The organism is Arsenicicoccus dermatophilus, from assembly GCF_046267915.1.
GTDB lineage: Bacteria > Actinomycetota > Actinomycetes > Actinomycetales > Dermatophilaceae > Arsenicicoccus > Arsenicicoccus dermatophilus_A.
Genome location: NZ_CP176520.1, coordinates 1580313 through 1694822, shown reverse-complemented (window position 1 = coordinate 1694822; position 114510 = coordinate 1580313). Strand labels below are relative to the sequence as shown.

At 73.2% G+C, this 114510-nt stretch carries 101 protein-coding genes (2 of these 101 running past the window's edge); 51 read left to right on the top strand and 50 right to left on the bottom strand.

Going from position 1 to position 114510, the window contains the following annotated elements:
* The 4 genes from ACK2IS_RS08215 to ACK2IS_RS08200 form a co-directional block, all read left to right on the top strand.
* Positions 1-301 carry the end of an ABC transporter ATP-binding protein gene (locus tag ACK2IS_RS08215; protein WP_409482854.1) on the top strand. Its footprint begins 410 nt before the window's first position, so 301 of the gene's 711 nt are visible here — the last part of the coding sequence; its start codon lies off the left edge, out of view; the stop codon is at positions 299-301.
* Positions 298-1044 carry an ABC transporter permease gene (locus ACK2IS_RS08210; RefSeq protein ID WP_409482853.1) on the top strand — a complete coding sequence of 249 codons (747 nt, stop codon included), beginning with the start codon at positions 298-300 and terminating at the stop codon, positions 1042-1044. Before ACK2IS_RS08215 ends, ACK2IS_RS08210 begins: the two co-directional genes overlap by 4 nt.
* Positions 1045-1124: 80 nt before the next feature.
* Positions 1125-2066 (top strand): COX15/CtaA family protein, encoded by a 942-nt coding sequence (locus ACK2IS_RS08205; RefSeq protein WP_409482852.1) that lies wholly within the window; start codon positions 1125-1127, stop codon positions 2064-2066.
* Positions 2067-2188: 122 nt separating this feature from the next.
* Positions 2189-2782, top strand: coding sequence for a TIGR03086 family metal-binding protein (locus tag ACK2IS_RS08200; RefSeq protein WP_409482851.1), 594 nt, complete (start codon positions 2189-2191; stop codon positions 2780-2782).
* Positions 2783-2838: 56 nt separating this feature from the next.
* Here the strand turns inward: ACK2IS_RS08200 and ACK2IS_RS08195 are convergent, their stop codons facing one another.
* Positions 2839-3804 carry a heme o synthase gene (locus tag ACK2IS_RS08195; protein ID WP_409482850.1) on the bottom strand — a complete coding sequence of 322 codons (966 nt, stop codon included), beginning with the start codon at positions 3802-3804 and terminating at the stop codon, positions 2839-2841.
* Between the two features lie 298 nt (positions 3805-4102).
* Between ACK2IS_RS08195 and tkt the strand changes: the two genes are divergently transcribed.
* The 5 genes from tkt to pgl all read left to right on the top strand — a co-directional run bounded on the left by tkt (position 4103) and on the right by pgl (position 11143).
* Positions 4103-6289, top strand: a complete 2187-nt coding sequence (gene tkt / locus ACK2IS_RS08190) for a transketolase (RefSeq protein ID WP_409485650.1) — start codon at positions 4103-4105, stop codon at positions 6287-6289.
* On the top strand, positions 6289-7395 hold the full coding sequence (gene tal / locus ACK2IS_RS08185) for a transaldolase (RefSeq protein WP_409482849.1): 1107 nt from the start codon (positions 6289-6291) through the stop codon (positions 7393-7395). Before tkt ends, tal begins: the two co-directional genes overlap by 1 nt.
* Positions 7396-7548: 153 nt before the next feature.
* Complete coding sequence (gene zwf, locus ACK2IS_RS08180; protein ID WP_409482848.1) at positions 7549-9090, top strand: glucose-6-phosphate dehydrogenase; 1542 nt, start codon at positions 7549-7551, stop codon at positions 9088-9090.
* Complete coding sequence (locus ACK2IS_RS08175) at positions 9087-10349, top strand: glucose-6-phosphate dehydrogenase assembly protein OpcA (protein ID WP_409482847.1); 1263 nt, start codon at positions 9087-9089, stop codon at positions 10347-10349. The genes zwf and ACK2IS_RS08175 overlap by 4 nt, the downstream gene beginning before the upstream one ends.
* Positions 10346-11143 carry a 6-phosphogluconolactonase gene (gene pgl / locus ACK2IS_RS08170; RefSeq protein ID WP_409482846.1) on the top strand — a complete coding sequence of 266 codons (798 nt, stop codon included), beginning with the start codon at positions 10346-10348 and terminating at the stop codon, positions 11141-11143. The genes ACK2IS_RS08175 and pgl overlap by 4 nt, the downstream gene beginning before the upstream one ends.
* A 108-nt stretch (positions 11144-11251) precedes the next feature.
* Here the strand turns inward: pgl and ACK2IS_RS08165 are convergent, their stop codons facing one another.
* The 3 genes from ACK2IS_RS08165 to hemE form a co-directional block, all read right to left on the bottom strand.
* Positions 11252-11608 (bottom strand): RNA polymerase-binding protein RbpA, encoded by a 357-nt coding sequence (locus tag ACK2IS_RS08165; RefSeq protein WP_409482845.1) that lies wholly within the window; start codon positions 11606-11608, stop codon positions 11252-11254.
* A 126-nt stretch (positions 11609-11734) separates the two neighbouring features.
* Complete coding sequence (gene secG / locus ACK2IS_RS08160; RefSeq protein WP_409482844.1) at positions 11735-11980, bottom strand: preprotein translocase subunit SecG; 246 nt, start codon at positions 11978-11980, stop codon at positions 11735-11737.
* Positions 11981-12058: 78 nt separating this feature from the next.
* Positions 12059-13099 carry a uroporphyrinogen decarboxylase gene (hemE, locus tag ACK2IS_RS08155; RefSeq protein ID WP_409482843.1) on the bottom strand — a complete coding sequence of 347 codons (1041 nt, stop codon included), beginning with the start codon at positions 13097-13099 and terminating at the stop codon, positions 12059-12061.
* Between the two features lie 79 nt (positions 13100-13178).
* Between hemE and ACK2IS_RS08150 the strand changes: the two genes are divergently transcribed.
* The 8 genes from ACK2IS_RS08150 to ACK2IS_RS08115 all read left to right on the top strand — a co-directional run bounded on the left by ACK2IS_RS08150 (position 13179) and on the right by ACK2IS_RS08115 (position 22598).
* Entirely contained in the window at positions 13179-13766 is a 588-nt protein-coding gene (locus tag ACK2IS_RS08150; RefSeq protein ID WP_409482842.1) for a DUF3000 domain-containing protein, read from the top strand.
* A 101-nt stretch (positions 13767-13867) separates the two neighbouring features.
* Complete coding sequence (locus ACK2IS_RS08145) at positions 13868-14458, top strand: LuxR C-terminal-related transcriptional regulator (RefSeq protein ID WP_409482841.1); 591 nt, start codon at positions 13868-13870, stop codon at positions 14456-14458.
* Positions 14459-14482: 24 nt separating this feature from the next.
* Complete coding sequence (locus ACK2IS_RS08140) at positions 14483-15724, top strand: HRDC domain-containing protein (protein WP_409482840.1); 1242 nt, start codon at positions 14483-14485, stop codon at positions 15722-15724.
* 116 nt (positions 15725-15840) lie between these two features.
* Positions 15841-17076: a thiolase family protein gene (locus ACK2IS_RS08135; protein ID WP_409482839.1), complete on the top strand. Its 1236-nt coding sequence runs from the start codon at positions 15841-15843 to the stop codon at positions 17074-17076.
* Complete coding sequence (locus ACK2IS_RS08130; RefSeq protein WP_409482838.1) at positions 17073-19202, top strand: 3-hydroxyacyl-CoA dehydrogenase NAD-binding domain-containing protein; 2130 nt, start codon at positions 17073-17075, stop codon at positions 19200-19202. Before ACK2IS_RS08135 ends, ACK2IS_RS08130 begins: the two co-directional genes overlap by 4 nt.
* Positions 19203-19324: 122 nt before the next feature.
* A complete protein-coding gene (locus tag ACK2IS_RS08125) occupies positions 19325-20854 on the top strand; it encodes a UDP-N-acetylglucosamine 1-carboxyvinyltransferase (protein WP_409482837.1) in 1530 nt (509 codons plus the stop codon).
* A gap of 113 nt (positions 20855-20967) precedes the next feature.
* The gene (locus tag ACK2IS_RS08120; RefSeq protein WP_409482836.1) at positions 20968-21921 is read left to right on the top strand and encodes a DUF808 domain-containing protein; all 954 of its coding nucleotides are present in this window, start codon (positions 20968-20970) and stop codon (positions 21919-21921) included.
* Between the two features lie 329 nt (positions 21922-22250).
* On the top strand, positions 22251-22598 hold the full coding sequence (locus tag ACK2IS_RS08115; protein WP_409482835.1) for a hypothetical protein: 348 nt from the start codon (positions 22251-22253) through the stop codon (positions 22596-22598).
* Between the two features lie 55 nt (positions 22599-22653).
* Here ACK2IS_RS08115 and ACK2IS_RS08110 read toward each other — a convergent pair whose 3' ends face one another.
* From ACK2IS_RS08110 to ahpC, 3 genes are all read right to left on the bottom strand, one after another.
* The gene (locus tag ACK2IS_RS08110) at positions 22654-23622 is read right to left on the bottom strand and encodes a LysR substrate-binding domain-containing protein (protein ID WP_409482834.1); all 969 of its coding nucleotides are present in this window, start codon (positions 23620-23622) and stop codon (positions 22654-22656) included.
* Complete coding sequence (ahpF, locus tag ACK2IS_RS08105; RefSeq protein WP_409482833.1) at positions 23619-25193, bottom strand: alkyl hydroperoxide reductase subunit F; 1575 nt, start codon at positions 25191-25193, stop codon at positions 23619-23621. The genes ACK2IS_RS08110 and ahpF overlap by 4 nt, the downstream gene beginning before the upstream one ends.
* A gap of 178 nt (positions 25194-25371) precedes the next feature.
* Positions 25372-25935 carry an alkyl hydroperoxide reductase subunit C gene (gene ahpC, locus ACK2IS_RS08100; protein WP_409482832.1) on the bottom strand — a complete coding sequence of 188 codons (564 nt, stop codon included), beginning with the start codon at positions 25933-25935 and terminating at the stop codon, positions 25372-25374.
* A 192-nt stretch (positions 25936-26127) separates the two neighbouring features.
* On the opposite strand from ahpC, the gene ACK2IS_RS08095 reads away from it, so the two are divergent.
* The gene (locus ACK2IS_RS08095; RefSeq protein ID WP_409482831.1) at positions 26128-28182 is read left to right on the top strand and encodes a M3 family metallopeptidase; all 2055 of its coding nucleotides are present in this window, start codon (positions 26128-26130) and stop codon (positions 28180-28182) included.
* A 186-nt stretch (positions 28183-28368) separates the two neighbouring features.
* On the opposite strand, the gene ACK2IS_RS08090 is transcribed toward ACK2IS_RS08095, so the two are convergent.
* The 4 genes from ACK2IS_RS08090 to ACK2IS_RS08075 all read right to left on the bottom strand — a co-directional run bounded on the left by ACK2IS_RS08090 (position 28369) and on the right by ACK2IS_RS08075 (position 34027).
* Positions 28369-29355, bottom strand: a complete 987-nt coding sequence (locus ACK2IS_RS08090) for a TIGR03557 family F420-dependent LLM class oxidoreductase (RefSeq protein WP_409482830.1) — start codon at positions 29353-29355, stop codon at positions 28369-28371.
* Between the two features lie 97 nt (positions 29356-29452).
* Positions 29453-31345 carry a 1-deoxy-D-xylulose-5-phosphate synthase gene (dxs, locus tag ACK2IS_RS08085; protein ID WP_409485649.1) on the bottom strand — a complete coding sequence of 631 codons (1893 nt, stop codon included), beginning with the start codon at positions 31343-31345 and terminating at the stop codon, positions 29453-29455.
* Between the two features lie 63 nt (positions 31346-31408).
* Positions 31409-31777 (bottom strand): hypothetical protein, encoded by a 369-nt coding sequence (locus tag ACK2IS_RS08080; RefSeq protein WP_409482829.1) that lies wholly within the window; start codon positions 31775-31777, stop codon positions 31409-31411.
* A 90-nt stretch (positions 31778-31867) separates the two neighbouring features.
* Positions 31868-34027, bottom strand: coding sequence for a glycogen debranching N-terminal domain-containing protein (locus tag ACK2IS_RS08075; protein WP_409482828.1), 2160 nt, complete (start codon positions 34025-34027; stop codon positions 31868-31870).
* A 169-nt stretch (positions 34028-34196) separates the two neighbouring features.
* Between ACK2IS_RS08075 and ACK2IS_RS08070 the strand changes: the two genes are divergently transcribed.
* From ACK2IS_RS08070 to ACK2IS_RS08050, 5 genes are all read left to right on the top strand, one after another.
* A complete protein-coding gene (locus tag ACK2IS_RS08070; protein ID WP_409482827.1) occupies positions 34197-35225 on the top strand; it encodes a LacI family DNA-binding transcriptional regulator in 1029 nt (342 codons plus the stop codon).
* 173 nt (positions 35226-35398) lie between these two features.
* A complete protein-coding gene (locus ACK2IS_RS08065; RefSeq protein WP_409482826.1) occupies positions 35399-36631 on the top strand; it encodes an extracellular solute-binding protein in 1233 nt (410 codons plus the stop codon).
* Between the two features lie 11 nt (positions 36632-36642).
* Positions 36643-37674: a carbohydrate ABC transporter permease gene (locus tag ACK2IS_RS08060; RefSeq protein ID WP_409482825.1), complete on the top strand. Its 1032-nt coding sequence runs from the start codon at positions 36643-36645 to the stop codon at positions 37672-37674.
* On the top strand, positions 37671-38492 hold the full coding sequence (locus ACK2IS_RS08055) for a carbohydrate ABC transporter permease (protein WP_409482824.1): 822 nt from the start codon (positions 37671-37673) through the stop codon (positions 38490-38492). The genes ACK2IS_RS08060 and ACK2IS_RS08055 overlap by 4 nt, the downstream gene beginning before the upstream one ends.
* 108 nt (positions 38493-38600) lie before the next feature.
* Positions 38601-40355 carry an NAD-binding protein gene (locus ACK2IS_RS08050; protein WP_409485623.1) on the top strand — a complete coding sequence of 585 codons (1755 nt, stop codon included), beginning with the start codon at positions 38601-38603 and terminating at the stop codon, positions 40353-40355.
* Between the two features lie 179 nt (positions 40356-40534).
* Here the strand turns inward: ACK2IS_RS08050 and acnA are convergent, their stop codons facing one another.
* From acnA to ACK2IS_RS08035, 3 genes are all read right to left on the bottom strand, one after another.
* Entirely contained in the window at positions 40535-43318 is a 2784-nt protein-coding gene (gene acnA, locus ACK2IS_RS08045) for an aconitate hydratase AcnA (RefSeq protein ID WP_409485622.1), read from the bottom strand.
* Between the two features lie 199 nt (positions 43319-43517).
* Positions 43518-44879 (bottom strand): class I SAM-dependent RNA methyltransferase, encoded by a 1362-nt coding sequence (locus tag ACK2IS_RS08040; protein ID WP_409485621.1) that lies wholly within the window; start codon positions 44877-44879, stop codon positions 43518-43520.
* Positions 44879-46957: an APC family permease gene (locus tag ACK2IS_RS08035; protein WP_409485620.1), complete on the bottom strand. Its 2079-nt coding sequence runs from the start codon at positions 46955-46957 to the stop codon at positions 44879-44881. The genes ACK2IS_RS08040 and ACK2IS_RS08035 overlap by 1 nt, the downstream gene beginning before the upstream one ends.
* 78 nt (positions 46958-47035) lie before the next feature.
* Here ACK2IS_RS08035 and ACK2IS_RS08030 point away from each other — a divergent pair, with 78 nt between their 5' ends.
* Together ACK2IS_RS08030 and ACK2IS_RS08025 are read left to right on the top strand one after the other, a co-directional pair.
* On the top strand, positions 47036-47698 hold the full coding sequence (locus ACK2IS_RS08030) for a potassium channel family protein (RefSeq protein WP_409485619.1): 663 nt from the start codon (positions 47036-47038) through the stop codon (positions 47696-47698).
* 7 nt (positions 47699-47705) lie between these two features.
* A complete protein-coding gene (locus ACK2IS_RS08025; protein WP_409485618.1) occupies positions 47706-48419 on the top strand; it encodes a potassium channel family protein in 714 nt (237 codons plus the stop codon).
* Positions 48420-48467: 48 nt separating this feature from the next.
* On the opposite strand, the gene ACK2IS_RS08020 is transcribed toward ACK2IS_RS08025, so the two are convergent.
* The 8 genes from ACK2IS_RS08020 to ACK2IS_RS07985 form a co-directional block, all read right to left on the bottom strand.
* Complete coding sequence (locus ACK2IS_RS08020) at positions 48468-49157, bottom strand: DUF3159 domain-containing protein (protein ID WP_409485617.1); 690 nt, start codon at positions 49155-49157, stop codon at positions 48468-48470.
* Positions 49154-49579, bottom strand: a complete 426-nt coding sequence (locus ACK2IS_RS08015; protein WP_409485616.1) for an OB-fold nucleic acid binding domain-containing protein — start codon at positions 49577-49579, stop codon at positions 49154-49156. The genes ACK2IS_RS08020 and ACK2IS_RS08015 overlap by 4 nt, the downstream gene beginning before the upstream one ends.
* Positions 49579-50271, bottom strand: a complete 693-nt coding sequence (locus tag ACK2IS_RS08010) for a DUF3710 domain-containing protein (RefSeq protein ID WP_409485615.1) — start codon at positions 50269-50271, stop codon at positions 49579-49581. Before ACK2IS_RS08010 ends, ACK2IS_RS08015 begins: the two co-directional genes overlap by 1 nt.
* Before the next feature lie 58 nt (positions 50272-50329).
* Positions 50330-50794 (bottom strand): dUTP diphosphatase, encoded by a 465-nt coding sequence (gene dut / locus ACK2IS_RS08005; protein WP_409485614.1) that lies wholly within the window; start codon positions 50792-50794, stop codon positions 50330-50332.
* 1 nt (position 50795) lies between these two features.
* Positions 50796-51092, bottom strand: coding sequence for a DUF4193 domain-containing protein (locus ACK2IS_RS08000; protein ID WP_241451616.1), 297 nt, complete (start codon positions 51090-51092; stop codon positions 50796-50798).
* Positions 51093-51215: 123 nt separating this feature from the next.
* Complete coding sequence (locus ACK2IS_RS07995; protein ID WP_409485613.1) at positions 51216-52067, bottom strand: inositol monophosphatase family protein; 852 nt, start codon at positions 52065-52067, stop codon at positions 51216-51218.
* Positions 52068-52095: 28 nt separating this feature from the next.
* The gene (locus ACK2IS_RS07990; RefSeq protein ID WP_409485612.1) at positions 52096-53211 is read right to left on the bottom strand and encodes a ferrochelatase; all 1116 of its coding nucleotides are present in this window, start codon (positions 53209-53211) and stop codon (positions 52096-52098) included.
* Entirely contained in the window at positions 53208-53843 is a 636-nt protein-coding gene (locus tag ACK2IS_RS07985; RefSeq protein WP_409485611.1) for a trimeric intracellular cation channel family protein, read from the bottom strand. The genes ACK2IS_RS07990 and ACK2IS_RS07985 overlap by 4 nt, the downstream gene beginning before the upstream one ends.
* Before the next feature lie 96 nt (positions 53844-53939).
* On the opposite strand from ACK2IS_RS07985, the gene sepH reads away from it, so the two are divergent.
* Positions 53940-55772, top strand: a complete 1833-nt coding sequence (sepH, locus tag ACK2IS_RS07980; RefSeq protein ID WP_409485610.1) for a septation protein SepH — start codon at positions 53940-53942, stop codon at positions 55770-55772.
* Between the two features lie 182 nt (positions 55773-55954).
* Here the strand turns inward: sepH and ppdK are convergent, their stop codons facing one another.
* The 5 genes from ppdK to ACK2IS_RS07955 form a co-directional block, all read right to left on the bottom strand.
* A complete protein-coding gene (gene ppdK, locus ACK2IS_RS07975) occupies positions 55955-58657 on the bottom strand; it encodes a pyruvate, phosphate dikinase (RefSeq protein WP_409485609.1) in 2703 nt (900 codons plus the stop codon).
* Between the two features lie 164 nt (positions 58658-58821).
* Positions 58822-59499 carry a thymidine kinase gene (locus tag ACK2IS_RS07970; RefSeq protein WP_409485608.1) on the bottom strand — a complete coding sequence of 226 codons (678 nt, stop codon included), beginning with the start codon at positions 59497-59499 and terminating at the stop codon, positions 58822-58824.
* Positions 59496-60659, bottom strand: coding sequence for an alkaline phosphatase family protein (locus ACK2IS_RS07965; RefSeq protein WP_409485607.1), 1164 nt, complete (start codon positions 60657-60659; stop codon positions 59496-59498). Before ACK2IS_RS07965 ends, ACK2IS_RS07970 begins: the two co-directional genes overlap by 4 nt.
* The gene (locus tag ACK2IS_RS07960; protein WP_409485606.1) at positions 60656-61306 is read right to left on the bottom strand and encodes a DUF5998 family protein; all 651 of its coding nucleotides are present in this window, start codon (positions 61304-61306) and stop codon (positions 60656-60658) included. Before ACK2IS_RS07960 ends, ACK2IS_RS07965 begins: the two co-directional genes overlap by 4 nt.
* Before the next feature lie 86 nt (positions 61307-61392).
* A complete protein-coding gene (locus ACK2IS_RS07955) occupies positions 61393-64068 on the bottom strand; it encodes a GNAT family N-acetyltransferase (RefSeq protein WP_409485605.1) in 2676 nt (891 codons plus the stop codon).
* A 126-nt stretch (positions 64069-64194) separates the two neighbouring features.
* Between ACK2IS_RS07955 and ACK2IS_RS07950 the strand changes: the two genes are divergently transcribed.
* The 10 genes from ACK2IS_RS07950 (at position 64195) to ACK2IS_RS07905 (ending at position 75802) form a co-directional block, all read left to right on the top strand.
* Positions 64195-64851 carry a nitroreductase family protein gene (locus tag ACK2IS_RS07950; protein WP_409485604.1) on the top strand — a complete coding sequence of 219 codons (657 nt, stop codon included), beginning with the start codon at positions 64195-64197 and terminating at the stop codon, positions 64849-64851.
* A gap of 113 nt (positions 64852-64964) precedes the next feature.
* On the top strand, positions 64965-65759 hold the full coding sequence (locus ACK2IS_RS07945) for a DeoR/GlpR family DNA-binding transcription regulator (protein WP_409485603.1): 795 nt from the start codon (positions 64965-64967) through the stop codon (positions 65757-65759).
* Positions 65756-66700 (top strand): 1-phosphofructokinase, encoded by a 945-nt coding sequence (pfkB, locus tag ACK2IS_RS07940; protein WP_409485602.1) that lies wholly within the window; start codon positions 65756-65758, stop codon positions 66698-66700. Before ACK2IS_RS07945 ends, pfkB begins: the two co-directional genes overlap by 4 nt.
* A gap of 27 nt (positions 66701-66727) precedes the next feature.
* Positions 66728-67174, top strand: a complete 447-nt coding sequence (locus ACK2IS_RS07935) for a PTS sugar transporter subunit IIA (RefSeq protein WP_409485601.1) — start codon at positions 66728-66730, stop codon at positions 67172-67174.
* Positions 67171-69081, top strand: a complete 1911-nt coding sequence (locus tag ACK2IS_RS07930; protein ID WP_409485600.1) for a PTS fructose-like transporter subunit IIB — start codon at positions 67171-67173, stop codon at positions 69079-69081. Before ACK2IS_RS07935 ends, ACK2IS_RS07930 begins: the two co-directional genes overlap by 4 nt.
* Before the next feature lie 117 nt (positions 69082-69198).
* Positions 69199-69468, top strand: coding sequence for an HPr family phosphocarrier protein (locus ACK2IS_RS07925; RefSeq protein WP_409485599.1), 270 nt, complete (start codon positions 69199-69201; stop codon positions 69466-69468).
* A 6-nt stretch (positions 69469-69474) separates the two neighbouring features.
* Positions 69475-71163 carry a phosphoenolpyruvate--protein phosphotransferase gene (gene ptsP, locus ACK2IS_RS07920; protein ID WP_409485598.1) on the top strand — a complete coding sequence of 563 codons (1689 nt, stop codon included), beginning with the start codon at positions 69475-69477 and terminating at the stop codon, positions 71161-71163.
* A 209-nt stretch (positions 71164-71372) separates the two neighbouring features.
* A complete protein-coding gene (locus tag ACK2IS_RS07915) occupies positions 71373-73994 on the top strand; it encodes a DNA topoisomerase (ATP-hydrolyzing) subunit A (RefSeq protein ID WP_409485597.1) in 2622 nt (873 codons plus the stop codon).
* A 94-nt stretch (positions 73995-74088) separates the two neighbouring features.
* Positions 74089-75084, top strand: a complete 996-nt coding sequence (locus ACK2IS_RS07910) for a sucrase ferredoxin (RefSeq protein WP_409485596.1) — start codon at positions 74089-74091, stop codon at positions 75082-75084.
* Between the two features lie 10 nt (positions 75085-75094).
* Entirely contained in the window at positions 75095-75802 is a 708-nt protein-coding gene (locus ACK2IS_RS07905) for an HAD family hydrolase (protein ID WP_409485595.1), read from the top strand.
* 163 nt (positions 75803-75965) lie between these two features.
* On the opposite strand, the gene ACK2IS_RS07900 is transcribed toward ACK2IS_RS07905, so the two are convergent.
* The gene (locus tag ACK2IS_RS07900) at positions 75966-78068 is read right to left on the bottom strand and encodes a type IIA DNA topoisomerase subunit B (RefSeq protein ID WP_409485594.1); all 2103 of its coding nucleotides are present in this window, start codon (positions 78066-78068) and stop codon (positions 75966-75968) included.
* 180 nt (positions 78069-78248) lie between these two features.
* Here ACK2IS_RS07900 and ACK2IS_RS07895 point away from each other — a divergent pair, with 180 nt between their 5' ends.
* Both ACK2IS_RS07895 and ACK2IS_RS07890 read left to right on the top strand, forming a co-directional pair.
* Entirely contained in the window at positions 78249-78461 is a 213-nt protein-coding gene (locus tag ACK2IS_RS07895; RefSeq protein ID WP_409485593.1) for a hypothetical protein, read from the top strand.
* A gap of 91 nt (positions 78462-78552) precedes the next feature.
* Positions 78553-79035, top strand: a complete 483-nt coding sequence (locus ACK2IS_RS07890) for a DUF456 domain-containing protein (RefSeq protein ID WP_409485592.1) — start codon at positions 78553-78555, stop codon at positions 79033-79035.
* 183 nt (positions 79036-79218) lie between these two features.
* Here the strand turns inward: ACK2IS_RS07890 and ACK2IS_RS07885 are convergent, their stop codons facing one another.
* The 6 genes from ACK2IS_RS07885 to ACK2IS_RS07860 form a co-directional block, all read right to left on the bottom strand.
* Positions 79219-79656: a DUF3040 domain-containing protein gene (locus tag ACK2IS_RS07885; protein ID WP_409485591.1), complete on the bottom strand. Its 438-nt coding sequence runs from the start codon at positions 79654-79656 to the stop codon at positions 79219-79221.
* A 70-nt stretch (positions 79657-79726) separates the two neighbouring features.
* Positions 79727-80980, bottom strand: coding sequence for a DNA polymerase IV (dinB, locus tag ACK2IS_RS07880; protein ID WP_409485590.1), 1254 nt, complete (start codon positions 80978-80980; stop codon positions 79727-79729).
* A 12-nt stretch (positions 80981-80992) separates the two neighbouring features.
* Positions 80993-81775, bottom strand: coding sequence for a methyltransferase domain-containing protein (locus ACK2IS_RS07875; protein ID WP_409485589.1), 783 nt, complete (start codon positions 81773-81775; stop codon positions 80993-80995).
* A gap of 192 nt (positions 81776-81967) precedes the next feature.
* Positions 81968-85948, bottom strand: coding sequence for a DNA polymerase III subunit alpha (locus ACK2IS_RS07870; RefSeq protein ID WP_409485588.1), 3981 nt, complete (start codon positions 85946-85948; stop codon positions 81968-81970).
* On the bottom strand, positions 85938-86369 hold the full coding sequence (locus ACK2IS_RS07865) for an SAV_6107 family HEPN domain-containing protein (protein ID WP_409485587.1): 432 nt from the start codon (positions 86367-86369) through the stop codon (positions 85938-85940). Before ACK2IS_RS07865 ends, ACK2IS_RS07870 begins: the two co-directional genes overlap by 11 nt.
* 101 nt (positions 86370-86470) lie before the next feature.
* On the bottom strand, positions 86471-86749 hold the full coding sequence (locus tag ACK2IS_RS07860) for a DUF6504 family protein (RefSeq protein WP_409485586.1): 279 nt from the start codon (positions 86747-86749) through the stop codon (positions 86471-86473).
* A gap of 237 nt (positions 86750-86986) precedes the next feature.
* Here ACK2IS_RS07860 and ACK2IS_RS07855 point away from each other — a divergent pair, with 237 nt between their 5' ends.
* Entirely contained in the window at positions 86987-87667 is a 681-nt protein-coding gene (locus tag ACK2IS_RS07855) for a DUF4126 domain-containing protein (protein WP_409485585.1), read from the top strand.
* Between the two features lie 64 nt (positions 87668-87731).
* Here the strand turns inward: ACK2IS_RS07855 and metF are convergent, their stop codons facing one another.
* On the bottom strand, positions 87732-88646 hold the full coding sequence (gene metF / locus ACK2IS_RS07850) for a methylenetetrahydrofolate reductase [NAD(P)H] (RefSeq protein ID WP_409485584.1): 915 nt from the start codon (positions 88644-88646) through the stop codon (positions 87732-87734).
* Positions 88647-88734: 88 nt separating this feature from the next.
* On the opposite strand from metF, the gene ACK2IS_RS07845 reads away from it, so the two are divergent.
* Positions 88735-89832 carry a polyprenyl synthetase family protein gene (locus tag ACK2IS_RS07845; RefSeq protein ID WP_409485583.1) on the top strand — a complete coding sequence of 366 codons (1098 nt, stop codon included), beginning with the start codon at positions 88735-88737 and terminating at the stop codon, positions 89830-89832.
* An 86-nt stretch (positions 89833-89918) separates the two neighbouring features.
* Here ACK2IS_RS07845 and ACK2IS_RS07840 read toward each other — a convergent pair whose 3' ends face one another.
* Positions 89919-90311, bottom strand: coding sequence for an Rv2175c family DNA-binding protein (locus tag ACK2IS_RS07840; RefSeq protein ID WP_409485582.1), 393 nt, complete (start codon positions 90309-90311; stop codon positions 89919-89921).
* A 124-nt stretch (positions 90312-90435) separates the two neighbouring features.
* On the opposite strand from ACK2IS_RS07840, the gene ACK2IS_RS07835 reads away from it, so the two are divergent.
* Together ACK2IS_RS07835 and ACK2IS_RS07830 are read left to right on the top strand one after the other, a co-directional pair.
* Positions 90436-92583, top strand: a complete 2148-nt coding sequence (locus ACK2IS_RS07835; RefSeq protein ID WP_409485581.1) for a PASTA domain-containing protein — start codon at positions 90436-90438, stop codon at positions 92581-92583.
* A 1-nt stretch (position 92584) separates the two neighbouring features.
* The gene (locus tag ACK2IS_RS07830; protein WP_409485580.1) at positions 92585-93499 is read left to right on the top strand and encodes a DMT family transporter; all 915 of its coding nucleotides are present in this window, start codon (positions 92585-92587) and stop codon (positions 93497-93499) included.
* A gap of 86 nt (positions 93500-93585) precedes the next feature.
* On the opposite strand, the gene ACK2IS_RS07825 is transcribed toward ACK2IS_RS07830, so the two are convergent.
* The gene (locus tag ACK2IS_RS07825) at positions 93586-94173 is read right to left on the bottom strand and encodes a molybdopterin-dependent oxidoreductase (RefSeq protein WP_409485579.1); all 588 of its coding nucleotides are present in this window, start codon (positions 94171-94173) and stop codon (positions 93586-93588) included.
* A 37-nt stretch (positions 94174-94210) separates the two neighbouring features.
* Positions 94211-95599: a class II 3-deoxy-7-phosphoheptulonate synthase gene (locus ACK2IS_RS07820; protein ID WP_409485578.1), complete on the bottom strand. Its 1389-nt coding sequence runs from the start codon at positions 95597-95599 to the stop codon at positions 94211-94213.
* A gap of 74 nt (positions 95600-95673) precedes the next feature.
* Here ACK2IS_RS07820 and ACK2IS_RS07815 point away from each other — a divergent pair, with 74 nt between their 5' ends.
* On the top strand, positions 95674-96531 hold the full coding sequence (locus ACK2IS_RS07815; RefSeq protein ID WP_409485577.1) for a DUF1028 domain-containing protein: 858 nt from the start codon (positions 95674-95676) through the stop codon (positions 96529-96531).
* An 83-nt stretch (positions 96532-96614) separates the two neighbouring features.
* Here ACK2IS_RS07815 and ACK2IS_RS07810 read toward each other — a convergent pair whose 3' ends face one another.
* From ACK2IS_RS07810 to ACK2IS_RS07800, 3 genes are read right to left on the bottom strand one after another with little or no spacing between them, the layout of a single operon-like run.
* Entirely contained in the window at positions 96615-97286 is a 672-nt protein-coding gene (locus tag ACK2IS_RS07810; RefSeq protein WP_409485576.1) for a response regulator, read from the bottom strand.
* A complete protein-coding gene (gene macS / locus ACK2IS_RS07805; protein WP_409485575.1) occupies positions 97283-98446 on the bottom strand; it encodes a MacS family sensor histidine kinase in 1164 nt (387 codons plus the stop codon). Before macS ends, ACK2IS_RS07810 begins: the two co-directional genes overlap by 4 nt.
* Before the next feature lie 3 nt (positions 98447-98449).
* Positions 98450-99466, bottom strand: a complete 1017-nt coding sequence (locus ACK2IS_RS07800; protein ID WP_409485574.1) for a 1-acyl-sn-glycerol-3-phosphate acyltransferase — start codon at positions 99464-99466, stop codon at positions 98450-98452.
* Between the two features lie 139 nt (positions 99467-99605).
* On the opposite strand from ACK2IS_RS07800, the gene ACK2IS_RS07795 reads away from it, so the two are divergent.
* Positions 99606-100280, top strand: a complete 675-nt coding sequence (locus ACK2IS_RS07795) for a hypothetical protein (RefSeq protein ID WP_409485573.1) — start codon at positions 99606-99608, stop codon at positions 100278-100280.
* Here the strand turns inward: ACK2IS_RS07795 and ACK2IS_RS07790 are convergent.
* The 5 genes from ACK2IS_RS07790 to ACK2IS_RS07770 are packed head-to-tail and all read right to left on the bottom strand — an operon-like array spanning position 100277 to position 103779.
* Positions 100277-100957, bottom strand: coding sequence for an endonuclease/exonuclease/phosphatase family protein (locus ACK2IS_RS07790; RefSeq protein WP_409485572.1), 681 nt, complete (start codon positions 100955-100957; stop codon positions 100277-100279). The two genes, ACK2IS_RS07795 and ACK2IS_RS07790, sit on opposite strands and share 4 nt — an antisense overlap.
* Positions 100954-101925: an ROK family glucokinase gene (locus ACK2IS_RS07785; RefSeq protein ID WP_409485571.1), complete on the bottom strand. Its 972-nt coding sequence runs from the start codon at positions 101923-101925 to the stop codon at positions 100954-100956. The genes ACK2IS_RS07790 and ACK2IS_RS07785 overlap by 4 nt, the downstream gene beginning before the upstream one ends.
* Positions 101922-102941: an ROK family glucokinase gene (locus ACK2IS_RS07780; protein WP_409485570.1), complete on the bottom strand. Its 1020-nt coding sequence runs from the start codon at positions 102939-102941 to the stop codon at positions 101922-101924. Before ACK2IS_RS07780 ends, ACK2IS_RS07785 begins: the two co-directional genes overlap by 4 nt.
* Positions 102938-103339 carry a hypothetical protein gene (locus tag ACK2IS_RS07775; RefSeq protein WP_409485569.1) on the bottom strand — a complete coding sequence of 134 codons (402 nt, stop codon included), beginning with the start codon at positions 103337-103339 and terminating at the stop codon, positions 102938-102940. The genes ACK2IS_RS07780 and ACK2IS_RS07775 overlap by 4 nt, the downstream gene beginning before the upstream one ends.
* Entirely contained in the window at positions 103339-103779 is a 441-nt protein-coding gene (locus tag ACK2IS_RS07770) for an SRPBCC family protein (protein ID WP_409485568.1), read from the bottom strand. The genes ACK2IS_RS07775 and ACK2IS_RS07770 overlap by 1 nt, the downstream gene beginning before the upstream one ends.
* A 189-nt stretch (positions 103780-103968) precedes the next feature.
* Between ACK2IS_RS07770 and ACK2IS_RS07765 the strand changes: the two genes are divergently transcribed.
* Positions 103969-105768 carry an AMP-dependent synthetase/ligase gene (locus tag ACK2IS_RS07765; protein ID WP_409485567.1) on the top strand — a complete coding sequence of 600 codons (1800 nt, stop codon included), beginning with the start codon at positions 103969-103971 and terminating at the stop codon, positions 105766-105768.
* A 35-nt stretch (positions 105769-105803) separates the two neighbouring features.
* Here ACK2IS_RS07765 and ACK2IS_RS07760 read toward each other — a convergent pair whose 3' ends face one another.
* Both ACK2IS_RS07760 and ACK2IS_RS07755 read right to left on the bottom strand, forming a co-directional pair.
* The gene (locus ACK2IS_RS07760; RefSeq protein ID WP_409485566.1) at positions 105804-107159 is read right to left on the bottom strand and encodes a hypothetical protein; all 1356 of its coding nucleotides are present in this window, start codon (positions 107157-107159) and stop codon (positions 105804-105806) included.
* 121 nt (positions 107160-107280) lie between these two features.
* Positions 107281-107514 (bottom strand): hypothetical protein, encoded by a 234-nt coding sequence (locus ACK2IS_RS07755; RefSeq protein WP_409485565.1) that lies wholly within the window; start codon positions 107512-107514, stop codon positions 107281-107283.
* A gap of 160 nt (positions 107515-107674) precedes the next feature.
* On the opposite strand from ACK2IS_RS07755, the gene ACK2IS_RS07750 reads away from it, so the two are divergent.
* Entirely contained in the window at positions 107675-109504 is a 1830-nt protein-coding gene (locus ACK2IS_RS07750) for a DEDD exonuclease domain-containing protein (RefSeq protein WP_409485564.1), read from the top strand.
* On the top strand, positions 109501-109782 hold the full coding sequence (locus tag ACK2IS_RS07745; protein ID WP_409485563.1) for an Lrp/AsnC family transcriptional regulator: 282 nt from the start codon (positions 109501-109503) through the stop codon (positions 109780-109782). Before ACK2IS_RS07750 ends, ACK2IS_RS07745 begins: the two co-directional genes overlap by 4 nt.
* Positions 109783-109812: 30 nt before the next feature.
* On the opposite strand, the gene trpD is transcribed toward ACK2IS_RS07745, so the two are convergent.
* Together trpD and ACK2IS_RS07735 are read right to left on the bottom strand one after the other, a co-directional pair.
* Positions 109813-110865 carry an anthranilate phosphoribosyltransferase gene (gene trpD, locus ACK2IS_RS07740; protein ID WP_409485648.1) on the bottom strand — a complete coding sequence of 351 codons (1053 nt, stop codon included), beginning with the start codon at positions 110863-110865 and terminating at the stop codon, positions 109813-109815.
* Positions 110866-110885: 20 nt separating this feature from the next.
* The gene (locus tag ACK2IS_RS07735; RefSeq protein WP_409485562.1) at positions 110886-111323 is read right to left on the bottom strand and encodes a hypothetical protein; all 438 of its coding nucleotides are present in this window, start codon (positions 111321-111323) and stop codon (positions 110886-110888) included.
* A gap of 96 nt (positions 111324-111419) precedes the next feature.
* On the opposite strand from ACK2IS_RS07735, the gene ACK2IS_RS07730 reads away from it, so the two are divergent.
* From ACK2IS_RS07730 to ACK2IS_RS07715, 4 genes are all read left to right on the top strand, one after another.
* Positions 111420-112085 (top strand): heme-copper oxidase subunit III, encoded by a 666-nt coding sequence (locus ACK2IS_RS07730; protein ID WP_409485561.1) that lies wholly within the window; start codon positions 111420-111422, stop codon positions 112083-112085.
* A 79-nt stretch (positions 112086-112164) separates the two neighbouring features.
* Positions 112165-112950: a c-type cytochrome gene (locus tag ACK2IS_RS07725; protein ID WP_409485560.1), complete on the top strand. Its 786-nt coding sequence runs from the start codon at positions 112165-112167 to the stop codon at positions 112948-112950.
* A gap of 47 nt (positions 112951-112997) precedes the next feature.
* Complete coding sequence (locus tag ACK2IS_RS07720; RefSeq protein WP_409485559.1) at positions 112998-114071, top strand: Rieske 2Fe-2S domain-containing protein; 1074 nt, start codon at positions 112998-113000, stop codon at positions 114069-114071.
* Positions 114071-114510, top strand: partial view of a cytochrome b gene (locus ACK2IS_RS07715; RefSeq protein WP_409485558.1) — the start only. Its footprint extends 1288 nt past the window's final position; 440 of the gene's 1728 nt are visible here — the first part of the coding sequence; its start codon is at positions 114071-114073; its stop codon lies beyond the right edge, outside the window. Before ACK2IS_RS07720 ends, ACK2IS_RS07715 begins: the two co-directional genes overlap by 1 nt.

Here is a 114510-nt window from a genome sequence, read left to right as displayed (position 1 = left end):
ACGGGTCGCCCTCGCGGCCGCGCTGATCGGCGACCCGGAGGTCGTGTTCCTCGACGAGCCGACCGCGGGCCTGGACCCGCACGCCCGGCTCGACGTCTACGACCTGGTCCGCGAGACCCGCGACCGTGGCGTCGGCGTGGTGGTGACCACCCACTCCTTCGAGGAGGCCGACCGCCTCGCCGACCACCTGGTGGTGATCAGCGACGGCCGCGTCGTCGGCGCCGGCTCCCCGGCCGAGCTGTGCGCCGGCCGTCCCCTGGAGGACGTCTACTTCGAGCTCACCAGGAAGGTCCGCCGATGAGTGCCGCCGCCCCCGCAGCCGCTCGGATCAAGGCGCAGACGGCCTTCGACATCGGGACCTTCCTGCGCAACGGCGAGCAGACCCTCGTCTCCATCGTGCTGCCGGCCATGGCGCTCGTCGGCGGGGTGCTCGCGCCGTGGCCCGACCTCGGGGGCGGGCGACGCGTGGACGTGGTCACCCCGGGGGTGTTCGCCCTGGCCGTCCTGTCCTCCGGGTTCACCGGCCAGGCGATCCAGACCGGCTTCGACCGCAGGTACGGCGTGCTCCGGCTGCTCGGCGCCTCCCCCCTCGGCAAGACCGGGCTGGTCGTCTCCCGGGTGCTGGCGGTGATGGCCGTCCAGGTCATCCAGTTCGCGGTGCTCGGCGCCGTCGGGCTGGCGCTCGGCTGGCGCCCCGACGTCATCGGTGTCCTGCCCTTCCTCGTGTTCTGGCTGCTCGGGACCACGGCCTTCGTCGGCTTCGCGCTGCTCTTCGCGGGCACCCTGCGCGCGGAGGCCACCCTCGCCCTCGCCAACCTGGTGTGGGTGCTGATGCTCGGCGTCGGCGGCGTGCTCATCCCCGGCTCGCACCTGCCCCGCCCCTGGTCGACGCTGGTGTCCTACCTGCCGTCGGCGGCCCTGGGCGACGGCTTCCGGGCGGCCTTCGAGAGCCACGGGCTGCCGCTGCAGCCGCTGCTCGTCCTGCTGGTGTGGGCCGCGGTCTTCTGCGGTATGGCGGCACGGCTCTTCCGCTGGTCGGACTGACACCGCGCGCCGACGACGACGCTCACCCTGCGCAGCGGGGCGACGACCACCGGCCCATGACCGAGGACTAGGCTGAGGCGGTGAGCACGCCGACCACACCCGTCCGCCCGACCGACTCCCCCGCCGACGTGGTGCGCCCCCCGCGCGGGGCCCGCGACTGGCTGTGGATCGCGCTGACCGCCAACCTGGTCGGCAACGTGCTCATCATCCTCACCGGGGGGCTCGTGCGGCTCACCGGGTCCGGCCTCGGCTGCCCCACCTGGCCCCGGTGCACCCCGGACTCGCTCGTGCCCACCGGGCAGCAGGCCGAGGGCTTCCACAAGTTCATCGAGTTCGGCAACCGGATGATCACACCGCTCCTGGTGATCGTGGCGCTCGCGGTGTTCGTGCTGGCCGTCCTGCGCTGCTGGCGCACCCGGCGCCGGTTCGTCTGGGACTGCCTGGTGCCCCTGGTCTTCGTGCTCGTGCAGGCCGTGGTCGGCGGGATCATCGTGCTCGCCAGGCTCGACCCCAAGACGGTGTCGCCGCACTTCCTCATCTCGCTGTTCCTCGTCGCCAACGCGACCTACCTGCTCTACCGCTACCGTGAGGGCGACGCCCCCGCCGCGCCGCTCGTGCCGCGCGTCGTGCAGCGGCTGGCCTGGGCCGCCGTGGTGGTCGGCGCCGTCGTGTGCGTCCTCGGCACCGCGGTGACCGGATCCGGGCCGCACTCCGGCGACAGCCGGGAGAACGTCCGCTTCGGCTTCGACCCGCACGCCACCAGCTGGCTGCACGCCGACGCGGTGATGCTCTTCCTGGGGCTCACGGTCGCCCTGGTCGTCGCGTCGCGACTGGTGGACGTGCCGGCACCGTTCCGCCGGGTGTGGGACACCGTCCTCGGTGTCACGGTGCTCCAGGGCGTCATCGGCTACCTGCAGTACTTCACCGGCCGTCCGATCGGCGTGGTCGCCGTGCACCTGCTCGTCTCCGCGATCTTCACCGCCCTGCTCACCCAGGGGATCCTGACCGCACGACGCCGCTGACCCGCGCCCGTCGGGCGCCGCGACCAGGGCGCGACTCCGGAGGCCCGAAGGCCCACGCAACCAGGACGCGTAGCCTGCCTGCTCACCGCGCCCCAGGCGCTGCCGACGGCTAGCCTGGCGCCGTGACCGATGCCGTGCGCACGTTCCTGTCCGCCGCCGACCTCGTGACCAGACAGGCCCGCACGCTCACCGTCGAGCAGCTGGCCGCACCCTCGCCCTGCACCGGCTGGGACGCCCGCGACGTGCTGGTCCACGTCACCGGGACCCTGGCCAAGACACGGGTCATGCTGGCAGGCGGGGGGTATGCCGGCGCCCCGGCGTCCACCGCCGCCCCGGCGTCTACCGCCGCCAGGCCCACCCCGATGGCGGCGGTGCAGCTGTGGATCCGCGGCGTCGCGGCCACCCGGTGGGCGCTCGACGAGATCGCACCGGACGCGACCTTCGCCACCCCGCAGGGTCAGGTGCCGCTGCCCGCGGCGCTGGGGCTGGTGACGGCGGACTGCGCGGTGCACGCCTGGGACCTCGCCGCCACGGTCGGGCGTGATCTGGAGCTGCCGGCCGAGCTGGTCGACCACGTGAGCCGGATGGCGGCGTCGGTGCCCGAGGAGCAGCTGCGCGGCCGACTCTTCGCGCCCCCGGTTCCCGCCCCCGACGATGCCGGCCCCACCGAGGCGCTCATGGCCCACCTGGGCCGGATCCGCCCGGTCGCCCGCTGACAGGAGGGAGCCGCCGCCTCGCCGAGGTGGCGACGCGGCGGCCAGGGGGCGACGGGTCAGGACCCGAGCAGCGGGTAGTGCAGCAGCGGGTCGATCGCGACCGCCGTGAACAGCAAGGTCACGTAGGTGATCGAGTAGTGGAAGAGTCGCATCGGCTTCAGCGACGCCGTCGTCGCGTTGGCCGGGTCCTTGGCGCGAGCCAGGAGCTTGTAGGACTCCAGCAGGAACAGCCCGCCGGACAGGATCGCGGTGACCAGGTAGATCCAGCCCATGTCGGCCACCGGCACCAGCGCCAGCGAGATCACCGCCGTCGCCCAGGCGTAGCCCACGATCTGACGAGCGACCGCCGTGTCCTGACGGAGCACCGGGAGCATCGGGATGCCGGCCGCCGCGTACTGGTCCTTGAAGCGCATCGACAGCGGCCAGTAGTGCGGCGGCGTCCAGAAGAAGATCCACAGGAAGAGCACGAACGGCGCCCAGGACACGGACTCGGTCACGGCGGCCCACCCGATGAGGACGGGCATGCAGCCGGCGATGCCGCCCCACACGATGTTCTGGGAGGTCCGGCGCTTCAGCACCAGGGTGTAGAACACGACATACAGCAGGATCGCGCTGACCGACAGCGCCGCGGCCAGCCAGTTGACCAGCAGACCCAGCCACAGCGTCGACACGATCGTCAGCACGATCCCGAAGCGCATGGCTGCGGGCGGGCTGATCTCCCCGGTCACCAGCGGACGGTTCTCGGTGCGGGCCATGAGCCGGTCGATGTCCCGGTCGAGGTAGCAGTTGAGCGTGTTGGCCGCCCCGGCCGACAGGGAACCACCGATGAGGGTGTTGACGACGAGCCACAGGTCGGGCAGCCCGCGCTGGGCCAGGAACATCACCGGGAAGGTGGTGACCAGCAGCAGCTCGATGATCCGTGGCTTCGTCAGCGCCATGTAGTTCTTGACGGTGTAGGAGAAGCGCGAGGTGGGCACACCGGTCCGGTCACGGCGAGCGGTGCTCGGCTGCGTAGCTGTCACGGTGTCCTTCGATCGACGTGGGGCAGGCGCCCGAGAGGGTGTGTCGATCCTATCCCTTCGCCATGCCCGCAGCGACGTGGCGAGCACGCCGAGTGTTCCTGCGACGACGACTGGGGAGCGATCCGCAGGCGACGCCCGACCCGGATCCCGGTCGCGTGCGTCCGGATTGCGGAGGTGCCGGTTCGCCGGGCCGGAGGCTGGGTAGGGCGTGGAATAGGCTCCATGTGACTCCGACCACGTTAGGAAGTGTGACCACGTGAGCATCACCCCCCAGGCCAACGGCCGCCAGGTGTCCGACATGATCGCGGACCGGGCAGGCTGGACCGATCTCGACGTCCGCGCCGTGGACACCGCGCGCTGCCTCGCCGCCGACGCCGTGCAGAAGACCGGCAACGGCCACCCGGGGACGGCGATCAGCCTGGCGCCGGTCGCCTACCTGCTCTACCAGAACGTCATGCAGCACGACCCGGCCGACCCCCACTGGCTGGGCCGGGACCGGTTCGTGCTGTCCGCGGGCCACTCGAGCCTGACGCAGTACATCCAGCTGTACTTCTCCGGTCTGCTCGAGCTGGACGACATCAAGGCCCTGCGCACCTGGGGCTCCAAGACCCCCGGCCACCCCGAGGTCCACCACACCGACGGTGTCGACCTGACGACCGGCCCGCTCGGCTCCGGCGTCGCGACGGCGGTCGGCATGGCGATGGCCCAGCGTCGTCAGCGTGGGCTGCTGGACCCCGACGCCGCGCCCGGCGAGAGCGTCTTCGACCACCACGTGTACGTCATCGCCGGCGACGGCTGTCTGATGGAGGGCGTGGCCAGCGAGGCCTGCTCCCTGGCCGGCACCCAGCGGCTCGGCAACCTCACGCTGGTCTACGACCAGAACCAGATCTCCATCGAGGACGACACCGACATCTCCTTCTCCGAGGACGTGGCCAAGCGCTACGAGGCCTACGGCTGGGACGTCCGCGTCGTCGAGTGGCGCCGCCACCACGGCGTGCGCGACGAGGGCTACGTCGAGGACGTCGACGCGCTGCTGGCCGCGATCGAGGAGGGCAAGAAGGTCACCGACCGGCCCACCCTGGTCATGGTGCGCACCGTCATCGCCTGGCCCTGCCCGACCAAGCAGGGCTCCGGCAAGTCCCACGGGTCCGCCCTCGGCGACGACGAGATCAAGGGCCTCAAGGTGCGCCTCGGTCTCGACCCCGAGCAGACCTTCGAGGTCACCCCGGAGGTCGAGCAGCACGTGCGCCAGGTCCGCGACCGCGGCGCCGAGGCGCACCGGGCCTGGGACGAGCGCCTCGCCGCGTGGCGGACGGCCCACCCCGACAAGGGCGCCCTGCTGGACCGGCTCTCCGCGCGCGAGCTGCCGGAAGGCTTCACCGAAGCCTTCCCGACGTTCACCCCCGACGACAAGGGCCTGGCGACCCGCGCCGCCTCCGGCACGGTGCTCGCCGCGCTGGCCGAGGTCATGCCCGAGCTGTGGGGCGGCTCCGCCGACCTGGCCGAGTCCAACAACACCACCATGTCCGGCCAGCCGTCCTTCCTGCCCGCGGACCGGCAGACCCAGGAGTGGCAGGGCGGCCCCTACGGTCGCACCCTGCACTTCGGCGTCCGGGAGAACGCCATGGGCATGGCGCTCAACGGCATCTGCCTGGAGGGTCTGACCCGGGCGTACGGCGGCACCTTCCTCGTGTTCTCCGACTACATGCGGCCCGCGGTCCGCCTGGCGGCGATCCAGGAGGTCGACTCGGTCTTCGTGTGGACGCACGACTCGATCGGCCTCGGCGAGGACGGCCCCACCCACCAGCCCATCGAGCACCTCGCCTCGCTGCGCGCCATGCCCAACCTGGACGTCGTGCGCCCGGCGGACGCCAACGAGACCGCCCACGTCTGGAAGCGCATCCTCGAGGGCCACGACACGCCGACCGGGCTGGCGCTGTCCCGCCAGGCCCTACCGATCCTCGACCCCGGCACGGTCACGGCCGAGAAGGTGGCCAAGGGTGCCTACGTGCTGGTCGAGAGCTCCTCGCCCACGCCGCAGGTGATCTTGATGGCCACCGGCTCGGAGGTCGCGCTGGCCGTCGAGTCCGCCAAGGAGCTCGAGGGCCGGGGCATCGCCACCCGCGTCGTCTCCATGCCCTGCCTGGAGTGGTTCGCCCGCCAGGACGAGGCCTACCGCGAGTCGGTGCTGCCCAGCGCGGTCAAGGCCCGGGTGAGCATCGAGGCCGGCTCGTCCATGGGCTGGCGCGACTACGTCGGCGACGCCGGCCGGATCATCGCCATCGACCACTTCGGCGCCTCCGCCGACGCCGCGACGCTGTTCCGCGAGTTCGGCTTCACCAGCGACAAGGTCGTCGAGGCCGCGCAGGAGTCCCTGGCCGCCGCCCGCGGGCACGCCGCCCCCGGTGACACCGCCCCGGCGTACGCCACCTCCGACCCCGGCTTCGAGAGCTCGGCCCCGGCCGAGCGTGAGGAGAAGAACTGATGACCACCACGAACCTCCAGGACCTCGCCGCCGCCGGCGTCTCCGTCTGGCTGGACGACCTGTCCCGCGAGCGGCTCGAGTCCGGCAACCTCGCCGCGATGGTCCAGGACCACGGCGTCGTCGGCGTCACGACCAACCCGTCGATCTTCGCCGCGGCCCTGGCCAACGGCGAGCGCTACACCGAGCAGGTCGTCGAGCTCAAGGGCCAGGGCGCGGACGTGGAGCGGGCGGTCTTCGCGCTCACCACCACCGACGTGCAGCGGGCCTGCGACGTGATGATGCCGGTCCACAAGCGGACCAAGGGCGTCGACGGCCGCGTCTCGATCGAGGTCGACCCCCGGCTGGCTCGCGACGCCGAGCGCACCGTCGAGGTCGCCAAGGAGCTCGTCGCCACGGTCGATCGGCCCAACGTCATGATCAAGATCCCGGCCACCGTGGAGGCGCTGCCCGCCATCAGCCGCGTGCTGGCGGAAGGGATCTCGGTCAACGTCACGCTGATCTTCAGCCTGGACCGCTATCGCGCCGTGATGAACGCCTTCCTGACCGGTATCGAGCAGGCCCGTGAGGCGGGCGAGGACCTGTCCAGGATCCACTCGGTCGCGTCCTTCTTCGTCTCGCGCGTGGACACCGAGATCGACAAGCGCCTGGACGCCCTCGGCACCGACGAGGCCAAGGCCCTCAAGGGACAGGCCGGCATCGCCAACGCGCGCCTGGCCTACCACGCCTGGCAGGAGCAGTTCGCGACCCCGCGGTGGGCCAACCTCGCCGACGACGGCGCCAACGCCCAGCGCCCGCTGTGGGCCTCCACGGGCGTCAAGGACCCGGCCTACCCCGACACGATGTACGTCGACCAGCTCGTCGCCCCGCAGGTCGTCAACACCATGCCGGAGAAGACCCTCGAGGCGACGGCCGACCACGGCCGGATCACCGGTGACACCATCACCGGGCACATCGAGGAGTCCGAGGCGGTCATGGATGCCCTGGAGCGCCAGGGCATCTCCTACGACGAGGTCGTCGACCTGCTCGAGCGCGAGGGCGTGGAGAAGTTCGAGAAGTCCTGGGAGGAGCTCCTGGCCACCGTCCAGGGCGAGCTCGACAAGCACTGACCCCCGCCATACCTCCTGCCGGGGCCCGGTCGTCCGCACCCGCGGTCGGCCGGGCCTCGGCCGTGCTCCCGGACGCCCGGTGTCAGACCCGGGCAGCGGGGTATGTGCTCGGCTACCGTGGTGCCGGATCCGCCGCGTCGAATGGAGAACGAGTTGAGCCCCACCCGAGTCACGGCCGAGCACAACCCCCTGCGCGATCCACGGGACAAGCGCCTGCCCCAGATCGCCGGTCCCTGCGCCCTCGTGCTCTTCGGCGTCACCGGTGACCTCTCCCGCAAGAAGGTCATGCCGGCGATCTACGACCTCGCCAACCGCGGGCTGCTGCCCCCGGGCTTCTCGCTCGTCGGCTTCGCACGCCGCGACTGGGCCGACCAGGACTTCGGCCAGATCGTGCACGACGCGGTCAAGGAGCACGCCCGCACCCCCTTCCGCGAGTCGACCTGGGAGCAGCTCGCCGAGGGTTTCCGCTTCGTGCCCGGCACCTTCGACGACGACGAGGCCTTCGACCTGCTCGCCGCGACCGTGGAGGAGCTGCACCGGGACCGCGGCACCGGCGGCAACGTCGCGTTCTACCTGTCGATCCCGCCGGGCTTCTTCGGCACGGTCTGCCAGCAGCTGGAGCGCTCCGGTCTCGCCCACGCCGGTGACGGCGAGTGGCGCCGCGTGGTGATCGAGAAGCCCTTCGGTCACGACCTGGAGTCTGCCCGGGAGCTCAACGCCATCGTCGAGGGCGTCTTCCCCGAGGAGTCCGTGTTCCGCATCGACCACTACCTCGGCAAGGAGACCGTCCAGAACCTCCTGGCGCTGCGCTTCGCCAACGAGATGTTCGAGCCGATCTGGAACGCCAACCACATCGATCACGTGCAGATCACCATGGCCGAGGACATCGGCGTGGCCGGTCGGGCGAGCTACTACGACGGGATCGGCGCCGCCCGCGACGTCATCCAGAACCACCTGCTCCAGCTGCTCGCCCTGACCGCGATGGAGGAGCCGATCTCGTTCACCGCGGAGCAGCTGCGCGCCGAGAAGGAGAAGGTGCTGGCCTCGGTGACCCTGTGCGAGGACCTGGACGCCACGACCGCGCGCGGGCAGTATGCCGCCGGCTGGCAGGGCTCGGAGAAGGTCAGGGGCTTCCTGGAGGAGGACGGGATGAAGCCCGGCTCCACCACCGAGACCTATGCCGCGGTCAAGGTCCACGTGGACACCCGCCGTTGGGCGGGGGTGCCGTTCTACCTGCGCACCGGCAAGCGGCTGGGCAAGCGGGTGTCGGAGATCGCCGTGGTCTTCAAGCGCGCGCCGCACCTGCCGTTCACCGAGAGCCAGACCGAGGAGCTCGGGCAGAACGCCGTCGTGATCCGGGTCCAGCCGGACGAGGGCGTCACCCTGCGCTTCGGGTCAAAGGTGCCGGGCGGCCGCATGGAGGTCCGGGACGTGACCATGGACTTCGCCTACGGGTCGGCCTTCACCGAGAAGTCGCCCGAGGCCTACGAGCGACTCATCCTCGACGTGCTGCTCGGCGCGCCGTCGATGTTCCCCCGCACCCGGGAGGTGGAGCTGTCCTGGCAGATCCTGGACCCGGTGGAGCGGCACTGGGCCCGGAAGGGCGCCCCCGCGCCCTACACCAGCGGGTCCTGGGGGCCCGCGAGCGCTGACGAGATGATGGCCCGCGACGGCCGCGAGTGGAGGATGCCGTGATCATCGACCTGCCCGACACCTCGACCTCGGCGCTGACCAAGAGGCTGATCTCGCTGCGGGAGGAGGGCGGCGCCATCGCCCTGTCCCGCGTCCTCACCCTCGTCATCGACGTCGACGAGGACCGGGCCGAGGACGCGATCGCCTCGGCCATCACCGCCTCGCACGAGCACCCCTGTCGCATCGTGGCGCTCGTGCACGCCGGGAGGCGGGGGGCGTCCCGCGTCGACGGACAGATCCGCGTCGGTGGCGACGCCGCGGCCTCCGAGGTCATCGTCATGAGGCTGCACGGCGAGGTCGACGCGCAGGGTCACGCCCTGGTGCTCCCGCTGCTGCTCGCCGACTCCCCTGTCGTGGGCTGGTGGCCCGGGGAGGCACCCGAGGACCTGGCCGCGGACCCGGTGGGCGAGCTGTGCCACCGCCGGATCAGCGACTCCGCCGTGGCCAAGGATCCTTATGCCGAGCTCCAGCGCCGGGCGAAGAACTACTCCGACGGGGACACCGACCTGGCCTGGGCCCGGATCACCACCTGGCGCGCGCTGCTGGCCGCGGCGCTCGACGTGCGGCCCTACGAGACCATCACCGGGGCCGTCGTGTCGGGCGGGGTGGACTCCTCCGCGACCGACCTGCTGGCCGCGTGGCTGGCGCAGGCGCTGGACGTCCCCGTGACCCGGGCCCGGACCCCTGCCGGGTCGGGACTCATCTCGGTGCGCCTGGATCGCCCGAGCGGGCCGCTGGACCTGGTGCGTCCTGAAGGGACCACGCTGGCCACGCTGTCGCACCCGCTGCAGCCGGTGCGTCGGATCGAGCTGAAGCGGCGCTCGGACGCCGACTGCCTCACCGACGAGCTGCGGCGCCTGGACGCCGACGAGGTCTTCGAGGAGGCTCTGGTCAAGGGCCTGGCCAAGGTCCACAGCCGGGACGCGACCTCCAGCCGGCTGATCAAGGCGGGCAAGGCGCCCTCCCCCGAGGAGTCCCGCCGGCTGGCCGCGAAGATCGGACGGACGCGCACCACCTCCAGCGACATGGTGACGATCGACGAGGAGGCGGCGACCGTGCACGCCACCGACAAGGCACCGGACCCGCACACCGCGCGCCGGGCCCAGCAGCAGAAGCGGCTGGGGACCAAGATCACCGACGACGTGCCGACCGTCGAGGTCGTCCACGCCGACGGTGCCGACGGCAAGGGCGGGGACGGCCGGGGTCGCAGGTCGGCCGGCGAGGGCGCGTCGGCCAGGTCCTCCCGCAAGGGCACGTCATGACGGCCGCGCAGGTCGTCGTACACCCGGACAGGTCCACCCTCGCCGCGGCGGTCGCGGCCCGGCTCGTCACCACCCTCACCGATGCCCAGTCCCGGCACGGGGAGGTCCACGTGGTGCTCACGGGCGGGTCCATGGGCACGGCCTCCATGGAGGCGTTGGTCGCGTCGCCCGCGGTCACCGCCGTCGCCTGGGAGCTGGTGCACCTGTGGTGGGGCGACGAGCGCTTCGTCGAGCGCGCATCGGCGGACCGCAACGCCGAGCAGGCCCGTCAGGCGGGACTCGGCCGGCTGCACGACCTGGGGCTGCCCGAGGGCAACGTCCACGAGCTGCCGGCCCTGGACGACGGTCTGGACCTCGAGCCTGCAGCGCAGCGGTATGCCGGGGAGCTGGCGCGGGTCGCCCAGGAGTCGTCCGCACCCGGTGCGGACGGGCTGGCCCTCGGCCGGCCGGGACGGGACGGGCTGCCGGCCTTCGACGTGGTGATGCTGGGGGTCGGTCCGGACGCCCACGTCGCGAGCCTGTTCCCCGGGCAGGCGACGCTCGGCGTCACCGACCGGACGGTCGTGGCCGAGCCGGACGCGCCGAAGCCTCCGCCCGCGCGCCTCTCATTGTCCTTGCCTGCCCTGTGCACCGCGGACGAGGTGTGGCTGCTGGTGGCCGGTGAGGACAAGGCCGACGCGGTGGCGACCGCGCTCGGGGGCGCGGGCGTCGTGGAGGCGCCCGCCGCCGGGGTCCAGGGTCGGCGCCGCACCCTGTGGCTGCTCGACGAGGACGCGGCGAGCCGGCTGGTCTGAGCCGGCTCGGACCGACGGCCAGGGGCCGACCACCGGTGCTCACCGGTGGTCGGCCCCTTGTCGTGGCTGGTCGTGGCCGCCGCAGGTCGCGTGCCCTCCCGGGCCCGCTCAGCGGAAGAGCCGACGCCCCGCGCGCAGCGCCTGGAGCGCCTCCTCGAGCAACGCCTCACCCTCGGCCTCGCTGCGCCGCTCCTTCACGTACGCCAGGTGCGTCTTGTAGGGCTCGTTGCGTCGCGCCGCCGGGGGGTCGTCCCGGTCCACCCCTGCGGGCAGTCCGCAACGCCGGCACTCCCACTCGACCGGGACGTCGGAGCGTGCCTCCTCCGCGAAGGCCATCGTCGTCTCGTGACCGTTGGCGCACCAGTAGCTCATGACCAGTCGTGGCGCTGCCTCACCTCGCTCGGTCTCCCCCATCGGACCGGACCCGATCCGGCTGCCCTTGATGGCACTCCCACCCACCGACATGACTACTCCTCTGACTACCGGACCCGACCTTCTGCAGGCCCGGGGCGGGCGCTGGTGCCCGCGTGATGTGACGAGTCCCCCCGGGGCTCGTGGACGGGCGGTCGTCCCCGATCGAGGACGACCGCCTCAGGCGCCGAAGCGCTGCAGCAGCCCGAGGGCCACGACGCAGACGAACCAGACCACGGCCACCGCGATGGTGAACCGGTCGAGGTTGCGCTCGGCGACGCTGGAACCGCCCAGCGTGTTGGAGACGCCGCCGCCGAACATGTCGGACATGCCACCGCCCTTGCCCTTGTGGAGCAGGATGAGCAGGGTCAGGAACAGGCTGCCGAGGACGAGCACGACCTCGAGGACGATCTTGACAACGGACATGTGACAACCATCTGTCGAGGCGGCTGGGCCGCCGGGGGCGGGTGGGCGTCCACGCGCGGCACGGCGCAGGTGGGCAGTCTACTGCCCCAGGGAGTGCACCAGCTCGACCACCCGCGTCAGCACCGACGGGTCGGTGGCGGGCAGGACCCCGTGGCCCAGGTTGAAGACGTGCCCGGGCGCCTGCCGCCCCTCGTCGACGATCCGGCGCACCTCGCGCTCCAGCACCTCCCAGGGCGCGAACAGCAGCGCCGGGTCGAGGTTTCCCTGCACGGCGTACGACGGACCGAGGCGGTCCACGGCGTCGAGCAGGCTCACGCGGTAGTCGACGCCCACGACGTCGGCCCCCGCCTCTCCCATCAGGTGCAGCAGCTCGCCGGTCCCCACGCCGAAGTGGATGCGCGGCGCGTCGGTGGCCTCGGCGACCATCGCCAGCGCCCGCCGCGAGTGCTCCTGCACGCTGGACGCGTAGACGCGGCGCGGCAGGGCGCCGACCCAGGAGTCGAACAGCTGCACCGCGCTGGCGCCGGCCTGGGCCTGGATCGCCATGTAGGTCCCGGCGATCTGCGCCAGCCGGTCGCACAGGTCGTGCCACAGCAGCGGGTCGCCGTACATCATCGCCTTGGTGCGCTCGTGCGACTTCGAGGGCCCGCCCTCGACGAGGTAGGACGCGAGCGTGAACGGCGCTCCTGCGAACCCGATGAGCGGGGTGTCGCCCAGCTCGGCGACGGTCTGGCGCACCGCCTCGACCACGTAGGGGACGTGCTCGGGGGTCAGGGCCGGGAGCCGGTCCAGGTCGGCGCGGGTGCGGAAGGGCTCGGCGACGACGGGCCCGACGCCCGCGACGAGGTCCACGTCGACGCCCACGGCGGCCAGCGGGACGACGATGTCGCTGAAGAAGATCGCTGCGTCGACGCCGTGACGGCGTACCGGCTGCAGGGTGATCTCGGTCGTCAGCTCGGGGTTGCGGCAGGCCTCGAACATCGTCGTGCCCTCGCGGACCGCGCGGTACTCCGGCAGGGAGCGTCCCGCCTGACGCATGAACCACACGGGCGGTCGCGGCACGGCCTGACGGCGGGCGGCGCGGACGAGGAGGCTGTCGGCGAGAGGGCTGGCGTTCACGGGGTCGATCCTCCCACGTCGGACCGGGCCGTCGGCGCGCCGCGCGGTCGGGGGACGCACCGTTGCATAGCCTCGGCTGGTGGCCGACCGACGTGTGACCGACGACAGCTCCAGGCAGTTCGAGGAGGCCCTCGTCTCGGTTCGCGCCGCGCGGCATCGTCCGCAGATCGTGCTCGAGGAGGTGCCGGCTCCCGGGCGACTGGCTCCCCACTCCCTGGCGCTGGCCGCCGACGTGGTGGCGGACCCCCAGGACGACGCGGAGCTGGCGAGCGGTCGCTTCGTCGTGCTGTTCGACCCCGCGGCCCCGGAGCCCTGGGGCGGCTGCTGGCGGGTCGTGACCTACGCGCGGGCGGCGATGGAGCCCGAGGTGGCCGCCGACCCGGCCCTGGGCGGCGCCGGGTGGTCCTGGCTGCAGGACGGGCTCGAGCGGGCGGGCGTGGGGGTGACGGCGCTCGCGGGCACGGTCACCCGCATCGTCAGCGAGAAGTTCGGCGAGCTGGCGCAGGACGAGGCCGCCGTGGAGATGGAGATCCGGGCCTCCTGGACCGCCCTCGAAGGGGACCTCGGAGCCCACCTGTCGGCCTGGTGCGAGGTGCTCTGCACGCTCGGCGGACTGCCCCCGCTCCCCGACGGTGTAGCGGTGCTCGCGTCGCGTCGCCAAGGGTGACCCAACTTCGATCAATCTCACCCGTTCGGCACTAGCCTTGCTCTACAGTTCTCTTGCTGGTCGTGAGACGTTCTCCGACCGCTGACTTCGGAGGAGAGGCCATGACTGTGCTGCCCAAGAACGCTCGCATGCAGCGGCCGCAGCCCATCAGCGCGATGGTGATCTCCGCCGGACCGCACACCGGTGCCATGGTGCGCCGCGCGCTGGGCCGGATCACCGAGGGCCACATCATCGAGGCACCCACCATCGAGCGCGCCCGGATCGTGGCCAGAGAGGTCCCGGCCGGTGAGTTCTGCATCGCGGACCTGACCCTGCCCGACGGTTCCGGCATACCTCTCCTGCACGAGCTGCGGGCGCGCGGCTGGCGTCGCACGATCGTGCTGTCCGACTCCGAGGACCCGATCTACGTGCGGGGCGCGCTGAAGACCGGGGTCCGCGCCTACATCCGCACCGGCGGCCAGGCTCCCTCCGGCCCGGGCACCCGCGGCGCGGGCAACGAGCAGTTCTCCGCCCGCGAGGTGGAGGTGCTGCAGCTGGTGTCCCAGGGCAAGACCAACAAGGAGGTCGGCGCGTCCCTGGGGCTGTCGGCCCTGACGGTGAAGAGTCACCTCGCGCGGATCGCCCGCAAGCTCGGCACGGGTGACCGGGCGGCGATGACGTACACCGCGCTGCGCCGCGGACTGATCTCCTGACCCGGGAGGGATAGGTTGGTCGCCGTGACTGACCTGACCAGCGCAGACCCCGAGACCCCGCACGCCCCGACCGACGCGCCCGAGCCCCGGCTCGTCGACGCCCCGGCGGAGCCGCTGCGTCCGGTCGTCGAGGACGAGCGGACGCTGCGCGAGCTCGTCGCCTCGGTGGCGGCCGGCTCCGGTCCCGTCGCGTTGGACGCCGAGCGTGCGTCGGGCTTCCGCTACGGTCAGAAGGCCTACCTTGTCCAGCTGCGCCGCGCCGGGTCCGGCACCTGGCTGATCGACCCCGTCATGTGCCCGGACCTGTCCGAGCTGCAAGAGGTCGTGGCCGACGTCGAGTGGGTGCTGCACGCCGCCTCCCAGGATCTGCCGTGCCTCGCCGAGCTCGGGCTGCACCCGCGCACCCTCTTCGACACCGAGCTGGGGTCCCGGCTGGCCGGGCGCCCGCGCGTCGGGCTCGCGGCGGCGATGGAGCACTACCTCGGCGTCACCCTGGCCAAGGAGCATAGTGCCCAGGACTGGTCGACCAGGCCGCTCCCGCGCCCCTGGCTGCTGTATGCCGCGCTGGACGTGGAGCTGCTCGTCGAGCTGCGCGACGCGGTCGCGGCCGACCTGGCCGAGCAGGGCAAGGCGGGGTGGGCCGCCCAGGAGTTCGAGGCCCTGACCCACTTCCGTGGTCCGCAGATGAAGGTGGACCCCTGGCGCAAGACGTCAGGCCTGCACAAGGTGCGCACCCGCCGGGGTCTGGCCGTGGTCCGCGAGCTGTGGCTGACGCGGGACGCCATCGCCCAGGAGCGCGACTGCTCCCCCGGCCGGGTCCTGCCCGACTCCTCGCTGCTGGAGCTCGCCCTGCCCTCCGGCGACCGCCCCCGCCAGCCGCGCTCGGTCGCCCGCAACCCCCAACCCTGGCTGGCGGCCATCGACCGGGCCATGACGATCCCCGAGGAGGACCTCCCGGCCTACCACCTGCCTGCCGAGGGGCCGCCGCCCCAGCGCGCCTGGGCCGACAAGGACCCCGTGGCCGCCGCCCGGCTCGTCGCCGTCAAGGAGCAGGTGGCCGCCCTCGGCGAGCAGGTCCACGTCCCCGCCGAGAACCTCCTCACCCCCGACACCCTGCGCCGCGTCGTCTGGGCGCCGCCGGTCGACGAGTCCGCCGAGGGCTTCGCCGAGATCATGCTCGACCTCGGGGCCCGCCCCTGGCAGGCCTCCCTCGTCTCCCCCGTCGTCGCCCGCGTCGCGCAGGAGCACCCCTACCCGCACCGGTGAACCGGTCCTGCGGTGACGTCCGGCACACCTCAGCGTGCCCGACCGGTCACGGGCTGACAGCCTGATTACCGACCGGTAACCTCGCAACGTCCAACCCCACCCACCGGGAGGCTCCTGTGCCCCGCACCCTGCACGAGGTCGTCTTCGTCGACGGCGTCCGCACCCCCTTCGGACGGGCCGGCGACAAGGGCATGTATGCCCAGACCCGCGCCGACGACCTGGTCGTGGCCTGCATCCGCGAGCTGGTCCGACGCAACCCCGACCTGCCCACCGAGCGCATCGGCGACGTCGCCGTGGCCGCCACCACCCAGATCGGCGACCAGGGCCTGACCCTGGGACGCATGGCCGCGCTCCTGTCCGGCCTGCCCACCACCGTCCCCGGTTACTCCGTGGACCGGATGTGCGCCGGTGCCCTGACCGCGGTCGCCTCGTCCGCGGGCTCGATCGCGATGGGCGTCAACGACGTCGTGGTCGCGGCCGGCGTCGAGCACATGGGTCGCCATCCCATGGGTGAGGGGGTCGACCCCAACCCGCGCATCGTGTCCGAGCGTCTCGTCGACGAGTCTGCCCTGGTGATGGGCCAGACGGCGGAGAACCTCCACGACCGCTTCCCTTCGCTGACCAGGGAGCGCAGCGACGCCTTCGCGGTGGGGTCGCAGCGCAAGCTCGCCGCGGCCTACGAGGCCGGCCAGGTCCAGGCCGACCTGGTGCCCGTCGCCATCCGCTCGGCCGAGCAGGGCTGGGGTCTGGCCACGGCCGACGAGCCGCCGCGACCCGGCGTCACGATGGCGGACCTGGCAACCCTCAGGACCCCCTTCCGCCCGCACGGCAAGGTCACCCCCGGCAACGCCGCCGGCCTCAACGACGGCGCCACCGCCTGCCTGCTGGCCTCCGAGGCCGCCGCGACCGAGCTCGGCCTGCCCGTCAGGATGCGGCTCGTGACCTACTCCTTCGTGGGCGTGGAGCCCGAGGTCATGGGCTACGGCCCGGTCCCCGCGGCCGAGAAGGCGCTCGCCCAGGCCGGGTTGTCCATCGAGGACATCGGCCTGTTCGAGCTCAACGAGGCCTTCGCCGTCCAGGTGCTGGCCTTCCTGGAGCACTTCGGGATCGCCGACGACGACGAGCGGGTCAACCCGTGGGGCGGCGCCATCGCGACCGGACACCCCCTCGCCTCCTCCGGCATACGGCTGATGAACCAGCTGGCAGCGCACTTCGCCGCGCGCCCGGACGTGCGCTACGGCATGACCGCCATGTGCATCGGCATCGGCATGGGCGTGGCCATGATCTGGGAGAACCCGCACCACGCCGACTACACCCCGTCCACCTCCACCGGCGAGGAGACCGCCCGATGAGCGACCAGACCACCATCGACCAGCTGCTGACGGCCTTCGCGGACGAGGTCGTCACCCACGCCCTCGCCCGTGACGTCACCCTGCCCGCGGGCGGCGGGACGCTGGTCCTGATCACCCTCGACAACGGCCACGACCACACCCGGCCCAGCACCATGGGTCCCCGCGGCCTGCTGGAGCTGCGCGGGGCGCTGGACCGGTGCGCCGAGCGCGCCCGGGCGGGTGAGATCGCCGCCGTCGCCGTGACCGGCAAGCCCTTCGTGTTCGCCGTGGGCGCGGACCTCACCGGGGTCGCCGAGGTGCAGCAGCGCGAGCAGGCCGTCGCCATCGGCGCGCTGGGGCACGAGGTCTTCGGGCGCCTCGCCCGGCTCGGCGTGCCGTCCTTCGCCTTCGTCAACGGCGCGGCCATGGGCGGCGGCGTGGAGATCGCCCTGTCCTGCGACTACCGCACCGTGGCCCGCTCGGTGCCCGCCGTCGCCCTCCCGGAGGTCTTCCTCGGGCTGGTCCCCGGCTGGGGCGGCTGCTGGCTGCTGCCCAACCTGATCGGCCTGGAGGGCGCCCTCAAGGTCGTCGTGGACAATCCCCTGGGCAACAACAAGATGCTCACGGGCGTGGAGGCCGCCCGGCTCGGGATCGTCGACGCCGTCCTGGACGACGCCGACTTCCTCGCCGAGTCGGTCCGCTGGGCCGCGTCGGTGCTCGACGGCTCGACGACCGTGCAGCGTCCGGAGGTGGACCGGGACGAGCAGCGCTGGGAGGCGGGGATCGCCGCCGCGCGCCAGGCAGTCGCCCGGCGCACCGGGGGCAGCTCCCGCTCCGCCACGACCGCGCTCGACCTGCTGTCCGCCGCGCGCACGAGCAGCCGCGAGCAGGGCTTCGCCGCCGAGGACCAGGCCCTCGGCGACCTGCTGATGAGCGACGAGCTGCGGGCCGGGCTCTATGCCTTCGACCTGGTGCAGAAGCGCGCCAGACGACCCGCCGGGGCGCCCGACGAGGCGCTCGCCCGCACGGTCACCAAGGTGGGCGTCGTGGGCGCCGGCCTGATGGCCAGCCAGCTGGTCCTGCTGATCGTGCGTCAGCTCAAGGTGCCCGTCGTGATGACCGACCTGGACCAGCAGCGCGTCGACCAAGGCGTCGCCTGGGTCCACGGCGAGCTCGACGCCCTCGCCGCCAAGGGGCGGATCGGCGCCGACCAGCTCACCCGGCTCAAGGCGCTCGTGACCGGCGACACCGCCAAGGACACGATGGCCGACGCCGACCTGGTGATCGAGGCGGTCTTCGAGCAGATGGGGGTCAAGAAGCAGGTCTGGGCCGAGGTGGAGGCGGTCGTCTCCCCGGAGTGCGTGCTCGCGTCCAACACCTCCTCGCTGTCGATCACGCAGATGGCCGCGGACCTGCGGCATCCCGAGCGGGTCGTCGGCCTGCACTTCTTCAACCCCGTCGCGGTGATGCCGCTGCTCGAGGTGATCAGGGGCGAGCGCACCGACGACGCGACGCTGGCCACGGCCCTCGCGGTCGGCAAGCGCCTGCGCAAGACCACCGTGCTGTGCACCGACTCCCCGTCGTTCGTCGTCAACCGTCTCCTCGGGCGCTTCATGTCCGACATGGCTCGGATCGTGGACGAGGGGACCCCGATCGACGTGGCTGACCAGGGCTTCGCGGGCATCGCGCCGATGCCGCCCTTCGTCCTCATGGGGCTGGTGGGTCCGGCGATCGCGCTGCACAACAACGAGACCCTGGGCCGGGCCTTCCCGGATCGCTTCTACGTCTCGCCCAACCTGCAGCGCGTCGTCGCGGCCGGCAAGCGGAGCTACTACACCACGGTCGACGGCCGCACCGTCCTCGACCCCGAGGTCGTGGCGCTGCACGAGCTGCCCGCGGAACCGGTGGTCCTCACTCCTGAGCAGGTCCGAGATCGGGTGCTGTCCGGCCTGGCCGAGGAGGCGCGGATCATGCTGGACGACGGGGTGGTCTCGGCGCCCATGGACCTGGACCTGGCGATGATCACCGGCGCCGGCTTCCAGTTCTGGAACGGCGGGCTCACTCCCCTGCTCGACCGCAGCGGGGTCGCCGAGCGCGTCGCCGGGAGGCGTTTCCTGCCGCAGGGTGTGGCTGACGCCTCGCACTGAGTAGTCCCAGATATCGACTCAGAGTAGTCTTCGATAGGCCCCGCGTACTCCTTTAGGCAGACGCGGGGCCTGTCGCATGTCACCGCCCGGAGTCACTCGCGTGCTGACCTACGATGGGCCACATGACTGATGGCTACCTCCGCCGCATCGGCACGCTCGTCCACGAGGCTCGCGTCCGACGTGGTCTTACCACTCGCGAGCTGGCGAGCAAGGTCGGGATGACCGAGCAGGACATCGAGCAGATCGAGAGCGGTCAGCACGACCTCAGCCTCGAGGTGCTGGCGGCGCTGGGCAAGGAGCTGGAGGCGGAGTTCGTGTCGATGGGTCACTCCGGCCCGCAGCACCTGCGCATCGAGGGTGGCCGCCGCCTCAGCGGCTCGATCGACGTCCGCACCTCCAAGAACGCCGCCGTCGCCACCCTGTGCGCCGCCCTGCTCAACAAGGGCACCACCACCCTGCGCAACCTCGCCAAGATCGAGGAGGTCGCCCGCATCCTGGAGGTGCTCAACTCCATCGGCGTGCAGACCGAGTGGATCGACGGCGGCAACGACCTGCGCATCACTCCCCCGGCTCGTCTCGCGCTGGACGCGATGGACGAGGCCGCTGCCAAGCGCACGCGCACGATCATCATGTTCCTCGGGCCGCTGCTGCACGAGTTCGACGGTTTCTCCCTGCCGTATGCCGGCGGCTGCGACCTCGGCACCCGCACCGTGGAGCCGCACCTGATCGCCCTGCGTCACTTCGGCCTGGACGTGGAGGCGACGGCCGGGGCCTACCAGGCGCGCGTCACCGCCGACCAGTGGCCCACCAAGGCCATCGTGCTCACCGAGCGCGGGGACACCGTGACCGAGAACGTCCTCATGGCGGCCGCCCGCCACGAGGGCACCACCGTCATCCGCAACGCCTCGCCCAACTACATGGTCCAGGACCTGTGCTTCTTCCTGCAGGAGCTGGGGGTGCAGATCGACGGGATCGGCTCCACGACCCTGACCGTCCGGGGCGTGCGCGAGATCGACCGCGAGGTGGAGTACTTCCCCTCGGAGGACCCGATCGAGGCGATGTCGCTGCTCGCCGCAGGCGTGGTCACCGGATCGCAGATCACCATCCGCCGGGTGCCGATCGAGTTCATGGAGATCGAGCTCGCCACCCTGGAGACCATGGGGATGCAGTACTCCCTCTCCGAGGAGTACCTCTCGGCCAACGGGAAGACCCGGCTGGTGGACCTGACGCACATCCCCGGCCCGCTGGTCGCGCCCCGGGACAAGATCCATCCCCTGCCGTTCCCGGGGCTGAACATCGACAACCTTCCCTTCTTCGCCCTCATCGCGGCGACGGCCGAGGGCACGACGATGATCCACGACTGGGTCTACGAGAACCGGGCGATCTACCTCACCGAGCTGACCCGGGTGGGCGGCCACGTCCAGCTCCTCGACCCGCACCGCGTCATGCTCACCGGACCCACCCGCTGGCGTCCGGCCGAGGTCGTGTGCCCGCCGGCCCTGCGCCCGGCCGTGGTGGTGCTGCTCGCCATGCTGGCCGCTCCGGGCACCTCGGTGCTGCGCAACGTCTACGTCATCAACCGTGGCTACGAGGAGCTCGCCGAGCGCCTCACCGCCCTGGGCGCCGGGGTCAGCACCTTCCGGGACATCTGACCGTCCCGGGCCCGGATGGGGCAAGATCTGACGGGGGTGGCGCGGAACGCGCGCCAGCCCCGTCAGCGTCTGCTCGTCGACCCCTGTCTGCACCACCCCTCGGAGGACCTCTCATGGCCGGCGGACTCGCTGCCCTGCTCGACGACATCGCCACCATGGCCAAGCTCGCCGCCGCCTCGGTCGACGACGTGGGCGTGGCGGCCACCCGAGCCAGCGTGAAGGCTGCCGGCGTGGTCGTCGACGACACCGCGGTGACCCCGCGCTACGTCACGGGATTCACCCCGGACCGGGAGCTGCCGATGATCCGGCGCATCGCGGTCGGCTCGTTGCGCAACAAGCTGCTGTTCATCCTCCCGGCGGCCCTGCTGCTGAGCCAGTTCGCCTCGTGGGCGCTCACCCCGCTGCTCATGCTGGGGGGTCTCTACCTGTCCTTCGAGGGCGCCGAGAAGGTGTGGGAGAAGGTGTCCGGCCATGGCCACGACGCGGACGAGCACACGGCCGTGGAGCTGGGTGACGACGCCGAGAGGCAGATGACCGCGAGCGCCATCCGCACCGACTTCATCCTCTCCTCGGAGATCATGGTGATCGCGCTGAACGAGGTGGCGCGGGAGTCGCTGGTCAACCGGGCGCTGTCGCTCGTCGCGGTGGCCTTCCTGATCACCTTCGGGGTGTATGGCGTGGTGGCGCTCATCGTCAAGATGGACGACATCGGCCTGGCGCTGGCTCGCCGGGACTCCGGCGTCGCCCGCGCGGTGGGCGACGGCCTGGTGCGGGGGATGCCGGGTCTGCTGCGGGCGCTCGCGCTCGTCGGCACGGTGGCGATGCTGTGGGTCGGGGGGCACATCCTGCTGGCCGGCCTGGACGAGCTGGGGTGGCACGCGCCCTACGGACTGGTCCACCACGCGGAGGAGGCCGTCGGCCACGCGACCGGCCCGCTGGGGGGCGTGCTCGGCTGGCTGACCAACACCGTCGGCTCGGCCATCGCCGGGATCCTCGTGGGCGCCGCGGTCGTCGCGCTCGCGCACCTGGTGCGTCGGGACGGCGGCGACGAGGTCCACCACCACTGAGCCGGGCTCCGTCCGGCCCGACGGTGGGTCGTCGCGGTGCATGGGTCTGCGGTGGGTCGCATGCTGGGGGTGATGTCCTGGGAAACCCTGGGCGAACGGTGGACCAGCGGCAGTGGGTCACGCGGTGTCCGGGATCGTGTCCGCCCAGGTCAGACCCCATTACTGCTCGGTTGCAGCACGTGGTGAAGCGATCACGGAGGGCTTGTACGTCACCTGGAAGGGCTGCCAGGATCGTGCTGTCGCGAGGCGAGATCGCCCGCGCCACAGGGGATCTCGACACCTCTGAGATCTCTCGGCATACCCCACCGCACCCCGTGAGGACGCTCATCATGTCTGCTCTGCGCTTCGCTGCCCCTGTCGTCGCCCTCTCCCTGGCCCTGGCCGGCGCCCCGGTCGGCGCCCCCGGGGCCGCCGCCGCTCCGGCCGCCGCCGCTCCCGCCGCGGCCCCGGCCGCGGTCACGCTCATGCGGTTCGAGGTCGTCATCCGCACCGAGGGTCTCTCGGCCTACACGATCGCCCGCGACGAGGTGACCGTCGGTCGCCGTGCCCGTGACCTCGGCCTGACCGTCGTCGACTGGCACACCGGCCGGGGCATCGTCGTGGCGGCCCCCACGGCGGCCGACGCCGCTCCCCTCGTCGACGACAGGCACGTCGTCTCGCTCGTCAAGCTCGCCTGAGCCGTGTGCCCGCACGCTGCCCCGGGTCCGGTCCGTGCCCGGCCCCGGGGCGGCGTCAGGCCCGGCCGGGGAGCGCCCGGCTGCCGGGCCGGGCCGGATGGCTCACCCGTCCCGCAGGGATCGGTGAGACCAGCTCTGCCGGCACCGCCCGCAGCTCCTCCGCGAGCTCGCCGAGGAGCGTGCCGTGGACGGTGGTGCGTCGCCAGACCAGGGCGATGTCGCGGTGGGGCGTCTCCCCGCCCAGCTCGCGCAGGGCCACGCCCTCGGGGTTGGTCGTCGGGGGCGAGACGGCCAGCCGCGGCAGCAGGGTGGTGCCCACCCCTGCGGCGACCATGTGCCGCAAGGTCTCCAGGGAGGTCGCCTGGAAGCCCGACTGCACGCCCGCGCCAGTGGCCTGGCACACGTCGAGCGCCTGGTCGCGCAGGCAGTGTCCCTCGGCGAGGAGCAGCAGCTCCTCGCCCGCCAGGGAGGCCGAGGTGACCGGGATCGCGGGATCGGCGAGCCGGTGAGACTCGGGGACGGCGAGCAGGAAGTCTTCCCGCCACAACGGCTCGGTGTGCAGGGTCTCGTCGGACACCGGCAGGGCCATGAGCGCCGCGTCGAGCGCGCCCGCGTGGACCTGGGCCACCAGCTCGCCGGTCTTGGCCTCGGTCAGCAGCAGCTCCAGGTCCGGGAACCGGCGACGCAGCCCGGGGACCACGTGCGGCAGCAGGTAGGGGCCGAGGGTCGGGAAGACGCCCAGTCGCACCCGTCCGGCCCGCGGGTCGCGGGCCGAGCGGGCGATGTCGCGGATGTCGTCGGCCTGGGCCAGGATCGCCCGGGCCCGGGTCACGACCTGCTCCCCCGCCGCCGTGAGCAGCACCTGCCGGGAGCCGCGCTCCACCAGATCCACGCCCAGCTCGGACTCGAGCTTGCGGATCTGGGTGGACAGCGTCGGCTGGGAGACGTAGGCCCGGGCCGCGGCCCGGCCGAAGTGCCGCTCGTCGGCGAGCGCGACGAGGTACTCCAGGTCGCGCAGGTTCACGCGGTGGCCGGCGCCGAGGTTCGGATCAGGTGGTCGAAGGCCGACAGCGCGGCGGTGGCTCCGGCGCCCTCGGCGACGACGATCTGCTTGTACGGCACGGTCGTGCAGTCACCCGCGCCGAGGACGCCCGGGACCGAGGTGCGCCCGTGGCCGTCCACGACGATCTCGCCGCGCTCGGACAGCTCGACCGAGCCCTGGAGCCACTCGGTGTTGGGCAGCAGCCCGATCTGCACGAAGATCCCCTCGAGCTCGAGCTCCTTGGACTGCCCGGAGTCCCGCTCGTCGTACCGCAGGCCGGTCACCGCCTTGCCGTCGCCGACCACCTCGGTGGTCGCCACGTTGAGGAGCACGTCGACGTTGGGCAGGGAGCGCAGCTTGTCCTGCAGCACCTGGTCGGCGCGCATCTGGGGCAGGAACTCCAGCACCGTGACGTGCCCGACGACGCCGGCCAGGTCGATCGCGGCCTCGACGCCGGAGTTGCCGCCGCCGATGACGGCGATCCGCTTGCCCTTGAACAGCGGCCCGTCGCAGTGGGGGCAGAAGGTCACGCCCTTGTTGCGGTACTCCTCCTCGCCCGGGACGCCCATGTGGCGCCAGCGGGCGCCGGTGGCGAGGACGACGGAGCGAGCCTTGAGCTCGGCGTCACCGAACCTCACGACGTGGTAGCCCCCCTCGGTCTGGGCGGGGACCAGCTCGGTGGCGAGCGGCCCGGAGACCACGTCGACGTCGTACTGACCGACGTGCTCCTTGAGGCCGTCGGCGAAGCGCGGTCCCTCGGTGTAGGGCACGGAGGCGAAGTTCTCGATCGCCATGGTGTCGAGCACCTGTCCGCCGAAGCGCTCCCCCACCAGGCCGGTGCGGATCCCCTTGCGTGCGGTGTAGATCGCGGCGGTCGCCCCGGCGGGGCCCTGACCGACGACGAGCACCTCGTAGGGCTCCTTCTCGGCGAGGCGCCGGGCGGCGCGGTCGGCGGCGCCGGAGTCGACGCGGCCGAGGATGTCGGCCATGGTCATCCGGCCGGACTCGAACAGCTCGCCGTCGAGGTAGACCGTGGGGACGGCCTTGATGCCGTGCTCCTCGATCTCGTCCTGGAACAGGCTGCCCTCCACCGCGGTGTGGCGGATGCGCGGGTTGATCGCAGCCATGGCGTTGAGGGCCTGGACGACCGTCGGGCAGTTCTGGCAGCTGAGGGACATGTAGGTGACGAAGTGCAGGTCGCGGTCGATGCCCTTGACCTGCTCGACGAGCTCGGCGTCCTCCTTGACCGGGTGCCCGCCGACCTGCAGCAGCGCCAGCACCAGCGAGGTGAACTCGTGTCCGAGGGGCAGCCCCGCGAACTCGACCGCGTGCTCGGTCCCGGTGCGCTCGACCCGGAAGGACGGACGGCGCTCGGCGTCCCCGTCGAAGCGCGCGGTCACCCGCTCCGACTGCGCCGCGATCTCCTCCAGCAGCGAGCGCATGTCGTCGGACTTGGGACGGTCGTCGAGGGAGGCCACCAGCTCGATGGGCTCCTTGACGTTCTCCAGGAGGGTCTTGACCTGGGTGGTGAGGTCGGCGTCGAGGACGGGCACGGTGGGGCTCCTTCTTCTCAGGGTGACGTGGGCGGGCCGGGTGGCCAGGGATGCGGGGTATGGCGACGGCGGGTGGCCGGGGCTCGAAGGTCCGGCCACCCGCCGCGACGCGAGGTGGCGAGGTGGCGGTCTGTCATCCGCCGTACGCCGGGACCCGAGGCGGGTCAGGAGAGCTGGATCAGATCTTGCCGACGAGGTCCAGGCCCGGCTTGAGGGTCTCGCCCTCCTGCTCCCACTTGGCGGGGCAGACCTCGCCCGGGTGGGCGGCGATGTACTGCGCGGCCTTGACCTTGCGCATGAGCTCGGCGGCGTTGCGGCCGACGCCCTCGCAGGTGACCTCCATGAACTGGATGGTGCCCTCGGGGTCGATCAGGAAGGTCGCGCGGTCGGCCAGGCCGGCGCCCTCGCGCATGTTCTGGAAGTTGTTGGTGATGACGCCGTTGGCGTCGCCCAGCATGTAGTACCTGATCTTGCCGATGGTCTCGGACGCGTCGTGCCAGGCCTTGTGCACGAAGTGGGTGTCGGTGGAGACCGAGAAGACCTCGACGCCGAGCTGCTGGAGCTCCTCGTAGTGGTCGGCCATGTCGCCGAGCTCGGTGGGGCAGACGAAGGTGAAGTCGGCCGGGTAGAAGAAGAAGATCGCCCACTTGCCCAGGACGTCCTTCTCGGTGACCTCGACGAACTCGCCGTCCTTGAAGGCGGTCGTGGAGAAGGGGAGGATCGTGGTGTTCATGAGGTTCATGCGGTGCGCTCCTTGGCGTCGTCGCTGGTGGGAACTTCCGATAAGAAATCTATATGGATCGGCGGCAGATTGAAAGCCGCCGTCGATCGTTTGTGTGCATGCGACGCATAGGCCCCGGCTATGCCGTCGCCGACCGTCACGCTAGTGGGGGCGCGTACGGCCCGCCGACCGCCGCTGGGGTTGGATGGGGGCATGACCAACCCCACCAACTCACTGCTGGCACCATCGACGCTGCCGCACGCCCTGCCCGACTACGCGTCCCTGCGGGACGAGGACTACCGAGCCGCGATGCTCGAGGGCATGGCCGAGCACCGCCGCGAGCTGGACGCCCTGGCCACCGACGAGTCCCCTGCCACCGTCGAGAACGTGCTGGAGCGCTGGGACCGATCCGGTCGCCTGCTGGAGCGGGCCTCCGACGCGTTCTACCCCGTGTGCGCCGCGGACGGCACGGCTGCCCGGGAGGCGATCCGCGCCGAGATGGCCCCGAAGTTCGCCGAGCACACCGACGCGGTCCTGCTGGACCGGCGGTTGTACGACCGCTTCGTGGCGCTCCGCGAGCGCGCGGATGCCGGCGACGTGGAGCTGGACCCCGAGAGCCGGTGGCTGCTCGAGGACACCATCCGCGAGTTCGAGCGCGGCGGGATCGCACTGTCCGACGAGGCGCAGGAGCGCCTGCGGGCCGTCAACGCCGAGCTGGCGACGCTGCAGACGCGGTTCGCGGAGCAGGCTCTGGCCGGGCGGAACGCCGCCGCCATCCTGGTGACCGACCGCGGGGAGCTGGCCGGCCTGTCCGAGGAAGACGTCGAGCGGGCCCGGGCCGCAGCCGCTGACCGCGGCGAGGAGGGGTGGCTGATCGAGCTGGTCAACACCACCGGCCAGCCGCTGCTCGCCGAGCTCGCCGACCGGGGGCTGCGGCAGCGGATCTTCGAGGCGAGCGTGGGGCGCGGTCTCGGCGGCGACCACGACACCCGCGACCTGGTCCTGCAGATGGTGCGGCTGCGCGCGGAGAAGGCCGAGCTCCTCGGCCACCCGCACTTCGCGGCAGCCGTGGCCTCCGAGGGCTGCGCCGGCTCCACCGAGGCCGTCATGCAGGTGCTCACCAAGGTGGGCCCGGCGGCGGTGCGCAACGCGCGCGCCGAGGCTTCGGTGCTCCAGGAGCGGCTGGAGCAGCTCTCCCCCGGCGCCACCCTGGAGCCCTGGGACTGGCAGTACCTCGCCAACCTCGTGCGGGCCGAGCGTTACTCGCTGGACGAGGGTCTGCTGCGGCCCTACCTGGAGTACTCCCGCGTGCTGCACGAGGGTGTGTTCGCGGCGGCGACCGCGCTCTACGGCATCACCTTCCACGAACGCGCCGACCTGGTCGGCTACACCCCCCACGCGACGGTCTACGAGATCCACGAGGAGACCGGGGAGGTGCTCGGCGCCGTCGTCCTGGATCCGTACACCCGGCCCACCAAGCAGGGCGGCGCGTGGATGACCTCCCTGGTCGAGCAGTCCACCCTGCTCGACCAGCGCCCGGTGGTCACCAACACCTGCAACCTGCCCAGGCCCGCGCCCGGCAAGCCCAGCCTGATGTCCTGGGACAACGTCATCACCCTGTTCCACGAGTTCGGCCACGACCTGCACGGCTTGCTGTCCGACGTCCGCTATGTCTCGCGGTCCGGCACCCGCACCCCGCAGGACTTCGTCGAGTTCCCCTCGCAGGTCAACGAGATGTGGGCCTGGGAGCCGACGCTGCTGGAGCGGTATGCCGTCCACCACGAGACCGGCGAGCCGATGCCGCGCGAGTGGATCCGGACCCTGCTCGACGCGCGCCACTTCGACCAGGGCTACGCGATGACCGAGTCCTACGCCGCGATGCTGCTCGACCAGGTCTGGCATCAGACGCCGGTCGCGGAGCTGCCGTCGTCCGCGGAGGACGTCGAGGCCTTCGAGCAGCGTGCCCTGGACAGCACCGGGATGAGCTTCCCGCTCGTGCCGCCGCGCTACCGGACGGGCTATTTCTCGCACATCTTCGGCGGCGGGTATGCCGCCAGCTACTACTCCTACATGTGGTCCGAGGTCTTCGACGCCGACACGGTGGCGTGGTTCGAGGCCAACGGGGGGCTGTCGCGGGAGACCGGCGAGCGCTTCCGGCGCCGGCTGCTGGCCCGCGGCGGGTCGCTGGACGTGCGTGAGGTCTACCGCGACTTCCGCGGCGCCGACCCCGACGTGCAGCACCTGCTCGACCGCCACGGCCTGGCCTGACGGCGCACCGCGCCGCGGGCACCCGCACGAGCGGGTGCCCGCGGCGGCGTCATACCGCCCCCGGGGCTCCCGTCAGGAGTGGCACGTGGCGGCGACCCGCCCTCCGTTCTGCGCCACGTGCCCCTCGTGCTGGCGACCCGCCGTGCGGGTCGCGCCACGTGCCCCTCGTGGCGCCGAACCGGGGGGTCAGCGGGCTGCGGCGCGGAGCTTGTCGAGCAGCGGACCGGCGGCGGTCTCCAGGAACTCGTCCTGGTGCTCGCCACCGACCTGCACCAGCGCGACGTCGGTGTAGCCCGCCTCCCAGAACGGCCGCACCGCCTCGACGATCGCGTCCAGGTCGGGGCCGCAGGGGATCGCCTTGGCCACGTCCTCCGGTCGGACGTACTGCGTCGCCGCCGCGAACCCGGCGGTGGTGGGCAGGTCCGCGTTGACGGCGAAACCGCCGGCGAACCACCGGAACTGGTCGTGCGCCCGCTCGACCGCGGCGTCCTCGTCGCGGTCCCAGCAGATCGGGATCTGACCGACGGCGCGGGCCCCGGCGCCGATCTGCGGCTGGTCCGGCAGGTCGTTCCACGCCGCCACGAGCTCCGCGCTCGGCTCCACGGCGACCAGGTGGTCGGCGAGCGTCCCGCACCGCTGGAGGATCTTCGGCCCACCCGCGGCCAGGGCGATCTCGACCCCCTGCTCGGGCAGGTCCCAGATCCGGGCTGAGTCGACGCGGTAGTACTCGCCGTCATACGTCACGAGCTCGCCGGTGTGCAGCTCGCGGATGATCTCCATGGCCTCCACCAGCATGTCCTGGCGGGCGGCGATCGCGGGCCAGCCGGCGCCGACGACGTGCTCGTTGAGGTTCTCCCCCGAGCCGAGGCCGAGCGTGAACCGACCCTCGGCCATGACCTGGACGGTCGCCGCCATCTGCGCGACCACGGCCGGGTGGTAGCGCAGGATCGGGCAGGTGACGTAGGTCATCAGGTCGACGCGCTCGGTCACGTGCGCGACCGCGCCGAGGACGCTCCACACGAAGGGCGCGTGGCCCTGCGCGGACAGCCACGGGAAGTAGTGGTCGCTCGCCACCTCGAGGTCGAAGCCGACCTCCTCGGCCGTGCGGGCGTGGCGGACCAGGTCGCGGGGACCGGCCTGCTCGGTCATCAGGGTGTAGCCGAAGCGGGTCATACCTCGTTCCTACCGCAGCCACGGGGCAGGAGCCAGCGGGGACGGCCCTGGGCCGCATGGCGATCCGCGGCAGGAGCCGGTATGACGGCGCCGCCGCTCAGCCGGCGTCGACGACCCGCTGAGGGCCGCGGCGGCGCAGGAGCACCTCGGTGATCGCGTCGGGGGTCAGCCCGATCGACGCGAGCACCTGACCACGGGAGGCATGGTCCAGGAACTCCTTGGGGATGCCGAAGGGCCGCACGCGCACGTCGACGTCGGCGAGCTGCAGCGCGGTGCTGACGGCCGACGCGATCCCGCCCGAGACGAGGTTGTCCTCGATGACGACGACCTCGTCGGCGAGGCGGCACTCCTCGATCAGGTCCTCCGACACCGGCAGGGCCCACACCGGGTCGACGACGCGGACGGTGCGGCCGGCCTCCTCCAGACGGGCACCCACGGCCAGGGCCGTCGGGACGAGCGACCCGATGCCGATGACGAGGGTGTCGACCCGGTGGTGGCCGGGGCCGGCGAGGACGTCCACGGTGCCGTGCTGCTCGACGGCGGGGACCACGGCGGGTGGGTTGCCCTTGGCGAACCGGACGACCGAGGGCGCGTCGGCGATGTCGAGCGAGCGGCGCAGGGCGTGCTCGACCTGCTCGCCGTCGCGAGGGGCGGCCAGGTGCAGGCCGGGGACGACGTTGGCCAGGGTCATGTCCCACATGCCGTTGTGCGAGGCGCCGTCGGAGCCGGTGACCCCGGCACGGTCGAGCACGAAGGTCACGCCCGCGTGGTGCAGCGCGCAGTCCATCAGCAGCTGGTCGAAGGCGCGGTTGAGGAAGGTCGAGTAGATGGCGACCACGGGGTGCTTGCCGGCATAGGCCAGGCCGGCCGCCATGGCGACGGCGTGCTGCTCGGCGATGCCGACGTCGAAGACCCGCTCGGGGAACTTGACCGCGAAGTCCCGCAGCCCGACCGGGATCAGCATGGCCGCGGTGATCGCCACCAGGTCCTCGCGCTCGGCGCCGAGCGCCACCAGCGCGTCGGAGAAGTCGTCGGTCCAGGCGCGGCCGGACACCTCCAGAGGCAGCCCGGTCTCGGGGTTGATGACCCCGACGGCGTGGAACTGGTCGTCGGCGTTCTGCCGGGCCGGACGGTAGCCCTTGCCCTTCTTGGTCAGCACGTGCACGAGCACCGGCGCGCCGTACTGCTTGGCCTGCCGCAGCGCGGTCTCCAGCGCCTGGTGGTCGTGGCCGTCGACGGGCCCGACGTACTTCAGGCCCAGGTCCTCGAACAGGCCCTGCGGCGCCATGATGTCCTTGAGGCCCTTCTTGATCCCGTGCAGGGTCTCGAAGGCGGGGCGACCGACGACCGGGGCGCCCGCGATCGCCCGCTTGCCGAGCCGCAGCACGGTCTCGTAGCCCTGGTGGGTGCGCAGTGCGGCCAGGTGCTCGGCCATGCCGCCGATGGTCGGGGCGTAGGACCGCTCGTTGTCGTTGATGACGACGACCAGCGGCAGGTCCTTGCGGGCGGCGATGTTGTTGAGCGCCTCCCAGGCCATGCCCCCGGTGAGGGCGCCGTCGCCGATGACCGCGACGGTGTGCCGGTCGTGCTCGCCGCTCAGCGACCGCGCGACGGCGATGCCGTGGGCCCAGGACAAGGAGGTCGAGGCGTGGGAGTTCTCGCTGACGTCGTGCTCGGACTCGGCGCGCGAGGGATAGCCGGACAGCCCACCACGGGTCCGCAGCCGGGAGAAGTCCTGCCGACCGGTGAGCAGCTTGTGCACATAGCTGATGTGGCCGGTGTCGAAGACGATGGTGTCGTGCGGGGACTCGAAGACCCGGTGCAGCGCCATGGTCAGCTCCACGACGCCGAGGTTGGGGCCCAGGTGACCACCCGTCTTGGCCACCTCCCGCACCAGGAAGTCGCGGATCTCCGTGGCCAGCTCGGGCAGCCGGTCGGCGGGCAGGCGCCGCAGCGCGGTCGGGCTGGTGACGGTCGAGAGCAGACCCACGGTGGACACCGACTCCTTCGAGGACAGGACGGGACGCCCGAGTCTAGACCAGCGGGCCGCGCGTCAGAGGCGTGGGACGAAGGTCGCTCCCCGCATCGCGTCGTGCACCAGGTGCACCGCCCGGGCCGTGCCGCGCAGCCGCACCCCCTCCGCCTCCAGGTCGGTCATGACGTCGCGCAGCGCCTCCGGCGTCAAGGTCTCCCCCAGCGCCACCCGCACCTGGCGGTAGGCCGCCCGCATGCCCGCGAGCTGGGCGTCCACCTGCTGGACGGCGACCCAGGCGAGCGCCGCAGGATGCCGGCGCCACGAGTCGTAGCCGCGGAAGTCCGCCGGGCACTGGTCGAGCAGCCACGGCACGGCCTGCTCGCGCCAGCCGTCGACGCCGGGCGGCGGGACCTCCGCCGGCCAACCGGGAGGGACGTGCGCAGTCATACCTCTAGTGTGACGACCGGGTCCGACAGACCCCCGGGGCGCCGGAGCAGGGCCGTATGGCGGTCCGGCCCGACAGGCCCGGTGGCCGGGTCAGGGGCCGTCGAGGTCGACGGTGACCTCGGGCGGGAGCCCGGTCACGTCCACGGTGCCGTCCCCGCGCACCTGCACCGCGAAGGGCCGACCGGCATACGACAGCCCCTCCACCAGGAGCTTCCCGCAGGGCAGGCCGACCAGGGGGCGCAGGCGCACCCGCCCGGCGGGCACGTCGACCTGCAGGCCGAGGAGCCCGGTCGCCAGGGCCCCGACGGCAGCGGCCGACCAGGCCTGCGGACGGCAGGAGGCGGGATAGGGCACCGGGCGCCCGAGCACCGGCTCCGGGGCGAGCAGCTCCGGCCAGCGTCCGGCGTTGCCGCACCCGGAGGCGACGAGGGCGCGGACCACCGCCGCGGCCTCCGCGGTGCGGCCCTCGCGGACCAGGCCGACGAGGGCGATCGCCGTGTCGTGGGTCCACACCGAGCCGCTGTGGTAGCCCAGCGGGTTGAAGCCGGGGTTGTCCCGGGACAGGGTCGCGACGCCGAAGGGCATGAGCAGGTCGGGGGCGACCAGTCGCTCGGCGACGGCGGCGGCCCCGTCCGGGGTCAGCACGCCGGTGCCGAGGACATGGCCCATGTTGGAGCCCACCCCGTCGACCGGGCGGTCCGCGCCGTCCAGGGCCATGACCAGGTAGGTCCCGCGCTCGTCGTGGGCGGTGTAACGGCGCCGCACCCGCTCGGCGAGGTCGTCGGCCAGCCGGTCCAGCTCGGCCGGGTCGAGGATCTGCGAACCCGACCCCGCAGCGAGCGTCAGGTCGAGCGAGCGGGCCAGGGTCGCTCCCCCGCGCAGCGCCGCGACGGCATACGCCTGGGCCTCCACGAGCGCGATCGGCGGGGGCGCGAGCGTCCCGTCGGCGCGGCGCATCGAGTCCCCCGAGTCCTTCCACCCCTGGTTGGCCAGGCCTGTGCCGCAGGCGTCGACGTAGCGCAGCAACCCGTCCGGGCTCGTCCGCAACCGTCGCGCCAGCCAGCCGAGCGCGGCACCCAGCGCGGGGGCCAGCTCACGGACGTCCTCGTCGGCGAGCCCGTGGCGCCAGGCGTCGTGCAGCAGCTGCACCCACAGGGCGGTCGCGTCGATGCTGCCGTAGTAGACCAGCGGCAGCGGCCGACCCCGGGCGTCGTGGACCTGCTCCCGGCGGACCTCGTGCAGGATCTTGCCCGGCTCCTCCCCCGTCGCCGGGTCCTCGGCCCGACCCTGCCGGCGCGCCAGGGCCCGCAGCGTCCCGCGTGCCAGGTCGGTGCCCACGGGCAGCAGCAGCCGTGCGGTCCACAGGGAGTCCCGCCCGAACAGCGTGAGGTACCAGGGGGCTCCGGCCGCGACGAAGAGGTCCTCCCGGTCCAGCGGGTCGCGCAGCAGCAGACCCTGCAGGTCGCGCAGCGAACGCTCGACGAGGGGCGCCACCCGGCCGTCCGCGGCGGTGAGCCGCAGCGACCAGTCGACGGCGTCGGCCCCGGGATCGGCGTCCAGCGCCGAGGGCCGGGTGCGGGTGACGTCGACCCGCAGCGTCACCTCCGTGGCTCCGCCCGGGGGCACCGTCAGGGCCAGCGTCAGGTATGACGGCCCGCCACCGTCACCCGGGTGGACGCCGACTGGAGGCGGCCAGACGCGGACGGTGGTGCGGTGCCGCTCGCCCGACCAGTCCAGGACCGCAGCCAGGTGGTCCCCCTGCGACGGGGGCGGGTCCGCGCCCGGGGACCGGCTCGGGAACGAGCGGGCGGCCAGCAGGGTGCCCGCGGCACGCCCGTCCTTGATCTCCGGCAGGCAGGCGTCGTCCCCGGCGAGGGCCACCTCCAGGCGGGTGCGGACCGGCTCCGAGGCGCGTGAGCGCAGGGTGAGCCGTTCGGTCATGCCGCCCGCATCGAGGACGCGGTGCACGTGCAGCTGGACGGTGGGGTCGGGGCCAGGGTCGCCGAGGTGACGCAGCGCGGCGACGATCCGGGTCTGCTCGCCGGTGTCGGCGGCGGTGAGCAGGTCGGGGGCCTCGCCGTCGGCGCGGACGCGCAGCAGCGACAGGGCCCGCCGGTCGTCGACGAGGAGCCCGGTGCCGGGTGGCCCCATCGCCCCGGTGCGCTCGGAGAGCGCCGTGACGGCGCCGTGGACGGCGATCTGGAGGTCGTGGAGCCACGGTTGCCGAGCCGGTTCGCTGCGCCTGGCCACACGTCCACCTCTCGCCGGTGGTGAAGCCCCCTGGTCCCGAGGACGGTGCGGGTGAGCCCTCGTGTGGACACCTGACCGCCCCGAGAGGATGATGAGCTGAGGGGATGGGGATGATCGTTCAACCGGTCATGCTACCCGTCAGGTCTCGGGCAGCAAGAGGGGGAGAGTCGTGATCAGCAGCGGTCTCGGGGGCAGACGCGCGACCATCAACGACGTGGCCCGGGCCGCCAGCGTCTCCCGGCAGACCGTGAGCAACGTGGTCAACCGGCCCGACCGGGTCGCCCCCCAGACCCTGGAGCGCGTGCAGGCCGAGATCGACCGGCTCGGTTACCGTCCGAGCTCGGCGGCCAAGTCGCTGCGGGAGCAGCGCGCCGGGGCCGTCGGCCTGGAGCTGGACGCCCGGCCGGGTGCCGCGGGCGCCGAGATCTCCTTCCCCTTCCTGGCCCAGCTGTCCCTCGCCGCCCGCGAGCACCGCTGCCACGTCGTGACCTTCGGCAGCGAGGCGCCCGCGCTGACGACGAGCGGCTACGAGTCCATGGTGCGCGCCCACCTGGTCGACGCCTTCGTGCTCTACAACACCCACCACGGCGACCCCCGTCCGCGGTGGCTGACCGAGCGGGGCATCCCCTTCGTGACCTTCGGGCAGGTCTGGGACGAGCCGGAGTTCACCGCCTGGGCCGACGTCGACGGGCGGGCCGGCACCGCGGCCGCCGTCCGGCACCTGGTCGAGCGCGGCTACGAGCGCGTCGGCTTCGTCGGCTGGCCGGAGGGCAGCGAGACCGGGGACGACCGGCTCGCAGGGTGGCGGACGGCGGCCGCAGAGCTGGGGGTGCTCGACGAGGGCCTGCTCGTGCGCACCCGGCAGGACCTTCAGGAGGCCCAGCGGGCCACCACGTCCATGACGGCGCGGCTGCGGCCCGGCGACGCCCTCGTCTGCGTGTCCGACGTGGTCGCGATGGGTGCCCAGGGCGCCCTGACCGCCGCCGGGCTGGCGCCCGGGCGGGACGTGGGCGTCGTCGGCTTCGACGGCACCCCGACGGCGGCGATGTTCGGCCTGACCACGGTCGAGCAGCCGCTCGCCGAGATCGTCGAGTGCCTGCTGGGCACGCTGGACGACCTGCTGGAGGGTCGGGACGCGCCGATCGAGGGCACCCTGCTCGCGCCCCGTCTGCGCTCCGACTCGAGCACCCTGCGCTGACCGCCCCACCCGGAGCCCACGACCGGTGAGCGGGACCCGCCTCGACCGCGCCACGGCCCACCCGCACCGACGCACGCGTGTCGTTCGCCGCTCAACGACATACGCTGGGTGCAGTGGGGGCCACGCAAAGCAGTGAACCTGGCCGGGCAGAGCCAGGTCCGGGGGGAGGTGCCGTGTCGTCATCCACCCTGCGCCGAGTGGCGGTCGCGGTGATCACGACCTCGGCGGTGGCGCTGAGCGCGTGCACCGGCGGCTTCGTCGAGCAGCCAGCCACCAGCGCCGGACCGACCACCCTCCGGGTGCTCGTCGCGGCGTCCTCGGACGTGGAGCTCGCCGCCGTCCGCCGGTCCGTGGCCGGGTGGGCCACCCGCACCGGCAGCACCGTGGAGGTCTGCGCCGCGGCCCGGCTCACCGAGGAGCTCGCCAAGGGCTTCGCCGGAGGCGCGCCGCCCGACCTGTTCTACGTCGAGCCGGCCATGCTGGGCACCTACGCCAGGGCCGGCAACCTCTACGCCTACGGGGACCAGGTCGCCGACCTGCCCTACCTGCCCGCACTCACCCGCACCTTCACCTACCGCGGCCGGCTGCAGTGCGCCCCCAAGGACTTCTCCACCCTCGCCCTGGTCATCGACCAGGAGCGCTGGGAGGCAGCCGGGCTGACCGCCGCCGACCTGCCCCGTGACTGGGCGCAGCTGCGCACCGTCGCCGCCCGCCTGACCCGCGACGGGGCGGTCGGGCTGGTCCTGGCCCCCGAGCTGCAGCGCGTCGGGACCTTCATGGCCCAGGCCGGCGGGTGGGTCCTGTCCCCCGACGGCGGCACCCTGACGATCAGCAGCCCCGCCAACGTCACCGCGCTGCGGGAGATCCGAGGCCTGCTCGACGCCGGCCACGCCCGGCTCACCACCCAGGTGGACGCCGGCTGGGCCGGCCAGGCCCTCGTCGAACGCCGCGCCGCCATGGTCATCGAGGGCAACTGGGTCCGCGGTGCCCTCGCCAAGGACGCGCCCGGACGCCGGATCACCGTCGCCGAGCTCCCCGCCGGCCCGGCCGGCCGCGGGACCGTGATGTTCACCACCTGCTGGGGCGTCGCCGCGGCGTCCCCGCACCGGGACGCCGCCGTCGACCTGGTGCGCCACCTCGGCAGCGACGCCGAGCAGCTCGCGGCGGCCAAGGCCTTCGGCGTCATGCCGTCCACCACCACCGCGATGCGCCGCCATGCCCGGCAGACCCCGCAGGACGCAGCCTTCGTCAAGGGTGCGGCCTACGGCCGGGGCATGCCCAACCTGCCCGGCATCGCCGCGGTCGTGGACGAGCTCAACGCGCACCTGCAGACCCTGCCCACCACCGAGGCCGGCGTGCTCCTGCGCGCCGCCCAGCGGATGGCCGAGCCGGCGCTGCAGGAGTGACCGTCGGCACGATGCGGGACGGGGCGGCACGCCCGCGCGGGCGGGCGACCACGCGGGCGGGCTGGCTGATGGTCGCCCCCGCCCTCGCTCTCGTGGTCGTCTTCCTCGTCATACCGATCCTGATGGCCCTGCGCGTCTCCACCACCAGCTGGAACGGCACCGGCAGCCCCTTCGTCGCGGCGGACGCCGCGCCCGTCGGGCTCGCGCACTACCGGACGCTGCTCACCGGTGCCGGCCTGGTCGGGTCGGACTTCATGACCGCCGTCGGCAACACCACGTGGTACGTCCTGCTCGTCGTCCCCCTGCAGACCGCCCTGGCCCTCGCCCTGGCGCTCGCCGTGCACTCCCCCGGGCTGCGCCACCGAGCCGTGTGGCGGACCCTGCTCTACCTCCCGTCGGTCACCAGCGCCGTGGCGGTGACCGCGGTGTTCACGCTGCTCTTCTCCTCCCGGGGGGTCGTCAACGCGGTGCTCGGGGCCGCCGGCGTCGAGGGACCCAGCTGGCTGCTCGACCCGCGCGGCCTGCTGCACCTGGCCCTGGGCGCGGTCGGGGTGGTCGAGCCGGGGTGGGGCGGCCACGAGCTGCTCGGGCGACCCTTGTGGGACTGGCTGGCAGGTCCGTCCGTCGCGATGTGCGTGCTCGTGCTGCTCGCCGTGTGGACGACCAGCGGGACCTTCATGCTGGTCTTCCTCGCCGCGCTGCAGGACCTGCCCCAGGACGTGCACGAGGCCGCCGCCGTCGACGGGGCCACCGGCTGGCGGCGCCTGCTGTGGGTCACGATCCCCCAGCTGCGCACCACGATCACCCTGGTGGTGATGCTCGGCCTGATCGGCACCTGGCAGGTCTTCGACCAGGTCTACGCCACCGGCGGCGGAGCGCCCGGCAAGACCCTGCTCACCCCCGCCTACCTCGCCTACGCCCTGTCCTTCGGACAGGGCGAGTTCGGTGCGGGCGCCGCCGTGGCCTTCCTGGTGTGCCTGCTCACGCTCGTCTTCACCGCCGGGCACCGCGTCGTCGTCCGGCTCGTCGAGGGTCGCCCGTGAGACGCCACCGCCTGCTCCCGATTCTGCTCACGGTCGTGGTCGCGGCCTACGCCCTGCCCACGGTCGTGCAGCTGTCGACGAGCGTCAAGACCGACCCGGACGCTCTGGCCCACCCGCTGCGTCTGCTCCCCCACCCGCCGACCCTGCAGGCCTGGCGCCAGGCCCTCGGCACCCAGGACGACGCCAACCCGGTCGGGCGATGGGCGCTCAACTCCGTGGGCGTCTCCCTCGTCGTCACCGTCGGTCGGGTGCTGCTGGACGCGCTCGCGGGATACGCCCTGGCGCGGCTGTCCTTCCGCGGTCGGCGCGGGGTGCTCGGGCTGCTGGTCGTGGTGATGGCGGTGCCGGGCGTGGCCCTGCTGATCCCGACCTTCCTGGTCGTGACCTACCTGGGGATGTACGACACCTATGCCGCGATGATCCTGCCGATGCTCGTGGACGCCGCCGGCATCCTGATCATGAAGCAGTTCTTCGAGTCGGTCCCGGCGTCCTACGCCGAGGCCGCGCGGCTCGACGGGGCCGGCGAGCTGCAGATCCTGTGGCACGTGCTGCTCCCGCTCGCCCGACCGGCCTTGGTCACCGTGGCCGTGCTGGCCTTCCAGGCCTCCTGGAACGACCTCAGCCACTACCTGGCGGCGACCAGCAGCGTCGAGCACAAGACCCTCGTCACCGGCCTCGCCGACCTGACCGCCGGAAACCTCGGGGCCGGAACCCAGCGGCCCCTGAAGATGGCGACCGCCTTGCTGACGACCGTCCCCGTGGTCGCTGTCGTCGTGGCCTCGCAGCGCTACCTCACCCACCTCGACCCACGCCGCTGACCATGACCGGCACGGAGTCGCCGATGCGGCTCTGGATCGCGCGGACGGCGCTGCGCGCAGCCGAACGCTCCACGGGCGGGACGGAGGGCCGCCACCTAGAGTGCAGCCATGGCGACTGAGGCCGAGGGCGGCCGGGGGCGGCACCGGGTGGGGCACGTGCTCGTCGTCGGGGTGGAGACCACGACGATCCGCGTGGCCGACGAGCTGGTTCGCGGTGGCACCCCGGTGGTGGTCGTCGGCACGCCGGCGGCCGACCGGGACCTGGTGGCCGAGCTGCGCGGGCTGGCCGGGGTGGAGCTGCTCGAGGTGCCCCGGGTCCGCGACGCCGTGCTCCAGGAGGCCGACGCCTCCCACGCCCGCGCGGTCGTGGTCCTCGGGCGCGACGAGGTCGAGGTCACCCGCGTCGCGCTGGCCGTCGCCGAGAGCACCCCCGCGGCCCGCCTGGTCCTGGAGGTCGTCAACGACGACTTCGGCAACCGGCTCGAGGAGCTGCTGCAGGACTGCGAGACGGTGTGCCCCGCCGTCGTCGCCGCACCGACGTTCGTGGCGGCCGCGCGGGGCGAGCTCGAACGCAGACCGGTCGCCGGTCGCGACGTCGTCGTGAGCCCCGACGAGCTGCTCCGCCGCTCCGGCGAGAAGCTCGTCCCGGTGCGCCTGTCCCCCGAGCAGCAGGCGGCGCCGGGGACGACCCACGAGCAGGACCGGCTGCTCCCGAGCGCCGAGGCCACGCCCGGGACGGCGCGGGTCGCGATGGGTTTCCGCTCCACGGGGCGGCGGCGCCGGGTGCGGACCCGCGGTCTGCTCGGAGGCTGGCGTCACCTGGTGGACCGACGCCAGCGGATCGTGCTCGCGCTGCTGGCCCTGGTCATCGTCGCCAGCACCGTCTACTTCCACCACGACGCGCAGAAGGACTGGCTCACGGCGGCCTACCTCGCCGTGACCATGGCGACCGGCACCGGGTACGGCGACCCGGACGACGCCGACCTACGGGTGAAGGTCACCGCGGTGGTCTTCCAGTCCCTCGGTCTCCTGCTCGCCTCCGGCCTGACCGCCGTCCTGACCGACGCCCTCACGGGGTCCCGGCTCCAGGCCATCACCGGAGGGGTCCGCGGCCACCCACGCCGGCACGTCGTGGTGTGCGGGCTGGGCCGGATCGGCACCCAGGTCGTCGTCCTCCTGCGGGCGGAGGGGATCGCGGTGGTGGCGGTGGAGCGCAACGAGGAGGCCTACGGCGTCAACCGGATCCGCCGGCTCAAGGTGCCCGTGATCATCGGCCACGCCAGCGACCCCTCGACGCTGGAGGCGGCGGGCATCCGGGACTGCGACACGGTGATGGCCCTCACCGACGACGACGCGGTCAATCTCGAGATCGCGCTCGTCGCCCGCAGCGCCCGGGACGACCTGCGGCTGGTGACGCGGCTGTTCGACGACGAGCTCGCCAGACGGGTCCAGCACCGGCTGGCCCCCGGGGTGAGCCTGTCCGTGTCGATGCTCTGCGCGCCCCGGATCGTGGCCCGGGCGCTGGGACGGCCGATCCCGCAGGTGCCCGTCGCCGTCCGCGCCGAGCCGGCGGCGTTGCTGGCGGAGCTCCTCGTCGAGCCCGGCTCCGAGATCGTGGCGTGCCTCCCCGCCCAGCTCGACATCCCGGGCCATGTGCGGGTGCTCGCGGTGCGCCGGCGTGCGGGCGAGGACGCCCCCGCCCCTGCGTGGACCTGGCCACCCACCGCGGCGCCGTTGGCACCCGGCGACGCCATCGCCGTCGCCGCCACCGCTGCCAGCCACGACCGGCTGGCGCGGTCCTGCCGCCGTGCACGCAGCGGCGCCTCGGTCGCGTCGGGCGGCTCCGGGCCCGTTGCTGGCTGACCCGAAGGCCTGGCCCGCCCATTCGGTGCGAGGCTGCCGGGCAGTCTGTCCGGCAGACGTATGCCGAGCCGGGGGCCGACCTTCCGGCCGGCCTGGGCTCGTCGCAGCGGCATACCGCCTGGACATGGCGCTGCGGCCCGCCCTGCGAGGAGGACGAGCCGCAGCGGGAGGAGCAGGGGTCAGCGCTTGACGAGCGAGCGCAGGACGTACTGCAGGATGCCGTCGTTGAGGTAGTACTCGCGCTCACCGGGGGTGTCGATGCGGACGTCCGCGTCGAACTCCACGGCCGCGCCGCCGTCCTTGACCGCCGTGACGTGCACGGTCCTGGGCGTGCGGCCCTCGTTGAGCTCCGTGACCCCGGTGATCTCGAAGGTCTCGGTGCCGTCCAGGCCCAGGGAGTCCGCGGACTGCCCCTGGGGGAACTGCAGCGGCAGGACGCCCATGCCGATCAGGTTGGAGCGGTGGATGCGCTCGTAGGACTCGGCGATGACCGCCTTGACGCCCAGCAGGCGCGTGCCCTTGGCCGCCCAGTCGCGCGACGATCCGGAGCCGTACTCCTTGCCGCCGAGCACGACGAGCGGGATGCCTGCGGCCTGGTAGGCCTCGGCGGCGTCGTAGATCGTCGTCTGCTCGCCGCCCGCGAGGAAGTTGCGGGTGCAGCCGCCCTCGACCCCGTCGAGCAGGAGGTTCTTGAGGCGGATGTTGGCGAAGGTGCCCCGGACCATGACCTCGTGGTTGCCGCGGCGCGAGCCGTAGGAGTTGAAGTCCTTGCGGTCGACCCCGTGCTCGGCGAGGTAGCGCCCGGCCGGGCTGTCGGCCTTGATCGCGCCGGCCGGCGAGATGTGGTCGGTGGTGACGGAGTCGCCCAGCTTGGCCAGGACGCGGGCACCGGTGATGTCCGCGACCGGGGTCAGCTCCATGGTCATGCCCTCGAAGTACGTGGGCTTGCGCACGTAGGTGGACTCGCCGTCCCACTCGAAGGTCTTGCCCTCGGGGGTGTCCAGACCCTGCCAGCGGGCGTCGCCGGCGAAGACGTCCTGGTAGTCCTCGACGAAGATGTCGCGGGTGATCGACTCGGCGATGGTCGCCTCGACGTCCTGCGGGGCGGGCCAGATGTCCTTGAGGAAGACGTCCTTGCCCTCCTTGTCCTGGCCGAGCGGCTGCGTGTCGAAGTCGAAGTCCATCGTCCCGGCCAGGGCGTAGGCGATGACCAGCGGCGGGGACGCCAGGTAGTTCATCTTGACGTCCGGGCTGATCCGGCCCTCGAAGTTGCGGTTGCCCGACAGGACCGCGGTCACCGACAGGTCGTTGTCGTTGATCGCCGCGGAGATCGCCTCGTCCAGCGGCCCGGAGTTGCCGATGCAGGTGGCACAGCCGTAGCCCACGAGGTTGAAGCCCAGGGCGTCCAGGTGCTCCCACATGCCCGCCCGCTCGTAGTAGCCGGTGACGACCTGCGAGCCCGGGGCCATGGAGGTCTTGACCCACGGCTTGGCCTGCAGACCGCGCTCGTGGGCGTTCTTGGCCAGCATGGCGGCGGCCATCATCACCGAGGGGTTGGAGGTGTTGGTGCACGAGGTGATCGAGGCGATCGCGACGTGGCCGTGGTCCAGCGTGAAGGTGCCCTTGTCGGTGGTCACCTCCACCTTGCGGGTCGGGCGGGTGGAGCCGGAGCCGGTCTCGGCCGGGGCCTCGCCGCCGTGCTCCGGGTCGCTCATCTGCGCGGGGGCGTCGGACGCCGGGAAGGACTCGCCCTCGACGCCGTCGCCCTCGCGGCCCGCGACGTACGTCGGCAGGACCTTGCGGAAGGACTCCTTGGCCTCGGCCAGGACGATGCGGTCCTGCGGGCGCTTCGGCCCGGCGATGGACGGGACCACGTCGCCGAGGTCGAGCTCGACCAGCTCGGAGTAGCGCGCCTCGACCGCGGGGTCGAGCCACATGCCCTGCATCTTGGCGTAGGCCTCCACGAGGGCGACCTGCTCGTCGTCGCGACCGGTCAGGCGCAGGTAGTCCAGGGTGACCTCGTCGATCGGGAAGATCGCGCAGGTGGAGCCGAACTCGGGGCTCATGTTGCCGATGGTGGCGCGGTTGGCCAGCGGCAGCGCGGCGACGCCCTCGCCGTAGAACTCCACGAACTTGCCGACGACACCGTGCTTGCGCAGCAGCTCGGTGATGGTGAGGACCACGTCGGTGGCGGTGACGCCGGGCTTCATGGTGCCGGTGAGCTTGAAGCCGACGACCCGCGGGATGAGCATCGAGACGGGCTGGCCGAGCATGGCCGCCTCGGCCTCGATGCCGCCGACGCCCCAGCCCAGCACGCCGAGGCCGTTGACCATCGTGGTGTGGGAGTCGGTGCCGACGCAGGTGTCGGGGTAGGCCTGGCCGCCCCGGCTCATCGTCACGCGGGCGAGGCGCTCGATGTTGACCTGGTGGACGATGCCGGTGCCTGGCGGGACGACCTTGAAGTCGTCGAAGGCCGTCTGGCCCCAGCGCAGGAACTGGTAGCGCTCGTTGTTGCGCTCGTACTCGAAGTCCTGGTTGATCTGGAAGGACGTCGGCGAGCCCGCGGAGTCGATCTGGACCGAGTGGTCGATGACCAGCTCGGCCGGGGCGAGCGGGTTGATGCGGGCCGGGTCGCCGCCCAGCTCGGCGACGGCCTCGCGCATGGTGGCCAGGTCGACGACGCAGGGGACGCCGGTGAAGTCCTGCATGATCACGCGGGCGGGCGTGAACTGGATCTCGGTGTCGGGCTGGGCGTCCTGGTCCCAGCCGCCCAGGGCGCGGATGTGGTCCGCGGTGATGTTGGCGCCGTCCTCGGTGCGCAGGAGGCACTCGAGCAGGACCTTGAGGGAGTACGGCAGGGTCTTGCTGCCCTCGACCGCGTCCACGCGGAACACCTCGTAGGAGGCGTCACCGACCTTCAGCGTGTCCTTGGCTCCGAAGCTGTTCACACTCTCTTGGCTCACGCCTGTTCCTTCCACGGAGATTCTTGTCTTGATGTCAAGACAAGAATCCCACGGGTATCTCTTGACGTCAAGACATCTAGTTGCGCGCTGCACGAGGGCGTGGCCGGAGGGCACGTCGTCGTGGTCCTGCTGCCCCGCGATTGTCTCGCACGGGTGCGGGGCCTGCGACCCCGGGAGGGGGTATGGCGCCCGCGGGGAATCAGTGGTCCCCCACGGCCTCCGTCCCGTCCTCGGGATCACCCGGCTCGAGCAGCGCGATGCACTCCACGTGCTGGGTCATCGGGAAGGCGTCGTAGGCCACCAGGTCGGTGAGCAGGTAACCGAGCTCCTCGGCGACGGCGAGGTCGCGGGCGAGCGCGGAGGGGTCGCAGGCGACGTAGGCGATCGCCCTCGGCCCGAGCTGGGCGAGCTGCTCGACGACCTGGCGCCCGGCGCCGGAGCGGGGCGGGTCCAGGACCACGACGTCGGCTCGCAGCCCGCCGCGGGCCGCCTGCGCGAGCACGTGGTCGACGCGACCCTGGCGGACCTCGACGTGGGGGTGCTCCTCGAGGTTGTCGAGGGCGTGGTCGACGGCGGCGGCGTCGGCCTCGACCGCCAGGACGTGACCGGACTGCCCCACCGCGTCGGCCAGACCGGCGGCGAAGAGCCCCACCCCGCAGTACAGGTCGAGGGCGTGCTCGCCCTCCTGCGGGTCCAGCATCGCCACCACCTCGCCGAGGAAGGTCGTGGCCGCGGCCGGGTGCACCTGCCAGAAGCCGCGGGCGGACACCTCGAAGGCGTGCTCCCAGTCCTCGAACCCGACCGTCTCCAGGACGCCCGGGTCCGAGCCCGTCGTGCCGTCCCGGTGGATCGGGATCTGCACGGCCTCCTCCAGGCCCGACGCGTCGACGACGTCGACGCCCTCGCAGCCCTCCCAGGTGGTCGCCAGGACACCGGAGTCGATGACCGGGCGGGTGGCGATCAGGCAGTCGTCGACCGGCTCGATCTCGTGGGAACGGTGCCGTCGCAGACCGGGCCGGCCGGACGCGTCCACGGCGAACTCCACCCGGGTGCGCCAGTCCAGGCCGGTCTCGTCCTCGGTCAGGGGCAGCACCCGCAGACCCTCCAGCTCGATCCCGGCGAGCCGGTCGAGCTGCTCGGCGATCACCTGTGCCTTGAGCTCGCGCTGGTGGTCCAGGGCCACGTGCTGCCAGTCGCAGCCGCCGCAGCGGCCGGGGCCTGCCCACGGGCACGGCGGGGTGACCCGGTGCTCGGAGGGCTCCAGCACCTCGACGGCGTCGGCGCGCAGGAAGCGGTCGCCGGTGCCGCCCTCGGTCACCCGGATCCGCACCCGCTCCCCGGGCAGGCAGTGCCGCACGAAAACCACACGGCCGTCCAGGCGGGTGACGCAGAAGCCCCCGTGAGCCACGTTGCCGATGGTCACCTCGGCCTCCTGGCCGACGAGCGGCTCACCCTTGACCTGGCGCTCGCGGGTGGCGCGACCACCAGTCCGCCCGTGGCCGCCGCGGCGACCTCCTGCGCGCCTGCCGCCCGGTCGTCCGGGACGCTCTCGCTCCGCCATCAGCTGGTGCTCCTCTCGGTGACGTCGCCCGACAGGCTATCCGGCACCGGGACCCCGTCGTGGTTCACGACCGTCCCCCGGCCGCGGTCCCCGGCCGCGGTCTCGGCCCGCAGCTCGGCCCGCACCACGTCGCTGGAGCGTAGCTGGTAGGGGACGCTCGTCATCATCACGCCGGGCATGAACAACAGCCGGCTCTTGATCCGGAAGGCGCTCTGGTTGTGCAGGATCGACTCCCACCACCGCCCGAGGACGTACTCGGGCACGAACACCATGACCAGGTCACGAGGTGAGGTGCGGCGCACCGACGCGACGTAGGACACGACCGGCCGGGTGATCTCGCGGTAGGGCGAGTCGAGCACCTTCAGCGGCACCGGGATCCCACGGCGCAGCCACTCCTCCTGCAGCCGCTCCCCGTCCTGCGGGTCTACGGCCACGGTGATCGCCTCGAGCGTGGACGGGCGGGCGGCGCGGGCGTAGGCCAGGGCCCGCAGCGTGGGCTTGTGGACCTTGGAGACCAGCACGATGGCGTGCACCCGCGAGGGGAGCCGGCCCTCGGTGGTGTCGTCCTCGGGCACCGCGAGCTCGGCCGAGACCCGGTCGTAGTGGCGGTGGATGGCCTTCATCAGCACGAACAGCACCGCCATGGCCAGGATCGCGTACTTCGCGCCCGCTGCGAACTTGGTGATCAGCACGATGACCAGGACGCTGCCCGACATGGTGGCGCCGATGTAGTTGATCGTCCGGCTGGTCTGGTGCCGTCGGCGCCCGGCCGGGTCGGTCTCGGTGCGCAGCAGGCGGTTCCAGTGCCGGATCATGCCGATCTGGCTGAGGGTGAAGGACACGAACACACCCACGATGTAGAGCTGGATCAGCTTGGTGACCTCGGCGTCGAAGATCACCACGAGGACCACGGCCGCGGCGGCGAGGATCAGGATGCCGTTGGAGTAGGCCAGCCGGTCGCCGCGGTTGTGCAGCTGGCGCGGCAGGTACCCGTCGCGCGCCAGGATCGACCCCAGCACCGGGAAGCCGTTGAAGGCGGTGTTGGCGGCCAGGATCAAGATGATGCCGGTGACGGTCGACACCACCATGACGCCCGCCGGGAAGCCGTCGAACACCGCGAGCGCGAGCTGACCGATGATCGTGTGCTGGACGTAGCCCGCACCGACGTGCCGGCCGTCCAGGAGGAGCTGCTCGGCGGGGTTCTCGGCATACCTGACCCCGGTCCGGATGGCGAGGTAGATGATCGACATCAGCATGGTCACCGAGATGGCGCCCATGAGCAGCAGGGTGGTCGCGGCGTTGGCGGACTTGGGTCGGCGGAACGCCGGGACACCGTTGGAGATGGCCTCGACGCCGGTCAGGGCGGCGCAGCCCGAGCTGAAGGCTCGCAGCATCAGGAAGGCGAAGGCCAGGCCGGTCAGGCCTTCGTAGCCCGGCTCCGGCAGGAGCGTGAACCGCGCGCTCTCCGCCGGGGGCAGGGTGCCGGTCAGGTCGCGGAACAGCCCGAACAGCGCCATGCCGATGATCGCGACCATGAACGCGTAGACCGGGACGGCGAAGGCCTTGCCCGACTCCCGCACCCCGCGCAGGTTCATGGCGGTCAGCAGCACGATCAGGACGACCGCGACGGGCATCTCGTGCCCGTCGAGGGCGGGTATGGCGGCCGTGGCGTTCTGCACGCCCGAGGAGATGGACACCGCCACGGTGAGGACGTAGTCCACGAGCAGCGCCGACGCCACGCCCAGACCGGCCCAGGGCCCGAGGTTCTCGGTCGCCACCTCGTAGTCGCCGCCACCCGACGGGTAGGCGTGGACGTTCTGCCGGTAGGACAGCACCACGACGACCATGACGAAGACTACGCCCAGGCCGATCTGCCAGGAGTGCGTCGTCGCCATGGCGCCGCCGGCCAGGGCTAGGGTCAAGAAGATCTCGTCCGGCGCGTAGGCCACCGACGACAGCGCGTCGCTGGCGAAGATCGGCAGGGCCAACCGCTTGGGGAGCAGCGTCTCCCCCAGCTTGTCCGACCGCATGGCCGGGCCCACCACCACACGTTTGATCGCACGTCCGAGCTCTGCCACGTCCCCCACTGTAGGGCCGGGCACCGACGGACCCACGCGGCACCGGGCCGGACGACCCTGCCGGTGTAGCGTGGCGGGGTGCACATCGTGATCATGGGCTGCGGACGCGTGGGGTCCACCCTCGCGCTCAAGATGGAGGAGGCGGGGCACGAGGTCGCCGTCGTCGACCAGAACGCCTCGGCCTTCCGGCGTCTCGGGCGCGGTTTCGAGGGTCGCCGGGTCAAGGGCATCGGCTTCGACCGGGACACGCTGCGCGAGGCGGGCATCGAGCAGGCGTACGCCTTCGCCGCGGTCAGCAACGGCGACAACTCCAACATCCTCGCGGCGCGCGTGGCCCGGGAGACCTTCGGGGTCGAGCACGTCGTCGCCCGGATCTACGACCCTCGTCGTGCCGAGATCTACCAGCGCCTGGGCATCACCACCGTGGCCACCGTCCAGTGGACCGTCGACCGCGTGGTGCGCCGGCTGATGCCGCAGGGCTCCGTGCCCGAGCTCATCGACCCCAGCGGGCAGGTCGCGCTGAGCGAGGTCGCCGTGGACAAGGCCTGGGTGGGCCACCGGCTGACCGCGATGGAGGCGGCCGCGGGCGCCCGCGTCGCCTACCTCACCCGATTCGGGCAGGGCCTGCTGCCCGGTCCCGACACCGTCATGCAGGAGGGCGACATCGTGCGCTTCCTGTCGACGACCGACCAGATCCCCCACATCGAGCGGGTGCTCGCCGCCCCGCCCGTCCACGAGTGAGAGTGCCATGCGTGTCGTCATCGCCGGAGCCGGCTCGGTCGGTCGGTCCATCGCCCGTGAGCTGCTGCACAACGGGCACCAGGTCCTCCTGGTCGACAAGGACGCGGACGACGTCCAGGCCGGCCGGGTCCCCGAGGCGGCCTGGCTGCTCGCGGACGCCTGCGAGATCACGGCGCTGACCGAGGCCGGGCTCGCGGACTGCGACGTGGTCGTCGCGGCCACGGGAGACGACAAGGCCAACCTGGTCGTCTCCCTGCTCGCCAAGACCGAGTTCGGGGTGCCGCGCACCGTCGCCCGCGTCAACAACCCGCGCAACGAGTGGATGTTCGACGAGTCCTGGGGCGTCGACGTCGCCGTCTCGACCCCGCGGCTGATGACGGCCCTGGTCGAGGAGGCCGTGAGCGTCGGTGACCTGGTGCAGATCTTCACCTTCAACAAGGGCGGCGCCACGATGGTGGAGCTGACCCTGCCGTCCGAGAGCCCTTACGCCGCTGCCAGGGTCGCCGACGTGCCGCTGCCCCGGGACACCGTGCTCGTCGGCATCATCCGCGACGGCCTGCCGATCGCCCCCAGCCGCGACGACTCGCTGGAGATCGGCGACGAGCTGCTCTTCCTCACCGTCGAGGACGTGGAGGACGAGCTGGAGTCGTTGCTCTCCCCCGGTCCCCGCAAGCCGCGCGCCGAGGTCGACCCGGGAGCGCAGGACGAGGACGACCTCTGACGGAGGCGGCCCCGGTTGCACCCGCCCGGGAGTGCCCGCGGGGCGCCGTCAGGCGAGGTCGTCGGTCCGCGTGGCCGCGCGGGCGGCCTGCTGCTCGGTGGGGGTCGCCCCGCGCACGAGCACCACGCCCATGATCGCGATGGCCGCGACGTAGGCCGGCCAGCCGAGGGCGACCTTGGCGATGCCGAGCGCCGCCACCTGGTGGGTGAGGTAGAGCGGCACCATCACGACCAGGCGCACCGCGAACAGGCCCGCCAGGACCCAGGTCAGCCGGCTCGCCACCCGCACCAGCGGTCGGTCCCGACGCCAGGCGACCGGGTCGTCCTTGAAGTCGGGGTCGCCGATCCCGACCAGGAAGCCGATGAGCGGCCACCCGACCAGGATGGACGTGACGGTGCCGACCAGGTAGGCCCCGCTGATCATCATCCCGGGCAGGAAGGCGTCCTCCGCCCGCCCCGAGCGCAGCGCGAAGACCGCCGCGAAGGCGGTGGCGACCAGGCTGGTCAGCACGAACTGCACGGTCTGCCGCTGGACCAGACGGGCCACCAGCAGGATCAGCACGGGTATGGCGGACACGACCACGGCGGCGCGGACGTCGTGGCGGACGAGCCACACCACGACGAAGGCGATCGTGGGCAGCGCCGCCTCGACCGAGCCGCGCCACCCGCCCATCGCCGCGCTGAGGCGGGTGCGGATGACCTCCTCGACCGTGGTCGCCGGTGCCGGCTCCCGGGTCACGGGCGGGTCCCCTCGGCCGGTGCGGCGGGTGCGGTCGGTGTGGCGCCGCGACCGGGGAGCAGCTCGTAGCGCGGGTTGTAGATCGTGGGATAGCCGTCGACCCGGCACACCCGACCCCGGGCGGTCAGCGAGACACCGGGACGGATGCCGGCGATCCGGCGCCGCCCCAACCAGACCAGCTGCAGGGGCTGGGTGCCGTCGTAGATCTCGGCCTTGAGCGCCGGCACCCGGCCCTCGGGGCTCAGCGTCGTGGAGCGGACCGCACCGGAGACGGTGGCGACCTGCCGGTCCACCAGCTCGGCGATGGACGTGGCACCCAGCCGGTCGGCGTCCGAGCGCAGCTCGTCGGCCTCCAGCTCCTCCACGGGCGTGGTCATCCGCCCGACGAGGCGGCGCAGCAGACCGGGGCGGCCGACCACCATCAGCGGATCTCGGTGATCTCAGGGCCCCGCTCGAAGGGCTGCAGGTCGTCGGTGCTGCGGGGACCCAGGTCCTCCTCGACCAGCTCACCGTGCTGCTGGGCGATCTCCGGCAGCCGCAGCGGCAGCATCTCGCGCGGCGCCATCGCGTGGTCGCCGCGGACCACGACGACCTCGCTGAACACGTGCAGCAGCGCAGCGGCCGCGCCGGAGTCCGTGGCCGCCGGGCCGGTGAGGAAGCCGCGCAGGAACCAGCGAGGTCCGTCGACGCCGACGAAACGCGCCGGGGTGTACTGCCCCGGGCCGGACGGCATCATCACCGCGAGCTCGGTGCCGTGCGGCCCGTCGAAGATCTGCGTGGAGCCGCCGGCGTTCTCGATACCTGCGGCGATCTCGTCGCGGATGTCGTCCCAGATGCCGAGGGTGCGTGGCGCCGCGAAGGCCTGCAGCTGCAGGACCGACTCACCCAGGTGGCAGCTCACGGCCACGACGTCGCCGGTCGACTGGTCGAGCTCGAGGCGCATCTCCATGCCGTCGACACCGGGGACCAGGAGACCGCCGAGGTCGAGGCGGTCGCTGACGTCGGACACCTCGCAGCGGTCGTAGGGCCCGTGCTCCCGGACCGTCACCTGCTCCTCGGACCGCGCCTCGGCGGCGTCGGTGGACTGGGACTTGTCTCGGCGGAAGAAGGCCACGGGGTCCTCGGCATTCGTCGGTGTCGGTGGGGTCTCGTCGGGGTCGCGACCGGACCGGTCAGGCCGACCCGCTGGCCCCGTGCCCGGTCGCGCCACGCGCGGAGCCAGGCAGCGAGTCTACGCGGACGAACTCCGCGCGAGCCACGGGCTGCACCACCAGCTGAGCGATGCGGTCCCCGCGACGCAGCTCGACCGGGGTGACCCGGTCCGTGTTGAGCAGGTTGACGAAGATCTCGCCCCGGTAGCCCGCGTCCACGGTGCCGGGGGCGTTGACGACGGTCAGTCCGTGCCGGTGCGCCAGGCCCGACCGCGGGTGGACGAAGCACGCCCAGCCCGCGGGCAGCGCGACCGCCACGCCGGTGGGCACCAGCCGGCGCTCACCGGGAGCCAGGGTGACGTCCTCACGGGCGCGCAGGTCGGCGCCCGCGTCCCCGTCGCGGGCGTAGGTCGGCGCCGGCAGCCCGTCGTCCAGACGCTGCAGGAGGACCTCCACCTCGGCAGGGCCGGCATGCCCGCTGCTCATGTCACGCGCACTCGCGGCAGATCGGCTGGCCGCCGACCTCCTTGGCGAGCTGGCTGCGGTGGTGCACGAGGAAGCAGCGGCCACAGGTGAACTCGTCGGCCTGACGCGGCAGCACACGCACCGACAGCTCCTCGCCGGACAGGTCCGCGCCAGGCAGCTCGAAGCCCTCGGCCTGCTCGGTCTCGTCCACGTCGACGCTGGAGGACGAGACGTCGCCGCGGCGGGCCTTCAGCTCCTCGATCGAGTCCTCGGAGATGTCGTCGTCGGTCTTGCGCGGTGCGTCGTAATCAGTTGCCATCTCGGCCCTCTCGAATCCAGCCCTGGCGGGGAGCATCCCCGTCGTCGGCCCGGTCCCGCACCTCGGTGGTCATGTGCGTGCCCCGGCGTCGGGCCGAATCATGCCCGATCGGCGGCGCCTGCGTCACCTTTGGTCGACGACACGCCTGAGCACGGCGTCCAGACCGTCCGCGAGCCCCGCCGGGCCGGCGATGGTGACCGGGTCAGCGGGTGGTCGATCCCCCAGCCCACGCACCGTGCCGCCCGCCTCGGTGACGACGATCCAGCCTCCCGCGAGGTCCCACTCGTGCAGGCCCCGCTCGAAGTACGCGTCCACCCGGCCGTCGGCCACCCAGCACAGGTCCAGGGCCGCGCTCCCCCTCCGGCGGATGTCCCGCACACGGGGCAGCACCTCGGCGATCACCCGCCCCTGCTCCGCGCGCACCGACGCCTCGTAGCCGAAGCCGGTCGCCAGGAGCGCCGCCCCCAGGTCGTCGGCGGCAGGGACGGCCAGGGTGCGCTCGCCCGCGCCGGTGACCAGGCGCGCGCCGCCCCCGAGGTGGGCGACGTGGGCCTCGCCGGTGACCGGTTCGACGACGGCCCCCGCGACCGGTCGCCAGGCCCCCGGGACGTCCGGGGCACCGACGACGGCCGCGACGGAGACGGCATACGCCGGGATGCCGTAGAGATAGTTGACGGTGCCGTCGATGGGGTCCACGACCCAGGTGATCCCGGACCGGGTGGTCACCCGCCCGGCCTCCTCGCCGTGGAAGCCGTCCTCGGGCCGCGCCGCGGCCAGCAGCTCGCGAGCCAGGGCCTCCGAGCGCCGGTCCATCACGGTGACCACGTCGGTGCGGCTCGTCTTGGTGGCCGCCACCCCCAGATCGCCGGGACGCTCGTCGACGATCAGCCGGCCGCAGCGGCGGGCGACGTCGAGGGCGAGACGCTCGAGGGCAGGCAGGTCGGTGCCGGCGGGAGGCATCAGCGAGTCGGTCATGACGCCCATCCTGTCACCGCGGGCTCGGTCATCCCCCGCAGAGGGCCGGGCGCTCCCCCCGTCCGCGGCAGCACCCGGGAGGACAGGTGCTCCACAGGGCCGGGCCGGCGACGGCCGCCGCCTCGACCTCCTCGCCCCGGGCCAGCGCGGCCCGTTCGAGCACCAGGTCGGCCAGACCCGCCACGAAGTCCGGGTGGGTGCCCACCGTCGGCACCCGGTGCAGGCGCAGCCCGAGCCGCTCCGCCGTGGCCGCCGCCTCGGTGTCCAGGTCGTAGACGACCTCCATGTGGTCGGACACGAAGCCGACGGGGGCCACGACGACGTCGGTGACCCCCTCGCCCGCCAGCTGCTCCAGGTGGTCGTTGACGTCCGGCTCCAGCCACGGCTGCCCCGGAGCCCCGGACCGCGAGCAGTAGACCAGTGCGCTCGGCACCTGCCGCCCGGTCCGCGCGGTCACCGCCTCGTCGGCGAGCCGGGCGACCCGCAGGTGCTGCTGCACGTACCCCTCCTCCTCGTCGCCCACCGGTCCGGAGCTGGTCTGCATCGGCGTAGGGATCGAGTGGGTGACGTGGGCGACGCGGGTGGTCGCCAGCCGCTCGGCCGGCAGCCCCGCCACCACCTGCGCGGTCAGCCCGGCCATGGTCGCTGCGAAGCCCGGGAGCGTCGCGTAGACCCGGACCTTGTCCACGGCCAGCTCCCGACCCTCGGCGTGCAGCGTGGCGACGGCGTCGGCGAGGTTCTCGCGGTACTGCCGGCAGGAGGAGTAGGACGAGTAGGCGCTGGTCACCACCGTCACCACCCGGCGGGCGCCCCGGTCGTGCAGCTCGCGCAGGGTGTCGACGAGCCACGGCGCCCAGTTGCGGTTGCCGAGCGCGACGGGCAGCGGGCACCCGCGTGCCGCGAGCTCGGCGTGCAGCGCCGCCACGAGTGCCCGCCCGAGGTCGTTGACCGGGCTGCGTCCTCCGCGGTCGTAGTAGTGCTGCCCGACGATCCGCAGCCGCTCGTCGGGGATGCCCCGCCCCGCGGTCACCTGGCGCAGGAAGGGCAGGACGTCCTGCGGCTGCTCGGGTCCGCCGAAGGACAGGACGAGCACGGCGTCGTAGGGGGCCACGGTGCTCTCGGTGACGTCGGGCTGCTGGGTCATGACTGGCTCCTGGAGGGTCGAGGTGGGTGAGGTGCCTGCCACCGCCACCGCAGCGCCGCCATGCGCACCACGAAGACGAAGGTGGCGCAGCCGAGCGTGACGGCCACGCCCTGGGCCCGGGCGGTGTGCGCGGCAGCCAGCAGTGCTCCCCCGGCGAGCGCAGGTATGGCGTAGAGCTGGGTGCGGAGCACCTCGGGAACCACGCCGGCGAGCACGTCTCGCATCATGCCCCCACCCACGGCCGTCATCAGCCCGACGAGGACCGACTCCAGGGCGGGGGCGCCCAGCTGGAGCGCCTTGAGGGTCCCCGCCGTCATGAAGGTCGCCAGCCCGAGGGCGTCCATGGTGAGCACCACCCTGGCGAAGCGGTCCACCCCGTGGGCGTAGCCGAAGGCCACGAAGCCGGCGGCCACGGCCGTCAGGACGAGTCGCCAGTCGCTCAGCCCCACGGGGCGGACGTCGAGGACGACGTCGCGGGCGACGCCGCCGCCGAGCGCGGTGACACAGGCGAGCACCTGCACTCCGAAGACGTCCAGGCCCTTGCGGACCGCGACGAGGCCACCCGAGAGTGCGAAGGCGAAGACCCCGATCAGGTCGAGCCCGAGGAGGACCGCGGGGTGGGAGGCGAGCATGGCTCACCAGCCTAGCGGTACGGCGCGCCACGGTTGGTGACCAGCCGTATTCGTGGAAACCTAGGTGGGGACGTGTCGGAGGAGGATGGAGATCGCATGAGCGTGCAGGACCTGCGGCTGGTGGGACTCGCCGACGACGGCGTGCACCTGCTCCTCGCCGACGAGGCTGGCGCCCGCTACCGCGTCGCCCTGGACCCGGCGCTGCGCTCCTTGATCCGGCACGAGCGACCCCGCCCTGACCAGCGGTCCGCCGAGCCGCCGTCGGTCAGCCCACGTCAGGTCCAGGCGCTCATCCGCGGGGGCGCCTCCGCGGACGAGGTCGCCGAGCTGAGCGGGTGGCCCAGGGACAAGATCGCCAAGTTCGAGGGGCCCGTCATCGCCGAGCGCGAGCACGTCGCCGGGCTGGCGACGGCCGTGCGGCTGCGCAGCGCGAGCGGCGGTGCCGAGATGCTGGCCACCCGGGTGGCCGAACGGCTCGACGAGCGCGGCGTCGACGCGGCCACCGCCTCCTGGGACGCCTGGCGGACCGAGGGATCGCCGTGGACGCTGGCTCTCACCTTCGCCGCGGGCGGGCGGCTGCGCGAGGCGCGCTGGCACTTCGACCTCGGCACCCGCGGGGTCACCCCCGTCGACGACGAGGCGCGCTGGCTCAGCGGCGACGCCGAGGGCCAGGGGCCGGAGCCCCTGGTGCCTCTCAACACCTCACCGCCCCGGCGCGCCCTCCCGCCGCCGGCCGACGCGCCGCACACCGCCCCGCCGGACGAGCACCGTCCCGCCCAGAGCCCGCCGCCGGTGGTCACCGGGCGACGCAGGCAGGATGACGAGGAGGCCGAGTTGGTCGCGTCCATGCGGCAGCGCAGCGCCGCCGGTCGCCGCCGGTCGCGCAAGGCCACCCCGCGCGGCGTCGGCACCCGTCCGCCCGGGAGCCCGCTCCCGGACGCCACGGCCATCGGGCGCAGCGACGAGGACGGCGACCCGCCGCCGGGGGTGCTGGCTGAGCAGGCGGATGCCGGTGCCCCGACCCGGCCCGCCATCGTCCCCACAGCCTCCCTTCCCACCCCGGTGTCCGAGCTGGACGCCGCGCTGGAGGCCGTCGCGCCCCGCCACGGTGGTGACCCGGCGACGGCGACGCGTGCCGAGTCCCTCGCCCCCGCAGCGGTACCCGCCCTCGAGCCGGGGCCGGACACGACGCGGACGGAGACCCCGCCCACGCGCGCTGTCCCCGGGAGCGCGGCGGTGGGCCCCGCCCAGCCCGACGACCCGGCCCTCCCGGCAGCGGACCCGGACACGACGGCCCCGGTCCTGCCCCAGGGCGGTCCGGTGAGCCGAGCGGCCCGGTCGGCGGACCCCCAGCATCCTCCGGCGCCCTTCGGCGCGGCTCGCGGTGAGGACGTGGAACCCCGCACCGGCGAACCAGCAGACCGACCGACCCCTGACACTGCCGCCCCGGCCCCCTGCGCCCCCACGGTGGCCCCCACCCCCGCGCAGCCCGCGGCCGACCGAGAGCAGGACTCGCCCGCCGTCGAGGTCGAGCGCAGCGAGCCCCGCATCGTCCCCGTGGAGCCGAGCCGCCGTCGCCGCGACCTCGACCCGGCGGACGATGCCATCGCCCTCGCCAACCACACCCAGGGCACCGACTCGCGGGCAGCCAGACCGATCCCGGGGGCCGCCGACGCCGACGCTCGGCCGCCCTCGGCGCCCGCGAGACCCGCGACGCCGGGTCCCCGCCCCGATCCCCCGACCGCGCAGGACGCCGCGACCGACGACCCGCCCCAGGACCGCGCACCCCGGTCGCAGGCATCGGTAGGCGAGCCCACGCCCCGGACGGGCGGGCAGCGACGTGCCCAGCAGCGCCGCAAGGCCGGTCGACCGTCGGTCCCCAGCTGGGACGACATCATGTTCGGCTCGGCCAGGAAGGACGGCGAGTAGCCCTCTGGCGCACCGGTGCCGCGGGGCGGACGGGCCCGCGCCGCTGACTCCTGGCACCGTGGCGCCGGCACCGTCCGCCCCACCGTCTGTCGACGTGCCGGCTCGTCGTCGACCGGCCCGGGCCGGGCACGCCGCAGGGCGCCTCCCCCTCGAGGAAGGCGCCCTGCGGTCGACCGGTCGGGTCAGGCGGTGGCGTTGCTGTCGCCGACCGTCGCGCGGCCGGCCTCGAGGCGGGCCACCGGGACGCGGAACGGCGAGCAGGACACGTAGTCCAGACCCACGCCGTGGAAGAAGTGGATCGACTGCGGGTCGCCGCCGTGCTCACCACACACCCCGAGGTGGATGTCCGGGTTGCCCTTGCGGCCGCCCTCGGCGCCCAGCTTCACCAGACGACCCACGCCGGTCTGGTCGAGGGTCTCGAAGGGGCTGACCGTGAAGACGCCCTTGTCCATGTAGTTGTTGAAGAACGCGGCCTCGACGTCGTCGCGCGAGAAGCCCCACGTGGTCTGCGTCAGGTCGTTGGTGCCGAAGGAGAAGAAGTCGGCCGACTCCGCGATGCGCTCGGAGGTGAGGGCGGCGCGGGGCAGCTCGATCATGGTGCCGATGGGCATGGACAGCTCCACGCCCTTCTCCTCGGCGACCGTGCGGATGATCTGCTCGGACTCGTCGCGGATCAGGTCGAGCTCGTTGATGGAGCCGACCAGCGGGACCATCACCTCGGGGCGGGGGTCACCGCCCGCCTGCTTGCGGATGGCGGCGGCCTCGGCCAGCGCCCGCACCTGCAGGGCGAACAGGCCCTTGACGGTCAGGCCGAGACGGACGCCGCGCAGACCCAGCATCGGGTTGGACTCGTGCTGCTTGCGGACCGCCTCCAGCAGCTCGGTGTCGCGCTGGTCGGCCTCGCCCTTGGCCTCGGCCACGGCGACCTTGACCGACAGCTCGGTCAGGTCGGGCAGGAACTCGTGCAGCGGCGGGTCCAGCAGACGGACGGTCATGGGCAGGCCGTCCATCGCCTCGAGCATCTCCACGAAGTCCTGACGCTGCAGCGGCAGCAGCGCGTCAAGAGCGGCCTGCTTCTCACCCTCCTCCTTGGCGAGAATCATCCGCTCGATCAGGACGCGGCGGTCCCCGAGGAACATGTGCTCCGTGCGGCACAGGCCGATGCCCTGGGCACCGAGCTGACGGGCGCGCTGGGAGTCCTCGGCGGTGTCGGCGTTGGTGCGCACCTGCAGACGCCGCACGGAGTCGGCGTGCTTGAGGATGCGGTCCACGGCGCGGACGAGCTCGACGGTCTCGTCGTCCTGGCCCTCGATGCCGGCCTCCAGGCCCTCCTCGAGGTAGCGCATGACGGGGCTGGGCACGACCTCGAGACGACCCTCGAAGACCTCCCCGGTGGCGCCGTCGATGGACATCCAGTCGCCCTCGCCGTAGGTCTTGCCGCCGACCGTGATGGTCTTCGCAACCGGGTCGATGACGAGCTCCTCGGCGCCGCAGACGCAGGTGCGGCCCATGCCGCGGGCCACGACGGCGGCGTGGGAGGTCTTGCCGCCACGGGCGGTGAGGATGCCTCGGGAGGCGATCATGCCGGACAGGTCGTCCGGGTTGGTCTCGCGACGGACCAGGAGCACGTCCTCACCCTGCGCGGCCTGCTCGACGGCGGCGGCGGAGTCGAAGACGACCTTGCCGACCGCGGCCCCCGGGGAGGCGGCCATGCCCTTGGTGATCAGGGTGCGCTCGCCGTTGGGGTCGAGCTGGGGGAACATGAGCTGGACGAGCTGCTCGCCGGTGACGCGCTCGAGGGCCTCGTCCATGGTGATCAGCTGCTCGTCGACGAGCTGGCCGGCGATGCGGAAGGCGGCGTTGGCCGTGCGCTTGCCGACGCGGGTCTGCAGCATCCACAGCTTGCCGCGCTCGACGGTGAACTCGACGTCGCACAGGTCGCGGTAGTGGGTCTCCAGCAGGCGCAGGTTGGCCTCGAGCTGCTTGAAGGGCTCGGGGTGGTGGTCGCCCATGTCGGCCAGGGACATGGTGTTGCGGATGCCGGCGACGACGTCCTCGCCCTGGGCGTTGATGAGGTAGTCGCCGTAGTGGCCCGAGTGCCCCGTGGAGGGGTCCCGGGTGAAGGCGACACCGGTGCCGGAGGACTCGCCCATGTTGCCGAAGACCATGGTGCAGACGTTGACGGCGGTGCCCAGGTCGTGCGGGATGCGCTCGCGGCGGCGGTAGAGGCGGGCCCGCTCGGTGTTCCACGACTTGAACACGGCGATGATCGCCATGTCCAGCTGCTCGCGCGGCCACTGGGGGAAGTCGCGGCCGGTCTCCTCGCGCACGATCTCCTTGTACTCCTCGACGAGCTCCTTGAGCCCGTCGACGGACAGCTCGGGGTCGGTCTTGGCGCCGTGCTCCTGCTTCTTGCGGTCCAGCGCCTCGGCGAACCTGCTCGAGTCGATGTGCATGACCGTCGCGCCGAACATCTGGATCAGGCGACGGTAGGAGTCCCAGGCGAAGCGGTCGTCGCCGCCCACGCGGGCGAGGCCCTCGACGGAGTCGTCGTTGAGCCCGATGTTGAGGACGGTCTCCATCATGCCCGGCATGGAGAACTTGGCGCCGGAGCGGACCGACACGAGCAGCGGGTCCTCGGAGTTGCCGAGGCGACGGCCCATCTTCTGCTCCAGGAGGCGCAGCTCCTTGGTGACCTGCACGCCGAGCTCGGCGGGAGCCTGGCCCTGGGCGAGGTAGGCCCGGCACGCCTCGGTGGTGATGGTGAACCCGGGCGGGACGGGAAGCCCGAGCTTCGTCATCTCCGCGAGGTTGGCACCCTTGCCCCCGAGCAGGTCCTTCTGGTCCTTGTCACCGTGCTCGAAGTCGTAGACGTACTGCGTCATCGATCGTCTCCCTTGACAATCTTGTGGCCCGCGGGCCGAGAGGCTCGTCCTTGTGCGACCAACCTAACGAACCGCGCCCAGGGCCGCCGACGCGGGGTGGCCTTTGCCCCGGCCGAGCCGGTCGCCAGGGGCCCTGCGACGACGTACCTGCAGGTCGAGACCGGTCAGCCGAGGAGTCCCGGTCCGAGGTCACCCTCGCGCCAGTGCCGACGGCACAGCACCCGATAGGTCGCCCCCGCTCCCCCGCCGGCGAGGTCGCCGACCGCGACCTGCGAGCCGGAGCGGATCACCCGACCGCCCTCGATCCGCGCGTTGACCCGGCCGGCCTGCCCGCACCAGCACAGCACCTCGACCAGGTCCAGGATGTCGTCGGCGAGCTCGACGAGCCGCCGCGACCCGGGGAAGGTCCGCGAGTCGAAGGCCGTGAGCAACCCGAAGCAGTCCACGTCGACCGCCATCTCGTCCACCACCCGGGCCAGCTGCTCCACCTGCTCGGGGGTGAGGAACTGCGCCTCGTCGACGATGACGAAGCCGCGCGGCGGCAGCGCCTCCCCGAGGGTGTCCACGAAGTCCGTGGCCGCGTCGAACTCCCGCGCGCTGACCGACATCCCGAGCCGGGAGGACAGGGTGCCCCCGCCCGCGCGGTCGGCCGAGGTGAAGATGAGCCCCGGTCGCCCGGCCTGGCGACGGTGGAAGCCGACCTGGATGGCGAGCGCGGACTTGCCGGCGCCCATCAGCCCGGCGTGGAAGCGGAGCCGACCGACCGCGGGTGCCAGGTGGCAGATCCCGAAGAGCGGCTTCTGGTCCGGCGCGGGACGGGCCTCGCGGGCGGCGTCGGTCACGCGCCGCTCCTCGGCGTCCAGGAGAGCAGGGGTATGGCGGTCTCCGCGTCGGTCACCGACCCGTGCACGCCCACCAGGGCGATCAGCTCGGGCCGCATGGACCGCGAGTCGACCACGGCGATGTCGCCGGTCATGGCCACGACCACGTCGCCGATGCGGGGGGCGACGCGGTCGTCGACGACGCCCATCAGCCGACGCTCGAGCACCTCCTCGCGGGTCAGCACCAGGGCCTGATCGCCCAGGTGGTCGGCCCAGCGGGCGGCGACGGTGGCGGGGGCGACGCCGGGCTCGGCATACAGCATCAGCGCGCGGGGCTCGCCACCGACGTGGCGGACATCGGCCGCGAGGTCCGGCACCTGGGCCAGGTCGGTGCGGGCGTCGAGGGGCACGTCGACCATGCCGTGGTCGGCGGTGACGTGCAGGGCGCAGTCGGGCGGAAGCATCCGGTGCAGGCGGGCGAGCTGGTCGTCGACGTGCTCCAGCTCGGCGGTCCACTGCGGGGACTGCCAGCCGTGCACGTGGCCGGCCTTGTCGAGGTCGCCCCAGTAGAGGTAGACGAGGGCTCGCGGGTCGGCCGCGGCGGCGCGGGCGGCGACCTCGACCCGGGCGTCCAGGTCCATCGCGCCCTGGAAGCGACCACCGCGCAGCGCGGCATTGGTGAGCCCGGAGCCGTCGAAGAAGTGCGGGCCGATGCGGGTCACCGCCACCCCGGCGGCCACGCAGCGCTCGAAGACCGTCTCGTGCGGCTGCCAGGCGAAGGGGTCCACGCCCTCGTCCCAGGCCAGCTCGTTGAAGGTGCGGTCCTCTCCGGGCACGAGCACCTGGTAGCCCACGAGCCCGTGCGCGCCCGGGGGCAGGCCGGTGCCGAAGGTGCCCATGCTCGTAGCCGTGGTCGAGGGGAAGCCGGACTGCAGCGCGGGCGAGCCGTCGAGGGCCTGGCGCAGGAAGGGCGCGTGTCCCCGCCGGGCGTCCAGGAGCCGGCGCCCCATGCCGTCGACCAGCACCACGACGGCGCGGCGCGCGGGCGCCAGCCGCACCTTGGCGACCTCGGCGGGGCCGAGGTCGACCCCGAGGGAGCGGGCCACCCCTGGCAGCACGTCGGCCAGGCCGAGTCCGGCGTAGGCCCGGCCGAGGAGCCCACCCTTGCCGCGCGCGCTCACCGGCCGGTGGCCAGGGACAGGGCCCGGGCGAAGGCTCGTGCCTGCCGAACCGCCTCGGGGCCGTCCGCGTCGGCGCTGACCCGGAAGGAGATGTCGTCGCTGGTGACGGTGCCGTCGTAGCCGTGGTCGCCCTCGCACGAGGGGTCGGCGCACGACGCGGGCGGCAGGTCGATCCGGCTGACCGCGCCCCAGCCGAGGGTCACGGTCACCTCCGACCCGAGCGTGCCGGGACGGTAGGCCGCGGCCGACCCCACGACGTGGGTGAGCATGACGCCGCGGACGCTGGCCAGCGGCACCGACTCGGAGGTCGCCATGACCACGGGGTCCCCGGCGCCGGACGGGCGCTCCCCGGCCCGGCCGGTGCGGGGCACCCCGGGCTCGGCGTGCATCTCCAGGTGGTCGTCGACGTGCCCGACCACGAGCCGGGACCGGGTGAGGACGAGCACGGTCAGGTGGCGCAGGATCTCCTCGTTGTCGAAGGTCGTCTCCTGGTGCACGAGGTGCTCGACGACCTCCTCCCCGGCCACGGCCTCGGCCACGACGTCCGCCACCAGCGCGGGGTAGTAGCCGGCGCGCTCGATGTCGCGGCGCAGGCTGTGCGGCAGCAGGTCGGCTGGGCTGACGGAGGCTCTGGGCATGGCCGCCATTCTGGCACCTCTGACGACGGTCGGACCGCTCTCGCGCGTCTCTCCTGCCCGCGACCGGGGGATCACGCCGTCGTCGCCCGGCGGGCTCACGTGGTCATGGCGCGGCGGTCCGCGTCGGTCCGCAGCGCGGGCGGTGCCACCCTCACCTCGGCGCCCAGCACGTCCGCCCCGCCGGCGCGGGCGCTCACCGGGTTGAGCTCCAGCGCGGCCACCTCCGGGAAGTCGTCGGCCAGCAGGCTGACCCGCCCGATGACCTCGTGCAGCGCGGCCAGGTCGACCGGCTGGGCGCCCCGGTGACCGTCGAGCAGCGGATAGGCGCGGACCGAGCGCACCAGGTCGGCGACGTCGACGTCGGTCAGTGGCGGGATCCGGTGCGCCACGTCCCCGAGCAGGTCGGTGGGGGTGCCCGCCACCGAGAAGCTCACGACGGGCCCGAAGAGCGGGTCCTCCACCGAGCCGACCACGCAGGCCACCCCGGGCTCGGCCATCCGCTGGACCACGAGCGCCGGGTCTCCCACCGAGGCGAACCGCGTCGCCAGGTGCGCCACCGCCTCCACCACGTCCCCGTCGTCGTGCAGGTCCAGGCGCAGGGCCCCGAGCCCGGGCGTGTGGCGCAGCACCTGGGAGACGGACTTGACGACCACCGGGCGGCCGACCACGTCGGCGGCGGCGACGGCCTCCTCGGGCGTGCGGACCCGGACCCGGCGCCAGACGTCGATGCCGTACGCGGCCAGCAGCCGGGACGCCTCGTCGTCGGTCAGGGTCCGTCCCTCGGGGCACTCCTGCAAGACCGCGTCGACGACGGCGAACGCCGCGTGCCGGTCGACGTCGTCGTAGGTCAGCCGCTCCCCCTTGTCGGCCTGGCGCCAGGCGGCATACCGGCTGACGTGGTCGAGCGCCCGCACCGCGTCCTCGGGCATGGCGTACGTCGGGAAGCCCCCCGCGAGCCCGGGGGTGGTGCGGCTGGCGGCGTCGCCGAGCCGCATCCCCAGGAAGGTGCTGAGCACGGGCTTGGGGGCGCCGGTCGCGATGGCGGCCACCGCCTCGACCACGCTCTCGTCCGCCGTGACCAGCGGGGGGATGAAGGTCGTGAGGACGGCGTCGACCGCCTCGTCGGCGAGTGCCGCGCGCAGCGCGTGGTCGAACTCCCCGGCGGTGGCCTCCGGGGCCAGGCAGACCGGGCCGTGGGTGACCTCGAGGCCGCGGGCGAGGCAGGCGTCGGTGGTGAGCGCGCCCAGGGCGTGGGCGTTGCCGACGACGGCCACCCGCCGTCCGCGCGGCAGCGGCTGGGCCGCGACCAGGGCGGCGACGTCGCACAGCTCGGCGATGGACTCCACCTGCATCACGCCGGCCTGGGTCATCATCGCGTCGAAGGCCCCCCGCGGCACCCGGGCCCGGCGGACCGGGTGCCCCGGCGGGACGGCATGGCCGTGGTGGCCGGCCCTGACCACGACGACCGGCTTGACGGCGGCGAGCTGGCGGGCGATCCGGGAGAACTTGCGCGGGTTGCCGACCGACTCCAGGTGCATGCCGACGGCCCGGGTGCTCTCGTGGTCGATGAAGTACTGCATCAGGTCGTTGCCGGACACGTCCGCGCGGTTGCCTGCCGAGGCGAACACCGACATCCCGAGCCCGCGCCGGTCCACGGCGGCGAGCAGCGCGACCCCCAGGGCGGCGCTCTGGGCGAAGAGCCCCAGCCCGCCGGCCCGCGGCAGGTGCTGGGCGACCGTGGCGTTGAGCCCGAGCCCGGTGTTGGCGATGCCGATGGTGTTGGGCCCGACCACCCGCATCCCGCCCGCGTGCGCGCGCCGCAGCAGCTCGCGCTGCCGCTCCACCCCCTCCGGGCCCGCCTCGGCGAAGCCGTCGGACGCGACGACCAGCGCCCGCACCCCGGCGGCCGCGCAGTCGTCCACGACGTCCGGCACCCGGTCCGCCGGCACGCACACCAGGGCCAGGTCGACCGGCTCCCCGATCGCCGACACCGTCGGGTGGCAGGGGACGCCGAGCACCTCGGTGGCGGTGGGGTGCACCGCGTGGAGCCTGCCGGCGTACGACCCGTGCAGGATGTCGTCCAGCACCAGGTGCCCCAGCGCCTCGACCCGCGGGCTCGCCCCCACCACGGCGACCGACGCCGGCTCCACGACCGCCTTGATGCTCTCCGCCTCGGCGCGGTGCTCGCGGGACAGGCGCACCAGCTCGGAGCGCTCGGTGGGGCGGATCTGGAAGGACACCGCGATGACGCCGTCGTCGAAGTGGTGGCGGACCTCGTAGCCCGCGTCGGTGAAGACCCGCATCATCTTGCGGTTCTGCGGCAGCACGTCGGCGACGAACTCCTCGACCCCCAGCTCCTGCCCGATCGCGGCGAGGTGCTCCAGCAGCACCGACCCGATGCCCTTGCCCTGCGCGTGGTCGGAGATGTTGAACGCCACCTCGGCGACGCCCGGCGTCACCACGTCGTAGCGGCCGACCCCGATGATCTCCTCGCGCACCGTCGCGACCAGGGCCACCCGGCTCACCTGGTCCACCTCGGTGAAGCGGGTCAGGTCCTTGTCGCTGATCTCCTTGAGGGGGGCGAAGAAGCGCAGGTAGATCGACTCGGCCGACTGCCGTGCGTGGAACGCCTGGATCCCCGCCCGGTCCTGCGGCCGGATCGGGCGCAGGTGGCACACGGAGCCGTCCCGCAGCACCACGTCCGCCTCCCACGAGGAGGGGTCGGAGACTCCCAGCCGACCAGGTCCGAGGCTGCCGCGCTGCTCGCTCATGGGGCCTAGCGTGGCACGACCACCTGCCCCGGGCACGGTGGGGCGCGCCCGGTCCGGCGGGGCCCGGTGCGCGTCCACCGGGTATGTCGGCAGGGGTCCGTCGGCAGGGCGTGCCAGGCTCGCGACATGGAGCACCAGGAGCTGGTCCGCGGACGCCGGATGCTGCGCCGGTTCGACCCCGACCGGCCGGTCGACGAGGCGACGATCACCCGAGCCCTGCAGGCGGCGACCCGCGCCCCCAGCGCCGGGTGGTCGCAGGGCTGGGACTTCGTGGTGCTGCGCCGGCCCGGGGACGTCGCGCGCTACTGGGAGGTGACCCGGCGGCCGGGACCGCCCGACGCCTGGGCCCGCGGGGTGATGACCGCGCCCTGCCTGGTCGTCGTCTGCAGCGACCCCCGGCGCTACCTCGACCGCTACGCCGAGCCGGACAAGGGCTGGACCGACCGGGACCCTGCCCGGTGGCCGGTCCCCTGGTGGGACGTCGATGCCGGCATGGCGGCGCTGCTCGTCCTGCTGTCGGTCCACGACGCCGGCCTGGGCGGGCTGCTGTGCGGCATCCCGGCCGGTCGGCAGGACGCGGTACGCCGTGCCTTCGGCATACCCGCGGATCGCCGGCTGGTCGGTCTGCTCGCGCTGGGACACCCGCCCGCCGACGGTGCCCGGGGCGTCCGCGGCAGCGCCGGTCGCGGTCGGCGGCCGCTGACCGAGGTGGCCCACGACGGCAGGTTCGGTCGGCCCTGGGACCCTGAGATCGGGCCCGATCAGGTCCCGGGCGACACCTGACCCAAAGGCATGACGTCTGTTCCCACATCCCACGTCCCGAGTAACCGCAGGACGGCCGCGCTTCCGATCGTTTCCGTCCTGACAAACGGACATATCCGGGTCTAGGGTGACAGGTGTCCGACGAGGACGTGGATAGGAGACATCCGGTGCACCAGCACGAGCGTCACCAGCTCATCGTGGAGCGGGCCCGATCCGAGTCGCGGGTCGAGGTGGCCGGGTTGGCCGACGAGCTCGACGTGACCCCTGAGACCATCCGACGCGACCTCACCGTCCTGGAGCGGCACGGCCTCGTGCGGCGCGTCCACGGCGGGGCGATCGCGGTCGAGAAGCTCGCCTTCGAGCCCACCACCCAGATGCGGGCCGAGCAGCGGACCGCGGAGAAGTCCGCCATCGCCCAGCGCGCCCGCGAGCTGGTCCCCGAGAGCGGGGTGGTGCTGCTCGACGCGGGCACCTCCACCCTGGCGCTCGCGCACCTGCTGCCCACCGGGGGCGAGCTGACCGTGGTCACCAGCTCCCTGTCCATCGCCCAGGCCCTCAGCAGCCGCGAGGACGTGGCGCTCTACCTGCTCGGGGGCCGCGTCCGGGTGAGGACGCTGGCCGCGGTGGGCGCCTGGGCCGTGGACGCGCTGCGGGACGTGCACGTGGACGTCGCCTTCATCGGCACCAACGGCCTGACCATCGACGAGGGCCTGACCACCCCGGACCCCTCCGAGGCCGCGGTCAAGCGCGCCATGATCGGCGTCGCGCAGCGGGTCGTCGTGGTCGCGGACCACAGCAAGGTCGGCGTGGCCCACTTCTGCCGCTTCGGCCGGCTCGGCGACATCGACACCTTCATCACCGACGACGGGCTCGACCCCGAGACGGCCGCCGAGATCTCGGCCCACGGCCCGGAGGTGGTCCGCGCATGATCCTGACCCTGACGCCCAACCCGAGCGTCGACCGCACGATCACCGTCGCCCGCCTCGAGCGCGGCGTCGTCCAGCGCGCCTGCGACTCCCGGACGGACCCGGGCGGCAAGGGCATCAACGTCTCCCGCGCACTGGCCGCCAACGGCACCGAGACCGTCGCCGTCCTGCCCGTCGGTGGGCCCCACGGCGCCGTCATGACCGACCTGCTGAGCCGGATCGACCTGGCCGTCGAGACCGTGCCGGTCGCCGAGGGGATCCGGGCCAACCTCGGCGTCGTCGAGCCGGACGGCACCACCACCAAGGTCAACGAGCAGGGGCCGCACCTGTCCGCCGAGGAGGTCGCCGCGCTGCTGGCCGCGGTGGACCACCACGCCGACCGCGGCCTCACCTGGCTGGTGGGGTGCGGGTCGCTGCCCCCGGGGGTGGACGTCGGCTTCTACGCCGACCTGGTCCGCCGCGGGCGCGCCGCCGGCGCCCGGGTCGCCATCGACTCCAGCGGGCCGGCCATGGTCGCGGCCGTCGCGGCCGGGCCGGACCTGGTCAAACCCAACGACGAGGAGCTCGAGGAGCTCGTGGGCCGTCGCCTGCCCACCCTCGGCGACGTCGTCGAGGCCTGTCACGAGCTGGTCGCCGGCGGCGTCGGGTCGGTCGTGGTCAGCCTCGGCAGCAAGGGCGCCCTGCTGGTCACCGCCGACGAGGTGGCCCACGCCCGGGCCACCGTCACCGACCCCCGCTCCACCGTGGGTGCCGGCGACTCGCTGCTGGCGGGCTACCTGCACGCCCTGTCCCGCGGGGACACCCCGGTCAGGGCCCTGCGGACCGCCGTGGCCTTCGGCTCCGCCGCGGTCTGCCTGCCCGGCACCGAGGTGCCCGGACCGGACCAGGTCCGTGCCATCCACGTCGAGGTCGTCGAGCCCGTCGACCTCAGCCTCCCTCTCTGATCACCGTCTCGCCCCCAAGGAGATCCCATGTCCCTCATCACCGAGAAGCAGGTCGTCCTCGACCTCACCGCCACCGACCGCGCCGACGCCACCCGCCTGCTCGGCCAGACCCTCGTCGCCGAGGGCCGGGTCACCGACCTGGACGGCTTCCTGGAGGACGTCCGTCGTCGAGAGGAGCAGATGGCGACCGGCCTGCCCGGCGGGATCGCCATCCCCCACTGCCGCTCGGCCCACGTCACCGAGCCCTCTCTCGTCTTCGGTCGCTCGCGCGAGGGCATCGACTGGGGCGCCGAGGACGGCCCGGCCACGCTGATGTTCATGATCGCGGCCCCGGAGGGCGGCGGTGAGGACCACCTCAAGATCCTGGCCCTGCTCGCCCGCAAGCTCATGCGCGCGGAGTTCAAGGAGTCCCTGCGCGGCGCCCGCACGCCGGCGGAGGTCGTCCAGATCGTCCGCACGGAGGTCGAGCAGTGAAGTTCGTGGGTGTGACGAGCTGCCCCACGGGCATCGCGCACACCTACATGGCGGCCGAGGCCCTGGAGCAGGCCGCCAAGGCCGCCGGGCACGAGATGGTCGTGGAGACCCAGGGCTCCGCGGGCTCCGACCCGCTGGACCCGGCGGTGATCGCGGCTGCCGACGGCGTGATCTTCGCCCACGACCTCGAGGTCAAGGACGCGGGTCGGTTCGCCGGTAAGCCGACCGTCGACGTCGGCGTCAAGCGCGCCGTGTCCGGCGCTCCCGAGCTCATCGAGCAGGCCGTGGCAGCGGTCGAGCAGGCCCGGGCGTCCACGCCCGTCTCCTCCGCCCCCGCCGCCGGGTCCGCAGGTGGCCCGCTCAACCTCGTCGGAGTGACGAGCTGCCCCACGGGCATCGCGCACACCTACATGGCGGCCGAGGCCCTGGAGCAGGCCGCCAAGGCCGCCGGGCACGAGATGGTCGTGGAGACCCAGGGCTCCGCGGGCTCCGACCCGCTGGACCCGGCGGTGATCGCGGCTGCCGACGGCGTGATCTTCGCCCACGACCTCGAGGTCAAGGACGCGGGTCGGTTCGCCGGTAAGCCGACCGTCGACGTCGGCGTCAAGCGCGCCGTGTCCGGCGCTCCCGACCTGATCGCCGAGATCGAGCGACTGGTCGGCGAGCACCGGGCCCAGGCCGGGGCCGGCGCCCCCATGATCAGGACCACGCCTCCCGTCGGGGCGACCGCGGCCGGAGCCCGCGAGGCCGACCGGGTCGGAGCGGGCACCAAGGTGCGCCAGTGGCTGATGACCGGCGTGTCGTACATGATCCCCTTCGTCGCCGCCGGCGGCATCCTGATCGCCCTCGGTTTCATGCTCGCGACCGTGGCCGCGGGCAGGAGCGGCGTCGTCGACGTCACCGCGTTCACCTTGGACGTCGGCGACCCGAAGACCCCCGTCCTGCAGAACGTCTTCGAGCCCGGATCGCTGATGCACTGGGCGGCGCTGCTCTTCTGGATCGGCAAGGCCGCCTTCGCCTTCCTCGTGCCGGTCCTGTCCGGCTACATCGCCTACGGCATCGCGGACCGTCCTGGTCTGGTGCCCGGCTTCGCCGGCGGGGCCATCGCCATGTCCATGGGCGCAGGCTTCCTCGGCGGCATCGTCACCGGCTTCCTCGCCGGTTTCGTCGCCCGCGGGATCGCGGGCTGGAAGGTCCCCAAGGGTCTGCGGGGCATCATGCCCGTCATGGTCATCCCGCTGTTGTCCACCCTGATCACCGGCGCGGCCATGGTCCTGCTGCTCGGTCGCCCGATCAAGGCTCTGATGGACGCGCTCACCAGCGCGCTCAACGGCATGACCGGCTCCAACGCCGTCCTGCTCGGGCTCATCCTGGGCCTGATGATGGGCTTCGACCTGGGCGGTCCGGTCAACAAGGTGGCCTACACCTTCGGCACCACCGGGCTGGCCACCGCCGGCGCGGCGATGGACGCGCCGCAGCTCAAGATCATGGCGGCCGTCATGGGCGCCGGCATGGTGGCCCCCTGGGGCCTGGCCCTCGCCACGGCGCTGCGCCCGCGGCTGTTCACCGAGGCCGAGCAGGAGAACGGCAAGGCCTGCTGGTTGCTCGGTGCGTCGTTCATCTCCGAGGGCGCCATCCCCTTCGCCGCCGCCGACCCGGGTCGCATCATCCCGGCCTCCATGGTCGGGTCCGGCCTCGCCGGTGCCATGATCATGGCCTTCGGCTGCACCAGTCGCGCGCCGCACGGCGGGCTGTGGGTCACTCCCCTCATCGGCAGCTGGCCGATGTTCCTGCTGGCCGTCGGGGCCGGTGCCGTCGTCACGGCGGGCCTGGTCATCGTCCTCAAGGGCACCGCCCGCACGGCGACGGTCGAGACGCCCGCTACCGCGGGCGCGGTCGCCGTCTGAGCCACCCGTCCGATCCACCGCCTGGCGTCGACCGCGCCCGGCAGCCGACGCCCCGCTCCCGGGTCGTCACCTCACCCCCGGAGCTCTGCTCCACCACCCAGTTAGGAAGAGATCACCATGGCCTCCAAGAACGTCACCATCGCCTCGTCCGTCGGTCTGCACGCCCGTCCGGCCTCGATGTTCGTCCAGGCCGCCACGGCGACCGGACTTCCCGTCACCATCGCCAAGGAGGGCGGCGACCCGGTCGACGCCCGGTCGATCCTCGCCGTGATGGCCCTGGGCGCCAAGCACGGCGACGTGGTCACCCTCTCCGCCGAGGGCGAGGGCGCGGAGGGCAAGCTCGACGAGCTCGTCGCGCTGCTGTCCCGCGACCTCTACGCCGAGTGACGATCCATGTCTGACGCCACCCACCGCCAGCTCCACGGCATCGGCGTGAGCGTGGGCACCGCGGCCGGACCTGCCGTGCAGGTCCGGCCCGCGCCCACCGCCCCGACCACCGAGCAGCCCACCACCGACGCGGCCGCCGCCGGCGCGCACGTGCGCGAGACGATGGAGCAGGTCGCCACCGGTCTCGCGGCCCGCGCCGCCAAGGCCGACCCCCAGGCCCGCACCATCCTCGAGGCCACGATCATGATGGCCCGCGACCCAGGGCTGATCAGCGGGATCGACAAGCACCTCGCCGCGGGCAAGGGACCGGCCAACGCCGTCACCGCCGCGGTCGAGGAGTTCTGCCAGATGTTCGAGTCGCTCGGCGGCTACATGGCCGAGCGCGTCACCGACCTGCGCGACGTCCGAGACCGCACCGTGGCCCGCCTGCTCGGCGAGCCGGAGCCCGGGGTGCCCGAGTTCGACGAGCCCAGCGTGCTCGTCGCGATGGACCTCGCCCCCGCCGAGACGGCGACGCTGGACGTGCAGAAGGTCCTCGGCATCGTCACCTCCGCGGGCGGCGCCACCAGCCACACCGCGATCCTCGCGGCCCAGCTCGGCATCCCGGCCGTCGTGCAGTGCCCCGGCGCCCTCGACATCCCCGCGGGCACCCTCGTCGCCCTCGACGGAGGCGTGGGCGAGGTCATCGTCAGCCCCACCGCCACCGAGCGCGAGCAGCTGGCCGAGCGGTCCCGCCGCCGCGCCGCCGCCCTGTCCAACGTCTCCGGCGTCGGCGTCACCAAGGACGGCACCAAGGTCGCGCTCCTGGCCAACATCGGCACTCCCGAGGACGCCGTCAAGGCCGCCGCGGTCGACTGCGAGGGCGTCGGGCTGTTCCGCACCGAGTTCCTCTTCCTGGAGCGGGAGACCGCGCCGACGCTGGAGGAGCAGACCGCGACGTACACCGACGTCCTGAGGGCCTTCGGCGACCGGCGCGTCGTCGTCCGCACCCTGGACGCGGGCGCCGACAAGCCGCTCGCCTTCGCCGACCTCGGCGAGGAGGAGAACCCCGCCCTCGGCGTGCGCGGGCTGCGGCTGCAGCAGGTGCGCCAGGACCTGCTCGACACCCAGCTGCAGGCCCTCGCCGCGGCCTACCAGGCCACGGGCGCGGACGTGCGGGTCATGGCACCGATGGTGGGCACCCGCGACGAGGCCGAGTGGTTCGCCCAGCGTGTCAAGGCCGTGGGGCTGCCCAAGGCGGGCACCATGATCGAGGTGCCCGGCGCCGCGCTGCGCGCCAAGGACATCCTCGACGTCTGCGACTTCGCCTCGCTCGGCACCAACGACCTGTCCCAGTACACGATGGCCGCCGACCGCATGCAGGGCTCTCTGGCGCACCTGCTGTCGGCCTGGCAGCCGCCGCTGCTCGACCTGATCGCGCTGTCCTGCGAGGGCGGCCGGGCGACCGGCAAGCCGATCGGCGTGTGCGGCGAGGCGGGCGGCGACCCGCTGCTCGCGCTCGTCCTCGTCGGGCTGGGCGTCTCCTCCCTGTCGATGGCGCCGCCCAAGCTCGCGGCGGTGCGCACCGCGCTCAGCCTGCACGAGCTCGGGGTGTGCCAGCGGATGGCGACCGCGGCCCTCGCGGCCAGGACCGCCACCCAGGCCCGCCAGGCCGTCCTCGACCTGGCCGACCCGATCATGCTCGACCTGCTCTGAGCCCCACCGTCGAGCCCGGCCACCCCCTCGGTGGCCGGGCTCGACGCCTGTCCGGGCGGTGGTCCGCGGCTCCTCGCCGGGACCGCTACCCTGCCCTCGACGAGGGGAACACCTGTGCGACCCCGGCGTGTCGCGCGGGCCCGGCGCGCCATACCGTCTGCAGGGGCCCACCAGGGCAGGATGAAGCGATTCCACGCACGAGGAGACCGATGGCACGCCGCACAACCGCACCACCCCAGGACGACGACTTCGTCGAGAACATCATCGACATCGACGTCTCCGACGAGATGCAGCAGGCCTTCCTGGAGTACTCCTACTCGGTCATCTTCAGCCGGGCGCTGCCCGATGCCCGCGACGGCCTCAAGCCGGTGCAGCGGCGCATCCTCTACGCGATGCACGAGCAGGGCCTGCGCCCGGACCGCGGTCACGTGAAGTCGGCGCGCATCGTCGGCGAGGTCATGGGCAAGTACCACCCGCACGGCGACACCGCGATCTACGACGCCCTGGTGCGGATGGCCCAGCCCTTCACCATGCGGCTCCCCCTGGTCGACGGGCACGGCAACTTCGGCTCGCTGGACGACGGCCCGGCCGCCCCGCGCTACACCGAGGCCCGGATGGCCCCGGCGGCGCTGGCGATGCTGGCGAGCCTGGACGAGGACACCGTCGACTTCGTCCCGACGTACGACGACCAGCTCACCCAGCCCGGCGTGCTGCCCGCGGCCTTCCCGAACCTGCTCGTCAACGGCGCCTCGGGCATCGCCGTCGGCATGGCGACGAACATGCCGCCGCACAACCTGGTCGAGGTGATCGGGGCCGCCCGCCACCTGATCGCCCACCCGGACTGCTCGCTGGACGACCTGATGAAGTTCGTCCCCGGCCCGGACCTGCCGTGCGGCGGCAAGGTCATCGGCCTGGAGGGCATCCGCGACGCCTACCTCACCGGCCGGGGCAGCTTCAAGACTCGCGCGACCGCCCGGATCGAGAACGTCACGCCGCGCAAGAAGGGCATCGTCGTCACCGAGCTGCCCTACCTCGTGGGCCCGGAGAAGGTCCGCGACAAGATCAAGGACCTGGTGCAGTCCAAGAAGCTGCAGGGGATCTCGGACTTCAAGGACCTCACCGACCGCAAGCACGGGCTGCGGCTCGTCATCGAGGTCAAGAACGGCTTCAACCCTGAGGCGGTGCTGGAGCAGCTCTACAAGCTGACGCCGATGGAGGACTCCTTCGGCATCAACAACGTCGCGCTCGTCGACGGCCAGCCGCAGACGCTCGGGCTCAAGGACCTGCTGCGGGTGTACGTCGAATTCCGCACCGACGTCGTCCGCCGCCGGTCGGCCCACCGCCTGGGCAGGCGCGAGGAGCGGCTGCACCTCGTCGAGGGGCTGCTGATCGCGATCCTGGACATCGACGAGGTCATCGCGGTCATCCGCTCGTCCGACGACGCGGGTGTCGCGCGCGAGCGGCTGAGGCAGGTCTTCGACCTGAGCGAGGCCCAGGCGACCTACATCCTGGACCTGCAGCTGCGCCGCCTGACGAAGTTCAGCCGCATGGAGCTGGAGTCCGAGCGAGACCAGCTGCAGGCCGAGATCGCCGCGCTGCGCGAGCTGCTCGCGGACGAGGCCAAGCTGCTCAAGCTGGTCTCGGGCGAGCTGGCCGAGATCGCCAAGGCCCACGGGACGCCGCGGCGCACCGTGCTGCTCGAGTCCGGCGGCCAGTCGGCGACGGCGACCCCGCTGGAGGTGGGCGACGACCCCTGCCACGTGCTGCTGTCCACCACCGGGCTGCTCGCCCGCACGACCGACGCATCGCCGCTGTCCAACGAGGGCGGGCGGGCCCGGCACGACGCGATCGTGGCGACGGTGACGACGACGGCGCGCGGCGACTTCGGGCTCGTCACGTCAGCCGGGCGGGTGGTCCGGCTGGGCGCGCTGGACCTGCCGACCCTGCCCCCCACCAACGGTGCGCCCACGCTCTCGGGCGGGGCGCCGGTCGCGTCCTACCTCGAGCTCGCCCAGGACGAGGTCCCGCTGACGATCATGTCGCTGGCGCCGGGCTCGCCGGGGCTCGCCCTCGGCACGGCGCACGGCGTGGTCAAGCGGGTCCAGACCGACTATCCCGCCAAGGACCGGTGGGAGACCGTGGCGCTCAAGCCGGGTGACCGCGTCGTGGGCGCCGTGGAGCTGCGCACCGGCGAGGAGCACCTGGTCTTCGTGACGAGCGACGCCCAGCTGCTGCACTTCCCGGCCTCGGTGGTGCGCCCGCAGGGTCGGACGGCCGGCGGTATGGCGGGAGTCCGCCTCTCCCCCAACGCCTCCGTCGTGTTCTTCGGCGCGGTCGACCCGGCCGCGGACGCGATCGTCGTGACCGGTGCAGGCGCGTCGGATGCCCTCCCGGGCACCCAGGTCCCGTCGCTCAAGGTGACCCCCTTCGAGGAGTACCCCGCCAAGGGCCGCGCGACCGGCGGCGTGCGCTGCCAGCGTTTCCTCCACGGCGAGGACCAGCTGGTCCTCGCGTGGGTAGGGGCGCAGCCGGCCCGCGCCGCCCAGGCCGACGGCGCGGCGGTGACCCTGCCCGAGCCCACCGACCGGCGGGACGGGTCCGGGGTGGCCACCAAGTCCGTGGTCGCGGCGATCGGTGGTGCGCTGCCGGAGGCCGCTGCGGTGTCCGCGGGGGCGGCCGCCGCCTCGGCGTCCACGCAGGGCGATGCCGCGGACGCCGCGCGCGAGCTGCCACCCAACGCCGGCCCCACCCGGGAGCGGGTCGTGGTGCTGCGCGACGACGACCCGGACAGCCTGGACGACGTGGTGCAGGTGGAGCGTCCCACCGACTGACCGGCCGACGCCCCGGCCCCGCCCCCTCCTTCCCCGACCACCGTCGGCGCGCTGAGGAGGGGGGCGAGACCGTCTGGTTTTGTAGGGTGGGGCCGTGACCGACCAGCCCCGCATCCCCACGCCCAGGCTCGGCCCGGACGCCTGCTCCCGCTCCTGGGAGGAGGCTGGTCACCCGGTGTGGGGCACCGCGGCGATCGCCCGCTTCTGGGTGGCGCTGGAGCAGCCGGGGCCCTGGGGCCGCGACGCCTTCACCGAGTCCTGGCTGGACCCCGCGCTGGGGGCCGGGCTGCAGCGGGCCTGCCAGGAGGCCGGGGGCCGCCTGGTCCTGGTCCGCTCCGTCGGTGATCGCCGCAGCCGCGCGGACCGGGCCCCCCGGCAGGTGTTCGTGGCGGGCGGACTCGCCGGCCGTCCGTGGCTGGTCACGGGCGCCGTGGTCGACCCGGCCGAGCTGCGCGCCCTGCCCCTGGACCTGCTGGCGGGCCCGGACCCGCAGCCGGTGCTGGAGGCAGTGCCGGGAACCCGGCTCACCGACGGCGGCATCGTCCTGGTCTGCACCAACGGCAGGCGCGACGTGTGCTGCGCCGTCCGCGGTCGACCGGTGGCGCTGGCGGCCTCCCGGGCCCGTCCCGGTCAGGTGTGGGAGTGCACCCACACCGGCGGTCACCGCTTCGCCGCCACCGGGATCGGCCTGCCCAGCGGCCACACCGCCGCGCGCCTCACGCCGGAGCTCGCCGTCCGCCTCGTCGAGGCGGAGGGCCGTCGCGAGCTGGCCCCGGAGCTGCTCGACCCGGCCCACGACCGGGGGCGCAGCCACCTCCCGCTCACCCACCAGGCCGCCCAGGGCTGGGTGCGCAGCGTGACGGGCGAGACCTCGCTGACCGCTCTGGCCTGCTCGTCCCGCGGCGACGACCGGGACGACGAGGTCACGGTCACCCACGTCGACGGCCGCGTCTGGCGGCTGCGCGTGCACAAGGAGCCCACTGGCGAGCGGCTGGTCGACTCGTGCGGCGGCGGTCCCCGCCCGGCCCATGCCTTCGTGGTGGACGAGCTCGGGCCGCGCGACGCCGCACCCGCCGGGTCGCATGGGTGAGACTGGGGCCATGAGCTCTGACCGCTGCCTCCTGCTCGACGTCGACGGCACCCTGATCGACTCCACCTATCACCACGGTCTGGCCTGGCTGCGTGCCTTCGCCGAGGTGGGGATCCACCCGCCGTTGTGGCGCGTCCACCGGGCGATCGGCATGGGGGGCGACCAGCTCGTCACCTCCGTCGCCGGGGCGGTCGCCGAGGACCGGCTCGGCGATCACCTCAGGGAGCGCTGGCAGCACCACTACCAGCTGATGCTTCCCGAGATCCGTCCCCTGCCCGGTGCCGTCGAGCTGGTGCGGATGCTCCTCGGCCGCGGCGACGCGGTGGCCATCGCCTCCTCCGGGGAGCAGGCGCTCACCGAGGCGGCGCTGTCCATCCTCGGCTTCTCCCCCGACGACTTCGCCGCGGTCACCAGCGCCGGCGACGCGGACGCGTCCAAGCCGGACCCCGACATCTTCCGGATCGCCCACGAGCGCGCCGGCGGGGGACGCGGCCTGGTGATCGGCGATACGACCTACGACGTCACCGCCGCGGCTCGCGCGGGCCTGCCCTGCGTGGTCACCCGCACCGGTGGCTTCGGCGTGGACGAGCTGCGGGCGTCCGGCGCCGCCCTCGTGGTCGAGGAGCTGCCCGAGCTGCTGCACCTGCCTGACGCCCGGTGGGAGGCGCTGCTCTCGACGCCGGTGCCCGACGCCCCGGACGTGCGCCCCGGTCAGTGACCCCAGGCCCCGACGCCCGGCTTCGAGGCCCGGACCCGGGGGGATCCCGCTCCGGTGATCCCACAGGTCGGAGGGCCTCCCGCGGGTCTGCGGGAGGCCCTCCGGCCGGAGCGCTCTCACCCTGCCGGTCACCTCGCGGGGCCGCCGGACGGGGGGCGTGTCCTCAGGCGTCGATGCGCTCGGCGTCCAGGGAGTGGGCGGAGTCGATGATGAACTCCTTGCGCGGGGCGACCTCGTTGCCCATGAGCAGGTCGAAGACCCGCTCGGCGGCCTCCGCGTCGGCCAGCGTCACCCGCCGCAGGGTCCGCTGGCGCGGGTCCATCGTGGTCTCTGCGAGCTGGTCGGCGTCCATCTCGCCCAGGCCCTTGTAGCGCTGCATCGGCTGCTTGATCTTCTTGCCCCTGCGCTCGAGCCGGGAGACCGTGCTGCGCATCTGGGACTCGTTGTAGGTGTAGATGAGCTCGTTCTTGCGCGAGCCGGCGTTGACCACCTCGATGCGGTGCAGCGGCGGCACCGCGGCATACACGCGGCCCGCCTCGACCAGGGGGCGCATGTAGCGGAAGAACAGCGTCAGCAGCAGCGTCCGGATGTGGGCGCCGTCCACGTCGGCGTCGGTCATGATGATGACCTTGCCGTAGCGCGCCGCGTCCACGTCGAAGCTGCGCCCCGAGCCCGCCCCGATGACCTGGATGATCGCGGCGCACTCGGCGTTCTTGAGCATGTCGCCGACCGAGGCCTTCTGGACGTTGAGGATCTTGCCGCGGATCGGCAGCAGGGCCTGGTGGTCCGAGTCGCGGGCCAGCTTGGCGGTACCGAGGGCGCTGTCGCCCTCGACGATGAACAGCTCGGAGCGGTCGACGTCGCTGCTGCGGCAGTCGGCCAGCTTGCTCGGCAGGGTGCTGGTCTCCAGGGCGTTCTTGCGGCGCTGGGTCTCCTTGTGCTGCCGCGCCGAGATGCGCGACTTCATCTCGGCGACGACCTTCTCCAGCAGCAGGGTGGCCTGGGCCTTCTCGTCCCGCCTGGTGCTGGTGAGCAGCGCCGTGAGCTGCTGCTCGACGGTGCGCGCGACGATGGCACGCACCGCGCTGGTGCCCAGGACCTCCTTGGTCTGGCCCTCGAACTGCGGCTCGGCCAGGCGCACCGTGACCACCGCGGTCAGGCCGGCGAGGATGTCGTCCTTCTCCACCTTGTCGGTGCCGACCTTGAGCCGGCGGGCGTTGACCTCGAGCTGCTTGCGGAAGACCTTGAGCAGGGCTTGCTCGAAGCCGCTCACGTGGGTGCCGCCCTTGTGGGTGTGGATGATGTTGACGAAGGACTCGGTGCGGGTCTCGTACCCCGTGCCCCAGCGGACGGCGATGTCCACGACGCACTCACGGCTCATCTCGGTGGACACCATGTGGCCGCGGGCGTCCAGCTGCGGCACCGTCTCGGTGAAGCTGCCCGCGCCCTGCAGCCGCCATACGCCCGTCACGGCCGGGTCCGGCGCCAGGAACTCGGCGAACTCGCTGATGCCGCCGTCGTTCTTGAAGGTCTCCTCGTAGACCCCTGCCTCGTCGACGTCGCGCTCGTCCCGGACGACGATCTCCAGACCGGGGACCAGGAAGGCGGTCTGCCGGGCCCGCGCGACCAGATCGGCGCGGTCCAGCGTGGCGTTCCGCAGGAAGATCTGGTGGTCCGCCCAGTAGCGCACCCGGGAGCCGGTGACCCCCCGCCTGACCTTGCCCACGACGGCGAGCTCGGAGGTGCTCTCGAAGGGCAGGAAGGGGCTGTCGGGTCCGGTGCCCTCGCCGTCGGCATAGGTGCCGGGCTCCCCCCGCCGGAAGCTCATCTGGTAGGTCTTGCCACCGCGGTCGACCTGCACGTCCAGGCGCGCGGACAGGGCGTTGACGACGCTGGCGCCCACGCCGTGCAGACCGCCGGACGCGGCGTAGGAGCCACCGCCGAACTTCCCGCCGGCGTGCAGCTTGGTGAAGATCACCTCGACGCCGGAGAGCCCGGTGCGGGGCTCGATGTCCACCGGCATGCCTCGACCGTTGTCACGGACAGTGACCGACCCATCGCTCCCCAGCACCACCTCGATGCGGTTGCAGTGGCCTCCCAGGGCCTCGTCGACGGCGTTGTCGATGATCTCCCACAGGCAGTGCGTCAGGCCGCGGCTGTCGGTGGACCCGATGTACATCCCGGGTCGCTTGCGCACCGCCTCCAGGCCCTCGAGGACCTGCAGGTGGCGGGCGGAGTAGGTGTCTTGGGTGGTGGTGTCTGGCACGGCTGGCAGGTTACCCGCGGTCACCGACAGGCCCCCGCAGGCTCGCCAGGTGGGACGGCGTGCCAACATGTGGAGAATAGGTCCGGCGGGAAGGATCCGGCGTGCTTGACTGTTGACACCGCCGAGGACGTGACCGCTCACCCGGGTCGCGACCCCGACCGACGAGAGAGAGGCCCTTCCGTGACCACTGCACTGGCAACGAGTGAGCTCACCGCCGCGGACCGCTGTGACCGCTGTGGCGCGCAGGCCTACATCCGAGCCCGACTCGCCTCCGGCGGCGAGCTGCTCTTCTGCGCCCACCACGGGCGCAAGCACCTGGACAGCCTGCGTCCCATCGCGATCGACATCGACGACCAGAGCGGGCGGCTCGACCCCACCGCGTCCGCGGGCTGACCGCACCCGACCTCGAGACCCCGTCACGCCCCTCGGTGTAACGGGGTCTCGCGCTGTCCCGGATCCCGTGCCCGGCCCGTAGGATCGGCCCGTGGCCTCTCTCGTGGTGCTCGTCGCGCTCGCCGTCGTCGTCGGCCTGATCGGGATCGTCGTGCCCGTCCTGCCCGGTCTGCTGATCGTGTGGCTGGCGGTCGCCGGCTGGGCGGCGGCCGGCCGCGTGTGGTGGCTCGCGGTCGGGGTGACGATCCTGTATGCCGTGGGCCTCACCCTGCAGTACGTCCTGCCGGGCCGCCGCCTCAAGGCCGCTGGCGTCCCCACCTCGTCCCTGGTCGTCGGGGTCGTGGTCGCCATCGTCGGGGGCTTCGTCATCCCGGTGGTCGGGGCGCTGCCCGGCTTCGTCCTCGGCGTCTTCGTGGGGGAGCTCGCCCGCCTCAAGGTCGCCCGCACGGCCTGGGCGGCCACCACTCACGCCCTGCGCGCGGTCGGCCTGTCGATGGCCATCGAGCTGGGCACCGGCTTCCTGATCGCCACGGGTTGGGTCCTGGCGGTGTTCCTGACGGCCGCCGGTTCTTGACCTGCGCCCGGACCGGATCGTGACCGCACAGCTCGAGCTGGCGTCAGCGCTCGTGGACTCCTGGCTGAAGCGCTCGTAGGCGCCCTGCGGATGCTCGCCGCCCGGGCGCAGGAGCCTGATCGGGCGCCACGATTCAGGGTCCGGTGGCTCGCCCACCTCAGGTGCCGGAGGCGTCTATCCGTGTCAGATCTCGCCGCGCTCGCGGCGGGCGTCCCAGCGCTGCTCCATCCGCTGCATGAAGGTGCCGCTGCGACGAGGGCTCGCGGGACGCCCGCGACCCGGGGTGCGACCCGCGCGGGTCCGGCGGGGGCGGGCGGCCGCCACAGATCCGTCCTCCCGCACCGTGCCCAGGGCCGGTCGTCGCGGGGCGGCGAAGGCGTAGACGGCGCAGGCCACCATCAGCAGGAACCCCAGGACGCCGAGGACGACCTGCTGCTGGACCACCCCGAGGAGCACGACGCCCAGACCCGCGACGACCCCCAGGAGTCCGAGGACCAGGCGGGTGCGGCTCCCGCGCGGTCGGGAGGCGTTGGCGAGCTGTGCGGCGAGCTGCGGGTCCTCGGCCATCAGGGCCTGCTCCATCTGCTCGAGCAGGGCCTGCTCACGCTCGGAGAGCGGCATCTCGGGTCCCCCTCTCTGGGGTGCGGCACATGGGTGCGCGATGGGGTCACCGTGCACAACGAGGATAGGGTCAGGATAGATCCCGCGGGGGGCTTGCGGCAGCACCTGGACGCGGCCGGACGAGTGACGCTGCCCGGACGGCCCCGGCGCCGAACCTCGCGCTGGCTCGGTCCATGGCCAGCTCGGCGTCCCGCCACCCGTGCTCGCGCTCGTCCAGCATCGCCTGGTGGGGTGCCCGCTCGGCGTCGACGAGATTCTCCAGCCGCACCCCCACCAGACGCACGCGGGCACGCTGCAGCCCCAGCGCGTCGTACAGTTCCCGGGCCACGCGATAGACCTCCTGGCCCACGTCGGTGTGCTCCCGCATCGTGCGGGACCGGGTCACGGTCGTGAAGTCGGCGAAGCGCACCTTGATCGACACGGTGCGGGCGACCATCCCCTGGGCGCGCAGGCGGGCCGTGGCACGATCGGCGAGCTTGAGCAGGTGCCGGTGGATCTCCACGGGGTCGTCCACGTCCTGACCGAAGGTCTCGTCCGCGCCGACGGACTTCTCGACGTGGGTGGGGGTCACCCGGCGCGGGTCGCGACCCCACGAGAGCTCGTGCAGCGAGGAGCCCAGCGCCTGTCCCATCGCCCGCTGCAAGGTGGGCAGGGGGGTGTGGGCGAGGTCGGCGACGGTGCGCAGCCCGAGCCGCAGCAGCTGCTCCTCGGTGCGGTCCCCCACCCCCCACAGCGCCCCGACCGGCAGCTGGTGCAGGGTGGGGACGACCTGGTCCACCGGCACGACCCGCAGCCCGTCCGGCTTGGCCAGCCCCGACGCGAGCTTGGCGACGAACTTGGTGGCGGCGACGCCCACCGAGCAGGTGATCCCCTGCTCGTCGGTGACCGCGTCCCGGATCTGGCGGGCGATGTGGACCGGGCGGCCGTGGGTGCGCAGCGAGCCGGACACGTCGAGGAAGGCCTCGTCCACCGAGAGCGGCTCGACGACGGGGGTGACCGCACGGAAGACCGCCATCACCGCCCGGGACACCTCGCCGTAGCGCTCGTGGTCAGGGCGCAGGACCGTCGCCTGGGGGCACAGCCGGCGAGCCCGGGCCATGGGCATGGCGGAGGTCACGCCGAACCGGCGGGCCTCGTAGGTCGCCGAGAGCACCACGCCGCGGCTGCCGCCGCCGACGATGACGGGGGTCCCGACCAGGTCCGGGTGCTCCAGCAGGGTCACCGAGGCGTAGAACGCGTCCATGTCCACGTGCAGGACGTGGCACCCGGTGTCGTCGAGGCCGTCCGGGTCCGGTGCGTCCAGGTGGAACTGCCGGCGGCTCACCGGGCCACCGCCTCAGTCCCGGACGGCGAGGACGTGCAGGGCCGAGCCGAGCTGACCGAGGACGGCGAACTCAGGATGGCTCGCGGCCGCACGCTCCAGGTCGAGCAGCGCCATCCGGTCGGCCTCGGAGTCGACGAGCGCGGACGGCACCAGGTCGCTGAAGATCCGCACCCCGTGGGTGTCGGTGACCTCCAGCCCGACGGCCTCGACGAGAGCGGAGACCGTGGCCACGTCGAAACGCCGCGGCAGCGGGTCGCCGCTGCCCCAGCGGGCCTCCGGCGTCGTGAGGGCGTGCTGGGCCTGGCTGAACTGTCCGGCGAGGGCCCGGGCCAGCACCACGGCGAGGCGCTGGGCGACGACGAGGCTGAGGGCACCGTGCGGGGCGAGGGCCGCGGCGATCGCCGCCATGCTGCCCGCGGGATCGTCCACGACCTCGAGCACCCCGTGGCAGCAGACCAGGTCGGCCGTCCCGGGCTCGTGGACGTCGGCGAGGCAGGCGGCATCGCCCTGCACCCCGTGCACGAGGCCGGCGACCCCGGCCTCGTGCGCGCGCCGGTCGAGGGCCGCGAGGGCGTCGGGGCTGGGGTCGACCACGGTGACCTGGTGCCCGCGGGTGGCGAGGGCGACGGCGATCCCGCCGGTGCCGCCCCCCAGGTCGAGCACCCGCACGGAACGCCCCTGCCTGGCCTGCAGGTCGTCGGCCACGGCCCGGACCGACTCCCAGACCACGGCGGTGCGCAGGTTGGTCTCCAGGCTGCGGGCGCGGCGCGTGGTGCGGTCCGTGGGGTCGGGCATCGCGGGGCTCCTTGGGCGGGCGCCGAGGGCGCGGGGACCGGGCGGGCGGGGTGCGACACCCGAGGTGCCGACCCGGCCACCCTAGTGCGACCTGGGTCCTGGCGGTGGGCAGCGACCACCAGGCGTCCCGCCTCGCGGCGAGCCGCCCGCGGCCCTCCCGCCTCGAGCCCTCCCGCTTCCGGTCGTGACATCTCAGTGACCCGAGCTGCCCGGGCTGGAGTACCACAGCTTGCGGGGTGCCTCACGCGCGTCACCTCCGGCAGGTTTGATGTCGGTATACGGGGACTGCTCGAAGCCGGAGGCATGACGCAGCACCCGGCGCGGTCGCGCACCCTCGGTGCCGGTCGCGGTACGCAGGGCCTCGGTCTGCTCGGTCGTGGCCGCCTCGACCCGGGCGAGGTGCTCGTGCACGGCGTCCAGACCGCCGTGCAGCCACTGCTCCCACAGCCCATCGAGCTCCCAGGCCCCCGTGGCGCGCAAGGAGATGCCGCGCGGGCCGGTCCGGCGGACCTCACCGCGCACCACCAGCATCCACGAGTGGAACACCGTGGTGGCGAAAGCTCCCTGCACGTCCTCGAAGAAGGTTGCGTCGACCGGGCCGGTGGCGTCGTCCAGGGTGAGGAAGACGACCCGCCTCCCGGACCGGACCGGCGGGGTCTGGGTGGCGACCTTGATGCCGGCGACGAGCACCGAGGCCCGGCTGCGCTGCCGGAGCAGCTCGGCGGAGCGGACCACGCCCAGCGCGTCCAGCAGGGGGGCATAGGGCTCGAGGACGTGGGCGGACGCGTCCAGGCCGAGCACCTCCAGCTCGGCACGCACCCGCTCCACCTGGGTCATCTCCGGCAGCCCGGACCCGAGGGTCAGCTCGGGCTCGTCCCCCAGGTCCAGGGCGAGCTGGACGACCTGCTGCTCGGCAGCGACGGGGACACGCTGCCGGGACTGCCGGGCCGCGGCCGAGCGCACGTCCGTGCCGGCGACCGGCGTCTCCGGGGCCCAGACCTCGGAGGCCGCGCGCCCGGCTCCCCGCGGCCCGGAGGGGGTCCGCCTCGTCCGGTCGGCGTACGGCGAAGGCTCCTGCTGAGTGCTGCTGCGCGGCTCGTGGTCCTGACGCAGCCGGCGGGCCGCTGTCTCGTGGGGGGCGGTGGCCGCACCGGACGTCGCGCGGCGGCCGTGACCACCCCGCCCGACGGGTCCCCGGGTCGTGGCCCGGGTCCAGCGCTCGAGCTCTGCGACGTGCAGCAGCAGGTCGCGGCGGGTGACCCGGCCCCGGCGGCCGAGACCGGCGGTGGCCCGGTGACCGTCGAGCCCGTAGAGCGAGTCGAGCGCCCCCGCCACCACCAGCCGCTCCAGGGTCGGGCGGGAGGGGCGGGCACGGTTCCAGACGTCGGCGAGGGTCGCGTAGGGCTGACCGGCGACGAGGGCCTGCACCTCGGCCTCGCCGATCCCCCTGACGTCGGAGAGGGACAGCCGGATGCCGTAGGCCCGCCCGTCGGGCAGGTCAGGATGGGCCGGGACCGGTCGGGCCGGCTGGTCGAGGACCGGCGGGGGCTCCTCCCCGGGCGCGACCCGCTCGATCCGGTAGTCGGCACCGGAGGCGTTGACGTCCAGGCCGAGGATCGCGATCCCCAGGCTGCGGGCGTCGTCGAGGATGAGGCGCTTGGGATACATGCCCGGGTCGTGGGTGAGGACCCCGGCGAGGAAGGCTGCCGGGTGATGGGCCTTGAGCCACGCCGACTGGTAGGTCGGCAGGGCGAAGGCCGCGGCGTGGGCCTTGCAGAAGCCGAACGACGCGAAGGCGCGCAGCACCTCCCAGATCCGGTCCACGTCCGCCTCGGCATACCCTCGTGCGGCCGCCGCCGGGCGCCACCAGGCCTCGACCTCCGCCTGACCGTCGGTCGATCCCATGGCGCGGCGCACCTCGTCGGCCTGTGCCAGGGACACCCCCGCGGTCTCGGCGACGATGCGCAGCACCTGCTCGTGGAAGACCACCACGCCCGCGGTCTCACGCAGCGCCGGGACGAGGGTCTCGTGCAGGTAGTCCGGCTCCGCCCAGCCCTGACGGGCCCGCAGGAAGGGGGTGATCATGTCCGACTTCACCGGCCCGGGGCGGAACAGCGAGATGTCGATGACGATGTCCTCGAAGGACTCCGGCCCGAACTTGCCGATCAGCTCGCGCTGCCCGGGCGACTCGATCTGGAAGCACCCCAGGGTGTGGGTGGACCGGATCAGGCGGAAGGTCGCCTCGTCGTCCAGCGGGACCTGCGACCGGTCGTCGAGGTCGATGCGGATCCCGTCCACCCGCTCCACCTCGGCCACCGCGTGAGCCATCGCCGACTGCATCCGGATGCCGAGGACGTCGAGCTTGAGGAAGCCGACGGCCTCCACGTCGTCCTTGTCGAAGTGACTCATCGGGAAGCCCAGCCAGCTCGCCTCCACGGGGGTGCGGTCGAGCAGCTTGGAGTTGGACAGCACCACCCCGCAGGGGTGCAGCGCGACATGGCGGGGCAGCCCGTCGACCCGCTCGACGAGGTCGAAGAAGGTCTGCAACCGGGGCGCGTCCAGGCCGCTCGCCCGCAGCTCGGGCAGGTCCGCGATCGCGGACCGGGCGTCGCGGGCCCGCACGTGGGGGAAGGCCTTGGCGATCGCGTCGACCTCGATCGGGGGCATCCCCAGCGCAGCACCGACGTCGCGCACGGCATGGCGGACGCGATAGGTGTCCATCATCGACACGCAGGTCACCCGGTCCCCGCCGAAGCGGTCCAGGATTCGCTCGTAGATCGCGGTGCGCCGGGCGGACTCCACGTCCACGTCGATATCGGGCAGCTGGGCCCGCAGCGGCGAGCAGAAACGCTCCATGAGCAGGTCGTGGCGGATCGGGTCGACCCCGCTGATGCCGAGCAGGTAGGTGATCAGGCTGCCGGCTCCGGACCCGCGCGCCGCCACCCGGCCCTTCATCTGCCGGATCAGGTCGCAGACGGTGGCCACGGTGAGGAAGTACGTCGGGTAGCCGAGCGCCCCCACCACCTGCAGCTCGTCGTCGAGCCGCGCCTCGACCCGGGCGAGCTCGGCGGCCGTGGCGTCCGGATAGCGCAGGTGCAGGGCCGAGCGGCATCGCTCGGCAAGCTCGGCCTGCGGCGACCGGCCGGGGCGTATGTCGAGGATCCCCGGCTCGGGCAGCTGCACCGAGCCGAGCCCGAGATCGGTGCGCGGGTCGAGCACGCAGTCGTCCGCCACCCGCAGGGTCGCCCGCACCAGCTCGGCGGCCCGGGCACCGTCGTCGCCGCAGACCAGCCGGGCCCGCTCGAGCATGTCGCCGGTCGAGGCCAGGTGCCCCAGGGTGGTGACCCGGTCCAGATGGCGGGTGTCGAGCACCACGAGTCGCCGCGCGGCGTCCAGGACGTCCGCGGTGATCGCGTCCTGCGGGCGGCCGTGCCGCACGGCGGCGGTGAGCACGGCCGGCACCCCGGCCTCGTCGGCGAGAGCCAGCAACCCGGCGGCCTGGCGGCGGCTCCCCACCGATCCCGGCGGGCCCTGGTGGCAGACGACCTCGACGACCAGCGACCCCGGCGGCAGCGCCCGACGCCATCGCTGCAGGAGGGTGCGGGCCAGATCCGAGCGGCCCCGCAGCAGAGCCCGTCCGACGTCGGAGTCGGGACCCACCAGGACGGTCAGCGCGGCCTCGTCCGTCGTCCGGCCCGGACCCGCCTCGTCCCTGCTCCCCTCGGCGAGCAGGCGGGCATGCTCGGCCACCAGGTCAGGACTGGTCACGGGCTCGCCCCGCTCCCCCGCGAGATGGGTGGCCGTCACCAGCCGGCACAGTCGCGCCCAGCCCTGGCCCCGTCCCACGCGGGCCTGCCCCCGGGCCAGCACCGTCACCCGGGGCAGGCGCGGGTCGACCACGGCGCCCCCGCGCACCGGTGTGCGACCGGCAGGACGCACCACCTGCCCCGCGTGCTCCCCCACCGCCAGGTCGACGCCCAGGATCGGGGCGACCTGCTCGGCCAGGCAGGCCTGCGCGAACTTGACCGCGCCGTACAGCCCGTCCCGGTCGGTCAGGGCCAGCGCCCGCTGACCGTGACCCGCGGCCAGGGCGACCAGGTCGGCGGGGGTCGTCGTGCCGTAGCGCAGCGAGTGCCCCGAGGCGACGTGCAGGTGGACGAAGTCAGCAGACACCGGTGGCCACCTGCAACGACGGCAGGGGTGCGTGCGGCGCCACCCCCAGCGAGGACTCCACCAGCCCCAGGAAGGTCTCCGAGGCCCGGACCAGGTCGTCGGCGGCGCGGACCGGCACCGGGCCGCCCCGCTCCGCCACCGCTCGCCGCCGCGCCGAGGCGGTGTAGAACGCCGCCCACTCCGTCAGCTCCGGCGCCGCCGGCGGCAGCAGCTCCCAGACGCTGCGCGGTCGACCCTTGGCCGTGGGGCGACCCCGGGTGGCGAGCAGAGCCGCCGCCGCGCGCAGGCCCGCCAGGTGCGCCGCCACATAGCGATCGGCCGGGCTCGTCGCGGTGATCGCCTCGCCCAGCGCCGCGTAGGCCCGGTCCAGCAGGTCCAGGCTCGCGCTCGCCAGCGGAGGTCGGGTGTCGGTGATGGTCATGTCGGGCACCTGCTCTCTGTCGTCGGTCGTGATCTCGTGCCGTGGTGGTGGGCTCGTCCCTCGGCGAGTCCTCCGTCGGTAAGTCCTCAGCCGGTAGGTCCTCAGTCGGAGAGCCCGACGAGCTGCCACCGCGCCCCTCGCACCGCCAGGTCGTAGACCCCCGGGACGCCGCAGCGGCCCGGAGCCGCCTCGACCCGCCATACCTCCTCCTCGAGGTCGGCCGCGGTCACCGAGCGGGTGTCCGGGACCTCGTGCCACCAGGGGCGACGCTCGCGCCAGTGGTCGACGACGACCCGCACGTCGTAGAGCCGCCCCCGCCAGATGAACTGCAACGGACGGTCCTCGTGGCGGACCTCGATCACCTCGTCGCAACGGCGCACGGTCCCTCCTCAGGGGTCGGAAGATCAGGTGATCGAACACCCAAGCCGAACATGTGTTCGACAAGAAGAACTGTAGGCGCCACCTCCGACAGACCCCACCCCGTCGTCACCCACGTGCGTATCACCGCAGGTCAGAGCCTCGTGACCGGATCGAGACCGGCGAGTCCCGGCGACCGGGAATCACCGCTCCACACCCGCGCTTACCGTGATGCCACATCCCCCGACCGAGGAGAACGAATGGGTACCGAGCTGCTGCCGATGGTCTTCACCAGCGGATGGGCGAGCGGCATCAACGCCTACGCCGTCGTGCTGGTGCTGGGCCTGGCGGGGAGGTTCTTCGCCATCGACCAGGTGCCCGCCGTCCTCACCCGGCCCGACGTGATGATCGCGGCCGGGGTGCTCTTCCTGCTCGAGATGTTCGCCGACAAGATCCCCTACGTGGACTCCGTCTGGGACAGCGTGCACACCGCCGTCCGGCCCGCCGTCGGCGCCACCCTCGGCTACCTGCTGGCCGGGCACGGCAGCTCGGGACTGGAGCAGGCCTTCGCGGCCGCGACGGGCGGCTTCACCGCGCTGGCCAGCCACGGCGTCAAGGCGGGCCTGCGCGCCGGCGTCAACTCCTCCCCCGAGCCGGTGAGCAACGTCGCCGTGTCCACGGCCGAGGACGTCGCCGTCGTCGGCGTGATGACCCTCGCCACCGACCACCCCTGGGCCGCCGCGATCATCGCCGGCGTCCTGCTGCTGGCCGGGATCGTGGCGATCGGCTTCCTGCTGCGCCGCGTCGTCGGCGCCAAGCGACGCTACGACCGCTGGGGCACCGGCCTGATCGCCGAGGCCCGCGCGGGCATCGGGCTCGGCGGCCGCCGCCGCGAGGAGCCCTCGGTGCACCCGGTCCGCCGGGACGACCGAGAGGTATGACGTCCCGCCCGGTCCGGCGTGCGCACCGTGTCGGGACGGGCGCGCCACGCCGCGGATCGCGGTGTCAGTGGCCGAGGTTGGCGAAGACCTCCAGCGTCGCCGTGGAGCGGTTCATCGTGTAGAAGTGCAGTCCCGGCGCGCCCTCGTGCACCAGCCGCGAGGCGTGCTCGGTGGCGATCTGCACCCCCACCGCCCGGACGGCGTCCTCGTCGTCCGCGACGGCCTCCAGCCGGGAGGTCACCGCCGACGGCAGCGCCGATCCCGACAGCTGGGCCATCCGCGTGATCTGCCGCAGGTTGGTGACCGGCATCAGCCCCGGGATGATGGGCAGCGAGCCGCCCCGGGCGGACACCAGGTCCCGCAGCCGCAGGTAGTTGTCCACGTCGAAGACCATCTGGGTCACGGCGAAGTCCGCACCCGCCCGCTGCTTGGCCACGAGAACGTCGGCGTCCTGCTCCAGCGAGGGGGACTCGGGGTGCTTGTCGGGGAAGGCCGCGACCCCGACGGTGAAGTCGCCCAGGGAGCGCACCAGCTCGACGAGCTGCACGGCGTGGTCCAGGCCCTCGGGGTGCGGCGTCCACGGCGTGCCCAGCCCGCCCGCGGGGTCGCCGCGCAGGACCATGACGTTGCGGATGCCGGCGCCGGCATACTCCCCGACGATGCCGCGCAGCTCGGCGATCGAGGAGCCGACGCACGTCAGGTGCGCCATGGGCACGAGGGTGGTCTCGTCGGCGATCCGGCGGGTGACGCGAACCGTCCGGTCCCGTGTCGATCCGCCCGCGCCGTAGGTCACCGACACGAAGCTGGGGCGTTTCTTCTCCAGCCGGCGCACCGCGTCCCACAGCACCTGCTCGGCGTCGTCGCTGCTGGGCGGGAAGAACTCGAACGAGAAGCTCGTCCCGGCCTCGGCCAGCATCTGCGGGATCGAGGTGGTGGCGAGGTCCTCGCGCGGGCTCAGGAAGGGCGCACCGGACGGCATGCGCGGCACTCTAGGCGAGCCTGACCGCGTAGGCTCGGCCCCACCGACATGTGGGCACACCGCGTGTCGTGAGAGGGAGGCAGCCGGGATGACCACAGTCGGGACCGAGATCGTCGACCGCGCCCACCTGCGCCAGCGGGTCCAGGCCGAGATCGACGACGAGATCGCGCTGCGCTCGGCCCAGCTCGCGGCGGTCGGGCGGGACGCCCGGCTCCTCGTCGACGCCGTCGCCGAGCTGCTCCGCGGGGGCAAGCGACTGCGGGCGGCCTTTTGTTACTGGGGTTATCGCGCCGCTGGCGGGGTCGACAACGACGCGATCGTGCGGGCCGCGACCTCGATGGAGCTCTTCCAGGCCGCCGCGCTGATCCACGACGACGTGATGGACGACAGCGACACCCGTCGCGGTCTGCCCGCGACGCACCGCCGACTGGCCTCCCACCACGGCGAGCAGGGCTGGGAGGGGCTGTCCGAGCGTTTCGGGCTGGCCGGGGCCATCCTCGCCGGTGACCTGTGCCTCACCTGGACCGACGCGATGTTCGCGACCTCGGGGCTGTCCCGGCAGGAGATGCACGGCGCACGCCCGGTCTTCGACGAGATGAGGACCCAGCTGATGGGCGGGCAGTTCCTCGACGTCATCGAGGCGGCCCGCGGCTGGGGCGACCTGAGCCACGACCAGCGGCTGCGGCGCGCCACCCGCGTGATCACCTACAAGTCGGCGAAGTACTCCGTCGAGCACCCCCTGCTCATCGGCGCCGCGGCCGCCGGAGCACGCTCCACGGACCTGACCCGGCTCGGCACCTTCGGGCTGGCGATCGGCCAGGCCTTCCAGCTGCGCGACGACCTGCTCGGGGTGTATGGCGACCCGGAGGCGACCGGCAAGCCCGCCGGCGACGACCTGCGTGAGGGCAAGCACACGATCCTGGTCGCCCACACGCTGGCCGGGCTGGACGCCGGGGCGGCGCGGGAGTTCGAGGCCCGGCTGGGCGATCCCGCGCTCGACGACGCCGCGGTCGCGCAGATGCGGGACCAGATGGTGCGGGCCGGCGCCGTCGACGCGGTCGAGCGGGACATCGAGCGGCTGGTCGCCGAGGGCATGGAGGCGCTGGGCCAGACCCACCACCTGCTGGCCGAGGGGCGCGACGTGCTCGCCGACCTCGCGGCCTACGCCACCCGCCGCAGCAGCTGAGGCTGCACGCGGGGTGGACCGACGTCGACCCGGTCGCCAGCTGAGCGGCACCTGTACCGCCGCCCGGGAGGCGGACTCACCTCCGGCTAGAAGGCCATCTCCTGCGCCCGGCGTCGGATCTCGGTCTTGTGACCGGCGCGCAGGTCGGCGATCGGGGTGCCCTCGCGCAGCGTCTCGTCGGGCAGGTGGAGCCACTCGACGGCCTCGGCCTCGCTCAGGCCCGCGTCGTACAGCACGGACAGGGTGCCCCGCAGCGTCTCCAGCGGCAGCCCGTCCTGCACGAAGCCCTCGGGCACGCTGACGACCCTGCGCTCGCCGCGCCGCACCGAGGCCAGGTCGCCCTCGGCGAGCCACGAGCGCACCTGCGACAGGGTGACACCGGCCTGCTCGGCGATGTCCGGCACGGTCAGCCAGCCGGGGACGACGTCCTCGATCGAGGCGAGCAGCTCAGGGGTGGGGGCAGCGTTGGATCGACTCACGGGGACCAGGGTGCCACGACCTGGTCGGTCGTCGGAGTCAGGTGGCACGGACGTGCGGCGCCCGGCCGAGGCACACCGCTCGCGGATGTGGGGGCGGGGACGGTCCCCCACCTAGGATCACCTGGTGCCCACGCCCACCCTCCGCGCCGAGCCCGGTCGCGTCCTCGACGGACGCTACCGGCTGGTGCGTCACGTCGCCGACGGCGGGATGGCCACGGTGTGGGAGGCGCTGGACGAGCGGCTGGAGCGCTCGGTCGCGGTCAAGCTGCTGCGGCCCGGGCTCGCCGACGACCGGACCTTCGCGGAGCGTTTCCGTCGTGAGGCGCGAGCCGCGGCCCGTCTCAACGACCCTCGCGTGGTCGCCGTCTACGACCAGGGTGTCGACGGCGCGGACATGTTCCTCGTCATGGAGCTGGTGCGCGGCCGCACCTTGCGCGAGGTCATCCACGCCGAGGCGCCGCTCGGCCCGCGCGCCGCGCTGGACCTGCTCATCCCGGTCGCCGAGGCGCTCGGCCTGGCCCATGCGGCCGGCGTCGTCCACCGGGACGTCAAGCCGGAGAACGTCATCATCCGTGAGGACGGTCAGGTCAAGGTGGCCGACTTCGGCCTGGCCCGGGCCGTCACCTCCGAGACAGCCACGGTGGCGAGCAGCACCATCCTGGGGACCGTCTCCTATCTGTCGCCCGAGCAGGTCGAGCACGGCAGCACGGACGCCCGTAGCGACGTCTACGCCGCGGGTCTGGTGCTCTTCGAGCTGTTGACGGGCCGCCAGGCCTACGAGGGCGACTCCCCGATCCACGTGGCCTACCAGCACGTGCACCGGCCCGTGGCCGCGCCGAGCACGGTCGTCCCGGGTGTCCCGGGCGTCCTGGACGAGGTGGTCGCCTGGGCGAGCGCGCTCGACCGGGACGACCGGCCGGCCGACGGCGCCGAGCTGGCGGCCCGGCTGCGTCAGGTGCGCGCTTCCCTGACCCCGGCGCAGCTGGACGGTCGGCCGTCCGAGGAGGCGGTCGGGCCCGGTGACCCCACGGTCGCCCTGACCTCGCAGACCGGGCTCACCGGGCCCGGCGAGGCGTCGGGGCCGGGAGCCGGGACCAAGGCCGAGACCACGGAGGAGACCGAGGACGGGACGGACGGCGTCGCCAGCCCCGCCCCCGCGGCCGGGCCCGGCCGTCCTGAGGCCACCTCGGGCTCCGGACCGGACCGCCCTGAGGCCACGACCGGGCCGGCCGCGGTCCAGGATCCGTCCTCGCGCACCACCGAGGTGTCACGACGGGCCGAGACGGTCGCCATCACCCAGCAGGCCCCGGCCGGTCCGACGCCGCTGCCCGACCCGCTCGTGCTCGGCCGCCCCATCGACGGCGACGAGGTCGAGCGTCCACGACGTCGGGTCCCGGCCAAGGTCGTCGTCCCGCTCGTCGCGCTGCTGACCCTCGGCGGGACCGGTGGGGGCTGGTGGCTGATCACCGGCCCCGGGGCCATGACCAAGGTTCCCCCGCTGGGACGCATCCACGTCGACGAGGCCCGTTCTCGGCTGCAGCGTGCCCACCTCGACGCCGCCGTCGAGGAGGTCTACGACGAGACCGTCCCCGTGGGCATGGTGGTGCGCTCCTCACCCGACCAGGGCACGCCGCTGCACCGCACCGACGACGTGTCCCTCGTCGTCTCCCGGGGTCCGGAGCGCCACCTCGTGCCGGCGCTCGCCGGCCGTCCTCAGGCCGACGCCGAGCGGGCCCTGCGCGACGCCCGCCTCGCCCCGGGGACGATCCGCACGAGCTATCACGAGCAGGTCCCCGCCGGGGCGGTCATCGGGACCGACCCCGCGCCGGGCACCTCGCTCAGGCCCTTCAGCAAGGTCGCCCTCGTCGTCAGCAGGGGTCCGCGCCCGGTCCCGGTGCCGTCGGTCGTGGGCCGCACCCCCACCAGCGCCCGGAAGATGCTGAGCGAGGTCGGTCTGGGGTATGCCGAGAATCCCGCCCGGGCCTTCTCCGGCACCGTGCCGGACGGGTCGATCGTGGCGCAGACCCCGGCCACCGGCACGCTGCACGCCGGGCGGTCGGTGACCGTGGTCCTGTCCAAGGGGCCAGAGATGGTCCTCGTGCCCGGCGTCGTCGGCCGGAGCAAGGACGACGCCCGTCAGGCGCTGGAGGCTGCCGGGTTCACGGTCAGGGTGACCAGCCCGCTCGGCGAGGTCTTCGGACTCGTCTCCCGGCAGAGCCCCGGACCCACCCGCATGCCCCGCGGCAGCACCGTCACGATCGTGGTGGTCTGAGATGGCTGCCTCCCGCACCCGTCTGGCGACGTTGGTCCTGGTGGCGGTCACCGCCGTGTGGGGGTCGACGTTCTACCTCATCCACGACCTGCTCGACAGCATGGACCCGCTCGACTTCCTGGCTGTGCGGTTCACCATCGCCGCGGCGCTGCTCCTCGCGGTCTTCGGCCGCGGCCTGCGAGCGCTCGACCGTCGGGGCTGGGTCGCCGGCCTGCTGCTCGGGCTGGTCTATGCCGCCGCCCAGATCCTGCAGACGATCGGCCTGGCGCACACCTCGGCGTCCCGCTCCGGCTTCATCACCGGGCTGTACGTCGTGCTGACGCCCTTCCTCGGGGCGCTCCTGCTCCGCGACACGGTCACGCGCGAGACCTGGGTCGCCGCCCTGCTGTCCGTGGGCGGCCTGGCGGTGCTCTCGCTGGGTGGGGACGGGCTGGGCCTCGGCATCGGGGAGCTGCTCACGCTCGCCTGCGCGGTGGTCTACGCGTTGCACATCCTCGGGGTCGGCCGCGCCACGAGCGCCGCCCTGGCCACCGCCCTGTCGACGGTGCAGATGCTGGCGATCGCCGCGACCAGCGTCGCCGCGGCGGCCGTCGACGGGATCCGGCTGCCCCAGGGCGACGGTCAGTGGTGGGCGGTGGTCTACATGGCGGTGCTCGCCGGGGCTGTCGCCCTGTGGGCCCAGACCTGGGGGCAGGCTCACCTGTCCGCGGCCCGTGCCGCGATCGTGATGACGCTCGAGCCGGTCTTCGCGGCGGCCTTCGCGGTGCTCCTCGGCGGGGAGCAGGTGGGGTGGCGGATGCTCGTCGGCGGTGGCCTGATCATGACCGCGATGTATGTCGTGGAGCTGGCCGGCCGCGGCGGCGACACTCCGGCCCTGGTCGACCCGCCCGCGGAGGCGCTGCACCACGAGCCCTGACCGGGAGGCAGCCGGCCACCGCGCGGACGCACCGGGGCCTGGACCGGCGGCACCCAGGACGGCGCCGCCGGGCACCCCGCGCCGGCTCAGCCCTGGTAGGAGTAGCGCTCCTGCCGCCACGCGTCGCCGACGAGGTGATAGCCGCGCTGCTCCCAGAAGCCGCGGACGGGCTCGCCGTGGTAGGCGATCTCGCGGACCCACTTGGGGCCCTTCCAGCTGTAGAGGTGCGGGATGACCAGGCGCACCGGCCCCCCTCGCTCCGGGGTGAGCACCTCGCCGTCGCGGTGCGTGGCGAGCAGCGCCCGCGGGGAGAGCAGGTCTGCCAGGGCGACCGAGCTGGCATAGCCGTACTCCGCGGAGACGAGCGTGTGCTCCGTCCCGTCCTGCGGCGGCTCGAGCTCCACGACGTCTCGCATGCGCACGCCGCGCCAGGCGACGTCCTGCTGGGTCATCTTCGACACGCAGTGCTGGTCGGCGACCTGCTCCACCTGCGGCAAGGCCATCAGGTCGGCCCAGGTGAGCACGCGTCGGCGCCCCGATGCGGTCGCCCCGCACAGCGTGAGGGTCCAGGTCACCTCGTCGAGGGTCGGGACCCGACCGTAGTGCTGGACGGGCAGCTCGGACACGAGCCGCTGGCCCGGAGGGACCGGTCTCGGCTCGCTGCGACGGTGCATGGGGGAACTCTCTCACAGCCCCCGCGCAGGACGGTCGTCAGCCTCGCGCCGGCCCGGCCGAGGCACGGTCGGACAACATCTGGGCCACGAGGAAGGCCAGCTCCAGGCTCTGCTGGTGGTTGAGCCGTGGGTCGCAGACCGTCTCGTAACGCTCGGCCAGGTCGGCGTCGTCGATCCGGTTGGCGCCCCCGGTGCACTCGGTCACGTCGTTGCCCGTCAGCTCCACGTGCATGCCGCCCGGCACCGTCCCGAGCGCCCGGTGGACCTCGAAGAAGCCCCGGACCTCGTCGACGACGTCGTCGAAGTCGCGCGTCTTGTAGCCGGTGCTGCTGGTGTGGGTGTTGCCGTGCATGGGGTCGGTGACCCACACGACCGGCACGCCCTCGGAGCGGACCCGCTCGACCACGGCAGGCAGCGCCTCCCGGACGGTGGTGGCGCCCATCCGCGTGATGAAGGTCAGCCGCCCCGGGCGACGATCGGGGTCGAGCTTGTCGACCAGGCGCATCACGTCGTCCCCGGTGACCGTCGGGCCCAGCTTGACGCCCACGGGGTTGCTGATCCGGGACACGAACTCCAGGTGGGCGCCGTCGAGCTGCCGGGTGCGCTCCCCGACCCACACCATGTGCCCGCTGGTGTCGTAGGCCCGGCCGGTGCGGTGGTCGATCCGGGTCAGCGCCCGCTCGTACTCCAGGAGCAGCGCCTCGTGGCTGGCGTAGAACTCCACGGACCGCATCGCCTCGAAGTCGGCACCGCAGGCCGTCATGAACCGCATGGCCTTGTCGATGTCCCGGGCCATGGACTCGTAGCGCGCGTACTGCGCGTTGGCGGCGAACCCGCGGTTCCAGGAATGGACGTGGCGCAGGTCGGCGAACCCGCCGGTGGTGAAGGCCCGCACCAGGTTGAGGGTCGCCGCGCTCGCGTGGTAGCCGCGCAGCATCCGCTGCGGGTCCGGCGTGCGCGCCCGCTCGGTGAACGCGAAGTCGTTGACCATGTCGCCGCGGTAGGCGGGCAGCGTCACCTCGCCCCGGGTCTCGACGTCCGAGGAGCGGGGCTTGGTGTACTGCCCCGCCATACGCCCGATCTTGACCACGGGCACGCTCGCGCCGTAGGTCAGCACCGCCGCCATCTGCAGCAGCGTCTTGACCCGGTCGCGGATGTTGTCGGCCGTCGCGTAGGCGAAGGTCTCGGCGCAGTCGCCGCCCTGCATCACGAAGGCCTCACCCCGCGACGCGGCCGCCAGCCGCTCGGTGAGCTGGTCGCACTCCCCCGCGAACACCAGCGGCGGCATGGCGCTCAGCGTGTCCACCACCTGCTGGACGTCAGCGCCCTGCGGATAGGTCGGCTGCTGAGCCGCCGGCAGCTCACGCCAGGTGTCCAGGGCCGTCGTCGGGTCGGTGGTCGCCGTCGTGGCTGCCGTCGTCGTCACGACGTCAGGGTAGTGCGCATGGCCGGTCGCTTCCGGGCCGTCCACGGAACGGGCGACAGGCTAGGGTCGCTGGCATGACCTTCTCGATCGTGGCGAACGTCGCCGAGACCTACGGGGTGGCCGTCGCGAGCAAGTCACTCGCGGCGATCAGCACGGTGGGGATGGTGCGGCCCGGGGCGGGGGCCGTCGCCAGCCAGGCGCTCGCCAACGCCGGATACCGCGTGGCGGCGCTGGACCGGCTGGAGGAGGGCCTGGCCGCCCCCGAGGCGCTGTCCCGCATCACCCTGGAGGACCCGCGAGCGCAGACCCGTCAGGTCGGGCTCGTCGGGCCCGGCACCCAGGCGACGTGGACCGGCGACGAGTGTCTTCCCTGGAGCGGTGGGGTGTGCGGCCGGGACGAGAGCGGGGGCTACGCGATCCAGGGCAACCTGCTCACCGGCCCCGAGGTGGTCGAGGCGATGGAGCGGGCCTGGCTCGAGGGCTCCCACCTGCCCTTCGTCGACCGACTCGTGGAGACCCTGGTGGCGGGCGACCGGGCCGGCGGCGACCGTCGGGGTCGTCAGAGCGCGGGCGTCTACGCCACCTCGCCCGGGGCAGGTTACGACGCCTGCGGGGTCCTGGCCGACCTGCGGGTCGACGACCACCCCCAGCCGCTGCAGGAGCTGCAGCGCCTGGCGGTGCTCAACGAGCTGCACCTCGGTCGTCCGACCCGGGTCCTGCCGCTCGAGGGTGCGCTGCTGGGGGACGTGCGCAGCCGTCTGGAGCGGCTCGGCTTCACCGGCGACCCGGCCGCCGACCTGGCCACCTGGGCCGGCATCGAGAACCTCGAGATGCGGCTCGTCGACGGGGGCGTGGACGCCCGGCTCCTGCAGGTCCTGCGCGAGCAGACGCTGCCGCCGGAGCAGACCAGCGAGCGCTTCCCGACCTTCTGAGGTCGCTTGCCCGTGAGTGGGCCCAGACGCCTGCGAGCGACCTGTGGCAGCGGCACGACCGGCGTCGAAGCCCGGGTGGCGGCTCAGCCTGGCCCGGCCAGACCCCGGTCGATCGCGAACCGCGTGAGCTCCACCCGGTTGTGCAGCTGCAGCTTCACCAGCGTGTTCTGCACGTGGTTCTGGACCGTGCGGTGGCTGATCTCCAGCTCCGCCGCGATCGCCCTGGACGACAGCCCGGTCGCGACGAGCCGCAGCACCTCGACCTCGCGGGCGGTCAGTTCGGGCACCGGGTCGGTCGACGGCTCCGGCTGCGGCTCCGCCGCCAGGCGGCGGTACTCCCCCAGCACCAGCCCCGCCAGGCCCGGGGTGAAGACCGCACGTCCCTGCGCGGTCGCGGTCACCGCCGCGACGAGCTCCGCACGACCGGCGGACTTCAGCAGGTAGCCCCGCGCCCCGGCCTTGACCGCCTCCAGCACGTCCTGCTGCTCTCCGCTCGCCGACAGGATGAGCACCTGCGTGGGCACCTCGGCCGCGGCGAGCTGGCGGCACACCTCCGCCCCCGAGCAGCCGGGCAGGTTGAGGTCGAGGACCAGCACGTCGGGTCGCACCACCGCGGTGCGGCGCACCGCCGCCGGGCCGTCCGCAGCGGTGCCGACCACCTGGAAACCGCTCTGCCCCAGGTCGCGGGCCACGGCGTCCAGCCAGATCGGGTGGTCGTCGGCGACGAGCACGGTCACCGGGCGGGAGTCGCTCATCCAGGCTCCTCGGGGGTGCGGGGGACGGACAGGTGCACCACGGTGCCACGACCGGGCCCCCCGCGATAGGTCACCCGGCCCCCGAGGTCCTGCACCCGGCCCCGGATCGAGGAGGCCACCCCGAGGCGACCCTGGGCAGCGGCGGCCTCCAGGCGACCCGGCTCGATGCCCGGGCCGTCGTCCCGCACGGTGAGTTCCACCCGCTCGCCGAGGTCCTCCAGGAGCACCCAGGCGCGGGCGTCGTCGCCGGCGTGCCGCGCCACGTTGTCCAGGCAGGCGGCGACGGCGGCGACCAGCTCGGCAGCACGGTGCCGGGTGAGCGTCACCGGGGTGGCGGGCACGGCGACCTCGGTGCGCGGTCCGCCGAGCGTCTGGAGCGCGGGTCGTATGTCGACCGGCCCGGCCGGCTGGACGCGGTCCGTCCCTCCGCCCGACGCGGACCTGCCCGCCTCCCCGCCGGTCGCCATCAACCGCCGCAGGTCCGCCTCCGAGCGGGCTGCCAGGTCGCCCAGCTCGGCGGCCTCGCCTCCCAGCTGCAGCCCGCGCCGGTGGATGAAGGCCAGGTGCTGCAGGACCCCGTCGTGCACCATCCGGGCCAGGCGCTCGCGCTCGGCGGCCTCGGCCCGCAGCCGGGTGGACTCGGCGAGGGCGGCCTGGTGCCGGCGACCCAGCTCGACGCCCGCCCCCATGGCCGTGGCCAGCAGCAGGAGCAGCAGCGTGTTGTAGATCGTGCCGCCGGTGGGCCGGCCGACCTCCCAGACGTTGGCGCAGGTCACGGCGGCGGCGGCCAGCAAGCCACCACGAACGCCGGCCACGGCGGCGGCCGCCGCGACGGGGATGGCGGCATACATCGCCGGGATCGTGGTGGCGCCGGCGGTGATGGACTCCCTGGTGTGCACCAGGGTCGTGAGCAGGATCGCGACACAGACGAGGCCGAGCTCGACGAGGACGGCCTCCCGGCTGCGCCAGCGTCGCAGGCCCGCGAGGGCGACCCAGCAGCCGAGGACGGCCAGCGCGGTCCAGGCCACCCACGGGCGGCGCATGTCCTCCTGGTGGAGCACGACCATGACGACGGCGTAGGTCAGCGCGACCGGGCGGGCGAGCTCGATGCCACGCCAGACCGCGTGCTCGACCGGCCCGACCGGGATCGCCCCGGGCACGGGTCAGCCCTCGTCGCTGCGGTGCCGTCCCTCGCCGCCGTCCTCGCCCGCCGCGGGGGCGCCCTCGCGGCTGGTGGCCCGGGCCAGGGCGCCCTCGGCCCTGGCGCGCGTGTGGTCACCGAGCTCCTTGAGCCGGGCCGGGTCGCCGAGCTCCTTGGCCCGCACCAGGGCCTCGTCGCCGAGCTCGCGCAGCCGGGCCGGGTCGCCGAGCTCCTTGGCCCGGACCTTGGTCTGCTCCTGCAGCTCCTTGGCGCGCAGGAGCGCCTCGTCCGTGCGCACCCGGGTCTGGTCCTGCAGCTCGCGCGCCTTGGTCCGGGCGTCCTCCGCCCGTGCCTTGGCGGCCTCGAGCATCCGCTGCTTGCGGGTGGCGGCGTACTCGTCGACGTACTCCTGCCCCGACAGCTCCATGAGGGAGTACATCACCTCGTCGGTGATGGCCCGCAGCACGAGGTGGTCCTCCTGCATCCCGGCGTACCGGCTCACGTCGACGGGCTCGCCGAACCGGACGCCGATGCGCATGACCTTGGGGATGATCTGTCCGGTCGGCTGGGCCTTGTCGGTGCCGATCATGGCCACCGGGACGATCGGCACGCCCGCCTCCAGGGCGAGGCGCGCGACGCCGGTCTTGCCGCGGTACAGACGCCCGTCGGGCGAGCGCGTGCCCTCGGGATAGATCCCGAAGAGCTCGCCGCGTCGCAGCACCTCGAGCCCGGACCGCAGTGCCGCCTGGCTGGCCTTGCCCCCGGACCGGTCGATCGGGATCTGCCCCACGCCGCGGAAGAACGCCGCGGTCAGCCGACCCTTGAGCCCGCGACCGGTGAAGTACTCCATCTTGGCGGGGAAGGTGATCCGCCGGCTCAGCACGGCCGGGAGGAAGAAGGAGTCCGAGAAGGACAGGTGGTTGCTCGCGAGGATGGCGCCACCGCGCGTCGGCACGTGCTCCTCCCCCTCGACCCACGGGCGGAAGAGCAGCTTGAGCACCGGGCCGAGGGCCAGTGACTTGAAGAACCAGTAGAGCACCGTGGACCCTTCGTTCTGAGCGCGTGAGCCGCACTCTAGCCCAGGCGCGGCTAGGCTGGGCGAGCGCCTCCGGCGACGGGGGCCGCGAACGCTGACGCAGCGGCGCCGCCGGACGAGCGACGCACCCCAGGAGAGCTCCATGGCGACGACCGACCCCGACGACATCGACGCGCGCTTCGCGCAGATCATGGCGAGCTGGGACGAGGAGGCGGACCTGCCTGAGCGCCCCGGCGTCGACCGTCGCGCAGGCAGGGACCGTCACCCCACGGACCGGGACGGGGCCCGTCCCACCGGCCCCGCCGGGACACCCCTGCCCGGCCCTGACGACCAGACCGCGACCCCGTCGCCCGGCCCGTCGGCCCGGACGGCACCCCGGCCGACCGGACCGACCACGCCCGCCGTCCCGGAGCCCCCGCCCGACCCGCTGGTCCCCCCGGCGCCCGACACCCCGACCGCCCAGCAGCAGCGTGCGACCGACCGGTGGCTCGTCTACCGCGACGGCACGGGCCTGTCGATGGCCTCCGACCACCGCTCCTGGTCCCCCGGCCCGGATCCGGACGACGAGACCTACACCCCGCCCCCGCCCGCCCCGATGCCGTCGCTGGAGCGTGATCCCGCGTGGTGGGCCATCGCCGTGGGTCTGGTGGTCTGTCCCCTGCTGCTGATCGTGATGACGCTGACCGGCCGCACCAGCCCCAGGATCCTGATGTGGCTGCTGGGCCTGGCCACCGTCGCGGCCTTCGTCGGGCTCGTCGTGCGGCTGCCTCGAGACCGACGCGAGGAGGACCCCTTCGACGACGGCGCCCGGCTCTAGCCGACCTGCAGGTCCACCCACACCGGCAGGTGATCCGTGGCCCGGGACAGCAGGTCGGGGTCCAGACAGGGCTCGGGTCCGGCGAGGACGTCGACGTCCCGACCCCACACCACGTCCAGGCGCGAGACCGGGTCCCAGGAGGGGTATGTCGGAACGGGCGGCGACAGCGCGGTCAGCCGCGCGGCCAGCGTCGTCCAGCTCGGTGCGCCCTGCCCCTCGTTGAGGTCGCCCCCCACGACGAGCGGGCCCGTGGCGGGCAGGCTCGCCAGGACCTGCCGGACGTGCCGCAGCCGTTGCCCCTCGTAGAGGCCGAGGTGGATGCTGGCTGCGGTGAGGCGTCGGCCCCCGGGCAGCTGCACCACCGCCTCGGCATACCCCCTGGTGCGCTGGCCTGGTGGGACGGGCAGCCCGCGGTGCACGCACGACGCCACCACCACCCGGTCGGAGACCATCACCGTGGTCCCGCCGGCCCCCTGGTGACTACCCGGCCAGCGCAGGCCGGCGGCCCGGGCCCAGGACCGCACCCGCGGCGCGGGCCAGGCCCGGCGCGGGACCTCCTGCAGGAGCAGCACGTCGGGGTCGATCGCCCGCACCACCGTCGCGGCGGCCTGCCGGTCGTCGAGGAGGTCCCGCAGGTTGTAGCTCGCGACGCGCACCGGCCGCTGCGCGGAGGTCACCCGGCCAGGACGGCGGACCGGGCCAGGTCGGCGGCCCCGATCATGCCGGCCTCGTTGCCCAGCCGGGCCTGCACGATCCGGGCCGTCGGACGGTAGCCACGTCCCGTCAGCTCGCGGGCGAAGGTCTCCCGTGCGGGCTCGAGCAGCAGGTCGCCCGCCGCGCTCACCCCGCCGCCGATCACGAAGGTCCCCGGGTCGAGGGCCGCCGCGAGGTTGGCCAGCCCGGTGCCGAGCCAGCGGCCCACGTCCGCGATGAGCTCCACGCAGGTACGGTCGCCCGCCTGCGCGGACTCGGTGATGACCGGGCCGGTGAGGTCCTGCGGCTCGCCCCCGAGGCGCTGCAGCAGGTCGTGGGCGAGCGGTGAGTTCGCGAGCAGCAGGCTGCGGGCCTCGCGGACCAGCGCGTTGCCGGAGGCATACTGCTCCCAGCAGCCACGGTTGCCGCACTCGCAGCGGTGACCTCCGGGGACCACCATCATGTGGCCGTACTCCCCGGCCACCCCGAAGCGCCCGCGCTGCACCGCCCCGTCGAGCACGAGGGCGCCGCCGATGCCGGTGCCCAGCGTGATCATCATCAGGTGGGTCTCGCCCTGGCCGGCGCCGAACCGATGCTCGGCCCACCCGGCGGCGTTGGCGTCGTTGTCGACGTACACCGGGGCGTCGATCCGCGCGGCCAGCCGCTCGCGCAGCGGCTCGTTGCGCCACGACAGGTGCGGGGCGAAGAGCACCGTCGCCCGGTCCGCGGAGACCCAGCCCGCCGCCCCGATGCCGACCGCGACGACCGAGGCGTCCACCTCGGCCAGCAGGTCATCGACCACGCCGACGATGGTGTCCTCGACGACCTCGGGGGCCTTGCTGCGGTGAGGCGTGTCCCGGCGGGCTCGGCACACGACGGAGCCGTCCTGGCCCAGGACCCCGCCCGCGACCTTGGTGCCCCCGATGTCGATGCCGATGGCCAGGCCGGTCACGCGGGCCGCCCCTCGTGCGGCGCCCCGGCGCCCTCGACGCCGTGGTCGTCGCTCTCGCCGTGATCCGACCGGGCACCGAACTCCGCCGCGACGGAGGCCGCGCCGATCATCCCCGCGTCGTTGCCCAGCGTCGCCGCGACGAGGCGGGGGGTGGGGCGGTGACCGCGCGCGGTCAGGTGCCGCAGGTACGCCCGGCGGGCCGGGTCGAGCAGGAGATCCCCGGCATCGACGACGCCGCCGCCGATGACGATCAGCTCCGGGTCGAGGACGGCCGTCATGCTCGCGCAGCCGCGGCCCAGCCAGCGACCCAGGTCCTCCAGCAGCTCCTGGCTGGCCAGGTCGCCCTGGCGGGCCAGCTCGGTGACGGCCTGGCCCTTGAGGTCCTTGGCCCGGCCGCCGGCCGCGGCGCGCAGCCGGGCGGCGTGCGGCGTGCCCGAGGCCACCAGCTCCTTGGCCGAGCGCAGCAGCGCGCTGCCGCTGGCGTACATCTCCCAGCAGCCGCGGTTGCCGCAGCCGCAGAGCGGTCCGTCCGCCACCAGCTGCACGTGACCGATCTCCGCCGCGAAGCCGTAGGCACCGCGCAGGAGTCGCCGGTCCACGACGATCCCGCCGCCGATGCCGGTGCCCACGGTCACGAGGAGCATGTCGTCGCTGCCCCGCCCGGCGCCGTAGCGGAACTCGCCCCACGCGGCGGCGTTGGCGTCGTTGTCGAGCAGCACGGGCAGGTCGACCAGCGACTCCATGCGCTGCTTCATCGGCTCGTCCTGCATGCCGAGGTTGGTGCCGTAGACGACGTTGGCACCGGCCTTGTCGACGAAGCCTGCCACCGCCATGCCGACCGCCTCGACCCGGTGGTGCTGCGCCAGCTCGCGCACCAGGTCCGCGCAGCCCGCGGCGACGGACTCCGCGCTCGGGATGCCCGTCTCACGGCGTGCCCGCGCGACCACCCGGCCGTCGTCCACGACGGCTCCGGCGATCTTGGTGCCGCCGACGTCCAGGCCGATGGTCAGGGTCATGCGGTCTCCTCGTGCGGGTGGGGGCCGGTCTGCGGGACCGGGGGCTCGGCGTGATCGGTGGTCCCGGCTCGGTGGGTGGTCCCGTCGTCGGGGGTATGCCGGCGCAGGGCGTCGGCGCAGTCGGTCAGGGTGCGCCCCAGCGTGCCCAGGCCACGCCCGACCTGCTCGAGCAGGTCCGGGGTGAGGGCAGCGGCCACCTCGTGGGCGAACCGGTTGACGCGGCACAGGGGGCAGTCCGGTCCGGCGCACCCGGGCCCGGACCGGCCAGGCTCGGATCGGCCGCCGCAGCCAGGCCCGGGATCGCCGGCCCGGGCCGGCATGCGCTCGCGCAGCGCCGCCTTGAGCCGCGCCGCCTCCTGCTCGACGGGAGTGCCGCCGCGGGGTGCGTGGTCGGCCATCAACCCTCGGCGCGCGCCTTGAGACCCTGCAAGGCTGCCTCGACGATGCGCCGCTCGGCCTTGCGCCGCATCGCGCCGGGCATGGGGAGCCTGGCGTCGACGGTCAGGGCATAGGTCACCCGGGTGCCGCCGTCGGCCTGGGCCAGGGTGTAGGACCCGTCCATGGCCTTGAGCACGCCCGCCTCGACCAGGTGCCAGGAGACGACACCGAGGGCGTCCTGGTCCACGTCCCAGTCGTAGGCCAGGACGTAACGGTCCTTGACCGGCCCTGCCTCGAGGGCGAAGCGCACCTGCTCGGCCCACCCCTCGTCCTCGGTGAGGACCTCTACGGCGGTGAACTCGGTGTTCCACCTCGGGTAGGACTCGACGTCGGCGATGACGTCCAGGACCGTGGCTGGCGGGGCGGCGATGACGATGCTGGACTCGGTGCGGTCTGCCATGGCCCCAGCCTAGCCAGCACGGTCGATGTGGGGAGCACCACCTCGACCTGCCGATCCGCCCCACGGCTACTACCCTCCGGTAACCACGAGTTGCCGATAGCCTTCGAGGCGCCTCCCGACTCTCATCCCTGCACGTCATCCCGGCATTGGCCAGACCAAGACCAGCATTGCCAACCGACAGGAGCTCGCGTGGACGCGACCAGCACGCCGATCATCGTCCCCCCGCCGACCGAGGGAAACCTCGCAGGCCTGGTGACCCGCAACGCGGCCCGGCACCCCGACCGGGTGGTCTTCGGCCGCCGCGTGGACGGCGTCTGGCACGACGTGACGTCGGCGAGCTGGCGGGACGAGGTGTGGGCGCTGGCGCGGGGGTTCATCGCCGCCGGGGTGGCGCCCGGGGATCGGGTCGCGATCTTCGCGGCCACGCGCTACGAGTGGACGCTGACCGACTTCGCGCTGTGGACCGCCGGGGCCGTCGGGGTCCCCATCTACGAGAGCAGCTCCCCCGAGCAGGTCGCCTGGATCCTGGAGGACACCGACGCGGTCGGCGTGGTGCTCGAGGGGCCCGACCACGCGGCGCGGGTGGCCGCCGTGCGGGGCCGCGTCCCGCGCCTCGCCCACGTGTGGAGCATCGAGGGCGGTGACCTGGACCGGCTCGTCGAGGCCGGCAAGGAGATCTCGGAGGAGACGGTGCGCGAGCGCGCCTCCCTCGCCGGGCCGGACGACCTGGCCACCATCATCTACACCTCGGGCACGACCGGGCGCCCCAAGGGCGTGGAGCTCACCCACGCCAACTTCATGTGCCTGTCCGACAACACCCGTCACTACCTGCCCGAGGTCGTGGCCGACGCGTCCACCCTGATGTTCCTGCCCCTCGCCCACGTCTTCGCCCGCATGATCCAGGTCCTGGTGGTCGACTACGGCCTGCGGTTCGGCCACTCCCCCTCGATCAAGAACCTCCTGCCCGACCTCGCGGAGTTCCGTCCTACCTTCCTGCTGGTCGTCCCGCGCGTCCTGGAGAAGATCTACGTCGGGGCCGAGCAGAAGGCCGAGGCGGGCCGGACCAACAAGATCTTCCACGCCGCGGCGCGCGTCGCCATCGCCTACAGCCGAGCCCTCGACGAGGGCCATGTCCCCCTGCGGCTGCGGGCCGAGCACGCGCTCTACGACCGGCTCGTCTACGCCAGGCTGCGGGACGCCATGGGCGGTCAGGTGCAGTATGCCGTGTCCGGCGGGGCTCCCCTCGGTCCTCGCCTGGCGCACTTCTTCCGTGGGCTCGGGGTCACGGTGCTGGAGGGCTACGGGCTCACCGAGACCACCGCGCCGATGGCCGTCAACGCCGTCACCGACCTCAAGATCGGCACCGTGGGGCACCCGATGCCCGGTGTCGAGGTGCGCGTCGGCGAGGACGGGGAGCTGCAGACCCGCGGCATCAACGTCTTCCGCGGCTACCACAACAACGACGCAGCGACGGCTGACGCCTTCGTCGACGGGTGGTTCCGCACGGGTGACCTCGGGTCGATCGACGACACCGGGCACATCCGGATCACCGGCCGCAAGAAGGAGATCATCGTCACCGCCGGGGGCAAGAACGTCGCGCCCGCCGTGCTGGAGGACCGGCTGCGCTCCAACCCGGTCGTGTCGCAGTGCGTGGTGGTGGGCGACCAGCGGCCGTTCATCGGCGCCCTGGTCACCCTCGACCCGGAGATGTGGCCCAGCTGGGCGCAGCGGCATGGCCTGGACGGCGTGAGCCTGGAGGAGGCCCGCACCCACCCGCGGGTCCTCAAGGAGATCGACGCCGCGATGGCCCACGCCAACGAGGCCGTCTCCCGGGCCGAGTCGATCCGCAAGGTCGCGATCCTGGAGGACGACTTCACCGAGGCCAACGGCTACCTCACGCCTTCGCTCAAGGTGAAGCGGCACCTGGTCGTCAAGGACTTCGCGGCGCAGATCGACGAGCTGTACGGCGGATCGGGCGCTCGGGACTGAGCCGGACGTCGCGGATGGGCCGGGCCCCGGCTCTCCTACCCTTCCCCGCCCGGGGCTCCCTCAGGTCGACCCGGCCGGGAGAGCCGCTCCAGGTCGCGACGCCAGGCTGCGACCAGGGCGGCGCGGGTGGTGCCGAGACGAGCCCAGGCCTGCTCGTCCGCGGTGCCTTCCGCCAGCGAGCGGTAGCAGCCCGTCACCGCGGCTTCGCCGTGGTCCTGCACCAGTCGTTCGACGGCGAGCCACGACTCGTCGTAGGCCGTCCCCGGGTCCGCCCGGTCGAAGGACGCGTCCCCAGGCAGGTCATCCGGCGCGCCCTGGGCCCGGACGCGGGCGAGCAGCTCGGGCGCGGCGGCGCGGCGGTCGACGTCCAACCCGTGGTAGCCCACCCAGACCGCATAGCCCTCGGAGAGCCACTGCGGCACCGGGTGGGTGGTGGTGGTCCGGACGGCGCGGTGGACGAGCTCGTGGGTGAGCACGATGCGACGCCCCTGCTCACCGAGCCGGTCCCAGGCGGCGGGGTTGAGGATCACCTTGTCGCCCCGGGAGAGCCGGCCCGTCTCGAGCTCGCCGTAGGTCACGGCGGCGACCCCGCGCACCGAGGTGCCCGCGCGCCCGGCGAGGGCCGCGAACTCCCCTTCGGTGGCGGGGAGCACGACGACCGGTCGGGTCGGCGCCGGTCCCCACACCCCGTCGACGACCCGCTGGGCCTGGGGCAGGAGCGCGGCTACCTCGTCCAGCCGGCCCGTCGGGGCGTTGCCCAGCACGGCTCCGGCCGGCGTGTCCCGGGCGACGAGACCGTCGAGGTCGAGCGGAGACAGCACGTCCGTCGCCGGCCTGTCGTCCAGCACCTGCCACCCGCCGCCCGTTCGGCGCACCACGAGGGTGCGCAGCAGGTGGGCCGGTCTGGCGTCGTGGTCGACGAGCCCCCACTCACCGACGACCGGGACCTCCAGCGGTCCCCCCGACGCCCGCTCCGGCCGGGTCTCGGCGAAGGATGCGCCACCGGCCAGCCGCAGGGTGAAGCTCGACGTCGGCAGCAGCCGCAGCGCCCGCCACCACGCTCGCTGGCGGGCGACCAGACCAGGACGCGAGCGGTCGAGCGGGGCCAGCCACCCGGACTCGTCCCCGCTGCGGGCCGCCTCGGCACGCCGGTCGAGGAGCTCCTGGAGCTCGGCCCGGGCTGCGGAGCCCGCCCCGCTGCCCGGACTCCCGGGGCCCGCGGCGGCGGTCGCCGAGGCGCCGGCGGACGACCGGGAAGGCGGGCGAGGGTCGCCGCTCGTCGCCCACCAGGACAGGCCGAGCACGCCCAGCAGGACGACGAGGCAGGCCACCAGCGCGCCGACGACGAAGGGGCGCAGCGAGTTCCCACGGTCCCGCCCGGGCTGATCCATGCCGGGCACTCTAGGCCGGCGGTCCACGCCTGGGAGCGGGCCGCGCGCCGCCCGTCCCCGAGGCCCTGTCCGCCGGGTCCTGCCCGCCGGACGACTGGACGTGGGACGCCTGGCGCCCGGATCAGCCCGCGCGACCGACGGCCAGGGGCGCCCGCCCCGCAGGCCCGACCGGCGCGAGCCGGGCCTGCAGCCCTGCGGCGTGGTCGGGCGTGACCAGCCCGGCCGCCAGGAACTGCGCGACGACTCCCGACTCGCGCGGGTCCAGGGCCACCGAGGGTCCGTCGACGAGGGCGCTGACGAGGCAGTCGCGGCAGGCGTCCCCGCGGGCGGGGCAGGTGCGGCACTCCAGCAGCATGGGGTCTCCTTGTCCAGGACACCGTGGTGCCCGGGGGCCCGGTGAGCCGGGCGGCGGCTCGGCGAGCCGTCATGGACGACGTTAGGTGCCACCACCGACATACCCCCTGCTCACGGGCTCTGCCCGAGGTCTGTCGGTGTTCCGCCCTAAGGTCTGCACCATGAGCACCCCGCCCCTCGCCCGCGCCGCCGGACCCGGCTCGTGGGCCCTCGCGCCCGGCGCCGGGACCACCGGGGTCCCGGCCGGCGTGCAGGGCACCTTCGACGAGCTCGGCCCCACCCTCGCCCGCACGACCTTCGTGGTGGTCGACCTCGAGACCACCGGCGGCAGCCCCGCCACGTCGGCGATCACCGAGATCGGGGCGGTCAAGGTGCGTGGCGGGGTCGAGCTCGGACAGTTCCAGACCCTGGTCGACCCGGGCGCCCACATCCCCGCCTTCATCTCGGTGCTGACCGGGATCACCGACCAGATGGTCGCCGACGCACCCGGCATCGGGCAGGTCCTGCCCGCGTTCCTGGAGTTCGCGCGCGGCGCGGTCCTGGTGGCGCACAACGCCCGCTTCGACGTCGGCTTCCTGCGAGCCGCGTGCGAGGCGGAGGGCCTGGAGTGGCCGGACCCCCCGGTCGTCGACACGGTGCATCTGGCACGCCAGCTCGTCCCGCGTGACGAGGCGCCCAACCACAAGCTCGGCACCCTCGCGGCGCTCTTCTCGACCCGCACGATCCCCGACCACCGGGCCCTGCACGACGCCAGGGCCACGGTCGGCGTCCTGCACGCCCTGATCGAGCGCGTGGGCAACCAGGGCGTGGTGACCCTCGACGAGCTGCGCACCTTCACCTCGCGGGTCTCCCCGGCCCAGCGTCGCAAGCGCCACCTTGCCGACGGGCTGCCCGCCCGCCCGGGGGTCTACGTCTTCAAGGACGCCCAGGGCCGCGCGCTCTACGTCGGGACCTCGCAGGACATCCGATCCCGGGTCCGCACCTACTTCACGGCCTCCGAGCGCCGTTCCCGGATGGCCGAGATGGTGGCTCTCGCCGAGTCGATCACGCCGGTGGTGTGCGCGACCCGGCTCGAGGCGCAGGTCCGCGAGCTGCGCCTCATCGCCGAGCACCAGCCGCGCTACAACCGGCGCTCGCGCCACCCGGACAAGGTCGTGTGGATCACGCTCACCCGCGAGACCTTCCCGCGACTGTCGATCGTCCGGGAGGTGCGGCACGAGGGGGCGGTGTCCTGCGGCCCGTTCACCTCGCAGGCTGCCGCTGCGTCCGCCCTGGCCGCCCTCCACGAGGTGCTGCCGGTCCGGCAGTGCACGCGCCGCCTGCCCGTCCACCCTCGCGGGACCGCCTGCGCGCTCGCCGAGATGGGACGGTGCGGCGCCCCCTGCACCGGCGCCCAGGATCGCGAGGCGTATGCCGAGGTCACGGCCCGCGTGCGTGCCGCGCTCGCCCACGACTGCACCGAGGTCGTCGACCGGTTGCAGGGCAGGATGACGGTGCTGTCGCAGGACGAGCGGTTCGAGGAGGCCGGGCACGTCCGGGACCGGATGCTCGCCCTGGTCCGCGGAGCCAGCCGAGCCCAACGACTGCTCCCGCTCGCGCGCAGCCGCGAGATCCTGGCTGCGCGGCGGCTCCCGGGCGGAGGGTGGGAACTCGTCTGCGTCCGTCACGGCCGGTTCGCCGGGGCGGCCACCACCCCACCCGGCGCCGACCCCGTCCCCCACCTCGAGGCCCTGCGGCGGACCGCCGAGGACGTGCCGACCCCGCCACCTGGGCGGCACGCCGCGGGCGTCGAGGAGATGGAGCTCGTCCTGCGCTGGCTCGAGGCCGACGGGGTCCGGCTGGTCGACCTGGACGGCGAGTGGTCCTGTCCGGCCCGGGGTGCCCAGCGCGAGCACGCCCGGCTGGAGCCACTGGTGGCCGCGCTGCGCGACCCGGACGGCGATCTGCCCTGGCCGTCCCCGGGGCGACCCGCGGCTAGGCTGTCGTCATGATCTCCGCCATCGTCCTGATCACCGCCGACGTGGACCGCATCCCCGAGGTCGCCGAGGCGATCACCGCCATCGACGGGGTCACCGAGGTGTGGTCGGTCACCGGCGACGTGGACCTGATCGCGATGGTGCGGGTGGCGCGGCACGAGGACTTCGCCGACGTCATCGCCGACCGGCTCAACAAGGTCGCCGGAGTCCGGGGCACCCAGACACACATCGCTTTTCGCACCTACTCCCGCAGCGACCTCGAGGCTGCCTTCAGCCTGGGCCTGGAGGGCTGACGATCGGCGGGCCGCCCCGGCCGGTTCCCGTCAGTCTGCGGTCGCCGCCACCCAGCGCGCGAGCACCTGGGCGGCGAGCCCCTCGTCGATCGAACGGGCTGCCTGCACGACCCCCTCGCGCACCAGGGCGAGCCAGGTCGCGTCGTCGCTCGAGCCGGCAGCATGCTCCGAGGAGGCGACGGCCAGCGCCAGACCGGCGTTGAGCAGGACCGCGTCCCGGACAGGACCCCTGTCCCCGCCCACGAGCGCGCGCACGACCTCGGCGTTGTGCGCCGCATCCCCACCCACCAGGGTGGACAGCTCGTGCCGCTCGAGGCCGAGGTCCCCCGGATCGAGCGATCGCAGCGTCACCTCGCCGTCCGCGACCCACCAGACCGAGGTCGTCGTGGACACCGTGACCTCGTCGAGCCCGTCGTCGCCGCGGAAGACGGCAGCTCGTCCACCTCGCTCGGCGAGGACGCCGGCCATGAGCGGCGCCATACGCGCATCGGCGCAGCCGACGGCCACGAAGGTCGGGCGCGCAGGGTTGGTGAGGGGCCCGAGGAAGTTGAACGCCGTGCCGACCCCGAGCTCGCGCCGCGGCACCGCCGCGTGCGCCATCGAGGGGTGGAAGGTCTGGGCGAAGCAGAAGGTGATCCCCGCCTCGGACGCGACCTCGGCCACCCGCGCGGGCGGCAGGTGCAGCGAGACGCCGAGGGCCTCCAGCACGTCGGCGGAGCCCGAGCTGGAGGAGGCTGCGCGGTTGCCGTGCTTGACCACCCGGACCCCTGCCCCGGCGATGACGAGCGCGGACATCGTCGAGATGTTGACGGTGTCGGCCCGGTCTCCCCCCGTGCCCACGATGTCCAGCGTCGGGCCCGGGACCTCGATCGGCCGTGCCTCGGCGAGCATCTGGTCCGCCAGCCCGCGCATCTCGTCGATGGTCTCCCCCTTGACCCGCAGGGCCATGAGGAAGCCGGCCACCTGGGCCGGGCTGGCCAGCCCGCCCATGATCTGGGCCATCGCCCATCGGGCCTGCCCGACGGTGAGGTCCTGCCCGGCCACCAGGGCGCTGAGGACCGTGGGCCAGGTGGGCGAGCCCATGATCTTGGTCACGCGGCCGGTCAGACCGCGGCGTGGTGGCGCCGCACCAGAGCGCAGACGCCGGTCGCCAGGGCCAGGGGGTCGAGCGGGTGCGGCACGGCGAGGTCCGCCTGCGACCACGCGGCCAGCCAGCTGTCCTGCGGGCGACCGGTGAGGACCAGGATCGGCGGGCAGTCGTAGACCTCGTTCTTCAGCTGGCGGGCCAAGCCCATGCCGCCCACCTTGGCGGCCTCGCCGTCGAGGATGAGCAGATCGAAGGCGCCGTTCTCCGTGTCGCGGATGGCCATCTCGCCCGTGGCCACCTCGTGCCAGGCCTCGATGAACACGTCCGGGGCCGGGCGCTTGCCGACCGCCAGGCGCACCTTGTCCCGGGTCGTCACGTCGTCGGAGTAGAGCAGGACTCGCAGCCCGCGGGGGGCGCTGGTGGCACTGGAGCTGGCGGTGTGGCTCGCGGTCATGGCGCCGATCCTAGCCTTCGCCAGGCAGCGCGATCGTCAGCGTCCCATGTCTACCTGGGATTCCTCTGCCGTGTCTGTTGGGCAAGAGTCCTCGTTATGGGGCAAGATGACCGCGTGTCGACTGCATCCGCTGTGCAACCCAGCTCCCACCACGCCTCGCTCGGCCCGGCCACGCGTCCCAACCTCGTGGCCGTGGGCACCATCGTCTGGCTCTCGAGCGAGCTCATGTTCTTCGCGGGCCTGTTCGCGATGTACTTCACGATCCGCGGCGTGGTCCCGGAGCAGTGGACCTCGGAGACCCAGAAGCTCAACGTGCCGTTCGCCTTCGCGAACACACTGATCCTGGTGATCTCCTCGTTCTGGTGCCAGATGGGCGTCGTGGCCGCAGAGCGCGGTCGCCCCGGTCGCACCGGGCGGCTGCTGGAGTTCCGCACGTGGGGCATGCGCGAGTGGTACACGCTCACCTACCTCTTCGGTGCGGTCTTCGTCTCGGGTCAGGCCTGGGAGTACGCCAAGCTGTGCAGCGAGGGGGTCACCCTCGCGTCGAACGGCTACGGCTCGGTCTTCTACATGACCACCGGCTTCCACGCCATCCACGTCACCGGCGGTCTGATCGCCTTCCTGCTGATCATCGCGCGCAGCTTCACCACGCGGCGCTACACCCACGCGCAGGCGGCGGGGGCCATCGTGACCTCCTACTACTGGCACTTCGTGGACGTGGTGTGGATCGGCCTGTTCTTCGTCATCTACATCCTGAAGTGACGGACGCCCCTTCCGCTCTGCAGAGCGACACCGAACCTCGCAGCACCCCATCCTTGACCGTCGACGACAGGACCATCCCGTGAACCGGTTGGCAGCCCGGCGCAGGCACCCCGCCACGCTGTTCGTACTCCTCCTCGTGATGCTCTTCACGATCGGCACCGCGTATGCCCTCGCCAAGCCGCAGGTCGCCACGGCCCGCGCGACCGCCAGCTCGGACGAGGACGTCAAGGCCGGCAAGCAGCTCTTCCTCGCCAACTGCGCCAGCTGTCACGGCGCCAACGCCCAGGGTGGCCCGGACGCCCCCACCCTCGCCGGTGTCGGCGCGGCCTCGGTGGACTTCCAGATGGGCACCGGCCGGATGCCCCTGGCCGCGCCCAACGTGCAGGCTCCTCGCAACAAGAAGCAGTTCTCCGACAAGGAGATCGAGCAGGTCGGCGCCTACGTCGCGACGCTGGGCGAGGGTCCCGCGGTCCCGGCCGCCGAGTTCACCGAGGGCGGTGGGGACGCCGCCAAGGGTGGTGAGATCTACCGCGTCAACTGTGCCATGTGCCACAACGCCGTCGGCGCCGGCGGCGCCCTGACGCGCGGCAAGTACGCCCCGACCCTTCGCGGGGTCGAGGGCAAGCACATCTACGAGGCCATGCTGACCGGGCCGCAGTCGATGCCCGTCTTCTCCGACGCCAACCTCTCCCCCGAGGCCAAGCGGGACGTCATCACCTACCTCGACGAGATGGACAAGGAGCGCAACCCCGGCGGGATCTCCCTCGGTGCGCTCGGCCCGGTGTCCGAGGGCCTGGTGGCCTGGACCGTGGGCATCGGCCTGATGGTCCTGGCCGCCGTCTGGCTGGGCAAGAAGGCCGCCTGATGAACGACCACCCCTCCCACCCCGTTCCTGATGAGGGCTCACATCGCATGACTGAATCCAGCGAGTTCGGCAAGGGCGCCGTGCGCCTCGACCAGGGCCACGTCGTCGGCGACGGCGGGATCCCCGAGCGATTCCAGAACCCCGGCCTGCCGCCGCACGTGCAGCGCCTGGCCGACACCGACCCGGCCGCGGCCAAGCGCGCCGAGCTGCAGGTCGCCACCATGTTCATCCTGTCCATGCTGGGCACGCTCGCGTTTCTCGTGGCCTACTTCGTCATCCCCCGTGACAAGTACGTCGGGGTGCCCTTCATCGGTCAGGGCAACGTCATGCACCTCGCGCTCGGGCTGACGCTCGCGGTCAGCCTGTTCTTCATCGGCGCCGGTGCGGTCCACTGGGCCAAGACCCTGATGCCCGACCACGAGGTCGTCGAGGAGCGCCACCCGCTGCGCAGCACCGACGCCGAGCGTGCCGAGTTCGCCAAGGTCGTGTCCGACGGCGCCGAGATGGCCCAGCTCAACCGGCGCCCGCTCATCAAGATGACGCTCGGCGGCGCTCTCGGGCTCTTCGCGCTCCCTCTGGTCCTCCCGCTCGTCGGCGGGCTCGGGCCGCTGCCCGGCAATGCCCTGTCCACCACCTTCTGGGACGAGAAGCACTGGCCGAAGGGCCGTCGCCCCCGGCTGATGCGCGACCCCGAGATGCTGCCGATCCGCGCCGACGAGGTGACGATCGGCTCGGTGTTCCACGTCCTGCCCGAGGGCATCGACAAGGCCGAGCACCCGCTGGACGAGAAGGGCAAGGCCTCCGTCCTGCTGATGCGTCTCGACCCCGAAGACCTCAAGGTGAAGAAGGCCCGTGACTGGGGGTACCAAGGTATCGTTGCCTACTCGAAGATCTGCACGCACGTGGGGTGCCCGGTGGGCCTCTACGAGCAGCAGACGCACCACCTGCTGTGCCCCTGCCACCAGTCGACCTTCGACGTCACGCAGGACTGCAAGGTCATCTTCGGGCCGGCGCACCGTCCGTTGCCCCAGCTGAAGATCAATGTGGACGACGAGGGCTACCTCGTCGCCGAGTCCGGTTTCGCCGAGGCCGTCGGCCCGAGCTTCTGGGAGCGTGGCTGATGAGCACGAGCACCCGATCCACCCGTACCCCCGACGCCCTGCGCGCCGACGACATCCGCGAGGTGCGCACCGTCCGCAAGCCGGGTGGCGCCGCCGGCGTCGGCACCTGGGTCGACGACCGCACCGGGGCCGCCAAGGGCCTCGGCCACATGCTCGGCAAAGTCTTCCCGGACCACTGGTCGTTCATGCTCGGCGAGGTCGCGATGTACTCGATGATCATCTGTCTGATCACGGGTGTCTTCCTCACCATGTGGTTCGTGCCGAGCGCCGGGCACGTGCAGTACGACGGCAGCTACGTGCCGCTCAAGGGCATCCACATGTCCGAGGCGTACCGCTCGACGCTGAACATCAGCTTCGACGTCCGCGGCGGCCTGCTCATCCGTCAGATCCATCACTGGGCGGCCCTGCTCTTCGTCGTCGCCGTGGTGTGCCACATGTT

Coding starts and splice junctions, on each gene's coding strand:
- ACK2IS_RS07865 (WP_409485587.1), bottom strand. CDS start 86,369: ATGACCATCACCGACACCCGACCTCCGCTGGCGAGCGCGAGCCTGGAC.
- ACK2IS_RS08025 (WP_409485618.1), top strand. CDS start 47,706: ATGCGTGTCGTCATCGCCGGAGCCGGCTCGGTCGGTCGGTCCATCGCC.
- ACK2IS_RS07925 (WP_409485599.1), top strand. CDS start 69,199: ATGGCCTCCAAGAACGTCACCATCGCCTCGTCCGTCGGTCTGCACGCC.
- ACK2IS_RS07775 (WP_409485569.1), bottom strand. CDS start 103,339: ATGGCCGACCACGCACCCCGCGGCGGCACTCCCGTCGAGCAGGAGGCG.
- ACK2IS_RS07855 (WP_409485585.1), top strand. CDS start 86,987: ATGGGTACCGAGCTGCTGCCGATGGTCTTCACCAGCGGATGGGCGAGC.
- pfkB (WP_409485602.1), top strand. CDS start 65,756: ATGATCCTGACCCTGACGCCCAACCCGAGCGTCGACCGCACGATCACC.
- ACK2IS_RS08050 (WP_409485623.1), top strand. CDS start 38,601: ATGGCGACTGAGGCCGAGGGCGGCCGGGGGCGGCACCGGGTGGGGCAC.
- ACK2IS_RS08000 (WP_241451616.1), bottom strand. CDS start 51,092: ATGGCAACTGATTACGACGCACCGCGCAAGACCGACGACGACATCTCC.
- ACK2IS_RS08090 (WP_409482830.1), bottom strand. CDS start 29,355: ATGACCCGCTTCGGCTACACCCTGATGACCGAGCAGGCCGGTCCCCGC.
- ACK2IS_RS08060 (WP_409482825.1), top strand. CDS start 36,643: ATGCGGGACGGGGCGGCACGCCCGCGCGGGCGGGCGACCACGCGGGCG.
- ACK2IS_RS07815 (WP_409485577.1), top strand. CDS start 95,674: ATGACCTTCTCGATCGTGGCGAACGTCGCCGAGACCTACGGGGTGGCC.
- ACK2IS_RS07985 (WP_409485611.1), bottom strand. CDS start 53,843: ATGCTCGCCTCCCACCCCGCGGTCCTCCTCGGGCTCGACCTGATCGGG.
- ACK2IS_RS07730 (WP_409485561.1), top strand. CDS start 111,420: ATGGGGCAAGATGACCGCGTGTCGACTGCATCCGCTGTGCAACCCAGC.
- ACK2IS_RS08165 (WP_409482845.1), bottom strand. CDS start 11,608: ATGTCGGTGGGTGGGAGTGCCATCAAGGGCAGCCGGATCGGGTCCGGT.
- ACK2IS_RS08120 (WP_409482836.1), top strand. CDS start 20,968: ATGGCCGGCGGACTCGCTGCCCTGCTCGACGACATCGCCACCATGGCC.
- ACK2IS_RS07825 (WP_409485579.1), bottom strand. CDS start 94,173: ATGCACCGTCGCAGCGAGCCGAGACCGGTCCCTCCGGGCCAGCGGCTC.
- ACK2IS_RS07935 (WP_409485601.1), top strand. CDS start 66,728: ATGTCCCTCATCACCGAGAAGCAGGTCGTCCTCGACCTCACCGCCACC.
- sepH (WP_409485610.1), top strand. CDS start 53,940: ATGAGCGTGCAGGACCTGCGGCTGGTGGGACTCGCCGACGACGGCGTG.
- ACK2IS_RS07810 (WP_409485576.1), bottom strand. CDS start 97,286: ATGAGCGACTCCCGCCCGGTGACCGTGCTCGTCGCCGACGACCACCCG.
- ACK2IS_RS07950 (WP_409485604.1), top strand. CDS start 64,195: ATGGAGCACCAGGAGCTGGTCCGCGGACGCCGGATGCTGCGCCGGTTC.
- ACK2IS_RS07760 (WP_409485566.1), bottom strand. CDS start 107,159: ATGGATCAGCCCGGGCGGGACCGTGGGAACTCGCTGCGCCCCTTCGTC.
- ACK2IS_RS08015 (WP_409485616.1), bottom strand. CDS start 49,579: ATGGTGGTCGGCCGCCCCGGTCTGCTGCGCCGCCTCGTCGGGCGGATG.
- ACK2IS_RS07960 (WP_409485606.1), bottom strand. CDS start 61,306: ATGGCGGCCATGCCCAGAGCCTCCGTCAGCCCAGCCGACCTGCTGCCG.
- ahpC (WP_409482832.1), bottom strand. CDS start 25,935: ATGAACCTCATGAACACCACGATCCTCCCCTTCTCCACGACCGCCTTC.
- ACK2IS_RS07755 (WP_409485565.1), bottom strand. CDS start 107,514: ATGCTGCTGGAGTGCCGCACCTGCCCCGCCCGCGGGGACGCCTGCCGC.
- ACK2IS_RS07990 (WP_409485612.1), bottom strand. CDS start 53,211: ATGACCCAGCAGCCCGACGTCACCGAGAGCACCGTGGCCCCCTACGAC.
- ACK2IS_RS07905 (WP_409485595.1), top strand. CDS start 75,095: ATGAGCTCTGACCGCTGCCTCCTGCTCGACGTCGACGGCACCCTGATC.
- ACK2IS_RS07915 (WP_409485597.1), top strand. CDS start 71,373: ATGGCACGCCGCACAACCGCACCACCCCAGGACGACGACTTCGTCGAG.
- ACK2IS_RS07885 (WP_409485591.1), bottom strand. CDS start 79,656: ATGCCGCTCTCCGAGCGTGAGCAGGCCCTGCTCGAGCAGATGGAGCAG.
- trpD (WP_409485648.1), bottom strand. CDS start 110,865: ATGGGCTCGCCCACCTGGCCCACGGTCCTCAGCGCCCTGGTGGCCGGG.
- ppdK (WP_409485609.1), bottom strand. CDS start 58,657: ATGACGCAGTACGTCTACGACTTCGAGCACGGTGACAAGGACCAGAAG.
- secG (WP_409482844.1), bottom strand. CDS start 11,980: ATGTCCGTTGTCAAGATCGTCCTCGAGGTCGTGCTCGTCCTCGGCAGC.
- ACK2IS_RS07955 (WP_409485605.1), bottom strand. CDS start 64,068: ATGAGCGAGCAGCGCGGCAGCCTCGGACCTGGTCGGCTGGGAGTCTCC.
- pgl (WP_409482846.1), top strand. CDS start 10,346: ATGACGGCCGCGCAGGTCGTCGTACACCCGGACAGGTCCACCCTCGCC.
- tal (WP_409482849.1), top strand. CDS start 6,289: ATGACCACCACGAACCTCCAGGACCTCGCCGCCGCCGGCGTCTCCGTC.
- ACK2IS_RS07845 (WP_409485583.1), top strand. CDS start 88,735: ATGACCACAGTCGGGACCGAGATCGTCGACCGCGCCCACCTGCGCCAG.
- ACK2IS_RS08115 (WP_409482835.1), top strand. CDS start 22,251: ATGTCTGCTCTGCGCTTCGCTGCCCCTGTCGTCGCCCTCTCCCTGGCC.
- ACK2IS_RS07750 (WP_409485564.1), top strand. CDS start 107,675: ATGAGCACCCCGCCCCTCGCCCGCGCCGCCGGACCCGGCTCGTGGGCC.
- tkt (WP_409485650.1), top strand. CDS start 4,103: ATGATCGCGGACCGGGCAGGCTGGACCGATCTCGACGTCCGCGCCGTG.
- ptsP (WP_409485598.1), top strand. CDS start 69,475: ATGTCTGACGCCACCCACCGCCAGCTCCACGGCATCGGCGTGAGCGTG.
- ACK2IS_RS07770 (WP_409485568.1), bottom strand. CDS start 103,779: ATGGCAGACCGCACCGAGTCCAGCATCGTCATCGCCGCCCCGCCAGCC.
- ACK2IS_RS07780 (WP_409485570.1), bottom strand. CDS start 102,941: ATGACCCTGACCATCGGCCTGGACGTCGGCGGCACCAAGATCGCCGGA.
- ACK2IS_RS08145 (WP_409482841.1), top strand. CDS start 13,868: ATGACTGTGCTGCCCAAGAACGCTCGCATGCAGCGGCCGCAGCCCATC.
- ACK2IS_RS08130 (WP_409482838.1), top strand. CDS start 17,073: ATGAGCGACCAGACCACCATCGACCAGCTGCTGACGGCCTTCGCGGAC.
- ACK2IS_RS08080 (WP_409482829.1), bottom strand. CDS start 31,777: ATGACTGCGCACGTCCCTCCCGGTTGGCCGGCGGAGGTCCCGCCGCCC.
- ACK2IS_RS08125 (WP_409482837.1), top strand. CDS start 19,325: ATGACTGATGGCTACCTCCGCCGCATCGGCACGCTCGTCCACGAGGCT.
- ACK2IS_RS07720 (WP_409485559.1), top strand. CDS start 112,998: ATGACTGAATCCAGCGAGTTCGGCAAGGGCGCCGTGCGCCTCGACCAG.
- ACK2IS_RS07995 (WP_409485613.1), bottom strand. CDS start 52,067: ATGACCGACTCGCTGATGCCTCCCGCCGGCACCGACCTGCCTGCCCTC.
- ACK2IS_RS07795 (WP_409485573.1), top strand. CDS start 99,606: ATGGCGACGACCGACCCCGACGACATCGACGCGCGCTTCGCGCAGATC.
- ACK2IS_RS08095 (WP_409482831.1), top strand. CDS start 26,128: ATGACCAACCCCACCAACTCACTGCTGGCACCATCGACGCTGCCGCAC.
- ACK2IS_RS08210 (WP_409482853.1), top strand. CDS start 298: ATGAGTGCCGCCGCCCCCGCAGCCGCTCGGATCAAGGCGCAGACGGCC.
- ACK2IS_RS07735 (WP_409485562.1), bottom strand. CDS start 111,323: ATGACCGCGAGCCACACCGCCAGCTCCAGTGCCACCAGCGCCCCCCGC.
- ACK2IS_RS07875 (WP_409485589.1), bottom strand. CDS start 81,775: ATGCCCGACCCCACGGACCGCACCACGCGCCGCGCCCGCAGCCTGGAG.
- dut (WP_409485614.1), bottom strand. CDS start 50,794: ATGAGCAGCGGGCATGCCGGCCCTGCCGAGGTGGAGGTCCTCCTGCAG.
- ACK2IS_RS08040 (WP_409485621.1), bottom strand. CDS start 44,879: ATGGCGGAGCGAGAGCGTCCCGGACGACCGGGCGGCAGGCGCGCAGGA.
- ACK2IS_RS07745 (WP_409485563.1), top strand. CDS start 109,501: ATGATCTCCGCCATCGTCCTGATCACCGCCGACGTGGACCGCATCCCC.
- ACK2IS_RS07830 (WP_409485580.1), top strand. CDS start 92,585: ATGGCTGCCTCCCGCACCCGTCTGGCGACGTTGGTCCTGGTGGCGGTC.
- metF (WP_409485584.1), bottom strand. CDS start 88,646: ATGCCGTCCGGTGCGCCCTTCCTGAGCCCGCGCGAGGACCTCGCCACC.